This is a genomic window from Vibrio sp. SCSIO 43086 (assembly GCF_051132235.1).
In the GTDB taxonomy this organism is placed as follows: domain Bacteria; phylum Pseudomonadota; class Gammaproteobacteria; order Enterobacterales; family Vibrionaceae; genus Vibrio; species Vibrio diabolicus.
Genome location: NZ_CP072677.1, coordinates 1,324,879 through 1,440,221 on the forward strand (window position 1 = coordinate 1,324,879; position 115,343 = coordinate 1,440,221).

The following is a 115,343-nucleotide window of genomic DNA, read 5'->3' on the forward strand; positions in this document are numbered from 1 at the left end:
TTGTCACGCAGTGTTCCATTCAGTACATCAACGCGTTGACTTACCACTGTCATTGCTTCTCGCAGGTCAGACTCGCTCCAATCTTGCAGCTTTGTACCACCGATTCGAACTTCACCTTGGTTTACATCCCAGTAGCGACAAAGAAGCTGAATGAGTGTTGATTTACCTGAACCTGTTTGACCTACAATGGCTGTTTTAGTGCCCAACGGTAGTGAGAGTGACAAGTCTTTCAGCACCTTTTGCTGACCGTCAGGGTAAGTGAAGTCAATGTTGTCGAATTCAATGTCTAACGTTGTGCCTTTATGTTTCGATTGCTCAGGGAAGACAACGTCCGGTTCAGCCAAAATTACTTCATTTAAACGACGAGCAGAAGTCAACGTTTGCCCCAGGTACTGGAACGCGCCCGCAATAGGCATCAAAATTTCAAAACTTGCCATCGTTGCAAATGCAAACAACGCAATCCAAGGATCAGGAGCACGACCTCCTACGCCGTCTGCAGCAAACCAAAGCATCACAACCAGTGTAAGACCGTTCACAAGCATAAGCAGGCCTGAAGCCATGCCCGTTAAATTCGCGTTCACAAACTGATTAGACAAAAGCTGCTTTTGCTTCTCTAGAATGAGATTGCGATAACGCTCTTCTGCTCCAAAGATACTCAGTTCGCTGTAGCCTTGAAGCCAGTCCAGAGTCGCCACTCGCAATTGCGCTTTATGATGAGTGAGATTCTCGCCATTGTTTTTACCCAGTTTATAGAACAGCACCGGCCATACAAACAACATGACGGTAAGAATCGAACCAAGCAGCAGGGCGAGATGCCAGTCAAAAAATGCCAGGACAGCCGTTAAACTTAGTATCCCAAAAATACCAATCACGACAGGGCTGATAAGTCGAAGATAAACGTGATCCATCGCATCTACGTCCGCCACTAGGCGGTTGAGCAGATCAGCATCACGCATCGTAGAGACACGACCCGGAATCAGTGGTGCAAGTTTCTTAAAGAAGAAGATACGTAGATCGGTAAGCAGTTTGAACGTTGCATTGTGGCTAACGACACGTTCTCCCCATCGACCTGCGGTTCGAGCCATTGCAGCGCCGCGTACCCCGGCACCTGGTAACATGTAGTTGAAGGTCTCACGAGCTACCGTCAAGCCTGCCACCGCAGCGGCTGAAATAAACCAACCCGATAGCGTTAATAAGCCAATAGATGCAGCTAAGGTCAGAAATGCCAATAGCATACCTAGAGAAAGACCAAACCAATGTTTCTTATAGAGTTTTAGATAAGGGAGTAAATCACGCATCTAAGTTCCCCTTGTCTGTTTCACGTTGTGCGAGGTTCGCTTCCAACATGTCTTTAAATAAGCCATCTTCTGTCGACAGTGTGTCGTAATCACCACATTGAACAATCTGGCCGTCCTGCATAACAAGAATTTGCGATACGCTTTGTAAAGGTGCCAACTGGTGAGTAATTATCAAATTCGTTGTGGCATGTGCGTACTTGTTAATGCCTTCCATGACGAGTTTTTCACTACGAGCATCTAAGCTTGCGGTCGGTTCATCTAATAACCAAAAACGACCATTTTGTAGCATAGCGCGAGCCAACGCTAAACGCTGGGCTTGACCGACAGATAAACCACCAGAGCGGTCAGATATCGGGTAATCCAACCCATGCATTTCAACAAATTCAGCAGCATGAGAGTCATTCAAAACAGAATGAACGTCTGCATCTTGAATGTTGTGTTTGCCTAACGTGACGTTATCTCGAATGCTGCCATGTAATAGCATTGGGTTTTGACCAATCCAGCTTACGGCCTCTCGCCATGTGGCTAGATCCAGTTGTGACAATTCACAACCATTAATCTTCAAGCTACCTTGATAAGGCATGAAACCGAGGATGGTGTTTACCAAGCTTGTTTTACCTGCACCACTTGGTCCAACTAAAGCCGTACTTTTGTTGGCTTCAAGAGAGAAGGATAGGGGACCTGCGAGCTGCTTACCTTCCGGACTAAAAATGGTTAACTCGTCTGCTTCAATATGGATAGGGCTGTTTTTATCTAACGCTTGGGTTCCATCTTTGATTTGATCGACTTCCAAATCTAGAAACTCGACAATACTTTCTGCTGCGCCAACCGCTTGCTGTTTCGCATGGTAGAACGTGCCCAAATCACGTAATGGCTGATAAAACTCTGGCGCAAGAATCAGAATGAACAAGCCAGCAAACAGCGTAACACCTGTGCCGTAGTAGCCGAAATCGAGCTCTCCGATATAACTAAAGCCAAAGTAGACGGCGGTAATTGCGATAGAAATGGAAGTGAAAAACTCTAAAACCGCAGAAGATAGAAACGCGATTTTCAGAACGTCCATGGTACGAGTACGAAAGACTTCCGAAGCACCCTTCAGAGTTTCAGTTTCAGATTTTGTTCTATCGAATAAGCGAATGGTCGTCATTGCTTGCAAGCGGTCATAAAAGTGACCGGACAAACGCTGCATCGCTTTAAAGTTTTTGCGGTTTGCTTCTGCGGCTTTCATCCCAACCAGTGCCATGAAAATAGGCACCAGTGGTGCAGTGACTAGGAAGATTAAGCCTGCCGCCCAGTTTACTGGGAATACGGCAACCAAAATAATGAAAGGCACTAGTACCGATAATGACATCTGAGGCAAGTAGCGAGAGAAGAAATCTTGCATATCTTCTACCTGCTCTAAGATGAGCGTCGCCCAGCTGCCGGCAGGTTTGCCTTTGATGTAAGCTGGCCCAAGTTTATGAACTTTATCTAAAATGAGTTGGCGAATATAAACTCGAATTTGCTCACCGCAACGGTAACCGGCAAGCTCTCGACCCCAGGTACAAGTAGCTCGACCGATAACCGTGCCACCAAGCCCAACAAAATGCCAAATGAGGTCGGCTTTGTCTACTTGGTTAATGATTAACTGGTGCAGAATGGAGGCGAGCAGGGCTGCTTGAGCCAATAAAAACACGCTTGAAAGTACGCCTAGGCCTATCGCAATCATAAGCCAGCGCTTGGCTAACTTACTTTGTTGCTTCAGCCACTTATTCAAGCTGCTTTGCTTTTTCTTATCCATCGTGAAGGCTTAATGATAATTGTTTTAATGAGGCGGTAGTATACAAAAGAAAACCCAGCGGGAATACCGCTGGGCTTTAAGGATATGACACAAATGTGAAAAGTTATTTGTCACCAAGTGAGTCTAAGAAACGCTCAGCATCTAATGCCGCCATACAACCTGTACCTGCAGATGTGATAGCTTGACGGTAGTTATGGTCCATAACGTCGCCTGCTGCAAATACACCTTCAATGCTAGTTTGTGTCGCGTTGCCTTCTAGGCCAGACTTAACGATGATGTAGCCATCTTTCATGTCTACTTGGCCTTCAAAGATTTGTGTGTTTGGCTGGTGGCCGATCGCAATAAACGCACCCATCACTTCAAGGTCTTCAGTCGCACCTGTGTTGACGTCTTTAATACGAACGCCAGTTACGCCCATGTCGTCGCCAAGTACTTCATCGAGAGTTCGATCGGTATGAAGAACGATATTACCGCTTTCAACTTTATCCATCAGACGTTTCACAAGGATCTTCTCTGCACGGAATGAATCGCGGCGGTGGATCAGGTGAACTTCTGACGCAATGTTAGATAGGTAAAGTGCTTCCTCAACAGCAGTGTTACCACCGCCCACAACTGCAACTTTCTGATTACGGTAGAAGAAACCGTCACAGGTTGCACAAGCAGAAACGCCGCGACCTTTAAATGCTTCTTCAGACTCAAGGCCAAGGTATTTTGCTGATGCACCTGTAGAAATAATCAATGCGTCACATGTGTACTCGCCAGAATCGCCTTTTAAACGAAATGGGCGTTGTGATAGTTCTACTTCGTTGATGTGATCAAACACGATTTCAGTTTCGAAACGCTCGGCGTGCTCTTTCATGCGATCCATCAATGCAGGACCTGTCAGACCTTCAGCGTCGCCGGGCCAGTTTTCAACTTCAGTAGTGGTGGTTAGCTGACCACCTTGTTGCATTCCCGTCACAAGCACAGGGTTTAGGTTGGCACGCGCTGCGTAGACGGCAGCTGTGTATCCTGCTGGACCAGAACCAAGAATTAATAGTTTACAATGTTTTACGTCGCTCATTATGGCTCCAAAAAGGGCTGAACATTTCCCTCGATTGTATGGAAATTCTTAGTGCTTTAAAAGCATAAACAACGATTGTGATCGAATAATTGGTTATAGATTAGAACCCACTAAAGATTGATAAAGAACGTTGACTTCTAGCATAAAATTCTATTCGTAGTAGAGAAGTCTAGTTTCAAATATCGCCAAAGCGCAAAACTGAAACATGGCTCTGTATTTGTGCCTTGGATTGGTCTGTTATGTTGTTTTTGTTATTTTGTTGAAGCTATCAACGTTAAAAGCTGGCAATTGCAGAATATTTGCGTAACCTAGTGTGTAAATTAAATGTTAATTAATGTGCCTCATTAAAGGAGACAATGATGTTACATTCACGTGAGAATACTCTGCATTTAACACAGCTCAGCATGGCAGCAATTGAGCAGCTTTCCCCATCGTTTGAAGAACTGCCTCGTACCGAGCATGCAGATGGTCAGTATCGACTAAGGCGTTATTCTGTGGTTGGTTTTGATAATGGCAAAGTCATTGACTTAAACAAAAACAGCTTTGTTCAATCGTCTGATATCAACCGATTCCAAGGTGATGTTGTAAGACAATTTGAGCCGATTGAGAAGGATATTCTCACCAGTGATGGTTTCCGAGAAATGTGCGAATTGTTTGTCAATGCGAATCATCTGCCTAACGGCCAGGAAATAGAAATTCACCAAATCCGAATCACAGCGCTAGAAGAAGAAACTCAAGTGGCACCTGAAGGTGTACACCAAGACGGTTTTGATCACATTGCAATGGTTGGCGTGGGACGTCATAACATCATTGGTGGCGACATCATGCTGTACAGCAGTCATAACCAAGCCCCATTTTTCCGTAAGGTGTTAGAAACGGGTGAGGTTGCAATATTGGCAGACAGTAAACTGTGGCACAACGCGTGCCCAATCCGTTCTGTCATTGATGATGAAGCGGGTCATATGGATGTGTTTGTACTCACGGCTACGGATAAGCGCAATGAACTTCAATCTTAATCTGATCAGAGAGCAGTTTCCGGCACTCGCTCAATACCATAACGACAAACCTGTGACGTTTTTTGATGGTCCAGGCGGGTCACAGGTACCTCAATCAGTGCTAGACAGCATGGTGGGATATTTAGGTCGTTTCAACGCCAACTTAGGCGGGCATTATTTTTCTAGCCAAAAGACGGTCGACGTGATGCAAAATGCACGCGAGTCAGCGCAAGCTCTGCTAAACGCGCCGTCGTCTGGCAATATCGTCTTCGGCGCGAACATGACATCGTTAACCTTTCAGCTTAGTCGTGCGATTAGCCGAGATTGGCAAGAGGGAGATGAGGTTATTGTTTCCGCTTTGGATCACTATTCGAATGTGTCCAGCTGGCAGCAAGCAGCAGAAGATAAAGGCGTTACTGTTCATCAGGTTCGTATCAACGAAGAAGATTGTACGCTGGATATGGAGCATTTAAGCAGCCTTCTTTCTGATAAAACGCGCCTTGTCGCTGTGACTTATGCATCGAACACGACTGGTTCTATCGTGGATGTGCAGCGAGTAGTAAGCATGGCGCACAACGTCGGGGCACAAGTTTATGTGGATGCCGTCCATTATGCGCCTCATCATTTGGTTGATGTTCAAGCGCTAGGCTGTGACTTTTTAGCTTGCTCAGCTTACAAGTTTTTCGGCCCGCACGTTGGTATTGCTTACATAGCCGATCAGTGGCTGCACAGTATTCGTCCGTACAAAGTCGAGCCTGCTACCAATATTGGCCCAGGCCGATTTGAAACGGGGACGCAAAGTTTTGAAGGTCTTGCTGGTGTCGTTGCTGCGGTTGAGTATCTGGCTCAGTTTGGTGAAGCCGGTTTACCTCTTCGTCAACGATTGGAGCAAAGTTACCAATTGTATGAACAACATGAGCAACGCTTGAGTGAGCGTTTCTTACAGCGTCTGAGTGCACTAGATGGTGTCAATCTATTTGGCATTGCGAAAGAAGATAGCCAGCTCCGCACACCAACTTTTGCGCTAACATTCGACCGATATTCTCCAGAATTCATCGCGAAAACGCTGGGTGAACACAACATCTGTGTTTGGAACGGCCACTTTTATGCGCTGGGCTTAGTTCGTCAACTTGGTCTAGAAGAGTCGGGTGGTGTAGTACGAATTGGTTGCATGCATTACAACACAATAGAAGAAGTCGATATGTTGTTCGATGTACTAGAAAACATCCTTGATGCGTAACTGATCATATCTTCCTGATAGAAAAACAAAAGCTCGAGTTTGACTCGAGCTTTTTCGATTTTATTTCAACAAACCAGCTATATATGCGTATATGCGATTAGGCGCTTACTTCTACTTCATAGGAAGTGAATTTTCTTACGTTGATCACGCCAGTGTCAAAAATGAGGTATTGACCTTTGATGCCTTGCAAAGTGCCAGTAACAACCGGGTTTTTATCGAAATTATGCGAGGTGATCTTAGTTGGGTGCTGTTGCACCGGATAGCTAAGGTCGGTAATGCTTTCGCTCAATACTTCAATTGCATCTTCACCGAATTTCTGTTTTATCTCAGCAATCTTATCTTCGACCAACGGCAATAGCTCAGCAAAACGATCTTGCAGTGCCATTGGTTCACCATCGCCTTTCAACAGTGTGCGCCAATTGGTTTTATCTGCGATATGTTTCGCCAGTTCAACTTCAATTAAACCGGAGATATGGCGAGTTTTTACCTTAAAAATTGGCAAACCCTGAGTCGCACCTTGATCAATCCAACGAGTTGGGATTTGCGTATGACGAGTGATACCAACTTTTAAGCTGGATGTATTGGATAGGTAGACAAAGTGATCCACCATGCAGTTCTCTTCGCCCCATTGTGGCTCGCGACAAGTCCCTTGGTCGTAGTGACAAGTCTCTGGTTTCATGATGCACATATCGCAGCTTGCTAGCTTTTTCATACAGACAAAACAATGGCCTTGCGAATAACTCTTTTTCGTTTTCTTACCACATGAGCAACAAAAAATATTGCCCGTGTGAGTCAGTGTGAGCGTTTTACCCAGAAACGGCGATAGATCAATCTCTTCCTCACCAACAGGTAGACGGTAACTAACAGCACCGTCCAGAGATGCACGCATTTTATTTAGCGTACCAGTTGCAATTAATGACATGACATTACTCATTATTGTGTTTTTGCACAGTATATCCGAAGTGGTGATGAGATGCAGGGTTGACAGACACATTAAAGCGAAATGTATCGTTCTGAAATGTTATGCACTGGCCTTCATGGGTTAGGAAATACGGCTGTGAAATGCTTCGCAAATAACAAGTGAACCGCATTTTTGAGAGATTTAAAAACGTGATAACGGTTCAAAACACGTTACCATGTATCGAAAGTAAGAACGAAGACTAAAAGTAATTTTGTTTCTTGATAAATGACTTTGTTTGAAGTTCGAAAAATCATTGAGTACATTGTGTTGTATATAAGCTGAGCAGGTCACTCGCCCATGAAGTGGATCCATAAATTTATCTTTGCCCTCTCTATTTGCACTATTAGTTTGGTTGCGCTTTATAGTGTTCTTGGCGATACACGAAAGCTGACCATTACACCAGAACATTTCAATATCTATGCGACTAAAGACGCCAGCGAAGGTGGCTTGAGTGAGGCTGATATTATTTACGATAAGCAAAGCCTAGTTCTCAGCTGTGACTTAAAGCAAAGCTCGTATGCTTGGCCTTATTGCGGAATCTCTGTTTATACCGATTCCACAACGCCAACACAGGGGATTGACCTTTCCAATTACCATACGATTCGATTGAAAGTGAGATATGAAGAGGCGGGGGTGGGGCCCAATCCGAGCCATGATTTGCGTTTATATCTGCGCAACTATAACCCTGAGTATTCCAAACCAGACGACGAGTACACTATTAAATACAATGGCATGCAGTTTTCTCCGTCCGGTTCAAACGACATCATCGAAATTCCGATTAAAAATTTACAGGTGATGACGTGGTGGTTAGTAGACAACAACGTCGCGATTGAACATTCTGCACCTGAATTTTCAAACATCACACGTATTGATATCGCGACCGGATCTGGTGCGGCACTTGGCGAGCACAAAATTGTGATTGATAAAATTGAGTTTGAAGGCGCTTACCTTGCACAAGAAACGTTACTGTATGCGCTCTTACTCTCTTGGATGGCGCTTGGACTGGCATTTTCGCTGCACGAATTACGAAAAAATCGAGTCGCTTATGAAAAAGCGAAAAAACGTCATCGTCATTTAGAGAAGGTGAATGGTACGTTGCGAGCTCAAAACTATGAGTTTGCAGAGTTGGCGCATCGCGATGCGTTGACGGGAGCGATGAACCGTCACGCAGTGCAGCACTGGCTTGAGCAGCAATCACGGCAAGTTCGCTGGGGGCATAGTACATTCAGTATCCTCTATATGGATTTGGATAAATTTAAGAAGGTGAATGACAAATTTGGGCACCAAATGGGGGATGACATATTGCGCGAATTTGTCATGGTGGTGGCAAGTTCCATCTACCCAGATGACCGACTTGTCCGCTGGGGGGGAGAAGAGTTTGTTGTATTTTGCCCTGACACCAATATTGAGCAAGCTGTGAAGAAGGCGGAAATGATTCGCAAAAATGTGGAGAGTCATTTGTGGGTACACGGTGAATCATTAACATGCAGCATTGGCGTCGCCCAAATGCAAAATGAACGCGTCTCAGAAACCATGGCGAGAGCAGACGAAGTGCTTTACCAAGCGAAGCGCAATGGTCGCAACCGGGTCGAGGTTCATTATGGTTTGCTTGCCTGCGAAAAGAAGCAAGCCTAACGATTCGTCACTCAAAGGAATTAAAAAAGGTGGCCAACTGGCCACCAAGAGGGAAACTGCTGAACACCACTTAGGGGGAAGTTTGGGTCATCGATACGATTACCGTGAGCAGCAGTGTAGTGCTAATCGAACTTGCTGTTTTTACCAGAACAACCAAGCGAAAAGCGTTAGTGCAGCAATACAGGCAATGTTTAAGACGAAACCAATTCGCATCATTTCTTTTTGCTTGATATGACCCGTACCGAACACAATCGCGTTTGGAGGTGTTGCAACTGGTAACATAAATGCACAAGATGCAGCGACGGCAATCAATGCAGAGAGAATGACCGGAGACATGCCTAAGGCCTCTGCGATGGTTGCAAATACAGGGACCAGCAGTGCAGCACTAGCGGTGTTACTTGCAAACTCAGTCAAGAAGACAACAAAAGCAACCACAGCAAGAATCGTCAGAAGGATACCGGCTTGCTCAAGGAAGCCTGACAAGCTATGAGCCAAAAATACGCTTGTTCCGGTTGCTTTTAGAACGTTGCTCAAACAGATACCACCACCAAATAGGATTAACACACCCCAGTCGGTTGTTTTCTCAATATCTTTCCACTCTACAGCGCGAGAAGCCCCAAGCAGAAGGATCGCACCTATTGCGACAAGGGTATCGAACTTAGCGAAGCCACCTAGCATCGCGTTAATAGGCTTACTGAATATCCACAAAGTCACGGTCAGTAAGAAAATAGCCAGTGTGATCATTTTGCCGTTTGTCCACTCGACAGGCTGATGGTCAAGGTCAAACTTGTGGCTAAGGTCAGGCTTAGTCATGGTGTACAACACGAGAATAGCGATTGGCATTAGTACTAATGAGATAGGCACACCGAGCTTCATCCACTCAGTAAAACTTAGGCCAACTTCAGCTGCTGCAATGGCGTTTGGTGGGCTACCAACCAGCGTTGCAATACCACCAATCGAAGCACTGTAAGCGATGCCGAGCAGAACAAACAAAAAGGTATTGTGATTTTTCTTCGCGTCTAGCTTTGTCATCACACCCAGTACAAGGGGCAGCATCATAGCGGCAGTGGCGGTGTTTGAAATCCACATTGACAGGCCAGCACTCACACCAAATAGCATGAATACAGCGACAGACATTTTGCCTCGTGCGAGTAACAGCACTTTATCAGCAATAGCTTGGTCTAACTTCTGTTTATGCAAAGCTGCAGCAAGTGCAAAACCACCTAAGAATAGAAAGATGATGGAGTTGGAGAAGTTGTTCAGTGCGGTCTGAGTGTTAAACACGCCTAAAAATACCGCAAGTAATGGTATGAGTAGCGCGGTTATGCTGACGTGAATCGCTTCGGTTAGCCAAAGAATAGCAACAAAAACTAAGATGCTCAGGCCGGTTACTACTTGTGGCTCAAAGGGTAGGGTATTAAACAAGATAATGAACAATACGATATTCGCGTTCAAAATCATGCTGTTGCGAGTGAAGAACCAGTTCTTCAATGTCACAGCGAGTGCGGTCATGGGTAGTGCTCCTTTTGCATTGCCTTTTGTCGGTTTTTTTATGGCAAAGTAACTGACTTGTAGTTATTTATTGATTAAATGTTACTTGGAATGCAAAAAAGAGTTTTGCCTGAATCGTAGAGCAAATTAGAAAATGTGATGTTGAGAATTGGAAATGGGTAGAAAACTACCCATTTGTTTTATAGAAATGTTATTAGCCTTGTGAGCTGCGTTGTTACTCTATTCGACGGGAACTTGCAGAGGCTCATTAGAGATTTTTTCAGGCTCTTTTACTGCAACGATAGGTTCTTGAGGACCAAGAAACTTGGGCTGCGTATTAATAATGTAGAGGTCTAAAAAGGCTTTCACACGGGCGAGCAACTCTCGAATACGCATTGATGTTTTTTGTTTGTTTGTCGTAGGTCCTGCTACCGCAAGACACTGCGCATCAATGTTGTAAGCATCGGCAATAAACAGCGCTCGCTCACAATGAAAGCGCTGAGTCACAATCAGAAAGCGCTCCGAAGCAAAAATCTTTTTCGCCCTCACAATCGAATCTAGAGTACGAAAGCCAGCATAATCAAGGTGAATCACTTCCTCAGGCACGCCGGCTTTAAGTAAGTCGCGTTTCATCGTCCACGGTTCGTTGTAGGAGCGATGGGCGTTATCGCCACTCAATAAAAACTGTTTTACTTTGCCTTGGTTGTAAAGCTCAATCGCTGCATTAATGCGATGAGTGTAGTAAGTGTTGAGGATCTTACCGATGTATTTACTGGTACCGAGAACCACAGCAACCTCATGTTGAGGTATTTGTTCGTATTCAGTGAAAATGCTTTCTTTGGCTTGTAAAACCACCCACCGGTCGATGGCAATAACAGAAACAAGCAGACTAAGTACAGAGATCGACAAAATCAAAGCAAGTCGCTTCCAGGAAAATTTCAGCTTCCACTTTGATCTTATGCGAGAAAACAACAAAACGTTTTATATCCTTAACTAAAAATGTAGTTCTCATCATATCTGATAGAAACAAAAAGAGAGAAGCCCATTTATGCCAAAATCTGGTTAGGATGATAAAAAAATAAAAGCCCCTACATGGTAGGGGCTAATTATTAAACGAAATGTCTCAAGCTTAAAACGCAGTGCGTTTGTAGCGACGGTAAACTGGCTGCCAGAACGATTGTTCAATCGCCACGTTCAATGCTTCATCAGTAATTTCTAACGCCACACCTTGCTCGATTGCCTTCTTACCAACAGCAAACGCGATCTTTTTCGATACCGAGTGGATCTCTTCCAACGGTGGAAGTAGCGCACCACGACCGTTGATTGCTAGAGGAGAGCATGTTGCGAGCGCACGGCTTGATTCCATTAGCATCTCGTCGGTGACACGTTTTGCGTTTACAGCAAGTACACCAAGGCCAATGCCAGGGAAGATGTAGCTGTTGTTACATTGGGCAATAGGGTAAGTGCGACCTTCATGAACCACAGGCTCAAATGGGCTACCTGTTGCAACCAGTGCTTCACCATTTGTCCAACGAATGATGTCGTTCGGTGTTGCTTCTACGCGGCTTGTTGGGTTCGACAGTGGGAAGACAATCGGACGCTTACAGTGTTTATGCATTTCTTCGATGACTTCTTGGCTAAATAGGCCAGGAGCACCAGAAACACCAATTAGTACCGTTGGTTTGGCGTTACGCATAACGTCGAGGAGTGAGAAGCCATTTCCTTCATTTTCCCACTCTTTCGTATTGGTATGTTTCTGCACCAGGCGTTGTTGGAAATCAAGAAGGTTAGGCATGCCTTCTTGTAACAGACCCCAACGGTCAACCATGTAAACTTGAGAGCGAGCTTGCTCGTCAGAGATCCCTTCCGATACCATTTGTGCGATGATCGCTTCTGCGATACCGCAACCAGCAGAGCCAGCGCCCAAGAAGGTGATACGCTGCTTAGACAGCTGAGTGCCTGCTGCTTTACAGGCGGCAAGTAGAGAGCCAACAGTAACGGCCGCCGTGCCTTGAATATCATCATTGAAGCAGCACACGCGATCTTTGTAACGCTCAAGAAGAGGCATCGCATTTTTCTGAGCAAAGTCTTCGAACTGGATCAAGGCATCAGGCCAACGGCGCTGTACTGCTTGGATAAACTCTTCTACAAATGCATCGTATTCTGCACCCGTAATACGAGGATGACGCCAACCCATGTACATCGGATCAGCTAAGCGTTGCGGGTTATTGGTACCCACATCAAGCACGATTGGTAGCGTGTAAGCAGGGCTGATACCACCACACGCGGTGTAAAGTGACAGTTTACCGATTGGAATACCCATGCCGCCGATACCTTGGTCACCCAAGCCAAGGATACGTTCACCATCTGTCACAACAATCACTTTAACGTTGTGGTTTGCTGCATTATTCAGCAAGTCGTCAATACGGTCACGGTTCGGATATGAAATGAATAGACCACGACCACGGCGGTAAATGTTAGAGAAGTTTTCACATGCTGCGCCGACAGTTGGCGTGTAGATGATAGGCATCATCTCAGAAATGTGGTTTTGCACTAGGCGGTAATACAGTGTTTCGTTGGTGTCTTGGATATTACGTAGATAAATGTGTTTATCCATATCGCTTTCGAAACTCTTGTATTGCTGGTAGGCACGTTCCACCTGCTCTTGGATTGTTTCGGTAGACTCTGGAAGCAAGCCTTCTAAGTTGAATGAACTACGTTCTTCAGCAGAGAATGCACTGCCTTTGTTCAAAAGAGGGGTTGCTAAAAGAGCCGGACCCGCATATGGAATATATAGTGGGCGTTTATCGTTGTTCATTGGGTGCCTTATGTAGGGTTGAAGGATGCGCACTAAATTTTAACGGGTTCACCATTTAGTTGTAAACATGCGTTGATGCACATCAATGTAATGTCGCAAAAAAACTCAGATACCGCCGAAAATATCGGCAATATTGGTTGTTTAGAGATACCTAAAGCAGGATTTTTTTACTTGGGTATAATGTTCTGCATCATCAAATCAAATCCAATTTCTATGTTTCAACTACCTATCGACAGCCTGCAAGCTGAGTTTGACCAACATGTGAACCAAAACCATCTCGTGGTGGAAGCCGAAACCGGGTCAGGTAAATCTACCCGTTTGCCTATGTGGGCGGCAAAACACGGACGCGTGCTGGTTATTGAACCACGTCGAATTGCTTGTACCTCGTTGGCTGAATATCTTGCGGAGCAATCTGGTGAGCCAATAGGTCGCAAAGTCGGTTACGCGATCAAGCTTCATGCCTACTTTGATGAAAAAACCGAAGTTGTATTTGTGACTCCGGGAGTCGCACTGCGTTGGTTTGCGGAAAACAAGCTAGCAGGCTTCGATATCGTGATAGTGGACGAATTTCACGAGCGACGCTGGGATATTGATCTATTAACCGCAATTTTGAAGCAAGAAAATCAACATCGGTTGATCGTCACTTCCGCTACGCTGGAGGGTGAAAAGCTAGCGCGTTACCTGAATGCGAAGCGTCTGCAATCTGAAGGGCGTTGCTTTCCAGTCACGGTGACACATCGTTCTTTAGACAGCCGTTATTTACCGAATAAGAAGGGATGTGAACAAGAGGTTGTCAGAGCGGTAAAAGAAGCATTGGAAGATGAAGATGGCGATATTCTTGTTTTCCTGCCTGGACGCAAAGAGATCACCCAATGTGCTCAGATGTTACAAAGTTGCGGCGATGTCATGGTGGTCAAACTTCATGCCTCGGTTAGTGATGAAGAACGGCACCGCGCGTTAACTACGCAAAAACAACGAAAAGTCGTATTGGCAACCAATGTTGCGGAAACCTCCTTAACGATACCTAACATCCGAGTTGTCATTGATAGCGGCTTAGAGCGTCGAACCATTCAACGTAACGGTCGCACAGCTTTAACGCTGACCCACATTTCTAAGGCCAGCGCCGCGCAGCGAATGGGGCGGGCGGGCCGTGTTGCTGAAGGAGCTTGTATTCGTCTATATGGTGAACACGCGCCTTTAGAATTAGTGACGCCTCCAGAATTGCACAGAGAAGAGCTCGTCGAGCCCATGCTGGCAGCGGCTTGTTGTGGATATCGTCTTTCAACACTCGATTTTCTCGACTCAATTCCCCCAAAGTCGCTAGAGGCATCTCATTCGACGTTGTTATCTATGGAAGCGATTGATGAGGATGGCAATGTCACGCAGCACGGGAGAAAAGTATATCCACTACCCATTGATGCACTGTTTGCCGATCTTGTTACCAGAATTCAAGCGAAGCCAGAGAAGGAAGCAATGATTGATTTGGCTGCCGCCTTATCTGTGCCTGCGCAGCTCTATCAGCGACAAAGTGGTGAAGTTGCTGAGCTTCTATCTCAAGAGGAACCATACGGATGTGATGCCTCTTTGCTTATCCGTTTGGTTCGGGGGGAACGACTTCCGGGCATTGTCATTGATGCCAGCGCACTCGAAGAGGCACAAGGTTTAGCGAAACAAATGCGAGAAGTATTTGAATTACCGGAACTTGACGTTGCCTCTCGATATAAACGTGAAGCGCTCTTTTTCTCCATCGCCTCATTACACCCTGAGCTTGTGTTTGTCCGACGAGCTCGTCGAAGAGATGCTCTAGGAAATGGCGTAGTCGAGATGCTGGTTGGGCGTAACAGCCGCTTTCCTGATAAAGAAGAAGCGGCCATTGTGCTAGATAGCCATAGCGTGCCAGGACGAGGCGTTAAGCAAACACTAAACCTCGCATCGGTCATGATGCCTATCCCGCTGACGTTGTTACGCGAACTTGAACTAGGGGAGTGGCAACAAGGCGAGACGAATTATGAAGAGGAGACCCCAAGAGCAACGATGCATTTGGTCTACGCCGGGCGAACAATCTGTTCTGAACATCAAGCGTTACAAGGTGATGTTGCTGTTCAGTCTATTGTCGAAATGATAGAAGACGAGACACTGTTACCAGGTTTTGCTTCTCAAAGAAAACAACAAATCCAGCACTGGAAACTCTACAACGCATTGGGCCTTAATGTCGAAGGAGAAGAGGTTAACGACTTGGCCTCCTTGACATTTTCTAGCTGGTTAAAGGATCAGTTGGAAACATTAGGCGTTGAAAATGTCGATGATATGGCGTTGTTTGAACCGGAAGACTTTACATTTAACGGTGTTCCAGAATGGGAATACGACGATTTCACGGAGCAGTACCCTTTAGAACTTGCGCTGCCAGAACTCCAACTGGATGTTGAGTATTACGCGTCTCGCAAGCTGGTACAGGTCGTTTATCGAGAGGGAAACCGTAAGGGGGATCCAAAGCGTTGGGAGCTGCCACGCTGGGCTGGTTGGAAGATACAGTATAAAAAGGCCAGTCGAGTGATTGATGTGAAGTAGGTAGGCGGATGACGTTGTGACAAGAATTGATATTTTTTTGGTGAATCTATAATGATTTCATATTGATAGCGTTACTTACGTGTTGTTTTTAGTTTCTTAATTGAAATATTAATCAATTGAATGCTTATATATGGCGAAGCTGTACATCAGTTGTTACAAAACTGGTTTTAATATTTCCTTTTGCATGTAAATTAGTGCATAAAAGACGAATGTTTTATATCCCATTGCTATATCAAAACAGTTGAACGATATTTGGTATATCTCATTTTCGAGTGTCGGGGGCATAGAATGGATCAACAAGGAAAGACGTGCATTGAGTTCGACTACACTAGCTTTTTAGGGGCGACAGGTAGTAAAAAATGGACCTTTTTAGAGGCATTTGCCACCATCGCGCCTATTTTCGGTTTGATGTGGAAACAGAACATTGCGGAATTGAGCAAGCCTGAAGATCGGTTGTGGGATGCCGCATTAAAATCGATGTCTTCTCGTAAAAGTGATGAATCCAATTTGGTCCGCTTAACCCAGTTAGCTAAACATGAAGGGATCAATGAATTGCGAGTCGTTATGCCATATTCGCTCGATGTTCAGCAAATCGAGTACATAGAATCTCGCAGTCAGTTGAAGGTGGACACGTCAGAACAAGATGTCCTTAACATCAAGTTTTAGGCTGAGCATTTCCACTTCATCAATGTACCACTTAACAATAGTGCAATGAAAAGCGACCTCAAAGTAGGTCGCTTTTTTATTTTGAGGTTTTTGTCACAGGTCTTGGAAGTGTGATGAATATAGAGTATTTGCACTTAAATTAACAAAAATGTAACGTTTGGAAATGCAATTGTCATAACTAGCTTCTAACTTTGTGTTTTTAGGACAAATTACCGACTAAGTGGTTGGTACTGTAAGTTCGAATTAACGTCCCTTATTGGCACAAAAGGATGATTGAGTCACCACGTCATTTGGGCATAAAAACAAACACAATAAGAAAGGAAGTCAATATGTCTTTGTCTCGTCGAGACTTTATGAAAGCTGCCTCTTCAACGGCGATTGTTACCGGGCTGGTGGGCTGTGGTAGCGATGCTAGTGAATCTGTTGCGGTTACCTTTGAGCACGGGGTGGCGAGTGGAGATCCTACTCAAACACAAGTAATCATTTGGACTCGTGTTACGACCTCAGCAAGCTACGCAGATGTAAGCTGGCAAGTTTCATCTAACGAAAATTTTACTGATATCGTGCAAAGTGGCACTTTTGCCACAGACACGAGCCGAGATTTCACGGTAAAAGTTGATGTTCAAAACCTCAACGCAAATTCTCACTATTACTATCGATTCATGGTTGGAGATGTCACTAGCGAAGTCGGGCAAACTCAAACATTACCAGAGGGTGGTGTAGAAAAGGCATCCATGGCCGTTGTTTCTTGCGCAAACTATCCTGCTGGTTATTTCCATGTGTATCGAGAGATCTTAAATCAACATGAGCAAGAACCGTTTGATGTGGTACTTCATCTCGGTGATTACATTTATGAGTATGGGGCTGGTGGCTACGCTAGTGAAGATGCTGAGGCACTAGGGCGAGAGCCAAGCAAAGGCACTGAATGCATTACCTTAGATGATTACCGAAAACGGTATGCGCAATATCGCCAAGATGCTGATCTGCAAGCGTTACATGCGAGCCTACCAATGATTGCAGTCTGGGATGACCATGAGCTTGCAAATGATAGTTGGAAAAATGGTGCGGAAAACCATCAAGAAGAGGAAGGCAGCTTTAATGATCGTCGTGCAGCTGCGGCTGCCGCGTGGACAGAATGGTTGCCCGTTCGTGAAAACACTTTCTCAAACATGCTGATTTACCGTCAGTTTTCGTTTGGAAGTTTAGTCAATTTGATGATGCTCGACACGCGACTTGTGGGGCGTGATAAACCGTTGGATTACTTCTCGCTCAGCTCTCCAACGATGGAAGCGATTGGCGGTTTAGTTGCTCAGTCGCGCAGCGAAGACCGAGAGCTGTTAGGCGCAGACCAACTCGCTTGGCTGATGGATGCGTTCAGTACGCACGACGCAACTTGGAATGTGCTAGGGCAACAAGTGTTAATGTCTCGTATGGAGTTGCCAAGTTCGGTTATGACCGCGATGTTTCAATTGTTTACTGCCACTGAAGAACAAAAAACAGAGGCGTTATTAGCAGTAAACTCTGCGATTACGGGTTACCTCTCTGACCCAAGTTCAGATACCATTTCTCTCCCGTATAACCTAGATGCATGGGATGGTTACTACGTTGAGCGAGAGAAAGTTTATCAACTGGCCAAAGCCAACAGTGGTAAATTTGTCTGCTTGGCAGGAGATACGCACAACGCATGGGCAAGTGAGCTTAAAGACGTATCTAAGCATCCTATCGGGATAGAGTTTGCAACTAGCTCGGTGAGTTCCCCTGGGCTAGAGGCCTACCTAGCGTTAGATCCTGTTGCGATCGCTCAAATGGAATACACGTTGCCGCACTTAGTGTCAGAATTACAGTGGGCAGATATCAAGCAGCGTGGCTTTATGCGCGTTACTTTTACGCCCGACAAAGCAGAGTCGACCTGGTATTTCGTATCAACGATTAAAGACAAAACATATCAGGTGACGACCAAGTCAGCCTCCACAACTGATGGTACTACGTTAAATATCGGCTAAACTGAGCCTAATACGAAAAAAGTCCGCAGGCTATTGCGGACTTTTTATTGGAAAGCGTTTAGCTAATCTAGCGACAGTTCTAGTCAATCAATCCGTATTCTTTGCTCAGTACTTCGATGATTTCCGCTTTCGGATTCTCACTCAAATGAATCGGCTTTCCTGTAATCTTCTCGGCAATACCAATGTAGGTGCTCGAAATCGCCATCAAAGATTCGACGGGTAAAGCATTATCACGAGCGAGTGCTTCGCGCTCTGGCATACGTTCTTTGTTTAGCAAGATATCTGGGTCAGGGAAGTGGTTAAGTAGGAACTGGCGGAAACCTTCTTTTGAGTTCTCTACGATGTGACCTGCTTGGTACTCTTTAGCATCCCATATACGAGACGAATCTGGTGTACCCACTTCATCCATGTAAATCAGCTTTTCATTGCCAGCAGCATCATGAACATAACCAAATTCGAATTTGGTATCGACAAAGATTTGGTCGATTTCTTCTAACGCTTGGCTGATAACATTAAAGCCTTCTTTCAGCAGTTTTTCGTAGAGTGCGATATCGTCGGCACTTGAGAAGTTAAATGCTTCGTAGTTGTCTACGATGTTTTGACGAGTAATATTCACGTCGTCCGCTTCTGGCACACCGGGAATGCCTTTTAGAATGCCTTTTGTGGATGGGGTCATGAGCAACTCTGGCAGTGCTTTGTCTTTTTCTAACCCTTCAGGAAGTTGGATTCCACAAAACTCGCGCTCGCCATTTGCGTAAGCGCGCCACATCGAACCCGTGATGTATTTGCGGCAGATGGCTTCTATTTTTACCGGTTTGGCTTTTTGTACAATCCAAACAAAAGGGTGAGGAATGTCTAGAATATGGCTATCTGCTAAGCCATTTTCTTTGAACAGTTTGAACCAGTGATTAGAAATCGCATTAAGCGCAGCCCCTTTACCCGGGACACCATTAAGACCACCTTCAGCATGCCAAATACAATCGAATGCAGAGATTCGGTCGCTAATCACCATGATAGCCAAAGGCGCATCTGGAGCGACATCGTATCCTTTTTCTTTGATCAGTCGGGCGCTGTCTTCTTCAGTTAACCAGTAAACTGAACGAACTTTTCCGCTATGAACGGGTTTATGGGTGCGAATTGGCAGGTCGTCATTGACGGCAAGTACTTGATTAGCAAGGCTCATTGCGACATTCCTATCATCTTAATCAAACGTCAGAAAGAGAAGATATTCAGCAAAGTTTGGGCGCTGAATAAATCGAATGTGGGCATCATACCAGAACTATTTTAACTCGCCAGAGAAAAAGCAAACGTTTGCTTGTTTTCTTTAATACAAAAAATGCCCCCTTAAAAAGGAGGCGAGATGCAGGATGGATAACGTCGAACTTATTAGTGGTACTTATTAACTCTGCCTTCGACGAAAAAGACTTCACACTGATAGCGCTGCGCCATGTCGCGCAACATAGATTGATTCATAAGTGCAATTTTATTGGATGCGACAACAGCACTGGCATTACCTGATCGGATGGCTTTGATCACGATCTCGACTTCTGAAAGCTGTTGAGAAGGCTTCATTTGAATCACGTTTTTACAGCAAATATTAGAAGCAGTGAGTTGTTCAAAGTCTGGGCGAGGGCAGTCTGCTGTAAACAAAATCCATTGTTTCTGCTGCGATAAAACAGCCAGCTTAGATAGAAGCTGATCCGAAACGGCCATGGGCTGAGTTGCTTGTGCCAATACGTTGTAACGAGAGTATGTATGAGATTGACTTTGTAACTGCATCTTACTGTTCCTTTATACATGCTGTATGAGTATACAGTAGTTTGTTTTGGCGACCTGATCAACCCGTTTCTCAAAAGTTATTTGCGGTTTTTTGAGAGGGAAATAAAATGATTTCATTTTAAGTGGTTGAATTTATTTGGTTATTTTTCATTCCTGATATGTCTAACATCAATTTAAAAATGTGAGATGAGTAGAAAATTGGACGAGATACATACAGGGGTTCACTACTGTATATACAGGTGTTTTTTCACGGGCAGTGGTTTGTATACAGTAGGAGAGGGGCTGATAACCGATGCGACGTGCTATGTAGGATAGGAGGGAATACGAGATAGAGATTGGAAATAGGGCTTGGCCGATCAAAAAAGCGCCTTATAAGGCGCCTTTGAAAATCAGTTCCGTTGATTCCGTCTTGCTTAGCTCGCTCGTTGCAAGCGTTCGCGCATTTGCAATTCGCCTTGGTTAAATAGGCGCACGTCGATTTTCGCCATGTCGTAACAAGCTTTACATGAGTAATGGTGCTTGCCATCTAAATAATCGTGACGAGTTACAAGACTAGGTTTTTTACACCAATCACAGGTGCCTTCTTCAGTGAACATTGATTTTCTCCCCACCTAGATTAATTTGAGTCGTTAGGTGTTATTTTGCGCCGGGCATTATGGCATAAAAGCGAGACTTAAGTTAAATGTCTGTTAATTTGTTTGAGAGGGAGATCGATTGCGGCGCTTGATTATATGGGTCTAAAAGCATGCTAGCCAAAGTGTCTCGACCTGTTTTTACTGTTTTGTAACATTTTGTGAGACAAGCTTAAAGGCATGATTGAGTCGCTTCATTTCTTCTTCACTGCCTCTTGTGTCCGGATGATAAAGCTTTGATAGCTGTCTATAGCGTAGCTTTATTGCTTGTAAATCAGGGATGTGTTGTGGTGTGTAGCCAAACATGGCGCATGCGACGCTTAGCTTATGGTTCTCTGCCTGGGTTTTGGATTTCTTAAATTCTTTGAATACTTTCTCTAGCTGACGTTTCAGTTGCTTGTTCGTAAACTCTAGCTCTTTAACTTTTGCCGCCATTCGTTGATTTTGGCTTTCCTCTTTGGCTTCAAGCGCTTTTCTATTCTGCTTAAGTTTCTTGATTACGAGAAAACTTAAGCCGCTGATGATGAGTATCGCCGCTAGCCAAAGCAGCCATAGAAACTGCGAGTATTCTACGTTGGGTTTTGCAATTGTTGTGCTTTTCTCTTCTTGTGTTTGCTCCGCCTTTTTATCGAGCGACTTTATTTGCGAGACTTGTTTAGCTCGCAGTTGATTGAAGCGCTGCTCTAACAGTTGATTATAAGCCTGTTCTGCTGCTGGATTATGCTGAGAAGCCATTTGATACAAAGCTTCAGTCAATTGAGAAGCTGTGACCTTATCTTGATTGCGCTGAATAAAGTTAGCGAGAAGAAAGCCACGATCGGTTGGGTCATTGAGTGCGATAGAGGTTAGCCAATATAACGCTTGTGTTTCATTTCTTTCGCCATTTATCCCTTTAGCAAAGTCGTTCGCGAGCTGTTTTTGCGCAGGGAGGTAACCTTGGTTGGCGGATTGCTCTAGCCAGTAGCGCGTTTCTGGTGAGGCTTCAGCTTTGTTTGATGCCAATAATTGTTGTGCGTACTCGTATTGTTCTATGGGGTCATTTGGAGCTTGAGAGGCAAGCGAGTAACCAGAAAAGCTGAGGCTAAATAAGCAGAGTAGGGCAGACGTTTTGACAGACATTGATATGTCAGGCCTAACGATTATGGTTAGGCCTGCTCCGGTAATTTTTTATTATTACCGCTATGGTGCAACCAAATTACTTCAGTGGCAAGATCTGGATTTCAACACGACGGTTGCACGCACGACCTTCAGAAGTTTGGTTTGAGCAAATTGGGTTACGTTCGCCGTAGCCACGTGCAATTGCACGACCAGGTGCAACGTTTTGAGATACTAGGAATTGACGTACGGACTCTGCACGACGCTCAGACAACGTTTGGTTGTATGACTCACTGCCCGTGCTATCAGTGTAACCGTCGATAACAAGGCTGGTATCTGGGTATTCAACCAAGATGCGAGCAACACCGCGTAGAGTATTATGAATGCTAGCATCAAGCTGGTAAGAGCTTGATGAGAAGCCGATACCATTTTCCATACGCAGTAAAAGCTGGTTCTCACCAACGCGCTGAACTTGTACACCAGAGTTTAGTAAAGCGCGACGCAATTCTGCTTCTTGTTGGTCAAAGTAGTAACCAACGCCAGCGCCAGTCGCCCCGCCAGCTGCCGCACCAATGAGCGCATGCTGACGGCGTTCTTTAGCGTCATCGCCCGTTGCTAGACCGATTGCTGCACCAGCGATAGCACCAATAAGCGCGCCTTGCGTGGTTGAGTTAGTTTCGTATTCACCCGTTGTTGCATTTTGGCGTTGAGTGGCTTGACAGCCAGTAAGAGCTAGCACTAGAGCTAGTGCAATAGGCATCTTTTTCAAGGGAAAATCTCCGTATAAAACTGAGGCGAAACCATGCCTCATAATGGGATGCGAATTATGAATAAGTAAGCATTGATATTTGTTATGAGAAAGTAAGATTGATAAGAGTTTCTGTAAGAAAATTCTTATCGTTACTATCACAACTTCAAAAAGTAGGTCCCAATAACATTGGAATATTGGAACCTACGTCAATCAATTGCTGCTCTGGTTATTTCGATGGATTGCCCAACATTTTACGCGCTTGCTCGCCGCCAACACCACGGTTAACGGAGACTCGTCTACCTTTCTTCAAGCCCACTTCGTAGTCTTCGGTTAGGTTTTTCATCGCTTCTTTCAGTTGCTTCTTGAAGGTTTCGCGGTCAATGTTTTGGAATTCTTTATCAATATAATCATTGATTTTGTTGGCCGACTCTTCGTCTGGGGAAATGACTGGAAGTTTCTCTATCGCTCCCTCTACCCAGCCAGATACAAATGAGTTCACGCGTCGAGTCACCTCTTGAGAAGAGGTGCCCGTACCTGCGAAGCTATTTCGGAATTGTCCGGTACTTTCGTTCATCTCGCGATAAATAATATCGAAAGCAAATGCAGCAAAAATCGCGCGATCTGCTTCACCGATAAACTCGACACGTTTGAGCCCTTTGTGATTCAACAACACCGCTTCAACACCGAATTTAGTGTTAATGCCGCGAATCACTCGCAATATGGTAGAACTGATATTCGCTGGTAGTAGGTGGGAAGACTGTGTTTTCCCCATTCTGATAAACTCAATATCGTCCTTATCCAGACCATATTTGAGCATGAGGCGATGTGCCATTTTGATAGCATTGGCAGCCTCATTAACATTAGCGGAATTGCCCAGTTCTAAGCACTTGGCGATTTTTTTCAGAGCTTTTTGTTTATCCATCGACAACCAGTAACGAAAGCAGAAAATTTATGAAGTCAGACATATTACCTTTTTTGACATAAAAACGAAATACAAGGTGGGAGTGAAGGTGGTTTATGGACATAAAAAGAAGCCCCGCGGAAGGCGAGGCTAGGCGTTTTAGTTCGTCATAATCAGTATGAAGTCGTACTTGTGTCTAAGAAGCCATTCTTCATTAAGATTAGTTGGAATTACAATCCGAGCTGGTTGAGTAAATCATCGGCGTCATCGTTTGAACTCGACGATTTAGATTCTTTCTCAGCCATATTTTTACGTGTTGCTTCTAAAATATCGTCTGGATTTTCGTCTTCTGCGATTTCAAACTCTTCTAGTTGGATGAACTCAGTTTTGTCCATCGCTAACTCCAGATAGAAAATGTTGTTATTTTCGGTGGAGAACGTCACTCGGCGAGCTTGAGGGCGGTCAAGATTGGTATCCACTTGTAAGATGACTTGCTTATTCAGCGCCATCATTTTTGGCTGGTTTTGTGTGATGTTCGTTTGCAGCTCTTTACGAATTTTATTGGTGAAATCTCCAACCAGTTGGTTCATTAGCTCACCCAGAACATCTCCCACCTCGTCAGAAGTATGAGATATTGCCAGTTCTTCTTCTGGCATACCCATATTACGCATGTAGTTGGTGTAGATCTCTAATGCGGCTTTTGCCGTAAAATTAATTACGACCAGCCCGGTAAACCCGCCATCAAACAGAACAAAACAGCCAAAATCTGGCTTGAGGCTAGTCTTGTGGATTTTTTGCACCATTGCAGAGTAATTTACTTGAGAAGATGTCGCCGAGGTAAGGACGCCAGAAACAGACTGGCAAAGTTTGAGAAGGATATCTTCAGTGGTCACAATTTTATTTTTTTTCATTCTGAAAACTCATCTATAAACGCGATTCGTTCCCCAATGTAAGGCATCAAGCGTGAAAAAATAAAGCATAAGTTTAATTATTGTATCGAGATTCTGATTTGCTCGTCTTTTTAAATGTTGTAAAGTGACGAAATTCAAAGAATATTACTTCACTAACTCTTTTGTGGTGTTTTGTTTCGCTGAACGCCAACTTGTATGAGAAGTGAGCAAATAATTACATAACCCGCAGCTGATCGGATTCAGCGTCGTAGGGGCAGGAAGCAAATGTTACCAAGATTACACTCGCAAACTGATGTCGATCCTCTTGTTCTTAGTTTTCTGAAAGAGCTTGAGCACGCCGGATTCACTGGTGATATCGAAAGCCAATATTCAAGCCGACTAGCGGTTGCCACTGACAACAGTGTTTACCAGCAACTTCCTCAGTCTGTCGTCCATCCTAAAACGACAGAAGATGTTTCTCTCCTTGGGAAACTGAGCAATAAAGAAAAGTACGAACGAATTACCTTTTCACCTCGTGGTGGCGGCACAGGGACCAATGGTCAGTCGCTAACCAAAGGTATTGTGGTGGATATGTCTCGCCACATGAACAAAGTGCTTGAGATTAATGAGAAAGAAGGCTGGGTTCGTGTACAAACTGGTGTAGTGAAAGACCAGTTAAATGATGCGGTTCGCCCTTACGGTTACTTCTTCTCTCCAGACTTATCTACCAGTAACCGTGCAACGATTGGCGGAATGGTCAACACCGATGCTTCTGGTCAAGGTTCTCTGAAATACGGAAAAACATCCGATCATGTTTTGTCGCTACAAGCGGTGTTTGCTGATGGTTCAATTTTAGAGTCGGACTTGTCTCATGGTTACCCAAAAGAGGGCGAGTTTGCTGCCAAGGCGCTACGAGTAACGGAATCCGTATGTCGTGAAAAACGCCAGCAGATCGTGGATAAATTTCCTCCGCTCAACCGCTTTTTAACGGGGTACGATTTAAAAAATGCCTTGAATGAAGACGATGACCGTTTCGACATCACACGAGTGCTGTGTGGCGCGGAAGGTTCATTGGCATTTATTACCGAAGCGAAGCTAAATCTGACGCCAATTCCGAAAGCACGTACTTTGGTTAACGTTAAATACAACAGCTTTGACTCTGCGCTCCGTAATGCACCGTTGATGGTCGAAGCGAAAGCGCTATCTGTAGAAACCGTTGACTCGAAAGTGCTTAATCTCGCGAAGCAAGATATCGTCTGGCACACCGTGAGTGATTTGCTTACCGATGTTCCAAATAAAGAGATGCTTGGCATCAATATGGTGGAATATGCAGGTCAGGACGAAAAAGAAGTTGCTGCGCAGGTTGCAGCGCTGACCGCCAAGCTCGATACCATGCTGGAAACAGAAGAAGCGGGCATCATCGGTTACCAAGTCTGTAACGATGTAGCGAGTATCGGGCGTATTTACAACATGCGTAAAAAAGCGGTGGGTTTGTTAGGCGCAGCAAAAGGCCGCGCTAAACCGGTCGCATTCGCTGAAGATACCTGTGTGCCACCAGAAAACCTGGCGGACTTCATTGTAGAGTTTCGAGAACTGTTAGACAGCAAGTCTCTGAATTACGGCATGTTTGGTCACGTCGATGCCGGGGTGCTTCACGTACGTCCTGCGTTGGATTTGTGTGACCCGCACCAAGAAGCATTGATGCACGAAGTTTCTGATGAAGTGGTTAAGCTGGTGGCGAAATACGGCGGTTTGATGTGGGGTGAACACGGCAAAGGTTTCCGTTCAGAATATGGCCCTGAGTTTTTCGGTGATGAGTTGTTTACTGAGCTGAGACGTGTGAAGGCGGCATTCGATCCACACAACAAAATGAACCCGGGCAAAATCTGTACGCCGCTTGATAGTGATGCAGAGTTAGTAAAAGTTACCGATACCAAACGTGGTTACTTCGATCGTCAGATTGACGTTCAAGTACGTGACAGCTTTAAGCAAGCGATGGAGTGTAACGGTAACGGTTTGTGTTTTAACTACGATACCAGCTCGCCAATGTGTCCATCGATGAAAGTAACAGCCGATCGTCGTCATTCACCGAAAGGTCGTGCGGGTTTGGTTCGCGAGTGGTTGCGTCAGCTCACTGAACAAGGCATTGATATCCTTGACTTAGAAAAGCAAACACTAGAAAACAAAACATCAATCAAAACCATGATTGACCGCGTACGTCATTCTATCAATCGTCGTCACGAATACGATTTCTCCCACGAAGTGTATGAAGCGATGAATGGTTGTTTAGCGTGTAAAGCGTGTGCGAGCCAGTGTCCGATCAAAGTCGACGTTCCGAGCTTCCGCTCACGCTTTTTAAACATTTATCACTCTCGTTACCAACGTCCAGCAAAAGATTATCTGGTTGCGAACATAGAGACTATGCTGCCGATGATGGCGAAAGCGCCAGGTGTCGTAAACGGTGTTTTGAAGCAGTCGTGGGTCAAGAGCTTAACGGCTTCAACAGTTGGGTATGTCGATGCGCCGTTGTTATCAGTACCTACGTTGAAACAACGAGTAGAGTCGCTGACAACGCCTTATGACCTGCAAGCGCTCAGCGGTTTGTCTTCGTCTGAAAAGAGCAAGCATGTTTTAATTGTTCAAGACCCATTCACTAGCTACTACGACGCCGATGTTGTAGAAGACTTCGTTAAATTATTGAAAAAGCTGGGCATGCATCCGGTGCTTCTGCCATTTAAGCCGAACGGTAAAGCACAACACATTAAAGGCTTTCTACGTCAGTTTAAGGATACAGCAGCCGATACAGCGAAGTTTTTGGCGATGGTAGCGGATCTGGATATTCCATTAGTTGGTGTCGACCCTGCATTGGTGCTGTGTTATCGAGATGAATACGCTGAAGTACTTGGCAGTAAGCGAGGTGATTTCGATGTACTAACGGCCCACGAATGGCTTTACCCAAGACTAGAAGAGTTTGAAAGCGGAGAGCATAAGGCGCAGGAACCTTGGTATCTGTTTGCGCACTGTACTGAAAAAACCAAAATGCCGAATGCGGAAAAAGAGTGGGGCACTATTTTTGCTCACTTTGGTGCGGTTTTAAATACGGTACCGGTTGGTTGTTGTGGTATGGCGGGTACGTTTGGTCACGAGGTCGATAAGTTGTCGATGTCGAAAGACATTTACAATTTAAGCTGGAAGCCAAGCTTAGATAAGTTAGATAACGAGAGATGTTTGATTACTGGCTACTCTTGCCGCAGCCAAGTGAAACGCTTTGAAGGAACAAAGCCCAAACATCCCGTTCAGGCGCTGTTAACTTTGATATAATCACATCAAATTAAGCCCAGTTTTACTGGGCTTTTTTAGAAGTCACAAACAACAATTTCAAAGGATATGAATCTTGAGAAAACTTGAACTCAAAGTCCCACCTGTTGCGGTGTTTTTGTTGGTCATACTACTCATGTATGGACTGACAGTTCTGGTGCCGAGCCTGAATATTAGCGTGCCCTTTGTCGAGGTTGTGGTTGGCGGGTTAACTTTGCTCTCTGGTTATATGGGCATTGCTGGTGTGTATGAATTCCATAAAGTAAAAACGACGGTTAACCCTGTAAAGCCTGACACGGCCTCTTCCGTGGTGAGAACTGGTGTATTTGCTTTTTCGCGCAACCCGATGTATATGGCGCTACTGCTTCTAATCATTGCAATTGGTTTGTGGTGGCAGCATTTGAGTGTGGTGCTTTGTGGCGTCGTATTTGTCAGTTATATGAATCGATTTCAAATCAAGCCAGAGGAACGTGTTCTAGAGCGATTGTTTGGTGAAGAGTATGTGGATTATAAAAACCACGTCCGCCGCTGGATCTAAGCATTGCGTTTAGTTTTATTTGGATGAGACATAAAAAGAAAGCCCAATGATCGACGTTGGGCTTTCTTTTAGTAAACACGTTTTTTGAGCGCTTCTGATAGGGCAGTCGATTAGGCTGCCTTAACGAACTTTGCTAGGAATGCATCCTTACGTTCATTGAAACGGCGTACAAGATCGTCAACCGCTTCTTGGTCATATGGCTTCAAGCCGCTTGCAACCATGCGTTTGATGCCTTTGCCAACGACTTCACCGTCTTCTTTGAACGCAAAGTTTAAGGTGACTACCCCACGTTTGCCTTCCACGTCGAACGTTGCGCCAGTGAAATCCACTTCAGGATGCGTAAGGTCTAAGCGTGAAAATTCAACTTCCATGCTTTCATAAATAACTAATGGACGTTGGCAGTTGATCATCATTTGCTTCTCTTCCATAAGAGGAACCATGATGTGAGGGAAGTTCATGCCAGAGAATTGCACGTAATTTGTTACGACATGCTCAATAAATGCGGGATCGTGGTTAGTCTCACCTTCACGGGACATGTGTAAGTATTCTTTGCCGGCCTCGTCAACAACGGCGCTTTCTTTTTCACACTTATTTTCAATATGAAGTGCTACACCATCGTTTACCATGCCAGAGAAGTTAAAACGCATCTTTTGGCTGACGCCTTCTTTACTAAGAAGCACTGCGAAAAGTAAGTCCCCAGGGACACAAAAGCGTTTGTTGTCTTCATCGTGGATTGGGTTGTAGTCACCTGCGACACGTTTTGCAAAGTGGCTTGCTTGTTCGCGAGTGAACTGAAACTGGTGATTAGTGTTTGAAAAATAAGGTGTTAGAAACATAATTTTTACGTAGTAACCAAAACTGTATGGGATTATATGCGAATATCTGCGTAGCAATGGTCCATCCAGTGAAAACTTCACCGTATCCTAACAATAAGACACTATTTCGGCGGATAAATCGTTAAAAACGCATACTTTAGCAACGCTTTTATTTGTGAAAGCAATAAACAGCGACTTTATTACGTCGGCTATTTTTAAAAGTATAGCAATAACAATATGCAGTGTTCATAAAGATCGCTAGGAATACGTTTAATGAGGAGATAAAAAAGCTCCACGCGAAACGTGGAGCCTTCAAATTATCATCCGGTTTTTAGATTAAGTGCTGGATTACTGAACACTTGGTAACAGACTCTCTGGCATAAGCGTGTTGTGGATAGCCAGCTTAAGCAGAGTATTCGCCTGTTCAATGTCCGGCGCAAAGTAACGATCTTTATCGTAGAACGATACTTTTTCACGCAACATTTGTTTGGCAATCTCGATACGCTCAGAAGACTTGTTTGGTGCTCTAAAGTCTAGGCCTTGTGCTGCTGAGAGGTATTCGACCGCCAGAATGCCGCGAGTGTTTTCTCCCATTTCTTTCAATCTGCGAGCCGCGAAGGTTGCCATTGAAACGTGATCTTCTTGGTTTGCTGATGTTGGCAAGCTGTCTACTGACGCTGGGTGAGCGAGCGTTTTGTTTTCGCTTGCTAGCGCAGCAGAGGTGACCTGTGCAATCATGAAACCAGAGTTCACACCACCATTATCAACTAAGAACGGTGGTAGTTTTGATAATGCGCTATCGATAAGCAATGCCATACGACGTTCAGACAGGCTGCCGATCTCAGCAATCGCCAGTGCTAGGTTGTCAGCTGCCATTGCAACAGGCTCAGCGTGGAAGTTACCGCCAGAGATGATGTCGTCATCTTCAGCAAACACCAACGGGTTATCTGATACGGAGTTTGCTTCTACTTGCAATACTTCTGCAGCGTTGCGGATTTGCTGCAAACACGCCCCCATTACTTGAGGTTGACAGCGCAAAGAATACGGGTCTTGCACTTTTTCACAGTTAGTATGCGAATCACCAATGTCACTTGATGTATCCAATAGATGACGATAGGCCAGTGCAGCGTCCATTTGGCTGCGATGACCACGTACACGATGAATACGCGGATCGAATGGACGTCGGCTGCCGAGAGCGGCTTCGACAGACATTGCGCCACATACTGTAGCCGAAGCGAAAAGATCTTCCGCGATAAACAGACCTTCTAATGCGAACGCTGTTGATGCCTGGGTACCATTTAGCAGCGCTAAGCCTTCTTTCGGTGCCAGAGTTATGGGTTCTAGACCTGCGATTTTTAATGCTTCTTGCCCAGAAATGATATTACCGTTGTGACGAGCTTGTCCTTCACCTAGTAATACTGTGCTCATATGGGCCAGAGGAGCTAAGTCACCTGATGCGCCGACAGAGCCCTTTTTAGGTACGCAAGGGTAAACTTGTGCGTTAACTAGGTCGGTCAGCATATTAATGACTTTTAGGCGAATACCAGAAAAACCACGAGACAGACTATTGATTTTTAATACCATCATCAGACGAACCGTTTCATCTGACATAAACTCACCGATACCTGCCGCATGAGAAAGAACGATACTGCGTTGCAGTGTTTCTAAATCTTCTGGTGCTATTCGTGTGTTAGCCAATAGTCCAAAACCAGTGTTAATTCCGTAAACCGTTCGATCTTCCGCGATGACTCGGTCTACGACCTGTGTGCTTTCTTCAATGGCCGGAATGGCTTCAGGATCCAAAGTAAGGTTGACTGGTGAACGGCTCACTTGGCGTAGTTCGTTTAAGCTAATATGACCTGGCTTTAGCGTTAAATTTAACATCTCTTTCATCCTTACTTGAGCTTCTTCAGTTCTTCGTTGAGCATTGGCAAATCTAGCCCTTGATCTGCTGCACATTGTTTAGCAATATCGTATCCCGCATCAGCATGACGCATCACGCCTGTTGCTGGGTCGTTATGCAGCACGCGGGCAATACGTTTTGAGGCATCTTCACTGCCGTCACAGCAGATAACCATACCTGAGTGTTGCGAGAAGCCCATACCTACGCCACCACCGTGGTGCAGTGAAACCCAAGTTGCGCCGCCCGCCGTATTGAGTAGTGCGTTTAATAGTGGCCAGTCTGATACGGCGTCAGAACCGTCCATCATGCCTTCTGTTTCTCGGTTCGGGCTTGCTACGGAGCCAGAGTCTAAGTGGTCACGACCAATGACAACAGGCGCCTTAAGTTCGCCATTTTTCACCATTTCGTTGAATGCTTGACCAAGACGCTCACGATCTTTAAGACCAACCCAGCAAATACGCGCAGGTAAACCTTGGAACTGGATGCGCTCGCGAGCCATATCTAGCCAGTTATGTAAGTGCGGATTATCTGGAATTAGCTCTTTTACTTTTTGGTCGGTTTTATAGATGTCCTCAGGATCGCCAGAGAGAGCAGCCCAACGGAAAGGACCGATACCTTCGCAGAATAGAGGGCGAATGTAGGCTGGAACAAAGCCAGGGAAATCAAATGCGTTTTCTATGCCTTCTTCCAAGGCCATCTGGCGGATGTTGTTACCGTAGTCGAGTGTTGCGGCGCCGCGATTTTGTAGCTCTAACATAGCTTGAACTTGCACTGCCATGGATTTTTTGGCTGCTTTAACAACCATTGCTTCATCTTGCAAACGCATTTCTGCAGCGTGAGACATGCTCCAGCCTTGTGGTAAGTAGCCATTGAGCGGGTCGTGTGCAGATGTTTGGTCTGTTACTACATCTGGCGTGATATTACGTTCTACCAACTCAGAGAAAACGTCTGCTGCATTACCTAGTAGACCAACCGATATTGGTGTGTCCGATTCTTTGATGATAGCAAGTGCTTCATCTAAAGATGTCGCTTTCTTATCGACATAGCCTGTACGTAGGCGGTAATCGATACGCGATTCATCACACTCTACCGCAATCATGGAGAAGCCCGCCATCGTACCAGCTAGAGGCTGAGCACCACCCATACCACCAAGACCGCCAGTTAGAATCCATCGGCCTTTTGCTTCGCCGTTAAAGTGCTTTTTCGCAACAGATACGAATGTTTCGTATGTGCCTTGGACGATGCCTTGTGAGCCAATGTATATCCAGCTGCCAGCGGTCATTTGGCCGTACATCATCAAGCCTTGTTTATCGAGCTCGTTGAAGTGTTCCCAGTTTGCCCAATGAGGAACGAGGTTTGAGTTTGCGATAAGCACGCGTGGGGCGTTTTTATGGGTAGGGAAAACACCAACAGGCTTGCCTGATTGAACTAAAAGCGTTTGGTCATCTTCGAGTCTTTCAAGTACTTCAACAATCTTGTCGTAACATTCCCAGTTTCGTGCCGCACGGCCAATGCCGCCATATACAACCAGCGAATGTGGATGTTCTGCAACATCAGGATCGAGGTTGTTCATCAGCATACGAAGAGGGGCTTCGGTTAGCCAAGATTTTGCGCGCAGTTTATCTCCGTGAGGTGCACGAATCGTTCTGCTTGTATCAAGTCGTGGATCTTGTCCCTGGCGCTGTGTCATTTCAGACTCCTTTAGTTTCTCGTGATGACCAAGTACTTGCTTGGTCGTAATAATAAGTGGCATCTAGGATGCGTTATGGTTTGTGTTGCTTTTCCGCCATCGCGTTGGCGATATCCCAACACAAACGGGCAGCTAAGCGTGCAGTTTGACTATCGACGTCATAATTAGGGTTGTATTCGGCGATATCAGCCAGCATGAGCTTATTTTTGTAATGAAGAATTCGATCTAAAAATGGTGCAATTGTGTCGTAACTTACTCCTCGAGCCGCAGGGGCGCTGACCCCAGGTGCTGTTGCCGCAGGAAATACATCCAGATCAATGGTCAAATAGAGGTAATCACAGTCGTCAATAAAATGTTGAAGCTGAGTTAAGTGATAACTGTGGTTTAGGTAACAAAGCTGATTGTCTTCTACATACCAAACATTTAACGCATCTGCTTTTTCAAACAGCGCTTTAGTGTTGCTACTGCGGCTTACGCCAATGCAAGCGTAATGAAAGTCCCAATCATTGCGTTGGCAAAAATGATGAATTTGGTTGAAGGGAGTGCCAGAGCTTGGTTTGATGTCGGCGATGCTGCTCTCGAATGCGCGTAAATCGAAATGCGCATCGAAATTGATAATGCCGATTTTAGGCTTCTTCTCTGGATAGTGCGCTTTAAAATACTCCGCTAAGCCGGAAAACGAGGCCCACGCAATCTCATGCCCGCCACCTAACACGATGACAGGCGTATGAGGCAGTGCGCTTGAAATGGTTGCCGCACATAGAGATTGGCTCTCTTCCAGTAAGTCGTCTTCGCACACCACGGTGCCTAAGTCATATAGTGGGACGTCTTGGTGCCATGCTAAATTAGCGAGTGCTCGTCGGATTAAATCTGGCGCTTTTTTCGCACCAATGCGTCCTTTGTTTCTGGCTACGCCAGCGTCGGTAGCAAAACCCAGTAATGAGACGCCATGCGCAACTGCTCCTAACTCATCTGCTTTCTGGCGTTGAACCACGTGATGAATTCGCTGACCAAGCTTGCCGTCCTCGGCATCATGACGGCCTTGCCAATGAAATAGGGGAGAGTGTAGGTCGAATTGAGACATATTATTGGCCTCCGTGTGAAATGTATTCACCATTTACTATACGACCTACCAGACGTTTTGCTCCGACTTGATAGCTTAAATCTGCAGGGCTTTCGATATCCCAGATAGAGAAGTCCGCATCAAACCCTACTTTGATTTCGCCACGGGAATTTTGATAACCCAGAGCTTTGGCTGCATGTTGCGTTACACCACGCAGTGCTTCTTGCGGTGTAAGGCGAAATAGTGTGCACGCCATATTCAGCATGAGTGTGAGATCAGAAAACGGTGATGTACCTGGGTTGACGTCCGTAGCAATTGCCATCGGCACGTTATGCTCTCTCAACAACTCAATCGGTGGTAACTGAGTTTCTCTTAGAAAATAAAAAGCGCCAGGCAGTAGAGTGGCGACAGTGTTTGAGCGAGCAAGTGCTTTAACACCTTGCTCATCTAAAAACTCGATGTGATCCGCTGACAGACCGTTGTATTGCGCAGTGAGGGCTGTACCACCGAGATTCGAAAGTTGCTCTGTATGCCCTTTAACCTTTAAGCCGTGGCGTTTTGCAGCTACAAACACTTTTTCTGTTTGTTCAAGATTGAAACCAATCGATTCACAAAAAACATCGACACTCGTGGCTAATTCTTCCTTTGCGACAACAGGGATTATGTCCTGACAAATGTGCTCAATATAGTCATCTGCACGGCCTTGGAACTCAGGCGGAATGGCGTGAGCGGCAAGAAGTGTAGTGGTGATTTTAACTTTGCGCTCTTGTTCAAGCATTTTGGCTGCACGGAGCATTTTTACTTCGTCATTCAGTGTCAATCCGTAGCCTGATTTCACTTCGACAGAAGTGACACCACTTGCGAGTAGCCCGTCTAAACGTGGCAACGCTAACTCAACTAATTGCGCTTCGGTTGCTGAACGCGTCGCATGCACCGTTGAAAGTATCCCACCGCCTTGTTTGGAAATTTCTTGATATGGCACGCCGTTTAAGCGCATTTCAAATTCGTTGGCACGATTGCCCGCGTAAATAAGGTGAGTGTGGCAGTCGATCAAACCTGGCAGAACTAACTTGCCTTGAAGGTCGATACTCTGAGCGTAATGCTGGGCAGACAGCAGAGACTCGGTTTGCGGTTCGTCTTCACCAATTGCACAGGTGCTGATCGCAACGATTTTTCCAGATTGAATGCCAATACGAGCAGGAGACGTTGGCAGATAACCGCGCTCTCCCGACTGCATGGTGACCAGACGTGCGTTTTCAATCAGCAAATCCATGTTTGTGTCCCTGTGTTTATTTGTATCATTAAATGTATATACAAATAAATAGAGCAAAATAAGAACACTGACAAGATTGATGTTGCTAAAATGTGATCAAAACGTAGATCTAGAGGACCGATCTTGTCATTAAATGAGCACTTTTGAGCTCAGCTTATATTTGTTACCAGGGTGATAAAGTAGGGCGGTACTGACTAACTTATCTTGGCTCCACGTTCTGCGATTCAAGAGAAGGCAAGGCTCATTGGCTTGCATTTTTAAGTCTTGCTTAATACGGCCGTCAGGCACAATTGCCTCTACAGTATGTTCAATAGCGTTGAGTGGGCAATTATCTGACAGGTATTGATTCGGAGTGATTTGTGTGAAGTCTTGATTTAAATAACTCGGGGCATATTGGCTGTTCACCCAGCGGAGTTCTAATTGAATAGGCGTTTGGTCTTCATAGTGAATGATTTCACTGTAAAACACCGTTGTGCCAAGCATGACGCCGAGTTTTGTCGCAATGCTGTCATCTGCTTTTATGGCAACTTGTTTGAGCACTTTACTGCTATATTGTCGCCCTCGGTCACTGACTTCTTCGGCAATGTTTCGAATGTCTAACAGAGGAGATTCTGACTTTTCACCAGGATCACACACAAACGTACCTAAGCGTGGGCGACGTTGTAATCGGCCCTCATTAACTAAGTCCCGAATTGCTTTGTTCACTGTCATTCTACTGACACCAAATTGCTCGGTAAGCTCAATCTCTGTGGCGATACGATGACCGACTATCCACTCTCCAGAATCAATTTTATCGAGGATAAATTGTTTGATTTGAATGTAGAGTGGTGCAGACATAATGATTCCCTTTTATTTGACTATACAAATACTGCTTAATTTAGGTACAAATTGCAAACATTTCTCGACGAATGCACCACTTAGTGACAGAACAATCCTATTGTGGGGCTGAATGATTCTTGCTGCTGAGCATTATTTGGATTGATGATGGAATTCGAACATTTTCTTGTGGTCTATTGCTTGCAGAGTATAAAACAATTGTGTAAACAAACGATTATTAGAAGAAAAGTCGCTAAAAAGGAAAAACATGTTTAAAAAATTGAAAGCATCACTGGGGATTGGTTCTGCAAAAGTAGATACGATTTTAGACGAAATGAGCGTGTTTCAAGGAGCGACGCTGAAAGGGCATGTTCATATCAAAGGCGGAGACGTCGAACAACAAATTGATGCTATTACGATTAAATTGAACACAGAGATGAAAGTCGAAGTGGATGATAGCGTAAGTTACCAAACGTTCACTATTGATCAGCTTAAGGCGGTAGACCCCTTTGTGATTCAACCTAATGAAGAGAAGCCGGTTCCGTTTGAGCTAAAACTGCATGATGAAACGCCAATTACTGCGGTTAGCGCACTTAAGAATCAATGCCATGTTTGGGTTGAAACGACGTTAGATATTGATTTTGCGATTGACCCGCGTGACCGTGACTATATTGAAGTGAAACCACTACCAGTAGCATCTCGGGTTATTCAAGCGATCGAGCAAGCTGGTTTCACTATGGTTAAAGCCGATGTTGAAAAAGGCTTTTTGCGCGGTGGCTCGTTTGCTTCTCGCTCTGGAATTTATCAAGAGCTAGAGTTCCGAAATAACGGCTTTATCTCATCAAAAGAAATTGAGCTTTCTTTTATTCTGGAAGGGCAGGTCATGCATTGTTTGGCGGAGATTGACCGTTCGCTCGGCTTGGCTGGTGACCAATATCGCTCGTTTACGTTACCGATCAATGCAACTGATGCTCAAGTCGCTGCCGCGGTTGCACCAACGCTAAATCTATAGTTCTCATCAACTTGATGAGAATATGTACCGATATCCTATTGTGAAAGCGATATCGGTACTGTTATCCATGTTTCGTGCGTTCTCAACGGCTAAAAACTCAAGCGCGGAGTTTTCCATGAGATATCGATAGCCTAATACCAGTTCATTAGAGGCATCAGCAAACTCTGCGGGTCCTTCTGTTGAGCCTTGATACCAATGGTATTCAAACATCAGGTGGTGGTTATCTTCCAATGCATAACGGTACCCAGCTGCAACGGCAATCGTATTATGCCGATAGGGTAGATCCAGCAAGGCGCGATCATCTGAGCGAAAAGTCATGCCAACCATCGAGTAAAATGCATGGGCGTCACTCAAATAACTGTAATTTATTTGGAAGCCTTGCTCGAAATTACTGCCTTGAAAAGTCCCGTGAGCAACATCATTAAAATATAAGCTGCCACCAATAGATAGGCCGTGATGTTCATTCTGAAACACTTGATATTGCAAATAAGTAGATAAGTTGTTGGCAAGCGTTTGTCCCTCGAAGTCGTCTTCTAGCACATCATATTGCGGCATTGAAATGTGAAAACGATCTCTGTCTACTTTGTCTCGGCCATTCTGTCCGATACCGAAAAGGTTATGGAAGCTTTTCGTCAGTCCATCTAAATGGTTATCAGCGGCAAAAACCCACCGATAATTGAGTTCCCATTGCCAACTGCTATTGATTTGCCACTTGCTGCCAATTTCGATTTGGTTGTGGTAATAATCCAGTGCGTATTCATCAGTATGAGCCCAAACACTGGCCACGGTTCCTGAGCCATAGATTTCGACAAAATCAGAGGGAAGGCTATGCCCTGAGCGCAGTATATTGGTATGGCTAACCACTTGCATCGGAGATTGTGCGTAAGAACGTAGCGGCCCATATAGGTCATTTGATGCCATGGCTGGTACACAGCATATCGAAGTGCTTAGAAGCACCATAAAGCGCGATTTGAAATAGATCATGATGAACACCTACATGCAAACTACTCAATAAAACAACTATATACCTAAATTGCACTTTGAGGTGGAACTAGGTGTGCTGGGTCCTGTGTTGGTTAATATGTATTAGGAACTATTATACCAGTTGTGTATTCAAGTTCTATTGGGAGGGGATAACTCCGTTTACAAATGATGTGAGCCCTTAAGAAGAATCATCAGATTGTTGCCACGAGTTGTTGCCACGAGGGTTGAGGTTAAGTTCTTATGATAAAACAAAATCGCGCTTTGCAATCTAAATGTGAGCTAGGTACAATCCCACTTTCGATAACGGTCCGGTATTCGTGTTACCGAGAGGCCTTTATTGACTCTCAACTATTTTCAACAAATAGCTTCTAATTTGAATAACATGTGTTGCTTGGTGTGCAACACCACTGTAAAGGACATAGCATGCCTATTATTACTCTTCCTGACGGCAGTCAGCGTCAATTTGACAACCCAGTTTCTACTATGGAAGTTGCGCAATCGATCGGTCCTGGTCTTGCAAAAGCAACGATCGCTGGTCGTGTAAACGGTAACCGCGTTGATGCGTGTGACCTAATTGAAGAAGACGCAAGCCTTGAAATCATCACCGTAAAAGATGAAGTAGACGGTCTAGAAATCGTTCGTCACTCTTGTGCTCACCTTCTTGGTCACGCTCTTAAGCAGCTTTACCCACAAGCTAAAATGGCGATTGGTCCAACCATCGACAACGGCTTCTACTACGATATCGACCTAGATGAGTCTCTAACGCAAGAAGATCTTGAAAAGATTGAAAAGCGTATGAAAGAGCTAGCGAAAACCAAGTACGAAGTTGTTAAGAAAAAAGTAAGCTGGCAGGAAGCGCGTGATACGTTTGAATCACGTGGCGAACCATACAAAGTGGAAATCCTAGACGAAAACGTATCTCGTGATGATCGTCCGGGTCTTTACCACCATGAAGAATACATCGACATGTGTCGTGGTCCTCACGTTCCTAACATGAGCTTCTGTCAACACTTCACCCTATTGAATGTGGCAGGTGCTTACTGGCGTGGTAACAGCGACAATAAAATGCTTCAACGTATCTACGGTACGGCTTTCCACGATAAGAAAGCACTGAAAGCGCATCTAACTCGCCTAGAAGAAGCGGCGAAGCGTGACCACCGTAAGATTGGTAAGCAACTAGACCTATTCCACATGCAGCAAGAAGCACCGGGTATGGTGTTCTGGCATCACAATGGTTGGTCTATTTTCCGTGATCTGGAAGTATTCATCCGCGCTAAGCTAGATGAGTACGGTTACCAAGAAGTAAAAGGTCCGCTAATGATGGACCGTGTTCTTTGGGAGCGCTCAGGTCACTGGGATAAATACGCTGATGCAATGTTCACAACTTCTTCTGAGAACCGTGAATACGCAATTAAGCCAATGAACTGTCCAGGTCACGTACAGATCTTCAACCAAGGTCTAAAATCGTACCGCGACCTACCGCTACGTATGGCTGAGTTCGGCTCATGTCACCGTAACGAACCATCTGGTGCACTACACGGCATTATGCGTGTACGTGGCTTTACTCAGGATGATGCTCACATTTTCTGTACTGAGAGCCAAATCCAAGAAGAAGTAACAAACTGCATCAAGATGGTGTACGATACGTACCAAACATTTGGTTTCGATAACATCGTAGTGAAACTGTCTACTCGTCCAGAGAAACGTGTAGGTTCAGATGAAATCTGGGATCAATCTGAAGAAGCATTGAAGCAGTCTCTTGAATCGATGGATATCCCATACGAAATTCAAGAAGGTGAGGGTGCGTTCTACGGTCCTAAGATTGAATTCACACTATACGATTGTCTAGACCGCGCTTGGCAGTGTGGTACTGTCCAGCTAGACTTCAACCTACCAGGTCGCCTAGGCGCTACTTATGTAGGTGAAAATAACGAACGTCTTGTACCGGTAATGATTCACCGTGCGATTCTAGGTTCACTAGAGCGCTTCATCGGTATCCTTATCGAAGAATATGCTGGTTTCTTCCCAACTTGGTTGGCGCCAGAACAAGCAGTTCTTATGAACATTACTGATAAACAGTCAGGTTATGTTCAAGAAATAGTACAAAAACTACAAAAAAGTGGAATTAGAGCTAAAGCGGACTTGAGAAATGAGAAGATTGGCTTTAAAATCCGCGAACATACTTTGAAGCGTGTACCGTATATGCTTGTTGTTGGTGACCAAGAAATGGAAGCTGGCGAAATTGCAGTACGTACTCGTAAAGGTAAAGATCTTGGTAAATTTAAAGTGGATGATTTTATTGCATACATCCAAGACGAGATCTCTAGCCGTAAGCTCAATCTGGAGGAATAAGCTATTAAAGGCGGAAGACGTGGCCAACAGCCGGTAAAACAAAACCCGCACCGTATCAACGGTGAAATTCGTGGTATTCGTGAAGTTCGACTAACAGGCGCTGACGGTGAATCAGTTGGTGTTGTATCGATTCAAGAAGCCATTGCAGCTGCTGAAGAAGCTGGTATGGATCTCGTTGAGATCAGTCCTAACGCCGAGCCACCTGTTTGTCGTGTGATGGACTATGGTAAGTTCCTCTTCGAGAAGAGCAAAACTGCTAAAGAGCAGAAGAAGAAGCAAAAGCAGGTCCAGATCAAGGAAGTAAAATTCCGTCCTGGAACTGATATTGGAGACTATCAGGTAAAACTACGCAACCTGACGCGTTTCCTTGAAGAAGGCAACAAAGTGAAGGTAACAATTCGCTTCCGTGGCCGAGAGATGGCACACCAAGACATCGGTGTTGACGTTCTAAATCGTCTTAAGGAAGATACTGCAGAACTTGCTGTGGTTGAATCTTTCCCTAAGAAGATTGAAGGTCGCCAGATGATCATGGTGCTAGCCCCTAAAAAGAAGTAATTAACGGCTCATCAAGTAATTAAAACCTAGCCGCTTTCCTTTCGATAAAGGCATAACGGCTGGGTTTTGTTCGCCCTAATTACGTTGTTTATTAAACCTACTCAATGCGGAGTTATTCATCATGCCTAAGATGAAAACCAACAAAGGTGCTGCTAAGCGTTTTAAGAAAACTGCTGGTGGTATTAAGTACAAGCACGCTACAAAACGTCACATCCTGACTAAGCGTACTACTAAGAACAAGCGTCAACTACGTCCGAATGCAATCCTTCCAAAATGTGAAGTGGCTGCAGTAATCCGTATGTTGCCATACGCTTAATTCTTTTTAGTTATCAATCGTTTAGTTTAGGAGAAGCATAATGCCTCGCGTAAAACGTGGTGTACAAGCTCGTGCACGTCATAAGAAAGTTCTAAAACAAGCTAAAGGTTACTACGGTGCGCGTTCACGTGTTTACCGCGTAGCTTTCCAAGCAGTTACTAAAGCTGGTCAATACGCTTACCGTGACCGTCGCGCTAAGAAACGTCAATTCCGTCAACTATGGATTGCACGTATCAATGCGGCATCTCGTCAAAATGGTCTATCTTACAGCCGTTTCATCAACGGTCTTAAGAAAGCATCTATCGAGATCGACCGTAAGATCCTTGCGGACATCGCAGTATTCGACAAAGCTGCATTTGCAGTTCTAGTTGAAAAAGCGAAAGCTGCTCTTTAATTAGCAGTTTAGGATTAAGAGAAGGAGAGCATTAGCTCTCCTTTTTTATTGCTAAAATATATACCCAAATATTTTTCAGTTTTGCCATTCAGAATCTTGTCTATCAGTCTTCCCGATTTGATTAGTGATCACTGCTCTGTTGGTAATAAAATGGCTTGGGTATATATTTTACGTTTATAAGGGACTAAAAATGATCTACACAACGACAGAAAGCATTCCGGGCAAGCAGATCTCTGAAATAAGAGGGGTTGTAACTGGTAATGTTGTTCAATCAAAACACATCGGTCGTGACCTCATGGCGGGTATCAAAAGCATTGTTGGCGGTGAAATTCGCGGTTACACGGAAATGATGACCGACGCGCGTGATATAGCTATACAACGCATGGTAGCAGACGCTGAATCTAAAGGTGCCGATGCAATTGTAGGGATTCGATTTACCACAAGCTCAATCGTAGATGGTTCTTCGGAAATTTTGGCATTTGGTACTGCAGTGAAACTGGCGGACTAATATACGAGGAAAAGCGTTGCTAGGGATGGTGAATTTTTATTCATTTGTCGTTTTTTCTTTTTAGGTTAATTATTCTAGATTTTCGCAGAGCGAATAGGCTTATATTCTTAACTTTACGTTACTATTAAAATTAATCCTAATAATTTAGAGTAATTGCTTCACTTTTGTTTTGTGTATCATTTTATATTCATAATGAAATTGAATTCATATTGAATTTTCCATTTATCGTGTGAATTTTGATTTCGATATATTAATTCATGTTTTTCTTATAAAAATATGAACTTATACCTTGCCAAGCGGTTCTAAATTGTTACAAATACTATACAGCTGTAACATTGCCAAAAGGAATTGTAGATGAGAGATCTGACTCCCGAATACTTGCTAGCCGCATTACGCCAAGCGATTAAAACAAAAGGGCTAACATATCGAGAGCTATCTGAGAAAATGGGCATGCCGCTGTCCACTTTTAAGAGACACTTAACAAGCACAAATCTCGCTTTGGATAAACTGCTTGAATATTGTAGAGCTGTTGATTGCACGTTAGATGAACTACAAAAGCTTGCGAATCAATTACAAGGCGAAGACGAGGATTACTTTAGCCGTACGCAAGATGAAGTCTTTTTTCAATTTCCCCATCTTTACGATTTTTATCGTGAATTGAGAATGCTGCGAGGCAAAGATGGATATTCCATTTTAAAGAAAAAGTATGATTTGTCTGAGCAGAGCATGTCTGATTACCTAAAAGCTTTGGAGTTATTGGATCTTGTTTACGTTGATGAAGATAAAAATATAACGTTGCACGGGCCGTTATATTACAGCTATGCAGAAAACTCCAAGCTCAATGATAAATATACGGAAATCATAAAAGAACAGACAACAACCCACGATAAATGCGTTCGTGTGGCTTTGGCACGCATGAAAATTACCGAAGAGCAGCTTTTGCAATTGGAAGATCAAGTCGCAAAAACGGTTATCGATTTTCATTCCCAAAATGTTGTGGCAGAGAACTTCAACGTCTCTGATTTTACTAATATTGTTCTACTTGCAGGGCCACATCAACCAGTCACATTCTCTGATGGAATTATCGAGACAGAAGGGCGATTTATTGACGATATTCGTTATGCCATTGCATCTGCAGGTGATAAACCAAGCCTCTCGATTTAGAAATTCAGTCTTTTACTTAAAGAGAATCGCTTTCTCACCATGTTATTGAGTTTTTCAGCTCTAATATTGAAAGGAAGCAGTAAAAGAAAAGCCCAAGACAGAACACACTTTGTAAATAGAGCATCTATCAGTTGCTGTTTTGAATCCAAACTTTAAGTGTTTTGGGCTTTTTTGAATAACATCATTTCAATATCACTCGTTGTCCAATTTTTAAAGTTCTGATTTTTGGGGTTGTGTCCCCGCACTCCACTCTAGATTTTCCTTACAATCAAATCATTCTCGCTGAACCAAGCATCTTGATGTTACTTGGTTATATATAAGTAATGCTTATTTTTCGGTTAGCTATAAATTCATACTTGCAATGTTTGTTTTTTGATCTATTATGACGAAGTGTCATTTATGACGGTTCGTCAAATTTAGTGGCGTTCCTGTATTCAAGAATCGTGTTACAATTATTGGGAGTGTGTTGGTATACGGATCAAAGGATTATGTTTAACTTTCGCTGTAAAAAAGATAGCAAGCAAGACGGATGTCGTACGTCTTCAGGGCTAACTAAAAAACAACAGGCGATTGCTGATCGTGAAATAGAGCTTATTCAATTGGCTAAGTCTCTGGTTCAAGAGCAAGGCTTTGCCAACTTAACGATGGACAAGCTCACCGCGGCAAGCCCTTACTCGAAGGGAACGATCTACAATCATTTTTGCAGCAAAGAAGATGTGATTCTTGCGCTTTGTATTCACTCGCTGAGAAGCGAGGCAATATTTTTCGAACGTACCGCTAAGTTCAATGGCAATACCAGAGAAAAAATCATTGCTATGCATGTAGGTTATCGTATTTACGCTCGTATGGAGCCTGTACTATCAACCTGTGCGATTGTTGCAAAGACGCCTTGGGTCCTAGAGAAAGCTTCGCCTAAGCGTGTGAATGAATTGAACAACTTAGAAGAACAAGTAATAGATGGTGCTGATGCGTTGGTGAATAATGCGGTGGAATGTGGAGACCTTAAGTTCTCTCCCGCAATTGGTTCTGATGCCATCGTATTTGCTAACTGGTCTATTGCCTTCGGTTCAAACGCTCTAGCGCAAAATGCATCGAACAGTCGATGTATTCAGCGAATTCAAGATCCATTCTCAGTACTGCATAACGCGAATATGTTACTTGATGGTTTAGGGTGGTCACCTTTATCGACAGAGTGGGATTACCGTAAAACGTGGCGTCGAGTGGAACAGGAATTGTTCAGCGAAGAGCTTGCTTATTTAGAGTCTGTGAATCGCTAATCGTTATAGAGGCCATCTAATATTTTAGTTGGCTTTTTTATTACACCATTGTGACGAATCGTCAAAAAATTAGAAATTGGTACTCAAGTTACCGATCTCGAGAAGTATAGGAAGTTACTCAAAAACTAACTTATATAACCAAATAAATTCGATCTGATTTTTATATGTTGAAGTTATCTGGTTATCAAAGCATTCGCTGTTTTTTTTAGTTTTTAAATTTGACGAAACGTCACAAAAGGAGAGTGTGATGCCACATCACAACGTTCAACAACAAGCCCGAATGAGCTGGGTCAAGCTACCAACGAATTACAGTGTGTTGGTTGTGCTTGCTACCGTTTTATTGATTGTTATAGCAACTATTGGAGGAAAAAATCTTTACTTTAGAGGGGATTACGACATCTTTTTTGATGGAACAAATGAGCAGTTACTTGCGTTTGATGAAATTCAGACTACCTTTGCAAAATCTGACAGTCTTGCTTTGGTCATAGCGCCAAAAAGTGGCACTGTTTTTACTCCTAACACCTTATCTCTTATTCAGCAGATCACTGACGAGGCGTGGCAAGTCCCATACTCCACCCGTGTTGATTCCCTTGCCAACTACCAGCATACCGAAGCGTTTGAAGATGATCTTCTTGTCGAAGATTTACTGTATAGCGAATATGAATTGACGCCTCAGCGAATCGAGAAAGTCAAAAGTATTGCGTTGAGTGAGCCGGTTTTGAAAAGTTCACTGATTTCCGAAAAAGGGGATGTCACGGTCGTGAATATTACGGTCCAACTCCCTGAGGTCGATAAAACCGCTGAAGTACAAGAAGTGGTTGCCTACATAAACGGAATGATTGAGCGTTATCAGCAAGTGTACCCGGATACTGAGTTCCACAAAGCCGGTATTATTGCAATGAACTACGCGTTTATGACCGCAGCTCAAGATGACAGCGCGACGCTAGTGCCGACCATGCTACTAGTGATATTGGTTTTCCTGACTCTCATGTTGCGCTCATTGCTTAGCGTTATCGCGACACTCATCGTTATTATCGGCTCAGTTATGGTGACAATGGGCTTATCAGGATGGGCTGGTATGTTCTTAAGCACGGCGACAGTTAATGTGCCTACCTTGGTGATGACGCTTGCCGTCGCCGACTGTGTACACATCATAGCGACGATGCGTCAGTCAATGCAAAACGGCTTTAGTAAAGCCCATTCTATTGAACGAAGTATTGCGCTCAATTTCATGCCCATCCTGATTACCTCCATTACCACCGCGATCGGCTTTTTAATGATGAATATGTCGGATTCGCCAATCCTGAGAGATTTCGGCAACCTATCAGCCCTTGGCGTCATGATTGCTTGTTTCCTTTCCATCACATTACTTCCGGCGTTACTTCATATCCTTCCTGTTAGGGTGAAGTCAGACACTGCTGATGAAAGAAAGCACTTTATGGATCACTTAGGGGATTTCGTGGTGTCAAAGCGACATGCGTTATTGCCGTTGTCGGTGCTTGTTATTGTCGCGAGTGCGAGTTTGATTCCGATGAACAAAGTCAACGATGAATCCGTCGAATATTTTGGTCATAGCAATGAATTTCGTCGAGCGGCTGATTTTATGGAAGAGCGGATCAGTGGCATGGCGAACATCAGTATCGCGATAAAAACTAACGAATCGCAGGGTATTGCGGATCCTAATTTTCTCAATACCGTGGGTAAATTTACTGACTGGCTAAGGTTGCAGCCAGAAACGGACCATGTTGCGACCTTGAGCGATGTTTATAAGCGCCTAAACAAGAACATGCATGGAGATGATCAGACTTATTACTCGCTTCCTCAAGACAGAGAATTAGCGGCTCAATATCTGCTGCTTTATGAAATGTCACTACCGTATGGTTTAGATTTGAACAACCAAATCAATGTTGATAAGTCGTCAATCAAGATGGTTCTCACCGTGGAGAACTTGGGCAGCGTCGAGCTTGTTGATTTGGAAAATCGTATTTACCAATGGTTTAACGAAAACGCGCCTCAGTATGATGTTGTTGCTTCTAGTCCATCACTGATGTTTGCGCATATTGGCGAAACGAATATGGCTAGCATGCTGTCAACCTTGCCTATCACTCTGGTCTTAATTTCGGCATTACTGATCTTTGCCTTACGCTCGTTCAAGCTCGGTTTAATCAGCCTGGTCCCGAATATCGCCCCTGCGCTTATTGGTTTTGGTATTTGGGCGTTGGTTTCTGGTGAAATTAATTTGGGGTTGTCTGTTGTTGTGACGTTGACGCTTGGCGTTGTGGTTGATGATGCCGTTCATTTTCTCTCTAAATACCAACACGCTCGTAAAGATGGCCATAGCGCGGAACAAGCGGTTCGTTACGCTTTTCACACCGTGGGGCGCGCGCTTTGGATTACGACTGTCGTGCTTGTTGCTGGTTTCTCCGTTCTGGCGATGTCGAGCTTCCGCTTAAATGCCGATATGGGACAGTTGAGTGCCATTGTTATCTTCATTGCTCTTGTTGTGGATTTCATCTTTCTACCGACTCTACTGATGTTGTTTGACAAAGGCGTCTACGACGAGGTGGACCGCCGAAACAAGCTTAAATCAACTGACTCTCAAACCACGGCTGTTACTCAGTCATAACGAATCAAAGGATTGAACATGAATTTACTAAAAAATGCCTTAAAAGTATCTGCACTTTCTGTCTCGCTTTTTATGAGTCATGCGGTGTTAGCGGATGAAGCGAAAGGATTAGAAATTGCTCAAGAGCGCAAAGCTCGTGATGAAGGGTGGGGGGATTCTGTTGCTACTATGAAAATGATTCTGCGGAACGCACAAGGAGAAAGCAGCACACGTTTAATGCGCCTTCAATCACTCGAAGTTGAGGACGATGGTGACAAAGGACTCACAATATTTGATGAACCAAGAGATGTGAAAGGCACCGCGTTTCTCAACCACTCTCATACAGTGGGTGCCGATGACCAGTGGCTTTACCTTCCAGCATTGAAGCGTGTGAAACGTATTTCCTCGCGTAACAAATCAGGCCCTTTTATGGGTAGTGAATTTGCGTATGAGGATCTCAGTTCTTTTGAGATCGAAAAATATCGTTTCAATTACTTAAAAGATGACACCATAAATGGGCAAGATGTTTTCGTCATAGAGCAAATCCCTACAGACAAAAATTCAGGTTATACCAAGCAAACGGTGTGGTTAGATAAAGCGCATTATCGCCCACTGAAAGTTGAGTTTTACGATCGCAAAGGGTCGTTGTTAAAAACGCTTTCTTTCTCAGATTACAAGCAGTACCTCAACCAATATTGGCGAGCGCACACCATGGCGATGACAAATCATCAAACAGGAAAAAGCACTGAGCTAACAACAAGTGAAATGCGCTTTAACACTGGGCTAGAAGACAATGATTTTCATAAGAATGTGTTAAAGCGAGTGAGGTAATGGGGGAGAAATGAAGCAATCAAATGTTGGGTTGTTGCTTAGCGCAGCAACCTCTCTTTACTCGATGCCTCTTGCCGCCATTGAGCTTGCAGGACAAGTCAATATTGAGCATCGTCAGTTTTTTGATTCTGGCTCTCAGGGTCAGAGCAAAGCGCAAACGTCATTGGTTTTGCAGCCAGAATTTTACTGGGAGATGCAAAATGGTGATGCGAGCTTTACCCTCACACCTTTCTATCGTTTGGATAGTCTAGACGATGAGCGAAGTCATGGAGACATAAGAGAGGCGCTTTATCTGACTTATTGGGATGATTATGAGCTTCGAGTTGGGATTAGTAAGGTCTTTTGGGGAGTGACGGAATCCGCCCATTTGGTTGATGTAGTAAACCAGACAGACGCCATTGAAGCCGTCGATGGTGAAGATAAGCTCGGTCAGCCGATGTTGCATTTTTCCTCATTCAAAGATTGGGGCACCGTCCATGCAATGTTATTACCTTACTTTAGGGAACGAACGTTTGCGGGTACTGACGGGCGCTTGCGAACCGAACCTGTTGTCTCAGATGATGCTATCTATGAATCAAGCAGAGAAGAAAAGCAGGTGGATGTGGCTTTTCGATATTCGAAAATGCTTGGCTATTGGGACGTAGGCCTGAGCTATTTATATGGAACAAATCGGGATCCTTACTTTCGTTTTGAGTACGGGGAATTAAAGCCTTACTACGCTCTGATGAGTCATGTCGGTCTCGATGTACAAGGAATCGTTGGCGATTGGTTATGGAAACTGGAAAGTGTTTATCGAGATAGTGCTGATAATCATGTCGGTCTTGTGACGGGTTTTGAGTATACCTTCGTCGGTGCATTTGACACGGTTTGGGATGTGGGGGTTATTGGTGAGTACCTCTATGACAGTCGTGGGAATAACGCACAAACTATCGGTCAAAATGATGTGTTTGCAGGCATTCGTTGGGCGCTCAACGACGAGGACGGAACGGAATTATTGACGGGAATCACAAAGGATTTAGATAACGCCGATGTTTACAATGCCAAGTTAGAAGCCTCGAGCCGAATATCGAATAACTTTAAGTGGCAAATTGATGCTTGGTTGTTCAAAAATGAAACGCCAAACGATTTGCTCTATTTCGCCCGAGATGACGATTTTATCGAGCTATCTATTCAATACTATTTCTAAAACAAAAGGGCACAACTTAACGTCAGATTAATGAAAGATGACATTTTTGACGTTTTTGTGCTCTTTTTATTCAATAACCTCTTCTTTTCGTAATTCAATTTGGCATTGGTGCCCGGTTTGGCTACTATGTACAGCTATCAAAAAACCAATCACTCCCTTATGGACACTACCAACAGGTAGATGAGGAAACGATGCAACATCTAGAAGAGATCATTGCTAGCGCGAGCACTGCAATTGAAGCTGCCGAATCGCTAGTCGCACTTGATGAAGTGCGTGTTCAGTATCTGGGTAAAAAAGGTGAGCTAACTGCTCAACTTCAAAGCCTAGGCAAACTACCACCAGAAGAACGCCGTGAAGCTGGTCAAGAGATCAACAAAGCGAAAGGCGTCGTTCAGCAAGCTATCGCAGCTCGTAAAGACGCACTACAACGTGCAGAGCTTGAAGCGAAACTAGCAGCAGAAACAATCGACGTAACACTACCAGGTCGTCGTATTGAAAACGGTGGTTTACACCCAGTAACTCGTACTGTAGAGCGTATTGAGAAGTTCTTTGGCGAACTTGGTTTTAACACCGAAGCTGGCCCAGAGATCGAAGATGCATTCCACAACTTTGATGCGCTAAATATTGCCGCTGATCACCCAGCGCGTACTGACCACGATACTTTCTTCTTCAATCCAGATTTGATGCTTCGTACTCATACGTCAGGCGTACAGATCCGTACGATGGAAAATGGTAAACCACCATTCCGTTTCATCGCACCGGGCCGTGTATACCGTAACGACTACGACCAAACTCATACCCCAATGTTCCACCAAGTGGAAGGTATGCTGGTTGATGAGAACGTAAACTTTGCACAGTTGAAAGGTATCCTGCACGATTTCCTATGTAACTTCTTCGAAGAAGAAGTAGAAGTACGTTTCCGTCCATCTTACTTCCCATTCACTGAACCTTCAGCTGAAGTAGACGTGAAAGGCAAAAACGGTAAATGGTTAGAAGTACTAGGCTGCGGTATGGTTCACCCGAACGTACTACGTAGCGTAGGCATCGATCCTGAAAAATACTCTGGTTTCGCATTCGGTATGGGTGTTGAGCGTCTAACGATGCTTCGTTATGGCGTGAACGATCTACGTGCGTTCTTCGAAAACGATCTTCGTTTCCTAAAACAGTTCAAGTAATCCAGAGGGTTCATCAACATGAAATTCAGCGAATCATGGCTTCGTGAGTGGGTAAACCCAGCGGTTACTACTGACGAACTCACTCATCAAATTACAATGGCCGGCCTAGAGGTAGACGACGTTCTTCCTGTAGCGGGTTCTTTCACTGGCGTTAAAGTGGGTCACGTTGTTGAATGTGGTCAACACCCAGACGCAGACAAACTTCGCGTTACTAAAGTTGACGTGGGTGAAGAAGAGCTTCTAGACATCGTTTGTGGCGCACCTAACTGTCGCCAAGGTCTGAAAGTAGCGGTAGCAACAGTTGGTGCTGTTCTTCCAGGCGATTTCAAAATCAAAAAAGCGAAACTACGTGGCCAGCCATCTCACGGCATGCTTTGTTCGTTCACTGAACTAGGCATTGATGTTGAGTCAGACGGCATCATGGAACTAGCAGAAGACGCAGTAATCGGTACTGATTTCCGTGAATTCCTAGGTCTAGATGACGTAACGGTAGACGTAGATCTAACAGCAAACCGCGCTGACTGTTTCAGCATTCGTGGTCTAGCTCGTGAAGTTGGCGTACTAAACCGTGCTGACGTGACTGAGCCATCAGTAGAAGCAGTTGCCCCTTCAATCGACGATAAAGTGTCTATTGAAGTGAAAGCTGCTGCTGCGTGTCCTCGTTACCTAGGTCGTGTTGTTAAGAACGTAAACGTTCAAGCTGAAACGCCACTATGGATGCAAGAGAAACTGCGTCGTTGTGGTATTCGCTCTATCGACCCTGTTGTAGACATCACTAACTATGTTCTTCTAGAGCAAGGTCAACCAATGCACGCATTCGATCTAGCGAAGATCGAAGGTGGCATCGTAGTTCGTATGGCTGAGCAAGGTGAGAAGCTAACACTTCTTGACGGCAGCGAAGCAGAACTAAATGCAGATACATTAGTTGTAGCTGACCACAACAAAGCACTTGCAATCGCAGGTATCTTTGGTGGTGAAGAGTCTGGTGTAACAACTGAGACTAAAGACGTTCTACTAGAGTGTGCATTCTTTGCACCTGACCATATCCGCGGTCGCGCTCGTAGCTATGGTCTTCACACTGATTCTTCAATGCGTTTCGAGCGTGGTGTGGATTACGCACTACAAGTGAGCGCAATGGAGCGTGCAACTCAGCTTCTTGTTGAAATCTGTGGCGGTGAAGTAGCACCTGTTGTTGCAGTAGAGTCTGAAGCAGACCTACCTAAGCCAAACAAAGTTGCTCTACGTCGTACGAAGCTAGACAACCTACTAGGTCACCACATCGCTGATGCTGACGTAGTAGAAATCCTAGAGCGCCTAGGTTTGACTGTTGAAGCTTCAGAAGAAGGTTGGATGGCAGTAGCGCCAACATGGCGTTTCGATATCGCTATCGAACAAGACTTGATTGAAGAAGTTGGCCGTATCTACGGTTACGACAACATTCCTAACCAACACCCAGCAGCAGCACTTAAGATGCACAACCACGTTGAAGCGGATCTTCCACTGAAACGCGTTCGTGATCTTCTTGTTGACCGTGGTTACCACGAAGCAATCACATACAGCTTCGTTGAGCCTGAGCAACAAAAGCTAGTTGTACCTGGTGTTGAGCCTCTAGTGCTTCCAAACCCAATTTCTGCAGACATGTCAGCAATGCGTCTTGGTCTTATCCAAGGTCTGCTGAACACGGTTGTTCACAACCAGAAACGTCAACAGCCACGCGTTCGTCTATTCGAATACGGCCTACGTTTCATTCCATGTGAATCTGCAGAAAACGGCATGCGCCAAGAGCCTATGCTTGCAGGTGTTATTGCTGGTACTCGTGGTGAAGAGCACTGGGATATCGAAACTAACACCGTTGATTTCTTCGACCTTAAGGGCGATCTAGAAGCGATTCTAGAGCTATCTGCGAACGAAAAAGCGTACTCTTTCGCTGCACTGTCACCTGAAAGCAAAAAAGCTAACCCAGCACTTCACCCAGGTCAATCTGCGGCAATCATCGTAGATGGCAAAGAAGTGGGCGTGATCGGTACCGTTCACCCTGAGCTTGAGCGTAAGTTCGGTCTAAACGGTCGTACTATCGTATTCGAAATCGAATGGTCTGCAATCAACAGTAAAGTGATCCCAGAAGCGGTTCAGCTTTCTAAATTCCCATCAAACCGTCGTGATATCGCTGTAGTTGTGGACGAAGCGGTAGCATCTGGTGACATCGTTAATGCTTGTTTTGAGCAAGGTGGCGAGTTCCTTAAAGATGCGAAGCTGTTCGACGTTTACGTAGGTAAAGGCGTTGAAGAAGGTAAGAAGAGCCTAGCAATCGCTCTGACTCTACAGTCAGTTGAGCGTACGCTTGAAGATGCAGATATAGCTGGTGCGGTTGACGCTATCGTTGCTCACGTTTCTGAGAAGTTTGGTGCGTCTCTACGTGACTAAGCGTTAGACGAACTATCTCTCTTAAGAAACTAAAAACCCTGTCAAATCGGCAGGGTTTTTTTATGTTGAGCATTATCTTATTGTGATTCACGTACTAGGCCGTTTACGTCACCTCCCACAACCTCAAAAATCTGGACCAAACTCGAGGTAACGCTTAATCGAGACTTGGCATATATCGTTTTTCAGCCAACAGACGCTAACGCTAGCTTATTGGCGGCTAGGCGGCGAGTGAGAGGGTATAGCTAAGCAGAAGTGGGAGCGTAAGAATACTGAAAAAGTTGCCAAATAGTACCATTGACGCCACTTTCATGGGCTCTATATTCAGCCTTTCCGCAAATAGGTAATTCATGACGGCTGGTGGCAGCATTGTGAAGAGTACCATCATTTGCAATTGCATCGTTGGAAGGGGAATTAACCAATAAATAAGTGCAAATGCAACCGCCCCAGTTGCAAGCGACTGCACGGTACACAATACACCAACCTTTAAACCGTCCACTCTTAAATGACACATTTGCGCCCCCAGGGATAAAAGCATCACGGGTACTGCCGCTTGGCCAAGTAGAGCAGTCGCTTCGTATAAAGGTGCCCATACACCCACATTTGACACGTTGAGAAACAGAGCCAACGACGCAGCTAAAAAGATTGGCATCTTGACTATTTGCTTAAAAGGGTTGCCATTACTAAGTAGCATTACACCTAAACTAATGTGCAAGCATGCTGACACGACAAATAGCAGTACTGCTGAGGATAGCGCAATTTCTCCAAACGTATAGGTAAACAAAGGAATAGCAAGGTTTCCGCTATTGCGAAACATATGTGGTGGTGCCCAGGTTTTAAACGACAGTGACGTCAATCGACATACTGGGATCATGAGTAGTGCGGGAACCAAAACCGCGACAATTGCTGCAAAAAGGAGTGGTCCCTGATTCGAGTCTAACGGCATGTTAACGAGCGAAGAAAACACCAGCGCAGGTGTGAAAACCTCAATGTTAATGCGGTTGATTGGACGAAAGTCAGGCTTGATGTAACGACCTACCAAATAGCCGACGCCGACAAGAGCAAAAACAGGGAAAAGAATATTTATGATTTGATTAATCATGGTCGCCTAGATGAAGTGTAAGGAGCTAATGTGGAGATACACGAAGAACCACATTATCAACCTTTATATATTGCGTCATCGCTGAACAGTGAGAAGCGTGGGTTTAATCAAGCTTTCTAAGCACAGTTGCAAAGCCAGGTGGTCATACCATTTAGTTCAATTGTTACGTATCGAGTTACATACAAATCACTGAATTTACGACAAGTTCTATGTCAAGTGTCTGTTAAATAACCAATCTCTGATATTTTTATTAAATAGTGATTAATGTTGATATTTAAACTACTTTTAGTTTTATCAGCTGGATGTTTTTCCTATTAAAGAGAAAACAAAAACAAAAATATCAAAATGTTGGCGTTTAACAATAATTTACATAGTGCTATTCCTTTTGTTCGCCAAGAAAAAAGTTGGCGAAAATCATAAGCTTGTCATACACTTCCTGATGTAACCCCGATATGTTGTTGAATTGGTAGGGTAAAACTGCTCTGGCGCTACACTAACGTAGCATTGTTTAACATAGCTTTGAGGAAAGTTTTATGGCGCTCACAAAAGCCGAACTGGCAGAAAACCTGTTTGATAAATTAGGATTTAGTAAGCGGGACGCCAAGGAAACGGTGGAAGTGTTCTTTGAAGAGATTCGTAAGGCACTGGAAAGTGGCGAACAGGTAAAACTGTCAGGTTTTGGTAACTTTGATCTTCGTGACAAGAATGAACGACCTGGTCGTAACCCGAAAACCGGTGAAGATATTCCAATTACTGCTCGACGTGTAGTGACTTTTCGCCCGGGTCAGAAGTTAAAAGCTCGTGTAGAAAACCTGAAGAAAGTACAGTAAGCCGAATAAATGGATCACGCTAAGGCGTGGTCTTTTTTTTTGCGTAAAACTTGTGTCGCATATAAACGAAAACCACCGCAATGCGGTGGTTTTTCTGTTTTTGAGTATATCTTAATGATATGGATTACGCTGCTTCTAGGTGCGTTGTTAAGTATGGTTGCCATGCTTGTTGGTACAAGTTTTTAGACTGTGCACGCATGTTGCGAATAGAAGCGAGTTCTAGTTCGCTTAGTTCGCGTTTCTCCATCATCGCTTGGCGTTCTAGTTTCTGGATTTTTTCGTATAGGTCGTGTTCAGGACCGCTTTTCACATCTGCGATGGCTTTTAAGTGCAGTTGAACTTCGGCAACTAGATTTGTCTTTGGTAAACGAACGAGTAAGTTCAAGTCTCTATAGCCTGAAGGACCAGGTTTTTTGAAGCGATTTTTTACTTTAACAATTGTTGTTTCACGCTCTAAGGTTTCATAAATGGAGACTAAGCTTGCGACGTCTTCAGCAACAATCGTGGCACGGGCTAGGTCAGTAATGCGTTCGACTTTTCCATCTAACTCCAAAGCTATTTTTTCTTCTGCTCGTTGTTTGGACTTTACGCCTGCGAAGTATGGCTGAGCATCATTAAGAAGTGCGGTACTTTTACAGATAGTTTCAAGCTCAAATTGTGCTTGGTGAGCTTTGCTGTAAAGAATGTCGAAGTCAGTGTATGGCTGAGTTGGAGTTGCGTCGATTGACTGAATACCATATAAGCCGCTAAGGCTATGTTTAAAGAGTTTCGAACAAACTTCGTTTTGACTTGTTGAACGATTTTGATCGCCACTCGGCGCTGGGGTAATTGGAAGTGCGGCAAATGCCGGTGCACGGCTAAGTACCAAAAGCATCAATGCTGTAGTACGAAGAAATAAGCTCATTCACTCTCCTTAACTTGCTTGTACTTAGAAAATAGGGAACATAAAGGTCGCTAAGTTCGGCAAATCAGGTACTAACTTATTAATGGGGTCATTACGAAAGATTCCAAGGTTTCAGTTTTGTCTTGAAGTGGAATCGTGCGTTAGATCACCATTTCTCTTTTCTTTATTCTGTTTATCAGATAAAGGCGTGGTTCCTATAAGAACGTTTACATCCTATCACCGCTGTATTAACCAAAGATGAACGGCATAGACAAATTGAAAAAAATCGTTAGTCTTACTTCTCAAAATGAAAATCAGCCGACAAGTAGAAAGTAAAATGAGAGACCAAGAGTTTTGGCATAATAAATGGGCCAGTAATCAAATCGGATTTCACTTGGAAGATGTAAACCCGCTATTACCTGCATATTGGCAACACACAAACCCAAAGCGTGAAGACAAAGTGTTAGTGCCTTTGTGTGGAAAGTCAGAAGACTTGATTTGGTTGGCGATGAAGCATGATTCAGTTGAAGGTGTTGAGCTGAGCCATATCGCTGTTCGTGCCTTTTTTGCTGAACATTTTTATACGCCAACCGTGACGCCTGTTAATGGTATGCACGAGCTTTATCAATTTGATGAGCTCTCTATTTATACTGGGGACTTTTTCACTGCACCAGTATCTCAAGCCGATATCATTTATGATCGCGCCGCGTTGGTTGCTTTACCGAAAGATATGCGAGAGGAGTATGTAGAGCGTCTCAAGCAACTTTTGAATCCAGGCGGTCGTATTTTGCTTGTTACACTCAACTATCCTCAAGAAGAGATGGCGGGGCCTCCATTTAGCGTGCCAGTCGAAGAGATTGAGCAGTTATTTTCAGGTTACAAAGTTACCTGTTTGAACGTAGATGAAGCTGATGAAAACCATCCTAAAATTGCGAAAAAAGGCTTAAGTCGCTTCTCTGAAGAAGTGTACCTAATCGAGAGTGAATAGTTTTTTTGGTTTGTAAAACGAAATAGCGCAGCAATTTGAGCTGCGCTATTTTTGTATAAGTGGTTCGTATTTAATAAGTGATATTCACTTTTGAAGCACTTTCAACAGCGTCTTGAACGGCTTCTTCGGTGGTTTTTCGTCGCGTAAGGACAACACCTAAACGACGGCGACCATCGATTTCTGGCTTGCCGAATAGACGAACTTGCGTTTGAGGTTGATCTAAGGCTTTGGTTAGGTTGTCAAAGCGAATGTTTGTGGAAGTCCCTTGCCCAAGAATAACGGCCGACGCAGATGGACCATATTGTACGATATTATTAATCGGCATTCCGGTAAATGCACGTACGTGGAGAGCAAACTCAGACATTTCCTGCGAAATCATTGTGACCATGCCTGTATCGTGAGGGCGAGGAGAGACCTCATTGAAAATGACCTTATCGCCTTTAACAAATAACTCTACACCAAAGATGCCGTAGCCACCGAGTGCGTTGACTACTTTCTCTGCCGTGTATTCTGCTGCTTTTACTGCGTTTTCTGACATGGCTTGCGGTTGCCATGATTCGCGGTAGTCGCCATCTTCCTGACGATGGCCAATTGGAGCACAGAAGTGAACACCGTCAACGGCTCTTACGGTCAATAAAGTGATTTCGTAATCGAAGTCGATAAAACCTTCCACGATCACGCGACCTGCACCCGTACGTCCGCCTTCCTGTGCGTAATCCCATGCTTTTGCTACGTCGTCTTCGGTCTTGATGACACTTTGCCCTTTACCTGAAGAACTCATAACTGGCTTTACTACGCACGGGATGCCGACATGCTCAACCGCGGCTTTGAAGTCTTCAAAAGTATCTGCAAAACGATAAGGTGATGTTGTCAGTTCTAGTTCTTCTGCAGCCAAACGTCGGATACCTTCACGATTCATTGTTAGCTTGGTTGCCTTAGCGGTTGGAACAACATTCAGCCCTTTTTCTTCAAGCTCTACCAGTTTGTCGGTTGCGATAGCTTCGATTTCAGGTACGACGTAAGTAGGTTGTTCCTTTGTAATAACTTCTTCTAAGGCGCTTCCATCTAACATATCGATGACGTAACTACGGTGAGCAACTTGCATCGCTGGAGCATTAGCATAGCGATCACAAGCAATCACTTCTAAACCAAGTCTCTGACATTCAATTGCGACTTCTTTACCGAGTTCGCCAGAGCCTAAAAGTAATACACGGGTAGCATTTGCGCTGGTTGCAGTGCCAAACATAGTGTTCCCTTACAAAATAGAGTGGTGAGACAGAAATTGCAGGAGATCATACTGAAGTTTCATGACAAAGCAAACGTTTGCCTTTGGTTTTTAGGCAATAAAAAAGCTCTACATGCCGTAGAGCTTTTTATACTGAAATTGTCGCTTATACGTTGACAAAACTAAGTGGAATATCTGGATTTAACGCTTCTAACGTTGATTGCGTATCAGCCAAATGACTGATCTTGCCTTCTGAGTTTTCTACCAGAGCAGCGGCTTTGATATTGTCAAAGGTTTCACCCGCAAGTAGTACTTGGATCAGCGCAACTTGTAATGGCGGCAAGCTAGGGTTAAATGCTGCATTTTCCGCATAAGCACCTTGGAATACACGGCCGCTAGCCATTTCTAATGCTAAGCCACTCAGGTTGTTGGTATATGGTGAGTGGCTCATGTTCATCGCTTCAACAGCGCTTTGAATTAGAGTGTCTTCATCATCGCATGAGAACTGATGCTTTACTTCTGCCATTAAGCCGGATTCGATACCGAGATCGTTTGGTCCAAAGGCTTCAGGTAGGTATTCATGCAGCGACTTTTCTTCGCGTTCTGGGAGCTGGATTTTAAGCTCGTTTGCGGTAGATAACTCGTTCATGAACTGACGGCAGTGACCACATGGGCTGAAGTTAATGGTGATATCTTTAATACCACGTTCACCTTTCATCCAAGCGTGGCTAATTGCAGACTGCTCAGCGTGAACTGTTTGACCTAACTGAACACCAAAGAATTCCATGTTGGCACCGAAGTAAAGGCGACCTGAGAGACCACGAACGATAGCACCGACATAAAATTCAGAAAGAGGAGCATAGGAATATGCTGCGGCAAAAGGAAGTAGAGCAACACGAAGCTCTTTATCTGATAGACCGGTAGCTGAAAGCAACTGCTCAAACTGTTGAACTGAAAGCGTAGCATCAAAATCATCAGCTTGGATGATAGGAGCAAGTTGTTTGGAAAGTGCTTCTGGAGCGCCTGCTAGCGCCTGTTCAATGCGACTTTTCATGTTGAATCCTTGTTATTGCATGGACAGTTATTCTATGTGAAGGATAGAAATGTTCCGTGCGTTAGATCACGATAAATAATGCAATTGATAATTCTGTTACATAATTAGAGTGAGCTCACACATGTATTCGATTGCACTGACGTGAAGCGTTATCTCCGTCTCACAATTAACCATATAAGTATATATTCATATGACCAAGACGCTGGGATATGTTAATTACGATGCCTACATGTCCACACAACGTTATTCCTAGATATCTAAGCAACGTTGAGTCAGTAATATTGCACTGAATGTTGAAGTTATTAGAGTGTATCTCGTCAGAGTACCTTAACGATCTTACTAGAACGGGTTGTTAGATGAGGTAATACAGAATTTTGGAAGGGATAAGGAAGAAACGGGAAGGCCACGGCCGGCCGGAAGGCAGACCGAGAGCGCTTAACTATTGATATAGCCAGACAGCCAAAGCAAAAAAGCTTGGAGCCAAAATAGAAGTGATGATACCGCATAAAACCAATGCGAGTGATGAGAACGCGGCATCAATGGGCTGTTTCTCTGCACATGTCGCGGTGCCTAAGGCATGAGACACGGTACCCATTGTTAGGCCACGTGCAATCGGGTGTTTAATTCCAATTAAGTTGTAAATTGGGTATGCCAAAATCGCGCCCAATAAACCAACAATCAGAACCAAGATCGCCGCAACGGCTGCTTCACCACCGAGGTGACTCGAAATTTCCATTGCTATTGGCGTAGTGACGGATTTACCCACTAGACTTGCGATTAAACTGATATCCGCTTTGAAAGCGACTGCGATCAAGGTGGTTGTCATCATCGACATCACACTGCCTACTGTGCAAGCAAAAGTGATGATTCGCCAGTTTGCTTTAATCTGTGGTAGTTGTTCATATAACGGGTAAGCCAGAGCAACTACGGCTGGTTGAAGTAAAAAACTGATCCCTTCGTTATCCGCATAATACGTTTCAAACGGTACATTTAAGTAAGTAAGCAAAGGAATGAGCACTGCAATACTGATCAGCAAAGGATTTGCTAGAGGATTATTCAGTTTGATTGCGATTTGGCGCGCGACAAGAAAAACCGCAATGGTAACAACTAACCACATATCAGTGCTTCTCCTTTAGCAAGTAGTCCAGCAGCCAAGCGAGGCTGACTAGTACAATGAGTGAGCCTCCAACTGCGCTAGCAATGATAGGGAGGGCATTAGCGAGTAGCATATCGAAATGTTGCATTAATCCCACGCTAATAGGAACGAACAACAAAATCATGTAGCGGATAAATAGCGTGGCGCCCGGTTTGACCCAATCGACCTTTACAAGCCCAAGAGTCATGGAGAAAAACAGTACGAGCATACCGATGACACTTCCTGGGACGGAAACGCCAGTGAACTTTTGAATGGTAATTCCGATGCCAAGTGCCCCCATGATGAGGAAGATTGAAATGAGCAGTTGGATCAGTTGTAAGAATCGTTCTTTAATCATTTTGACAGTATATAAACAACAAGCACACCATAAGGTGCGCTTGTATTAGGAGGAGTTAAGAAGCTAAGCTCTCTACATAACGGTACACGGATTTTAATATCGCAATCTTCTTTTCGTCACTTTCATGTTCGTGAACTAAGTTTTCTAAATTCAGCATGTACTCTTCAATTTGGCTTTCAAACACTTCTCGACAGTGTAATGCCCAGCGTCTCTGTTCTTGCTCGTCTAATGTGCCTGGGAAGTTACGCGCACGATAGCGGAACAATAGAGGTTTAATGCGCTTGTCATCAAATTCAATGTCCAATGCGGCAAGATTGTTCGGGTCGGTTTCTCGAATGATATCCATGGCTGCGCGATCGGCCGGAGAGAAGAATCCGTCGTAAAGTTGTGTATCGACGTCATCACTTTTATCGAATTTACGCTCGACTGAAAAGAGGCTAATCAGCTTTTCTCTAATTTCAGGATGTTGGCGCAACAAAGCGAGATTAGCGAGACATTGCTGGCGATCAATGCCAATAGACTCCGCATTTTCAGCCGTTAACGTTTTTGCAGGGGCGAGAATAGGGCATTTGTTTAAATGAACTAACTTAACTGGTACTGGTAGCAAGTCACCAAGATCTTCTCGTTTAGTGTAGAGTCTTTCGTGTAGCTCTTCTGCGGATAGCTCTAGAATAGGTTGAGGGTCTTTCGCTAAATCGATAGTGATAACGGCGTTAGTATTGGTTGGATGCCAAGCAACAGGCACAATCCAGCTAGTGTACTGGCATTCGCGCCCTAGCATGCCTGAAACGTGCATCAACGGCGTCATGTTGACGATGTCGACTAATTCATTGAGCTTACGCTTTTGGCGCATAGAAAAGAAGTAGTCAAACAATTTTGGTTGCGCTGCTTTGACTTTTTTCGCCATTTCGATAGTCGCAATCACGTCTGCCATCGCATCGTGCGCGTTACTATGTTCTATGCCGTTAGCAACAGACAAGTGCTCTAATTTAAAACTAGTGAAGCCATCTTCGTTTTCTGGCCACTCTACGCCTTCTGGGCGAAGGGCGTGGCACGCGCGTAATACATCGAGTAAATCCCAACGCGAGTTACCGTTTTGCCAACTCCATGCGTATGGGTCGATAAAGTTACGATAACAAGTATAACGGGTCACTTCGTCATCAAAGCGAATGCTGTTGTAGCCTAAACTGGTTGTATTTGGTTTCGCGAGTTCAGCGTGAATCTTAGCGATAAACTCAGGCTCAGAAAGGCCTTCTTGAACCGTTTTTTGCGGAGTAATACCAGTAATAAGCGCAGCTTCAGGAGACGGAAGATAATCAGCAGGTGGCTGGCAGTACATGACTAAAGGTTCGCCGATGATATTGAAGTTTTCATCTGTGCGGACACCAGCGAACTGGCTTGGGCGATCTTTCGCGGGGTTTGTTCCCCATGTCTCATAATCAAAGAAGAAGAATGTAGGCTGTTCGGTATTATTCATGGATGTCTTTTTCTGTTCGTTATTCTTCAAAACTAGCCTTGTATATCAGTCGATTAGCAGTGTTCTATGTGCTATCTTTTCGTTAGGTTTTAATTGTTTTTACGCGTTTTACATTTGCACTTGCGTCTAAATATGTGTCCAAATTTTGTAAGTGCTGCGTCCTAATTTAAGGTAGACAACTTGAGCATTACAGACAAGCAGCTAAAAGCTATTGCAAAACTAAGCGAATATAGCGGCCCGGCAGAACTGAATGACGGCGAAGGACTAATAGCGAAGATATCACCCAAAGCAAACATCACGTTCCAATACCGTTGCAGGTTTAATGGTAAAAACAAACGCATTCGTATAGGCAAGTATCCGATAACCACCCTCAAGAATGCAAGGCAAATCCATAAAAGGATGCTTGAACTTAAAGAAGAGGGAAGAAACCCAGAGATAGCCCTTACTGGTGAGACGGATTTTGTTACCCTGAAGGACTGTCTCGACTACTGGTTTGAGCACAAAGTCTCGACTCAAAAAGAGGGGACGCAGGTACTTTACCGCTCGGTTGCGAACAACTACTTTTACAATGCCTTTCCTGATGTCGACGTAGAGAAGATCACTGCACGAGAATGGATGCGTTGGTTCGACGACATCGCCAAGAAGAATCCAAAGACGGCAAACTCTGCATTTTCTAAAATGCGCGCCTGTCTTAACTTCTGTAAATCCAAGTTCCTTATTGATGGGACGCACTTTGAAAAAATACGCCAACAAGATGTCGGTGAGTCACCAAGTGCCGGTGACCGAGTTCTATCACTTCCTGAACTTGCCAAAGTTTGGATCGCGATTGAACGCAGCAAAGCAGGAACATCGACCAAGAACCTGCACTTAATAACAATGTTATGGGGTAACCGATTGTCAGAGCTTCGCCTGGCCAAGCGCGAACACTTCGATATGGTCAACGACATTTGGACGGTACCACCAGAACTCAGCAAAATGGGTAACACCATTCGCAGACCCATCCCCAAGCACATCAAGCCGATGCTGGAAAGGTTAATGAACATCTATGATGAATACCTTTTCCCTGGCGCATCCCTCCATAAGCCCATCTGCATATCCGCAGCAAATCGCTACATAAGAAGGTTACGCGATAACCTGAACCTACCTCACTGGCGAACCCACGATTTTAGACGCAGTATTTCTACGACATGTTCAGAACTTGGCACCATGCCGCACGTAACTGAGAAAATGCTCGGGCATGAGCTGGTCGGCGTAATGGCGATCTACAACAAGCATGACTGGCTATCAGACCAAAAAGAAGCATACGAAAAGTTTGCCGAAGCATTGTTTGTTCAAGTGCAAAAAGAGCTGGAACATGAAAAAGTAGTTGTGAGCTAGTATGCTTATTGCTGCTCAATTAGTCTCATAGATCACTAACTCACTCATTGTGCTTTGAAGCAGCTAATGAAAGGCGGCATGATAATGGTAGAAACTGTTTTTATGCCGCATAACATTCGTTATGGGGCTTAATTTCAATACTAGGTTATAAATAGGTGGCTAGGTGAGATTACACGAGATAAAAATCGACAATTTTCGAAAACTCAAGGGCTGTACGATTGGGTTTAGGGACTCAACCTTTCTAATTGGTGCAAATAATGCGGGGAAATCAAGTGTTTTCTCGGCAATTCAGCTCCTACATAGCGCAAAAAACGCGCTAAGAGAAGATTATTCGAAGACATACAATGAAGAAGATGACCTTTATGACTACTCTGACGAAATAGAAATGGTTGCTGAGTATCACAATTTACCAGAAGAGGCTAAAGAGTGGGTAGGCTTTAAAGGTCGAATCATCAGGGTAGAGAGCCCTTTACCAGACGAGACAAGCAATAGCATAGTTTACAAAAAGGTTTGGTCTATAACGCAGTCAAAACCAAAAGTTTATATGCTCGAACACCCTAAAGCTCCCAAAGATCAATTTTTAGGGGCAACTCAAGTTTCAGAGTTGGTAAGTGAAACCTTCACTGAAGAGTTTCTTAAAGAGTTTTTCGGTGAGGGAAACTTTACGAAAAAACTCACTATCAAAGCAGTCAAAGAGAAACTCGAAGACTTAACCGAATATTGGGAAGTACAGGAAGATCAAGACCCACAATGGGTAGAAAATCCGGGCGGTATACCTGGTAATGTATTGTCCAAATTACCCCGAATAGTTGTTGTGCCAGCTGAATCATGTGTATCTGAATTAACCTCAAGCAGTGGTGCTCTACATTCGCTTTTAGGTGATTTATTTGAACAGGTACGTTCTAACTCGGAAAACTATGAGCAAGCTCAGCGTTTTCTAAATGAGTTAGCCTCAGAGTTAAACCCAAGTGATGTGGACACAGACTTTGGTAAGCTTATTCAAGAGCTCAACGGCATGGTTCACAACCTATTCCCAGACTCTTCAGTCCACGTTTCCGCTGCATTAGATAAACCTGAAAAAACGATTAAGCCGCAATTTTCAGTTGAGTTGGAAAGTAATGTAAAAACTGAAGTTTCATACCAAGGGCACGGTATGATTAGAGCAACAGCATTTCAATTGCTACGCTTTGTTCAGGAATTTGTAAATAAAAATGCAGATAATCCTCGAAGCACAATTTTCTGTTTTGAAGAACCTGAAATTTATTTGCACCCTTCGGCTGCAAATCAACTTAGGGATGCATTATATGAACTTGCAGGTCCAAGTTGCCAAATTGTTGCGACTACTCATTCACCATATATGGTCAACCTTGGCACAGATAAGAGCATCAGCTTAACTAAGTTTGCTCATAGGGAAGATGGGTTTACGGGTACTACATCGTTCAACCTTGAAGGTGCATTCTTAGAGCTCCAACAAAACGAAAAACAAAACCTGAAGATGCTTCTAAAGGTTGATGACTATATTTCTAGAATATTCTTTACCAACAAGTGTATTTTTGTTGAAGGGGATACAGAAGAAGTCGTAGTTAAAGAAACAATAAAGCGTTTGAGCCCTGATGACAAAGCTCGCGTAATCGGGAACTGTGAGTTTTTGAGGGCTCGTGGCAAAGCGGTTTTGATTTCGATAGCTAAATATCTAAATGCACTAGATTTGAACTATATCTTTATGCACGACCGCGATGCTGGAACTGAAAGAGCAGAGGCAATGAATGCTCCTATTCTCGCTCAAACTGGAGCTGACCGTAGGATTATGATCGAAGAGTGTATTGAAGATCTTTTAGGCTATGACGCGCCATCCAATGAAAAGCCATTTAAAGCTTATCAGCACGTTGTACTTAATTGGGGTGATGAATTTAATGACCTGCCCGAAGGTTGGAAGAGCATTTTTTTAGATCTTTGTTCACCACACTTAGATCACCTAAAACCAGCCCCATAACTAGTATTTAAGAGTGATTCCCAACACTTGGTTTCTTTAGTTCAAGGTTGGGTTTCGTGTCTACAGCGCCTTGGTTTAGGTTAGGCGGTCACGTTGTTCACACCTCCATGCGACGTTATGTGTAACTAAAGGATATACGATGAGTTTTGATTCTTGGAGAAGTTTCTTTACATTTAGTTGGGCGGTTAATCGTAAGCAGAGATATATTCTTGACGAAGAATCTCAACGTTTTCTCGATGCAATTATTGATACTTGCAAAGACAGGGAATTATCGATAGCCAAAGGCTCTACTGTATGGCGTGCTCAAAATGGGCACACATGGAGACCAATGTATCAATATGATCCAGAAACTGACGAACAAGTGCATGTTGACGATTTTCCTAGCCCTTTTCCTCATTCAAGAATGAAACCCCTAAAGGATAGCGCTTCGGAAGGACGAGCAAACTCTAAAGGTATCCCTTGCCTTTACGTGGCTACAAATAAAGAAACAGCTATGTCAGAAATAAGGCCTTGGCTCGGTGCTATAGTGTCATTAGGGGTGTTTAAAACAACAAAAGACTTAAAAATATTAGATTTTTCCGTTGAACACGGAACTAGTAATACCAATTTTCATTTTTACTTTAATGAGCCTAGCGAGGAAGAGAAAATAAAAGCAGTTTGGTCAGATATTGATAACGCATTTTCTAAACCGGTCAGAAACTCAGACTCCACATCAGATTATGCAGTAACACAAATCATATCAGAATTTGTTAAGTCTAAGGGCTATGATGGTATTGCATACAAAAGCTCATTAGCTGATGGGCATAATATCGTTCTTTTTGATCTAGATGCGGCAGAGGTTTTAGATTGTCAAATCCATGAGATCTCTAAAGTTCAGTTTGAGTTTAAAAAAATCGAAGAACACTAAGAGTATAACTTAGGTTAGAGCACTGTTACACATTCAAGGCTTACAGGGACTGCAAACGCATGGTGGTTTTAGTTCAAATTGGTTTTATGTGTTTACGGTGGTAATTTGATTTTGTGTGAGGCGTTTGTAGCCCCTTAACGCGGTTAGAAATTTAGAGGGAGTTAAGTGTTCGATTTGAATAATGTTGCTTCAGGTATTGTAGCAGGTTTGGTTACCGGTGTTTTAATTTGGTTTTTTCGCGCCATTTGGTTATCAATACTTAAGCCGAGAATAGAAGATTTGTTATATAAAGGCGTCAGGATTGATGGTTTGTGGTTTTCAGAGTTAGTTGGTGCTGAGTCTACACACAAAGAAGAAATTTTTGTTGTACAACGTGGTAACAGCATCTCTGGAACTATAAAAACAGTAGAAGGGCAGGACAAAGGCTCAAACTATAAGTTCTCTGGAAGCTTCAAAAATTTGGTTTTGACTGGTACATACGAGTCTAACTCGAAATATATGACAGATAGAGGCACTTTCATTTTAAGGCTATCTGACAATGGCGGTGTACTTAAAGGGATAACAACTTACGCTACAGGTGCAGGTAGTTCTCTTTGTACAGTTGAATATGTCTGGTTGTCACAAATCAAACCTTAACAGTGCGTTGATATGTGCTTCGGAGGGAATTAATTTCGATGTTGAAGTTTGTACTAGGGGGTCTTGCCGGCTTTACATTTACCATTTGGTACGTAGCCTTAGATCTTAATTATGATTTGGATTTATCTTTAGCGGTAAATATTGTTATTGCTAGTGCAACAGTTGTTGCTGCTGCAATCCACTTTGAATCAGTCAGAAAGCAAGAGTTAGATCGTATTTGGGAGATAAATAAAGATGCCTTATTGGAACTTTCCAGAGCCCTAAGTGAAGTAATAGAAGAGACCCAAGCTGCAATAATTTACGAAAAAACGTCGGTTATGCAGTATCTTGAGGAAGTAGTGCCTAGTTCAAACCAGCAGGTGTATTCGAGGCTTAAGGATAATTTATCTTATATGCTTAATGTGCATAAACCCTTACTACCAAAGCCACTCCTAAAAGCAGTTACTAAGCTTCAACAGCAAGATAAGTTGACTACTAAGCAGGTGAATGAAGAAGGTCTAGAACATGAAGAAGCCTATCAAATAATGCTGGAAAACTATCGAACTGTTCATTCAGAGCTTAACAAATTTATAAGTAAAGTGGCTGGAGTTGGTCGCACATAACAAAGCATTTAAGAATCCCCCTTAACGCTTGGCAATTCCGGCTCGCGTTTATGGCACAGTAGGTTAAATAATGAGTTGCTGCGCCAGTGTTCTGAAGTAGCTGTATTTAGCCTCCTAAACCCCAGACTTAAACCCACCTTCATGCTCCACCCATTCCATCACTGCTGCGCGAATCCAACGCAGCGGTGATTTGCTAATTGGCTCTGGAAAATTTCGGTTCTTGCGCCAAGCAATGATGGTGGTTCTCTTCTTATTGAAGAAATCTAACACCTCTTGATGACACATGATCTTGTTGGAAGATTCTGGGTAACGCTCTACGTCATATACAGGCTTGTCTGCTTCTTTCGCAGATTCAACTACGAAAGCAGGGGCAGAGTAGGTAAAGCTCATAGGTGATGTATTCAGGTTAGAGTAAGTCATTGCACAAAGCTCCTGTATCTTGTTAGTCGTAAACCGTGGTCAATCGGTTGTGTTGGTTTAATGCTTTAGTTCTGGCGAATGCCTAAATAGACAGTCATTTTCTTGCCGTTGATTTCAATCTCTCCAAGGTCGACTTCGTTTACCGCGTAGTCACTCAGCGCGGTTTCATCTACCATGTCGTCAAATTCTTCCTTGGCCTTAACGGCCACTTGGTCTGCTTTCATTGTCTTTCTCCGATGGTTGATAAATACGAACTCGATTAGCGGTGTGCCAGCAAGTCGCGTCACCTTTAAATAAACCGCCTTCGCTTAACTTTGCGCACCCTTCGGGCAGCTGTTCTCTGCACTTAGTGCATTTCCCCAATTGCGCTTTAATCACTGTAATTTCGTTATAAACACGATGGATAAGTGACTGAAGCGCTTCTTCCTTGGTGTACGGCTCAGCAGGGTAGGCGAAGAACTGACAGATTTTCTCTAGCTTCGCCTGTTCCTGAGGGTTCAGAGATACGCGCAAATCTTGGTTATTGTTGGCTTTGCGCTTATCTCTATACTTTTGAGCGCGCTTGGCGTTTTGTTTACGTTTGCGCTCTTCAGGTGTCATTTTATTTTGCTCTTTCTAGTGCGTTTTGGCTTCTTAGGAGAGAGCATCTGTTTAGCTCTGGCTAGGCATTCATCGAACACTTTACCTTTGGCAAATCCAGCGGTATTACGATAGTGATCGATTCCGCGCTCAACGGCTCGTTTAATGTCGAGTTCTTCATGGCCGTCTTGCTCTAACAGAGAAGTTATGTGTTTACCTATAAATGCCTCTTGGCTGTTGCGGTAAGTTAAAATACTCATTGCACATGTCCTATTGGTTGTGGGGTGAATACCCGCAATCAGCCTAAATCCTTGATATTGGTGGTCAGCCGGATATATACTGATTGCGAGGCGTAAGTCTCATTGCACAAAGAACGCCCCTGTTGGTTTGGTCACCGATAGGGGTTTTCTCTTTCTAGTGGGGTAGCGTTCTCGCTTCCACTGCGGCTTGCAGGCTAACCAGCTGGCTGAATAGCTCTTGCGCCTTTTCAAAATCTTCTTCGTTTACGTGAATCTCTAGCCCTTTAAAGTCTTCGGCTCCTTCAAAGATGGAAGTCGCAGCGATACGGAGCGGATCATCCTTACTTAGCTCAGCTGTCACTTCTTCAAACTGATGGCTGCATACATTGAGTAGTTGCAGGTTGTTCAGCAGTTGATGGGTTTGGTCTAACGTCATTGTTTTCATCATTAAGCTCTCATTGCACAAAGTTCTCGGGAAACCGATTGGTCAGGTCGGCTGGTAAACTTAAAGTACATAAATAAAGTAAATGTACTTAGAAAGTACATTTACTTTATTTGGATAAAATGTACTTGTAAAGTTATTTTTGTTTTTGAGTACAAAAAAACCGCCTGCTATGAGGCGGTTCAATTAGAATTATTTGTATGGGAAGTTCTTTAGACGACTATATGCTTGTCATAAATCCATTATTACTTGTTTGACGTATCCAACGATACGGCAGTTACCGTTGATTGGAATTGGGTCGTATTTAGGATTTAGAGGTACAAGAAATTTATTAGGTCCGTCAATTTCAAGTTTCTTTATAGTGGCTTGCGGCGCATCGTTTAAAGTTGCAACGACTATCTTGCCATTATCGGGACAATTGCAAGGCTCTACTATTACGATGGAACCATCAGGGATGCTGGGAGATCCATAAGGGTTTGTCATTGAATTTCCAGTAACCCTCATTGCGAACGCATCTGCGGACGTATTCACTGATATTGTTTGCCATTCGAACTCGGTATCCGCATCAATAATGATACGAGCCCACTCGCCAGCTTGTACTTCAGTGAGGATCGGAACTGCTTTTAACTTGCTTGTGTCAATAAACTCTGAGTTATCACCCAGTTGCTTCGCTATGTTTTCTGTCGCTTCTTTTTGAGATTGTGATTCGCTTTTCGGATTATGGTCTACGTCTAGCCAGCCCTCAGGCTTATTAAAGCACTGTTCAATGTGTCGAGCCATTCGCGGACCAATTTCAGTTGTCGCGCCTTTTCCCATAAATCGGCTAACTTGTGTCGATGAGCGATCTATCTTATCTGCAAACGCAGCGTAGCTTCCCAGTTGACTGGCAAGTTCTCGCGCATTTTCTCTTCTGATCTCTTCGGCAGTTTTCATAGCGTCACTATATTACCACAATTTCTGGACAACCTATCACATGTACGAAATAAGTACATGACCTTGAGAGTTCATAATTATTGTGTATTATGTACTCGGGAGGTACTTTTATGTACGCAAATTACTGGCGTCAACTCGACGCGAATCAACGTGAAACTCTAGCTAACCAACTAGGTACAAATGAAGACTACTTGCGTCAGGTTTTGTATGGCTACCGAAAAGCAGGAGCAAAACTAGCGAAAGAAATCCATGAACTAACGAATGGTCAGGTGAGCAAGAGCCGTTTAAGACCAGATTATTTTTAAGTTTATAGCACTTTTTACATCGCAAGATGATTTAGGAAATTCTGTACAAACAACCAGTAAGGAAAAACCATGAACAATAGTTTTAAAAGCGTTATGCGTAACGCGATAGAAAGTTGGCGCACGGAACTGAGTAAAGAGTGTATTGCTCACCGTGTCGCGAGCTTATATCACAAACTCGATCTTGAGCACGAGGTTGATGCGCAGCGTAAAGAGCTACTTAAAGTACCGGGCGCTGATGATAAGAACAATGCTCAAAACTTTTTCCGTTACGTCGAGCGCACAAGCGTAGAAGCCAAAGCCACGATGATGGATTTGTTACCTGCGGTACTTAAGGCGATGCCTGCCAAACGCGCGAGCGACATGCTTAACCAATTTCTTAACCCGCTTGGGTTCTCTGTTACTTGCATTGGTGCGAGTGATGCAAACTTAAGCCGAGATTTGCTCTTGCATAACCACAACAAAGAGACATCTGAAGCATTCCGTGCGGTGATCTCTTTAGGGGAGAACGCGAATATTGACCAGCTGCGCGATGCGTACCGAGAAGTGCAGGAGGCGAAGGCATCTCACGCGCCGCTTCTGGAATACCTTGAATCGTTGATGGCCAAGAAAGCCGCCTGATTTAAACGCGTCGTGGCTGACCACCACATAACACGCATCTAACTAGGAGAACTTTGTGCAATGAGCCTTAGCTTACAGAACTATCACGGCTGCTATATATGGGTGGCCAATAACGGTGTTTGTCGTTTCGTCGTATCACGGACTAAAGCGATGGAAATCTTTGAATCCATGAAAGCGGGGACGGCGGTGTGATTGAGTATTTGGATAGACCCATCGCTTTTCATCGATCGTTTGTGAAGATGGGTATTGGTATCACAGGCGCATTAATGCTTAGCCAGAGCATTTACTGGAGCCGAAGAACGAACGCTTCAGGGTGGTTTTACAAAACTCAGGAAGAGTGGCAAGACGAAACGGGCATGACTCGAAGAGAGCTTGATACCGCACGTAAAAAGCTGCGTCAGTTAGGTATTTTGGAAGAGAAAAAGCAAGGTGTTCCTTGCCGAGTTTTCTACCGCATTAATGAGCCAAACTTGATTGCACAAATGGAGCAAACTGGTTTGGCGGAATGCGCCAAACTAAAACTTACAAATGCGCCAAGCAGTGCTGTACCAATCAGCCAAACTAAAACAGAGACTACACAGAGATTACCAGAGACTACTACAGAAAAAGTAAACAAAAAGTCTCCCATCACGGGTAGCTTGGTTCCTGAGGAACAAATTCCAGCGATGCTCGATCACGATGCTTGGGCTGACTACCTGGCATTCCGTAAGCGAATCAAAAAGCCTTTCAAAACTGAGCGGGGCGAGCGCACCAAAATGCTCGACTTGCTCAAGCTCTCCCAGAACGTGGTGAGCATGCAGCGCCAAATCATTGAGCAATCCATCGACAACGAGTGGCAAGGGTTGTTTAGCCTTAAATCGTCCTCGCCAAACTCGAAGCTGATTCCGGTGGAGCAGTTTTCAGACCAAACCAACCCTGATGATTACGGACCACCTCAGTGGTTCAAAGACCGCCAAAACGGAGGTGACCAATGAACAGCTTTTTCCAAAAACTGCAGCAAGCGATGCCTGCGAACGTTGTGCCGTACACTCCAGAGCAGATGGCTCAACTTGCTCAGCAGGAAGTCGAGAAGCAAAGCCATGCGGTGTATCAGAACTACCAGCAGAGCAAAGTTCAGGATTTACTTGGTCGCAGTGGAGTAGGCAAGAAGCACTTGAAGTGTCGATTTGCCAATTACGTGACGGAGAACCAAGGCCAACGTCAGGCGTTTAGTGTTTCTCGCCGTTGGGTTTCTGAGTTCTTGGAAGGTGATGAGAAAAACTTTGTATTTTCTGGATCGACAGGAACGGGTAAAAACCATCTGGCTTGTGCAATGGCGAACTCGTTGATGACGCGCAATCGTACAGTGTTGGTGATTACGGTCGCTGAGTTGATGATGAAAATTCGCGATAAGTACAACCGCCAATCGAACGTTACAGAAGCTCAGTTTCTGAAGTATCTAGCTCAGGTCGATTTGTTGGTGTTGGATGAGGTTGGGGTGCAGCGAATGAATGACCACGAGGCGATCATGATTAACACCATCATCGACTCACGCTACACCAACGAAAAGCCAACCGGCATTCTGACCAATCTGAAATCTGATGATCTGACTCAGGTTCTTGGTGCTCGTGTGATGGAGCGCTTGTTAGAGAGCTGTGAGTGGGTGAGCTTTACGTGGGAGAGTTTTCGCAAGCAAGTGAGGAACAATAAGGAGGTAGCATAAATGCGACCAGAAACGTTATTGGCTAAGTTCGATTTAAAAGGCATAAATTACGAACCGCAAAAGGGCGGCAAAGGCTTATTTTCTTTGGAAGACCAACTCGGCATGGTGGGGATAACCTGGAAGGAATCTCCGGTCGGTTTTCTGGTGTTGTTTGTGGAGTTACTGGATAACGCGCAATCGAGAAGAGCACTGGAAAAGGCGGTACTCGCGGAATTGTATACGCTGACCGATGACTGGCGCGGCCAGAAAAGCGAAGCCGCATTCGCAGCCATTGTGCGCGCAGCTGTGGAAGAAGCGATCACACCGCAAGGCCGAATTTGCTCTTGCTGTGGTGGAAGCGGTAAGTACCGAGCTCCAAACCGTCACTATCGAAAATGCATGCATTGCAACGATGGCCGAGTAGCGTGGGACCTAGAAAGCCGCTTCGCCGCAATGTGTTCTGGTAGTTTTGTTTGTACCTTCTCGGTATTCAAGCGCCAATACCATCCCGTCCTCGATGGCCTAGCAGATTGGCTAGCCGCTAAGCGCAATGCTGCGATGTTGGCGCTAATGGAGAGGATAGAGAAGGAGAGGGGGGCTTAGTTGGGTAGGCCTGTCAGTGTTTGGAGCATGATGTGATGAGTGCTGGCAGGTTTTTATTAACCTATTGATTATCAGTTGAAGTGCTATCGGAAAGGTTGCAACACATTAGGAGGAAATGATTTAGCTAACTAAATAAGCTCTATGTATCTGGTGTATGCAACAAATGTGGTTTTTAGTAGAATGCAATCAAATTGGTTTTTGTAGTAGTGTGAATGCCTAGTAAAGTTGTGTCTCTCGCAGAATATCGAGAGCGATTAAAAAAAGAAGAAACTAGAGTTCCATGGGCTGACTTTCCTCCGGTTTTCATTTTTTGCCCTATTGGTTCGGCTAAGAATCATGAAAGATACGATGATGCAAAGAAAAATGGCAGCAATTACGCAGCATTGCAACTTGTGAAAGATATTGTACCTAAAGAGAAAGTTGAACAATTGCGAGCTATTGTTCAGGATAGTAAGGCTCTAATTCTTCCTGTTCATGCCATTGAAGAGTTCGGTACCAATAAAATCCCAGCAGCGTTGGCTTATTACTTGGCAGTAAATCTCGGGCTAGAGTTTTGTGATGATATAGTTCAAGCAAATAAACCACAGAGAACGGATAAAGGCGCATTCTACCGTTTGTCTCAGTATCCTTTTTTTGATGGGGATGTACAGCAAGGTCGTAACTATGTTATTTTAGATGACACTTTATCGATGGGTGGCACTTTAGCTTCACTCAGAGGTTATGTTGAGAATAAAGGTGGTCACGTTATATTGGCGGTTGCCTTGACGGGACACGATGGAGCTGCTTCACTTAATTTAAAAGAAGCAATGCTCAAAGCTATACAGAACAAGCACGGAGACGAACTTGATGAATGGTGGAAAAGCGAAGTTGGCTTTGGTGTGGACAAACTCACACAAGGTGAAGCAGGACACCTCAAGAAAGCCCCAAGCGTTGAAGAGATCCGAAATAGAATCCTTGCGGACAGACCTGAAGAGTAGTTTCGCAGATTTTGCACGACTTGATTCTGAGTTAGCAGAAGCTTAATTATAATATGATGATAACAAGTCCACGTTTTTACGTGGGCTTTTTTGTAGCATTAAGAGACATAACAAATGCCTCAAGACGGATTCGCAATGTTAGTTCAGGATTGAATTGGCGTGAGGTATTATAAAGCTGAGATTAAGAGCGGAGACTATCTAGCGTAAGTATCTGTTCGATGCCGCTTACTTGACGTAAGCTGGTAGACATGCTAAGGTAAAGGCCTTTCTTTTCTTAGGGCGAATTACCTTAGCATGTCTACCGCCCATTCGATGTTTTTTCAGTAAAAATTCTTTATTATTCAATAAGTTAAAGCTAACTTTCAAAGTGAATGACAAGCGAAAGCTGTTCGTTTTAATTTTGATGTTTTTCTTCATGTGGTTGATCTCCGACAATCTATTTTATGGATTTATTTCTACATTTATTTTACCATATTTGTATGAAAATCTCAGTAAAAACACCTAGTTAATCTCTACTCTAGATAAGCCTTCTGCTAGGAAATAGCAATCCATTAGCTGCGTCAGAAGACAACCATTCTCGAACACCAAAGTTGTCGATTTCGCTTGCGCGCATGTGCTCGGATCATTTTGTTGTACTTTCTCGGTTGTAAAACGTTAGTACCATCCCGTTCTCGAGGGTTTGACTACAAAGCGCAACACCGCGATACCTTATCTAAGGGAAGGGGGGCTTAGCTCTAATAACGGGAAGGGGGGCTTAGCTCTAATAACTCTACTCAAACTATGTACAAATATACAGTTGTGTCATAAAGTTCAAGGGTACGCACATATTAAACAAATAGAATTGCCATATGTACCATATTTGATATCTTCAACTTCGTTTGATGTTTTTAACCCAAGGATATTTATGGCAATTTTTAAGTTTTATAACATCCAGCTTTTGCCTCTGGACACGAAGTCAACTGATGAAGTCGGCCAGGATGGATACTGTAGATTGTTTAACGCTTTATCAAACCAAATTAAAAGCGTTCGAGCTGGTGAGTTCAAGCTATCATCAATAGCGGTAAGAATGCGTGGCGATATGTACTTTGCTCCATTTTCGGTTACGGAAAAAGAATACGCTAGTGACGATCCCAAAAAGCCCAATAAAATCGTTCACGGCTATTTTTTGAAGTTTGATGATATCGACACTTTGGTTGATACGAACAGTGGTGCTCTAGAGTACAAATCTAAAGGCAATACAAGTAACAAGCGATTCCAGTTGGAATTCGTGTTTGATCCTATTACTCATACATTAGCTATTCAGCATGCTCGTGGTTTACCTACTCGTACGCCGTTGATTGATGCCCTTAATGATATGTTGGGTTCTCATGCAACGCTGCTCTTTAAAGAACACAGTTTAGAGATTGAAGAACTAACTTCGGCAGATTCATTGAAGGAGTTTTTAGAACTCAAGAAAAAAGGGTATAAGAGCTATAACGGGCATATCACCTTTTCAAACTCAGGCGATTTTAGGGATCTACTAGAAGAGGATCTAAGAGAAGATGCTGAAGAAGTTGAAAAAGAACTAAAAGATAAGAATGTAGCTAAGTGGGTAACTAGCTTCCGTAGTTTTAAAGATGGCTTGATGAGTGATTTACCTCACACTGCCAAAGTACAAATGGCTCTGGCAACACAGTATGGTAATTCAGAATCCACGTATACTGATGAAGATGGTCAGCCACAAAAATACCACATGGAAGATTACCCTGTGAGGTTGCCTTTGAAAGGAAAGCCAGAAGGAGTTCTGGATCGTTCACTGGCAATTGGCGCATTAATTAAAGATGCGATTAAGAAGACGAAGCTTTCTGAATTGGCTGAACGCAGCAATAAAGCTTGTCTAAAGCCTAACGAAGCCAGCGAGTAGAGCAGAAAATAACATGGGCATATTAGAATCTAAGAAAGTATTTAGCTTTATTAACAAACTCCCTTTTGCTGGGGAGATATTTTCTATTGCTAATGCATACGCATACAGAGGTTCTTACAAGTCCCACTCAAATTTTGCGCCTCTTAGGTTGTGGTGGCGCAGAATCTTTAAGAATATTGTTTATGTTGTATTTTTTGCATGGTTTCTCGTTGTGATATCCGATAGCCCTATTAGTGAGTGGGAGTGGGAGCCTTCGGATACAATTCTAGGGTCTTTCCCTAGCATATTAGGTTTCGGGATTGGTATTTATGCATTGATGTTTATTATGCCGACAGATTTCTTACTGTTTCTGAAAAGTGCTAAAGAAAGAGGCAATAAAAATCTAGGACCGGAAATTGTACCAGTAGATATGGGATATCCTCTTATGGTTTTCATATCGGTTATGATTATCGCAGCTGTCAATAAAGTACTCCCATCAAGTGAGGCACTTAAATTTATTAGTTTGTGGGCGTTATTATACGGCCTAGCAATGTGTCTTGAGCTAATGACGTTTTTGTTTCTTTCGTCAAGAATGATTCAAAAATTAAGAACTAAGTCTGAACCTGAACCGAAGAAAGTTAGATATTTAAAAAGGAAAGTGAAAGGCACTAAATATAGTGGGTGAGTGTTGACATTCACCCCTAAATGGCGCACTCTTTCCAGCATGCAAAACCTCGCCAACTCGGCGGGGTTTTTTTATATCTCTACAAAATTAATTTGGAGCGCCTTTCGGGGCGCTTTTTTCATTTCTGAGGGTTTCAAATGGCGTTAGCACGTTTTGAAGAGTGGAAAGAGCGAATTATTACCTACGTTGGTGGTGGCAGTATCAGCCTATACAACGAGAAGGTGTTAGCAAAAGCTCAGGAGACGGCGGAAGTTGTAGCCAACTCCGGCCAGTCAGTGGAGCGTTTGATTTCTACAGCAGGTTTGGTTCTTATCGCTAGTCGCCTAGCTTTTGAAATCTTCGTGTTTTTTGATCAGCGCAAGCTGAAAAAGGAGCAACAAAAAGATGGATGCAAAGCAACTGACAGAGCTGGTCGTTAGGCCAACTTTAAAAGAACTTGGTTTATACAGTGCAGCCGCTGAGCAGCTGGTTGTCGGCACTATTTTTGTTGAGAGCCGGGCTAAATATCTTAAACAAATTGGTAATGGTCCGGCTCTGGGTATCGTGCAGATGGAACCAGCCACTCATGACGATATTTGGCAAAACTATTTGGTTTATCGCGCTGAGTTGAAAGAAAAGGTAAGTCTGCTCGTAAAAGAAGGTACAGCACAGGAGATGATTACTAACTTAGCTTATGCGGTGGCGATGTGCCGAGTGCACTACTTGCGCGTTCCTAAGTCTTTACCTAGTCCTGGTGATATTCCTGCCTTGGCACGATATTGGAAGACGTATTACAACACACATAAAGGAGCGGGGGAGGTCTCCGACTTCATCGATAAATTCCCGAAAGACATACTGAATTAAAAGCGGCCTATAACGGCCGCTTTTTTATTGGAGCTAATACTATGAAAGTTTTCTTGTTTACCTTCTTTAAAAGCTTGCTTGGCTACTGGGCTGCAAAGCTACTTAGCCCTGAATCGGTGACTGAGCTGCTTATCACTATTGCTGATGCTCATGCCAAAAACACCAAGACCGACACGGACGATCGCTTGATTGATATTGTGAAAAAGCATCTCGGTAAAGAGCAGTAACCCCATTTTCACCACCAAGAGCAAAGACGTTAACGATTTGCAATGTCGTCGAGCATTGCCAGGCTTCGGCCATTTAGTAACAGTGCTTACGGTGGTGACCCTATTCCCAATGTCTTCACGGACATGCGTTGGTGCCTCGCTGTTTCTCTGTGTTAGCGATGACCATGAAGTAACCTGACCCGTTGCTTAATCCTTAACATGAGAGCGCACGAAGAAAGTCAATAAGGCACAAGCTGAGGGGCGAAACTCCCCTTCATTACTGGAAACGTCAGCCACAGGCGAAGAAGCGGCGTGACACTGGAGAGACAGATTTAGCGGTTTAACTCTATGACTACAGTACGGTTGCGTATCTCTGATACGAAAATTAAAAGCTATTTGAAAAGTGATACTGTCACGAGGCTTAGGGATGAAAGATATGCTTTAGAGCTTCGTTTTCACAAGTCTCGCGAGAGTGCTACTTGGTGGTTGATTGATAAACGAAAGAACAACGGAAAACACGGAAAACCAAAATGGGAGCGGCTTGGACTTTGGCCTCGTCTAAGCGCTAAGGCACTGTTTGAGTTGTTACCCCAAAAGATTGCTAGGATGGCGACGGATACGGACCAAGTGGTTACAGACTGGACCTGTTTTGGTGATTGCTTGCGCTGGTATGTGCAGCATATTGAGTCGAACAAGGATATCTCTTCAGAGAGGAAAAGTGCCGTTAAGTCGGTGGTCTTTAATCACTTGTTACCAGCTCTTGGGGAGTTGCCTCTTGCTAATATTCGGAAGCACCATATCAAGGACTTATTGGTTTGGCCGCTGCGTGAGCGCTATGAACTTAGAACAGTTAAAGGCTACTTTGCCATTTTAAAAGCAGCGTTTAACCAGGCATATCGTGAAGAACACATAGCTTCCAACCCAGTGGCTGCGATGGTGTTTACGGACTTCATCAGCAAGAAAATCACGCCTAATGAGGGGAAAATTCAGTCTGACGATGTGAGCCAATTGCTTGATAGGTTAAAGACACACTCAGTGCAGAAGCAGGTGTTTGTGTTAATGCAGTTAGCGCACGGGACACGTATTCGTGAAACCCGCTTAGCTCGATGGAGCCATATCGATTGGGATGAGAATATCTGGCGAATCCCCGCCTGTAATGCCAAGAACGGTGAAGCATTGATGTTACCGATGACTTGGCAGATTAGAAACCTACTTCAACAGTATCGCCTTACCCAAAAGGAAGGACAAAAGTTTATATTTCCCAATGCGAAAGGGGATGCACCCATCTGTAAGGACACGGCCAACAGTACTTATGCGGAATGGAGTGAGGGTGAGTTTACTAGCCACCATTGTCGTAAGTTAGTTGGCACTAGGCTGACTGACTTAGGTGTCGATAAGTTTGTACGTGAACGCATTCTTAATCACAAGATGTCAGACCTAGACCAAGCTTACATACACACGACAACGGAAGCCTTGAAACTTAAGGCCTTGCAGACTTATCACAATTGGTTAGATCTGCAGGGCTTTATTTTTTTCCATGGGAAGATCGCGGGAAGATCCTAAAACATGATCATCTGGTGTGAGCTTAGAATCGATAAGGCTTCAAGCATCGCTGACCGATTTAACTCTTAAGAAAATCTGTTAATTGTGGTGATAGGTGTTCATTTGGATGTTTAGACGTCTAAATGACTAAAAAACCGAGAAAGGAGTAGAAGGGAGTTTTACTGGTTTTGACCCCAAAAACGCCTGATTTCAGCGTTTTTTGAGTGGTTGAAAATCACGGTGAAAATTAGGTTTAAAAACGCTGTTCAATTAATTTCAAGTCAAATCCCACTCACGCCTTGTCCCACAAGGGCTGCGAAAGATTGCGGGTCCTTCCCAGAGGTTCAATAACCCACGGGGCCGAGACTCGCCGATTCCGCCTCATTTTAATGTCCGGTTTTTACTCCCTTCTATCGGGTGGGTCGAGAAGGGAGTGAACCATAACGCGTAACGCTAGAAGAATGTCGCTATGGCTGAAGTAAACCGAAATGAATTTGCTCGAATTATGGGTTACTCACCGAAGTGGGTGGGCGACCTCATCAAAGAGGGCTTGCCACACCAAGGCGGTGGTGGACGAGGTAAGCCTCTAATCATTGAAACAGATAAAGCCATTCAGTGGATTATCGACCGCGAAATCAAAAAGCAAATTGGCCAGTACGAGAAAGAGCACAGTAGCCCAAAAGTTGGCACCAAAGACGGAGAAGACTTATTGCTCACTGCTGCCAAACGCCGCAAAGCTGAAATTGAAGCTCAAAAGGCCGAAGAAACAGTGATGGATTTGGGAGAGTTAGCCCAGTTCCTTTACATGGTTGGAAACTTATTTGGTAGTGAGCTGGATGGTATAGGGGCTCGAACAGCTTTAGAGGTAGCGTCAGAACATGAACCCGCCAAATGCAAAAACACAATTGACCGAGAAGCTCGACGTATACGCACTGCCACCGCTGACCACCTCAGTGCGTTCGTTGCTGAGTATCTTGCAAAACGTAGCAGAGATGATCAGAGCGAAGCCGCTGAGGAATGCTGCGCAGTGGGCAACTGAGAATAGAATTATGCCTCCGGGTTCGCCAATACCTGGTCCGTTTGATACGACTTCAACACCATACATGATTCCTGTTTGTGTCGCGTTTGCCGACCCTGCTTATTCAAAAATCACCTTTGTTATGGGAACGCAGATGGGAAAGTCGGCCACGATGCAAAACGTGATTGGATGGCGCCTTGACGACCAACCTGCACCGATCATCTATGTGGGGCCGACCGAGTCGAACATTAACAACGTCGTTGAGCCCAAAATAATGGAGATGTTCCGAGAGTGCTCAACGCTGTGGTTAAAGTACGATGATAAAAGCCCCAAACATAAAAAACGTATTGGGGGCGTGTCTTTGCGTTTTGCATGGGCTGGTTCGGCAACTGAATTGGCATCGGATTCTGCGGTTATCACGCTAGTTGATGAGTTAGACCGTCCTGATACCAATGCAACAGGTGAGGGCTCATTAGCGGAAATTGCAGAAGCGCGTGGTGATGCTTATATCGACTCAAAGCTTGGGTTAACTAGTACGCCAACGCATGGTAAGGCAAGTACCTATGAACACCCTGAAACAGGGATGACTCATTGGGCAGTTGCACCAAAAGGCAAAGTATCGAGCCCGATTTGGTTGGAGTGGGAACAAGGAACTCGACATGAATGGGCTGTCCCATGCCCTGACCCAGATTGCGGTGAGTATTTCATACCACGAAGTGATCTACTTTGGTGGCCAGGCAAAGGCACAGAGAATGAAAGCTCTCCCGCAGCTGCATCGCGTGAAGCCCGTTTAGTCTGCCCTCATTGTGGGGGACAGATTGAAGACAAACACCGCAAAGTAATGAACGCTCAAGGTATTGCTATTGCTCCTGGGCAATACGCTAAGAAGTACGACGACAGCTCTGTATTGATTACACAAGGCGGTGAATCAACCGTCGTCCCATTTCATTCCATGCTTCATCCACTGGAAGACAACAACCACTTCAGTATTTGGGTGAGTGGTCTTTGCTCGTTCTCCGGTAAAAAGAGTTATGGCTATCTAGCCAGAAAACTCCTTCAAGCGCAGAGAAGCGGTGACCCACACCAATTACTCTCTGTTTATAACACAGGGTTTGGAGAAATATTTGCTGTTGTTGGTGATGCTCCTGAGTGGGAAGAAGTCTACAAGCTACGCTCGACGTTCTCATCAGGTGAAGTTCCTGATGGGGTACACACACTAATTTGTACTGTGGATGTCCAGAAAAACCGTCTTGTTTATATCGTACGCGGTTGGGTTGATGGTATGTCCTCACGCCTGATTGAGTTTGGCGAGCTATGGGGGGATACCGATAAGCCGGAGGTATGGAGTGAACTAGATGACTTGATGGAGCACGAATGGGGGAACTTAAAAATCAAGCAGTGCGGTGTCGATGCAGGCTACAGAACTGATGAGGTTTATGCCTGGGTTCGTCGCCATAAAACTCGTGCACGAGCGTTAATGGGTTGGCAGAAGCTCCCCAAACCTTTTCGTGTCACTCGCGTTGAAGTTGATAAGCAGGGCAAGGTTAGAAAGCGTGGTGACAAGCGATGGGACTTTGATGCCAGCTTGGCGAAAGCGTGGGTACATAACCGTGTCCGTTGGAAACGCGGCACCGTTGGTGATTGGTTACTGCCTTCCGATGTCTCAGAAGATTACTGTAAGCAGATTGTTGCTGAGGAGTTTGATGATGAAAAAGGAGAGTGGAATCGAGTCAGTAAAGACAACCACTTTCTCGACTGTGAAGGTATGAACTATATGGTGGCCAGAATGCTACGACTTGACCGAAAGAAACCAAAACCGATTGATGATGAGGAAGAAACTCAACCTGAATCGGTAGCCGATGAGGCAGACGAGCAGGAAGACGAGGAAGAGCGTAAGCCTGTTAAGTTGAAAAAACGCAAGCGCCGCTTAGTACGGCGAAAAGGAAACTTTGCTAAATCATGGTAATACCGACAAAGATCACTTCAGGTCTGTCGGTCAACTTCAAACTCTCTTATCCAGATTACCCCGCTAGTTCTTGGGTAGCCACTATCTATCTACGTTCCGCATCCGGTAAGGCAGACATTGTCGGCACACCGGAGGGTGATGCGTTCCAATTCTCGATACCAGCAAGCGAGACAGCGAACTGGCCCGCAGAAGAATACAGCGTTGTGTTGCGTGTAACTGATGGCACCGATGTACATCAGCCTCTTACCAGCCGATTAACTGTACTGCCAGACTTGGCAGCATTGGATGTACATGACCCTCGCAGCGAAGCAGAGAAAGCATTGGCAGCTATTCAGGCTACGTTAACCAATCGTGCTACATCTGATCAGCTTAAGCTGTCGTTTGGTGGTCGTAGTCTGGAGAAGACCCCGTTGAGCGAACTGCTGCAGTTAGAGCAGCGATTTCTCAATAGGGTGAATCAGGAGAAGCGTAAGAAGTCTGGCCGAGGTCTTCTGACAGTACATAAAGTGAGGATGCGCTGATGTGGAATCCTTTTAATCGCAACGCTAAGCCAGAGGCCAAAAAGAAACGTCGCAAGACGCCATATGTCAAATTGAGTCCTGTTTCTCGAAGCCTATTCTCGGCAGCTGATCCAGACAGAAACAATAGTACTTGGGATTCTTCACCTGTGCCCATTGGCAAGATGATTGATCAAAAACTCGCGGTTTTAGTCGCTCGGTCACGCGAACAGATCAGTAACAATGACTATGCCCGAGGGTTTGTCCGAGAAGTTCGTAAAAATGTACTCGGACATAAAGGTATTGTTCTTCAAGTTCGGGGCAAAGAACCTGATGGTTCATTGGATACCAACGGAAATGCTGCCGTTGAGAAAGCTTTTAAAAAGTGGGGACGACGCGAAAACTGTACTGTTGATGGGCGTCTTGATTGGCGCAGAGCCAAGCGCGTTATTCTCAATACGGTAGTGGGGAGCGGTGAAGCGTTCATACGAATCGTTGAAGGCCCACATGCTGGTCCCTGGGGATTTGCTATTCAGCTCATAGACCCTCTAAGAGTACCGATTCAGGTCAACGAAAGCCGACTAGCAAACGGAAACGTAATTCGAAACGGCATCGAAATGACCCCTTATGGACGCCTGGTTGCTTACTTAGTTGAAACAAAAGCAGGTGTTTTGGCTGAAGCATTTCGCCATGGAGGTAAAGAGTTTGAACGTGTTTCCGCTGAAGACATGCTGCACGTTTATGACCAAGAGCATCCTGAGCAATTCCGTGGTATTCCATGGAATCACACATCATTAAGTCGAATGCGTAACCTTTCTGGGTTTGAAGAAGCTTCTGTTGTAAACGCCAGAGCGGGGGCTAGTAAAACACTGGTACTTCAAGCAGACGCTGATGTTTATGAACCGGATGAATCCGAAGAGTTTGAAGAGCCAGAGATTGAGTTAGAACCAAATACGGTTGTGACTTTGCCTCCAGGCTTTACTCCTGTTGATTACTCGCCGGATTTTCCTTCAACAGAGACGGCAACGTTCTCAAAGCATATGTTGCGAGGAATGGCTACAGGTCAGGGTATGGCTTACAACACGTACGCCAATGATTTGGAAGGTGTCAACCTTAGTTCAATTCGACAAGGCAAGCTTGACGAACGTGACGGTTGGAAAGAGTTACAAGAATGGTTCATAGAGTCGGTTTGCCATCGAGTTTATGAACGTTGGCTTCAGTATTCATTACTTGCTGGAAAAGTCATTAACTCCAATGGCAATCCTATCCCAGCTAGCCGCTTAGGCAAATTCCTAGATGCAGATTGGCAACCTCGCCGTTGGGAATGGATTGACCCTCTTAAAGAAGAGAAAGCCATTACCGAAGCTCAAGAAAATGGTCGTAAGTCCCCTGGTGAAGCAATACGTGAATCTGGTCGTGAGCCTGTAGATGTCTGGAAGGGATATGCAGAGGACATCAAGGCAATGAGAGCGGAAGGGATTCCAGATGAAATGATAGCCCAGATTTTGGGAATAAAAGCCACCGGGCAACCTGTAGGAGTAAATCAAAGTGAGCAAGAAGAAGACGAAACTGACGACGAGTGATCTGATTCGTCAGGTCACAGGTCAACCTGTGTATCGAAACTACACGGTTGAGTCAGTGGATGAAGAAAACCGTACGGTTGAACTGGCTTTCTCTAGCGAATATCCAGTTGAGCGTTGGTTTGGCTATGAAGTCCTCGACCATTCATCTGGTGCAGTACGCATGGCACGTTTTGATGCTGGCGCTTCTGCCTTGGTTAACCATGACTGGGACGATCTAGTTGGTGTCATTGAATCAGCTCGAATCGAAAAGAATAAGGGCCGAGCGGTTGTTCGGTTCGGTACTAGCCCAAGAGCTGAGGAAATTTGGCAGGACGTTAAAGATGGCATTCGTAAGCACGTTTCTATTGGTTACATCGTCCATGCGATGGTTCTTGAAAGTGATACGGATGATGTTCGCACCTATCGTGTGACAGATTGGGAGCCGTTCGAGCTGTCTTTTGTCACGGTTCCCGCTGACCCTTCCGTTGGTGTTGGGCGCAGCTTAGATACAACCAAATACCAAAACCACCTGCGTGATATGGGGATCATCATCCCAACTGGCGCAACAGAAAATGAACGTGAAATTGAAAACCGGAGTGAATCCAATATGAAGACTAAAACCCTGCGTGATGCCAGTGGCCGCTTAGTTCGTGCAAAAGTTGATGAGAACGATGTGATTGTTGAGATTATTGAAGTTCTTGAGGAGTCCAACACAGAACGTCAAGCTGGTATTGAAGCAGAGCAAAACCGTGTGCGTGATATTTTAGACCTGTTCGAGCAATACGAAAGTCGTGGTGTTGATCCTAACCCTTATCTTCGAGACAAAAAGAAGACAGCTGCCGATTACCAACGCGCCTTACTTGATGCTGCGTCTGAGAATGGCGGTCAACCAGCGGGAGCACGTAGCGCAACACCAACGGTTGCTGACAGCCCAGACATTGGCTTGTCTGACAATGAAATTCGTCAGTATTCATTCCTGAACGTTCTGCGTTACCTGTCTCAGCCAACGAATGAAAAGTATCGTCGAGCAGCTGCATTTGAGCTTGAAGCCTCTGAAGCCGCAGCCGATAAAATGAAGCGTGAAGCACAAGGTATTATTGTACCTAACGATGTTCTTCGTGCAGCTGCGCCAGTAAGTGCTAGTGGTTCCGGTAGCAACTTGATTGCTACTGACCATATGGCGGGTAGCTTCATTGATATGCTCTATAACAAATCAGCAGTCATGAACTACGCAACTACGCTAACAGGCCTAGTCGGTGATTTATCTATCCCGACTCAAGAGGGTGGCGCTACGGGCTATTGGCTTGGTGAAGATGTAGATGCAACCTTATCTGAAATCACCTTTGGTGAGCGTGGCCTACAAAACCGTACTTGTGCTGCGCTAGTAGAAATGACCCGTAAGATGCTGATGCAGTCTTCACCAGATGTTGAGATGTTGGCTCGTGCGGATATTGCTAAAGCTCTGGCTCTTACTATTGATAAAGCTGCCTTGTACGGCACTGGTGGTGATCAACCGCTTGGTCTTGCAAACATCACGGGTGTGAACGGTGTAGATTTCACTGCGGTTAATCCGACGTTCCAAGAAATTGTAAACATGGAAACAGAGATAACTGCTGACAATGCTGATGTTGGTTCCATGCTTTACATGATGAACGCTACTGGCCGCGGTCACTGTAAGACAACTCAAAAGTTTGCTAATACCAACGGCTCACCTATTTGGGAAGGGGGTAACACTGTAAACGGCTACGGCACGCACATTTCTAACCAGATCAACAACGGTGATTATTGGTTTGGCGTCTGGTCCGAAATGCTGATTGGTTTGTGGGGAGGCCTAGACCTGACTATTGACCCATACACTCATAGTGCGAAAGGGCGCTTGCGTGTTGTTGCATTCCAAGACGCTGATGTAACTGTTCGCCATCCTGCTTCTTTCTGCCTAGGTAAAAAACCAGCAGCCTAATCAACCAAAAACTACTAGCTAAGCCACTCAATCGAGTGGCTTTTTATTTGGAGAAACAAATGTCAGTCAAAGCAATTTTAGTTACACAACCATTTCGTTGTCGCGGTCAATTATTGAAGCCTGAAACGGCACTAGAAGTGGGGCAAGGCTGCGACATTACACCGTCTGAAGCCCGTTCTCTGGTTGGCCAAAAGAAAGCAGTCTGGATTCCAGAAGACGATCTTGAAGTCGAAGAGGACGAAGATGAGTAATTGGTCTCAATCTATGGCTGAAATGGATGCTGCTTTATTTGGTGCATTCGGAGAGTCAGCCACCATTGCGGGTCAGTCTGCAAAAGTGGTTCCAAATACATCACAAGATCAATTTGGGATGATGGCTGCCAATGTGACCCGTTTGTCTATCTCTGGTTCATCAGGTGTGAAGGTTCGCAAAGGTGACAAAGTTACCTATAAAGGCCGCAGCCATATGGTTGCTGATGTACCTGAGTATCATGATGGCTTAATTAGCTTTGATCTGAAATGAATGAACTAGACCGCCAGTTGGCAACTGCAGTAAAGAACCTCAGTGCTTTAGACGAAAAAGCGGTACCAAGTGCAGCTTCTATGGCAATAAACCGAATCGCTAAGAGAGCTATTAGCCATTCAGTAAAAGACACCTCTAAGGCGGTCAAGGTTCAGCAAAAAGTCATCAGACGTTATGCCCGAGTATCCAAAAAAGCCTCACCAAAACAGCCTGTCGCTTATGTTCGAGTAAGGCGTACCGATATTCCAGCAATTCACATAGGGGAAGCTCGTACACAAATTCGGCGTAAAAAAGGGCGTTACCAGGTGCAAAGTGCAACCCGTGCTAAAGATGGACGTTATACCAAGCGCGAAGTTTCTGGTTTTACGTCCATAAAAGTGGGTAAACATAAGTTTGACAATGCTTTTCTGCAGAAGCTGAAGAATGGTAAATGGCACATTATGCAGCGTACTAGTGATGCTCGTTACCCAATCAAGATGTGCGCTATTCCTATTTACAAAGAGATTACGTCGGCTTTTGAAACTAACTGTAGTCGTTTGATTGATAAAGATATGCCTAAAGAGTTGATGTATGCAATGGGCCAGCAGGTTCGGTTAATCGTTCGTCGGGAGGTAGGGCGTGGAAATTAACAAACAAATTCGAAAGCAGATCATTTCTGACTTGGAAAAAGCACTAATTGACAGTGAAGGGCAACCCCTTATCGCTGCTTATTTTTCTGGCCGAGGTGAACCAGTTACAGCCAGTGATGACGGTGAGACAGGATACCTCGAAGTTCCAGCCATTTCGGTCTACTTGCTTGATGGTGAATCCACTGGGCAGGATTTTGATGAAGAGGAGTGGAGCTCGGTACTTGCTGTAGAGATTATGGACTTGGCCACCAATCAACTGGATGACGACCTCGATACCTTTAGTGAGAAAGTTCTGGACGTAATTGACCGTCACTACACCGCTAATGGTTTGCTCAGTCTGTGTAATCGTTCTGGTTTTTCTTATGTACGCGAAGAAGGGGCCCCATGGGGTTCCTCGGTTTTAACATTTACTATTGAATACACCGAAGAGGTTTAATCATGTCGGACCCAACTCAAGCAATCAAAGGTGCTGGAACCTCGTTTTGGCGCAAAAAAGACGACCAAGAACTGCTTACTACTGCAGATTACCTTGATGACGCCAAATGGGAAAAATTAGGCGGCGTCAAAGAAATTCAACCAGGTGAAGTTACGGTTGAAGATGAAGAAGATAACTACCTAGACGATCCTGATGCGGACTGGGCAAAGACCACTCCGGGTCAAAAGTCAGCAGGTGATACGACCATCACGTTAGTTTGGAAACCTGGTGAACCAGGTCAACAACAACTTTCTGATGATGTAGTGAACGGTACTGTTACCGAATATCGAACCAAATACCCGAATGGCACTGTGGATGCGTATTCTGGTTACCTTAACTCATGGGGTAAAGCGGTAACGATTAAAGAGAAGATCACTCGAACACTAAAAATCAAAAACGTTGGCAAGCCAAAACTCGCGGAAATGCTATTGGCTGAACAAGCGCAGCCTGCTGAAGGGGGCGTTTAATCTATGGCTACATTCCTAAAGCAAAAGACGGTTCCTGTGGGTGACGATAAAGTCACCCTCACTCAGTTGTCTGGTTTGGATCGTTACGACTTCATGGACTTCTGCTCAGAGCAGACCTTTCCCGAGTCGGTTGAAGCGTTATCAGAAAAAGCCAGCAAGGAAGAGAAAGAAGCGCAACTGCAAAAAATGGAGAAGGTCACTCGCCAATGGAACCGTTTGAATTTCATCATGCAGGCTCGATTGGTGGCTCATGGCACGAACTTCGATATCGATGATATTGATGAGCGTCATCAGTACGTAATGACGGCCATGTCTAAAGAGCAAATCAAAGAGCTTCATGACGAAGTGGCCAAGCTTTCTGGTATGTCACTGCCTGATGAAGCCCCATCCAGTGAAGAAGATGCTGAGCCAGAAACGCCAGAAAAAGACGGTGAGCAGGAAGACGATGTGGATCCTGTCGACCCAAAAGCTTAATTCGGGCTGAAAGGCGGTTCGCCCAAGACCTTGCTCGCGAGTTTGGTCATATCTGTTGGCGAACCATGCTGGCTTCCATTAGCTGTCAAACGGTCATCGAATGGCGAGAGTATTTCTCGGAGCAGGGCTTTTCACATCACATGGATAACTGGCGCTTTGCTGTTAGTTGTGCGTCTAACTGGAATATCACGGCCATGGCTGCAGGAGTGAAGTTAGACGAGCCTGTTTCATACCGTGATTTCCTACCCGTGACCGACGAGCCCGAAGAACCCCACGAATACACTGATGAAGAGCTGATGGCATTGAGCGAATCAGCAGGAGGATTCCGTATTGAGTGCCCAGATAGCTGATTTTAATATCCGCTTCAATACTGAAACCGCCAAGTTTCAGAAGGACGTGGATTACGCCAAAAAGATGCTGCGTGGCTACACCAAAGAAGCCAAAGTTGCGAATGATGAAACAGCTAACTTTGAAAGAAAAATCAATGTAGCTGGAAGTAGTATTAGAAAAATGGGTACAGCAACCCTACAACTGACTGGAATGATAACGGCAGGCGTAGGTGCAGCAGTAGCAGCCAGTACATACATGGTTCGCCAAAGTGCGCAGCAAGCAAGGGAAATAGAGCGTCAAGCAACAGTTGCCCAAGTGTCTGTGCAACGTATCCAAGAGCTTTCTTATGCTTCAGAACAATATAGCATTGCAGGCGATAAGATGGCTGACATCCTAAAGGATGTTAACGATAAATTAGGAGACTATGCAGCGACTGGAGGCGGTGAGTTTAAAGATTTCTTTGAACAAATTGCGCCAAAAGTTGGATTAACGGTAAGTGAACTGCAAAGAATGGCTGGACCTGAGGCTTTAATTGCGATTAAAGAAGCCATGGACCAAGCCAATGTTCCTATGAAGCAGCAAATCTTTTACTTAGAGTCGATTGCTAACGATGCATCGGCACTAATGCCTTTGTTGGAAAACAAAGGCGAAAGATTGTATGAACTAACGCGTCACTACAAAGATTTGAACGTTGCAATGTCAAAATATGACATTCAGCAGTTCAAACAGATGGATCAGCAAATTTCCGACATGGAAATGCAAATGAGCAGGGCATTTGGCAACCTTTCTCGTCAAGTTACTTATAGCCTGCTTCCTGCCATGGACGATGTAAATACATTCGTTTCCAATATGACCAAGGGAGTCAGAGACTACACCAGTCAAATTGAAGCGTTTGGCATGGCCACAGCGACCCTCAATGTGTTCTCTGGAACCTCAATGCGAGAGAAGCACCGTGAAATTTTCGGTGAGATGATCGAGCTACAAGAAGAGCTTAAAGAATACGAAGGTGTAGATGTAAATAAGCTACCAAGCATTAACCCGTTTGGTCAGAGTCGGAATGAGTGGTTTAACCTTCAACGCGATTTAGGAATGAAGCGTGATGAGTTGAAAGAGTTAAACGACAAGATAGTAGAGCAACAAAAGCGTTGGTCCAGTAATTTTGATTACACACCTCCAAGCTCAAAGCCTGCAAATGACGATGTTGATGACAGTTATAACAGTGATTCAGAGTCTAAAAAGTTAGAACGCCTTCAAGTCGCTGGTGCAGCAAGGTTATCCACTTTAGATAATCAGTACGCCAGCGAACGTGAAAAACTAAAGCTTTCGCATGAGCAGCGCCTTGAAGATATTGAAAACCTCAAACTCTCAGAGCAAGAAATTGAGCAGCGTGGTTTTGAGTCACTGGCTGCAATCAAAGCGGAGTACAAAGAGCGCGAGAAAGAGTTCTACGACACCGAGCTTGAAGATTTCGAACGTAAGCAAGATGAAGCGATTCAGCGAGAAATTGACGCTTATATCGCAAAAGAAGAAGCCAAAACCAAAGCGGCAGAGCGTGCGTCCAAACGGCGAGCCGATACGGAAAAACGCATTGAGCAATCCGTCCTCTCGATGAAGTTTGGCTTAGCGTCGCAAGGCCTATCATTGATTGAACAAACTGCCAAACAAGGCTCGTTCATTCAAAAGGCGGCATTCGCTGCGCAAAAAGCCATGGCTGCTGCTCAGGTCTATATGCAAGGTGAAGTTGCCGCGACGGCTGCACTGGCTCCACCGCCTATCGGTTTGGGTCCTATTGCAGGTGTCGGTCAAGCAATGGTCATTCGTACTTTGGCTGCTGCCAGCGCAGGCTTAATCATGGGGCAAGCTGTCGCAGGCATGGCGCACAACGGCATTGAAGAAGTGCCAATGTTCGCAGGTCGCAGTGAGTCAAACTGGACGTTAAAAGCAGGTGAGCGAGTCTACACCAACGAGTCAGCGCGACGCATTGACCAAATGTACCGAGCCACCATGGCAATGTATCGTCAACCATTTGCTGCCAACGACCCGACCATGGCTTACCAAAACCGCATGGCCGCGAACGGGAACGGAGCCAGCGCCCAACCTTGGACCATCATTATTCATGAAGCCGAGCCTGGTACTCACGCTGAGATTGATGACGAGAACAAAGTCCTCAACATCATGATGAAGGATGCGCAAAGTGGTGGGAAATACTTTAGCTACATCTCTAAAACGCTTGGCGTTCAGCCAGGAGGATTCAAATAATGGCAACCGTCAAACCTGAAGTGTTGGCACAATTGAACCCGAACGTGATCCTTTACCCGTGCAAGTATTTTGGTAACGGCATATTGCCGTTGCCAAAATCCAAAGGGTATCAGTATCAACATGGCAAAACGGTCATACGCTCAAAGATGGATTTGGGCTTGGCCACCATGCGTCGTCGCTCTCGCATAGCCCCTGCTGAATTTGTCTTACCATTCCGGTTCACCGGAGAGCAAAAAGAGGTATTCGAGAGTTGGGTATTCAATGAACTGGAAGCAGGCGTGGAGTGGTTCTATTTGCCGCTTCGAACGGGCGACTACGACCTTGAAGTTCATAAGTGCCAGTTTACCGCCACACCAGGCGAGGACACCCCATTCGTTTATAAAGGTGGTCGCAAAGACTTTGGTTCCATATGGGAACTTAAAGCCAAAGTGCAAACCTTCCGCGCTTTAAAACTGGAGCGCTACACCGCTCGCGTACTTTCCCGAGATACTTTATCTGGCATCGAAAAGGCCGCGTTAGCTGCCGAAGAGGCCGTATTCAAAATGCCATAGTGAGGCAAACGTGATCATAGCAACGATTGAATATCAGCACCCCTCCTTACCAGGAGGGGTGTTGCGTTATGTGAAGGACGGAATTGACCTACATGCCGGAATTGAGTCAGGCGAGTGGGCGTGGTTCACAGCAGGCCAGTTTGCTTTTCAGTTGCCCGAAAAGGCAACCAAAGGGCAAGAAGCTCTCACCGTGGCCGCGCCCAATACCGACCTCACGCTCTCCAAGGCGATTGAAACCGCCAAGCGACACGAACCCGTGATTCCAGTGGTGAGCATTTACCGCGAATACGACACCGACGACTTGAGTAAGCCGCGCAACAAGCGAATTCGACTCACCATGTCCTCGGCCAAAATCACCGCCATGACCGTGACCCTCACGAACTCATGGAAAGATTTGACCAACCGCCGCTTCATGCGCCCGATTTACAACAACGTTACGCACCCAGGATTGATGTACATATGAGTAAACCATCCATGATTGCTTACTTTAAATCGCTGCCAGATGGTCACTTTCCGGTGGACGGCTGCGTCCTGCTGGTGCGTGAGGCATGGCAGCGTTTCTTGCACCTTGAAAATCTGCCCAAGCATATGGACCAGTTTGTCACACCAGACTACGCCCATGAGCTGATTGATGGCTATCAAGGCCAGTTAATCGAACCCATTCAAAAGCCAGAGCACCTGTGCATGGTCGCCGCCTCTGGTAAAGGCAAATGGCATTGCGGCGTATTCTCCGCCGAGCAAATGCCAGGTTATGTCATCCATACCCTTGGCTGCACCGTCAAGATTGAACCGTTAAACCAGTTCCGCCGCCGATTTGATACCGTGGAGTTTTATCGTCATGCCACACATTGTCGAGTTTCAACATCCGATACGAAAGGATAAACGCAAGGTTCACACCGTCGATGCTGGCACTCGCTTGTCGGATTGGCTAGAAAAACACTTCCCGAACCAAACCTTCAATGCCACTTTAAATTTTAACCGGCTCGATGATTTCAATGTGATCATCAGCGAACGTGATGTGGTGAGTATTCGTCCTAAAATCGGCTTTGGTGTGGATTGGCTTGTCTATGCTGCGTTGGCCCTGTCAGCGGCCTCTGCTGTCTACATGTACATGAACATGCCGGACATGAGCGGCAACCAGAACACCAAGCAGGCCAGCTCGGTGTACAACTACAACGGCCAAGGCAATAAGCCAAAACTTGGTAACCCCGTTCCAGTGCGTTATGGGCGTATGCCGCATTACCCTGACATCATTGCCCCAGATTGGTGGGAGTACGAAAACAACGAGCAGTATTACTACCAGACCTTTTCTCAGGGCATTGGCAAGTTTCTTTACCATCGCCACGTTATTGGTGAGACGGAAATCAAACCAGATAACCCCGACATTGAAATCCGAGAATATAAGCCTGGTGAAGTGGTGGATCATTTCCATCACATCGTCTGGACCTCCAAAGAGGTAGGTTCATCCGATGGTCAAGGCGGCTTAAAGCTCGATGGTGTGACCTCGGATTGGGTCGCAGAGACCAGCAGCAACGAAGCGCGTTTTCGTGGCAAGGTGGTTGAGCTGTGGTCTAACTACAGCATTCATACAGGCAATGGTGATTACACGTCGACATTGCGCCGCGATAAGTGGCCGTGGGATGCAGGCCAGCATGTGGTTATCACTTCTACTACTCAGGAAAGTCTCTACTTTGAGGGCAACATCCACTTTCATGATATGGGCGATGATGGTGACGTTATCGACCCTGAAGAGCTGCCAGACGAAATTGAAAACCCATTAGGTTGGGGAACGTTAGCGGTGAATGATCGGATGATAATCACAGGCGCAGGGATCAACTCGGGTACCTACATTGTCACCGCTTTGCTTGCAGGGAATCGCATTCGGGTTAAACCGGATGGTGGCACTGAAGTTACGCGATTCCATCCTATGACCAACGTCTATGTTCGGATTTATGAGGCGGTGGGCAATGATGGTACCTACGTGTGTAAAGACAGTAACGGCACTCTAGCCTTGGTGGACTCCATCACATTGGAAGAAGTACCTGGTTGGAATGGCTTTATTACCTCAGATACGCCTAGCGCAGAAATTTCGGTGTTAGAACGGGATCGAGAAGCTGAATGGGTCGGTGACTTTCTTTGTGTGCCTAGCAATGCGACCGCGCTTGATGTGGGACTGGATTTTATCTTCCCTCGCGGCCTTGGCACCATGAACAAGAATGGTGACATCAACGCTCGAACGTGTGAATGGCAAGTGCGTGTGCGGCCAGAGGGCACGAATCAGGCTTATCAAACCCATAAGTTAACCCTGACAAAGGGCGATAACACGCCGCAGCGCATCACCGTTTGGCTGAAAGAGGAAATGGGACTCGCACCAGGTCGTTGGGAAGTGGGCTGTCGTCGTTTGAGCACCGTAACTAAAGCAACCAAAGTGTTTGATGAAGTGCAGTGGATGGGGCTGAAGTCCGTCATTCAGAAAACCTATACGAATGAAAAAGAGTCCATCATCACGCTGAAAATCAAAGCCACCAACTCGCTCAGTCAGCAGGCCAATAGCCAATACTGGAATGATTCGACGCGCATCCTGCCTGTTCACCAAGACGACGGCAGTTATGTTGAAGAGCCAACTCGCTCCATTGCGGATGCGGTCATTGATGCTTGCCGCAATGATGTGTACGGGGCAGGGCTAGAAGACGATGCCATTGACCTAGATACCTTGCTGGCTTACCGAGATAAATGGGGATCGCGAGGCGATAAGTGTGATGGCTTATTTGACCAACCGACCACGTTTTGGGAAGCGCTACGTAGGCTACTCGAAACGGGACGCGCTTACCCTCGCATCGAGCTTGGCACGGTCAGCATGTGGCGCGATGAGCCAAGAGAAACGCTGTGCAAACCATACTCACCCGTGAACATGACCCCAGACAGCTTTTCTGTCGACATCGACATGGTGAAGGAAGATGACTACGACGGCGTCGAAGTCGAGTGGTTCAATCCTCAGTCAAGAAAATCTGAAACCCTATTGTGTACCTTACCAGGGCAGAACGGCTACAACCCGAACCCACTTAAGCTGAACTTTGTCACCAACGAAGAGCAGGCCAAAAGGGAAGGGCTATTCCATGCCGCTGTGCAAGCCTACCGCCGCACCAACATTGACTTCACCACCGACATGGATGGATGGGAGTCGAACTACGGTGATGTGATTCCGGTGGCGCACGATGCGGTGAGTTGGGGCGCGTCGGGGCAGGTGATCGAAACGCTAAACGCCGCCGATGGCAATCAATACCTGCAGCTTTCGGGACTGTTGGAATGGGAACCAGGTAAGCAGCATTATTTGCTGTTTAACCGAGGCAACAAAGGAACGCATGGCCCGTACCGAGTCGAGCCGACTGAGGCGCCAGATATTGTCATTCTGGTCGATGAGCCAACCGAAAAGATCATCGCGGTGGGTGAAAAGGGCAAAAAGCCAAGCGAATACATGTTTGGCCAAGCCGACACCATGTACAAGAAATGCATCCTGCAGCAAGTCAAACAAAAAGGGGAGTTTGAGGTCGGCTGCGCCGCTATCGAAGATGACCCTCGCGTGGATGCCTACGCATAAATTCAAGCACTCAATGCCCAGCCCTCGCGCTGGGCTTTTTTATGAGGTTTATTCATGACCCAAAATATTGAACAACGCACTTTGTCCGCGGCTAAGCTAATCGAGCAATCAGGACTGGCCTCGCATGAATATGTCACTACCGAGAGCGAACACTACACTAAACCTACGGGTGAAAAGGGATTGTCGGTAGCAGGCATTAACAACATCGCTCTGCGAACGATTAGTAGCAATCAAGCGGCTTTCGATAGCCAATCCAAACAGAATCAGACTAAGTTTGATACTCAGGATAAAACACAGAAAAATGACTTCGCGGTTCGAATGGCGGAATTCGAGTCCAAGTTTCAAACCCAGTACACCTATAAGAGAGTAGGACCGTGGGTTGCGAACCTTGACTTAACTGTTGACGATCATAAAGACGTTGCTTTTGAATACCCAACAGACTCCGGTGAGTGGTATGCCCCTAAGTTAAGCTTGTTGCCGTTTAATACGGGCAATGTCTTTACTAAAGAGCAGTATTCATTGGTCAGTGCCGCAGATCAAAACTTCACGCAAACAGTCGCCAGCAAGTCAGCTCGATTGGCTGCCTCTGAGCTCATTGCGCCATTGGGCTCTGTTGATAGTTTGAGGGCAGGAGACATCATTCCAGCCGTTGTTGGTAAAGCGGTTATCAGCGATAAACTTCACAGTGTTTACCCAATCTCACTTTCAGATAGAACCGTTTCTCACTTTGAAAATGGCCGTTTGTACTTTACTGACGGTTCAATGGCTCATACAGCTGAAATCAAAAATGAAAAGAAACTAATATTCAATAAAACTAACACGATAGAGCGTGACGTTTCTTTTACGGACTTCATCATTGAAGCGATGCTTGACCATGAAGAAGTGATCATTGATGGCGTGGAAGTATGGCTTTCAGAACGCACTGTGCCTAAAGCGGCCAATATCCGTAAGCTCACGGTAAAAAACGGTGGGTTGGTCCGCTTTGACGATTTGGAACTAACCATTGAGGCTGAGGGAAAAAGCTTTGTTGTTGACTTGAGAGATGGTGGGAATATTCACTGTGGGCTCAGAAAAGCATTAGTAGCCCGAGATCATGCTCCAGGTGAAACGGTGATTGATGTCGTCGATGCCAGTGACTTACGTGTTGGAGATAGCCTAGCAACTTCGATGATGGGGGATGATGGATACGGAAATAAATGGGCTAACGCGCTCAGAAACTCTGGCGATTCATATAACATCATCACCGATATTCAAGGGAATAAAGTCACGGTTTCTAACCCTGTTGGAATGCGTGGCCTCGTTAAGAATACTTGGATAGGAAATGCCAAGTTCGGCAAGGCAGGTTTGTATTTTAAAGGCGCAAATCGCTCAATGATGGCCACCATTCTTGGCGGGAACATGGAAGAGGCTGCAGCTGGATATTATGTTTCGATGGTTACAGAGATAGGAGAAGGCGTTGATCCAGCTTACCTCTTTGTAAAGGGGACGAAATTTAAGGGACAGTTTCTTGATGGGTTCTTGCTTCGTGGCGAAAAAGTTAACGCGTATTTTGATGAAGACTGGGATATCTATCTCAGCTACGACAACGCCAAGCAATCGTTCGTACAAGATACTGGAGGTGATATTGAATTAAGAAACGGTAAGTTGAGACGTGGTAACTATGATGTTGAATTTTACCCAACTAGCCGGATCAATAAACTTGGTAAAGTTAAAATGCATAACGTCGAGTGTGATGGGCGTTCTACGTTGCTTGTTAAGCCAGACCAAATCAACACAATTACAGGTAAACCATTAAGTGATACGTGGACAAACCTGGGTGATAGTTTGCACTTTACTCAGTGGTCCATCTCTGGAAGTGCTCTAACTGTTGACGGTTTTGAAGCCACGAAATGTAAGTTTAAGAACTATCGTCGCTCAATTATTGGGACCACTTTTGTTGGCATCGCTGAAGATCTTATTGTTACGGATGATATCAAGATGGCCGATTGCTACATGGACTGTGCTCCTCACTTTATTCGAGTGGATGGCGGTCGTGGTTTCTATATGTATGGCGATTGGCAGTACAACAATCTGACCATGAATATTAAGTATTCCGATGTGTATTACTTATTAGGGTTTGTTGGGGCAGAGATTGAAAGCGCACCGAAACCAGTATTCTCTGGCATCACAACCTTAAAGACGACGTCTGAAACGCAATATCCGAACAGCTGTCGAGTTGGGACAATGCAAACCCTGCACTGTATTGGTGATGAGTCTGGCACCTCATCAAAAGTTCGTTTGGTTGAGCCTTATGATGTCGATAAGGTAATTGCAGAAAACGTATCTGTATTCAAGTTGGCGCTAGGGCAAGATAACTACCTAACCCAAACGGTTGCAATGGGGCCTCATGGGATATTTGAAGGGCAGTCTTGGCGAAATAAAATTGATCCGGTTTGGACTGATAGCAGTGATTCCATGCTGACCGATGGTGGGTATGTTGGTACTGTCCAGAAAAAGTTCTACCGAAAGATAGATGAAATAGCAAACTGGATGAATGTTTGCAAAATAGCTTCACTGAATGCACCGATCGCTTCTTGCGAGTTGTGCATTAAGCCTGCTAAAGCATACAGTGGGTCTGGTTTTATCGATGCAAAATTCCTTCTTTCTCTGAGTCCAGACAATGCGATTGTGGATGCTGAGCTACCTCTTCAAAGTGAAGGCCTGTTTACTATTGGGAACAATGAAGTTAAAGCCGTCGCGGCGGGGTTGGTCTGTATGTCTAACACAGGTATTGCAGACATCAGTGAATTCAAGTTCAGACTTACTGATCAGAACGTTCTTCAGATTAATGTGGGAGGAACAAAAGACTTAGGGATGCTCATTACAGTTAAAGGCAACGTTGTAGATTTCAACTAACGGGTGATTTATGAGAAATAGGAGTCATCATGGCAAAACTTAAAGCCCTGTTTATGCGCATCCTGTTTGTGCTGCACTTGCTTACTGGTCAGTCTGATCTCACGATTAGCGGCTGGAGTTACATCCGCGTGCGACAAGGTAAGCGCTCGCCCATCAAGCTGATTGATTGGCTTTTCTTGAAGCTATTCAAGCAGGATGACCATTGCCGAAAGGCGTTTGAATGGGAAGTCGATCAGGCGCGAAAGTTTTACCACAACTACAGACCTTATGTTTAGGGCTGTATGCGCCGTTATGTGTCCATGGACCCAAAGCCATGGCCTAGCAATAATATGAATCAAGAAGGGCCACTGCATTGCGCGGTGGCCCTTTTTTATGTCTGTTTGTTCGGCTTTTTTGTGTCTAAGTTGTGTCTCAAAATTAGATGTGTGCAATTTATATTATTTATATTCAGTAGCTTACAAAGTGTCGCTCATAATCAAAGAAGAAAAAAGTGGGCTGATTATCTTGGTGCATTCTGCTTACCGTTTACAAAACCGATGACAGTATTAGACCATTCAACGCCTTGACTAGCAACGAAAGATGCAAGTTGAATTTTTGAAAATGAAAAAGCCGATGGCGAACCATCGGCTTGATACTTTACGTTTTATCGCTTTGGAAAGAATTTGAGTTCTATGCTCGTGTTTCTTCCAATGTTGCTTCACTTTCTGGTGACTTCAGCACTCGGCTAGCAATTGTACCCGCAGTCATTGATCCTGAAACGTTCAGTGCGGTACGTGCCATATCGATCAATGGTTCAATAGAGATAAGCAGCGCCGCGATGGTCACAGGCAAGCCCATTGCAGGAAGAACAATCAATGCTGCAAACGTTGCACCGCCGCCTACACCTGCAATACCAAATGAGCTGATGGTGATAATCGCAATCAATGACAGGATAAAGTGCAGATCCAGAGGGTTGATACCCATTGTCGGAGCTACCATCACTGCCAGCATTGCAGGATAGATACCCGCACAGCCGTTTTGGCCGATAGTGGCACCAAACGATGCTGATAGGTTTGCAATCGCTGGTGGAACGTTAAGTTTCGTGATTTGCGCTTCTACGTTTAGTGGGATCGTTGCTGCTGAGCTACGAGATGTAAACGCGAAGGTCAGTACAGGCCAGATTTTCTTAAAGTATTCCGCAGGGCTAACGCCGACAAAAGAGACTAATACGCCGTGAACAACAAACATCAGAGCGATAGCAACATAAGACGCCACAATAAAGCCCAGTAGGTTTAGGATGTCGCCTGCGCTTGATGTCGCTACCACTTTTGCCATCAGTGCTGCGATGCCGTATGGCGTTAACGCCATGATCATCTTCACTAATCGCATAACGATTGATTGAGCTGCTTCTACGAAAGTACGAATCGGTGATTCTAACTCTGCTTTTTCCATCATCACCTTACGAGCGGCGATACCGGTTAATACACCGAAGATAACGACAGCGATAATTGAGGTCGAGCGAGCACCTGTTAGATCAGCAAATGGGTTGGTTGGAATGAAGCTAACTAGCATTTGAGGAATAGTCAGGTCACTTACTGTACCAGCACGGCTTTCTAAAACGGCGATACGAGCGGTTTCACGAGCACCTTCAGTTAACCCTTCTGCTGACAGGCCAAATGTTGTTGTCACCAAGATACCGATAAGTGCAGCAATTGCAGTCGTTACTAGAAGAACAGAGATGGTCAGGCCAGAAATTTTACCTAATGATCCACCTTTCTCCAATTTAACAACTGCAGAGATCATCGATACCAATACTAGTGGCATGATGACCATTTTCAGTAGACCAACGTAGCCACTGCCTACAATGCCTACCCATTCAAGTGTTTGAGCAATTGCGCTGTTGCCTTCACCGTGAATGAGTTGCAAAGCAAGACCAAAAAGAGAACCAGTAACAAGACCGATTAAAACGAGACGAGAAAGTGTGTGTTTCTTTTGTTGTTGGTTAAAAAGAAAGAACAATATGCCAACAAAGACGGCTAGAGAGGCTATCACTGCAAAATTCATAATCTGACCTTATCAACCTGCCGAAATGGCGGTTGTTTTTTATACGGGGTTTTATACGGATTTGTTTATGGGGCGTAAGATAACGCTCGCGATATAACTTTAAAAATGACAAACGGGTATTAGCTAGATCTAAAATGAATATAAAAACGAGATCTAAGTCGCGTGAGAGTGTGAATTAGCACGTTAAATGTACAAAATGGTTATTCGTAGTGATGCAGTAAGTCACGCATTTCTTGCCTTTGTAAGTAAACCACCGAGTCTTCTTGATAACTGAAAAGTTGATAAATCATCGCTTTGGCGACATCTTCCGCTCGAATAGGTAAAAAGTTGGACAGTTTGCCAAGCATGAATGGGCGAATTACCTTAAACAGAGTTTGCACTAACTTCTCGTCCGTTCTTGGGCTTTGACGTTGACCAACAAGCGGGCCTGGGCGAACAAACACAATTTCCTCAAAGCCCATAGCTTCGATTCGTTGTTCCATTTGTCCTTTACAGGCTAGGTAATGGGATGGCGATTTACTATTTGCACCAAGGCTAGAAACAACCGCAAGGCGTTTAACTCCGATTGTTTTCATCTGTTGGGCGACTTTACACACCAGATCAACATCTACTCTACGCAGATTATCCTTACTGCCGGCTTGCTTAAGGGTCGTACCTAAACAGATAAAGCCGATGGTTGGTGTTGGTTGGTTATCATCCCATTGGTGGATAGAGAGGTCGGCATCAATGAGAGGAACAAGCTTATTGTCCGCATCTATGACGCCATCGAGTGGGCGGCGAGAAAGATAATATAAGGTACCAACACCTGATTGATTTATGAGGTTTGTAATGACTTTTGAACCGACTAAGCCAGTCGCCCCAGCGATGATGGCGCAGGTGTTGTTATCCATATCTTTTCTCCTATATGGGAATATAGCCTAAGCTATTGTAGCGGATTTCAAGGAGTTACTTATAATCGAATGCTCGAAAGGTGAGACGCTCTGCGAACTCAGTAGACTTTCCTAACAGAAATCTGATTAGCGCTGCCCCAAGCGGATGCAAGGGTATACAATAGTGGACGCTCAAAACTGGGGCTGAGCAAGATTTCTTAATCAATGGAACACCTCTCACCCAGACAACATCAAAGGAACGTAAAAATGGATGACTCTTTTGCTGCGGAGATACAAGCGCGCATAGATAACAAAACCAAACCCGTCGGTTCTTTAGGCTTATTGGAAAAGGTGGCACTACAGCTAGCTCTTATTCAAAGTCAGGATAAACCTCAGCCAGTTGATTCCATCGCTATCTGTAAACCGAGCATGCTGGTATTTGCTGGAGATCACGGCGTTGCAGAGGAGGGCGTAAGCATTGCGCCAAGCGAAGTCACTCAGCAAATGGTGGCTAACTTTCTCGCCGGCGGCGCTGCCATCAACTGTTTTTGCGACATCAATGGCATCCAACTCAAAGTAATAGATTGCGGCATGTTGGCACCTATTGATGTGCTGGTTCCAGAATTTAAGTCTCATCCCAACTTGGTTGAACAACGGTTGGGTAACGGTACGGCTAATTTTTCTAAACAATCAGCGATGTCCCCAGAACAAGTGGCGCTAGGTTTAGAGTATGGTGCGAAGATTGCTGAGCAAACCATTTTGTCTGGCTCAAATCTATTGATGTTCGGTGAGATGGGCATTGGTAACACCAGTTCGGCTTCCGCACTGTTATCGGCGCTGAGTTCATTAGATATTGACTATTGTGTTGGTGTCGGTACAGGAATCAATCAACAGCAGTTGAGCCGTAAATATAAACTAGTGGCACAGGGCGTGAACCGATGTCGAGGTCTTGATACTAAAGCGATTCTCGCACAGGTTGGAGGCTTTGAAATCGTACAAATGGTGGGCGCATTTTTAGAAGCCAAGCGGCTTAAAACCCCAGTTTTAGTGGATGGATTTATCGTATCGGTTGCTGCGTATATTGCAACGTTGCTAGACGAAGAAGCACGCGAATACATGTTGTTTGCCCACCGCTCCGAAGAAAATGGACATAAGTTTGTATTAGAGTACCTAAAAGCAGAACCTCTACTCGATCTTGGTTTACGATTAGGGGAGGGAACCGGAGCCGCTCTTGCCTTACCCTTGTTAAAAGCTGCTGCCCAGTTTTACAACAAGATGGCGAGCTTTGAGAGTGCAGGAGTTACAGTATAGTGTCAGTCCCTGATAATTCTGAGAACGTCACGCCATCATCGTTAAGATACCAGTGGGAGTTGTTTCTATTAGCTATCAGTTTTTTTAGTCGCTTACCCGTACCCCAAGCGTTGCCATACAGTGAAGAACGCATGAATCAGGCCGGACGTTATTTCGCGTTAGTTGGTCTCGTGCTTGGAGCGCTTTGTGCTCTGGTATTTTCGCTCACCTCAATTCTTTTCCCAGAATCGGTTGCCGTAGTATTAACGATGGTGTTTAGCTTATTGTTAACAGGGGCATTTCACGAAGACGGCTTGACTGATATGGCGGATGGCATTGGCGGTGGCATGACCGTAGAGCGACGCCTCTCTATTATGAAGGACAGCCGCATTGGCACTTATGGTGCAGCCACTCTCATTATGGCGTTATTGGCTAAGTATGTTTTTTGGAGTGAACTGGCTAACTTGCCGCAGTTTTGGTTGGTCATTGTCGTCGCTTATACCGCAAGCCGAGCACTAGCCGCGACGCTTATTTATGACATGCCTTATGTCAGTGACAGTGATACGTCGAAAAGTAAACCGCTGGCAAATAGCCAGTCTTCTTTAGAAGTCTCCATTTTGTTGTTTACTGGTGGCATAACATTGCTTGTGCTTGGTATCACGCAGGCGATCTTTATATCGCTTGTTCTCGTGGTATTTCGTTTGATGTTCAAACGTTGGTTAACCAAGCGAATTGGCGGCTTTACGGGGGATTGTCTTGGCGCAGCGCAGCAGCTATCGGAACTGCTTGTTTATCTCACTATGATTGGGTTTTATCACATCTCATGAAGCAATTGATACTCGGTGGCGCGCGCTCTGGGAAGTCGCATTTGGCGGAAAAAACAGCCAAGCAATTATCGACCACTTCTCAACACTCATTACATTATGTTGCAACCGCGCTGCCATTTGACCAAGAAATGCGAGAGCGAATAGCGCATCATCAAAAGCAACGAGGGGGCGAGTGGCAAGAGCATGAATGCCCCCTTCATTTATCTGAGTTACTGACAAATTTCGCTAACACCGATGTTGTACTGGTCGATTGTTTAACCTTGTGGCTCAATAATTGGATATTTGAGTTAGGTGATGAATGTTCCAATGAGAAGCTAGAAGCAGAAATTGAAAAGCTTATACAGGTGGTGCGTGGCTCAGATGCGACGTTAATATTCGTCTCTAACGAAGTTGGAATGGGTATTGTGCCTTTGGGGGTGGTTAGTCGTTACTTTGTGGATAATGCAGGACGGATGAATCAAAAACTAGCCAGTGTTTGCCATCGTGTTACCTTTGTTGCTGCTGGTTTGCCGTTGGTTCTTAAAGAGTAGGATGGAACAAAATGAAAACACTCAATATCTTTCTTGTGCGTCATGGAAAAGTAGATGCTCCACCAGGACTCCATGGCCAAACAGATGTAAAAGTTACGCCTGCTGACCAAGAAAGCATTGCTCGGGCTTGGATCGAGAGTGGACGAGGTGTGGGTGGAGTGATTTGTTCTCCTCTTTCACGTTGTCAAGAACTGGCAAATATAATTGCTGAACAGCAATTATTACCAGTAATGACGGATGAATCTTTACAAGAGATGGCATTTGGTGATTTTGATGGTATGCCTTTTGATATGCTCACTGAACAATGGAAAAAGCTAGATGCTTTTTGGCAATCGCCAGCACAACATACGTTGCCGAACGCTGAGAGCTTAAGCACATTTTCTGAGCGCATATGTCGCGTTTGGTCTCAAATCATCAACGATATCAATGACAATCTACTTATCGTCACGCATGGTGGCGTCATTCGTATGATTCTTGCTCATGTATTGGAGTTAGATTGGCGTAACCCCAAGTGGTATTCGACGTTGTCGATAGGAAACGCTTCTGTCACGCATATAACAATTACCATAGATGAGCAAATTTACGCCTCGGTGCGTTCGATTGGCGTACCTCTTTTAACTCGTTAATTTATAAATATTAAAATGCCCAAAGCGATACTGCTTATGGGCATAGTCACGGAAGATGTCAGTGGAAGCCCATCTGCTAGGTGCAGGAAGCGAAAATTGACTCAGTTACATAAAAAGGAAATATAGAAATGACAACGCCGAGTTGGGATTTGTCCATCGTTTATAACGACCTTTCTGACCCACGAATTCAAGACGATATTGCTCTTGTGGAACAATGTATTGATCTTTTGAATAAACAATCAGCAGATTGCGGCAACGTAGAGATCATGCAAAATGCGATTTTGACCAATGAAGCCGCGAGTCGTTTAGCGGGCACAGTTGCAAATTTTGCGAGTTGTTATGCTTCTGTTGATGCAACAAACGCCGAAGCGAAATCGTTACTTGGTAAAATGACCCGCATCTTTTCGGAGCTTTCTCAAGCGTTCAGTCCCTTTGATTTGGCACTAACGCATGCCGACGAAGAGTTTATCTTGCGCGTGTTAGATCATGAGAATCCTGATATCAGTGGGCAAGCATTTTCTATCTTGAACTCCAGAAAGCTGGCGGATACTCGTCTTAGTAACGCCGAAGAACAGTTACTTGCTGCGATGAGTGTGGATGGTAAATCGGCTTGGGGTAACCTATACGATAACCTGACTGGCTCATTGAAAGTGAAGCTTGAGTACGCAGATGGTAAGAGTGAAGTGCTTGGGTTTTCTCAAGCGGCAAGCATTCTTTATGGTTCTGAATTCGAGCGTCAAGAAGCCGCTTGGCGAGGCGTACAAGATGCAATGCAAACGCACCAAGAATCATTCGCTGCAATTTTGAATGCGTTAGCAGGATGGCGTTTAACTGAAAACAAAAAGCGTTCGACGAAGCGTGAAGTTCACTTCCTAGAGCCGAGTTTGCATGGTAGCCGAATCCAAGCTGAAACTTTAGATGCGATGATGACAGTAGCCAAAGACAGTCGAGCTATTGGTCAGAAAGCGGGTTTATTGATGGCGAAAGTACATGGTCTGGATGAGATGAAACCTTGGAATCATCTGGCGGCTATGCCTGCTTTGAGCGGTGAAGCGAAGGTCTACGACTTTGATGAAGCGATTGATGTTATTTGTGAAGCATTTGAAACAGTAAACCCTGAGATGTCGGAGTTTGTCCGTTTGATGGTACAAAACGGATGGATTGATGCCGCGCCAAATGCCAGCAAGCGCCTCGGCGCATACTGCACCAAACTGCCAGCAACGCGAACACCCCTTGTGTTTATGACTTGGAGTGGCAGTCGCCCAGACCTTATGACTCTTGCACATGAACTTGGCCATGCGTTTCATAACTGGGTTATTCGTGATTTGCCACTTTGCCAAACTTACTATCCAATGACGTTAGCAGAAACCGCCTCTATTTTTGCAGAAAACATCGTTCGTGATCATTTGATTTCGAAAGCGGAGAGCGTCGATGAAAAGCTAGAGATGTTGTGGGAAGAGTTGTCATCTGCGCTAGCTTTAATGATCAACATTCCGGTCCGCTATGAGTTTGAGAAATCGTTCTATGAACGCCGCCAGGATGGAGAGTTAACCGCAGATGAATTCTGTGAGTTGATGTCTGAAACTTGGAAAGAATGGTATGGCGACGTAATGAGCGAGCCGGATCCGTACTTCTGGGCAAGCAAGCTGCACTTTTCTATCGATAGTGTGAGTTTTTATAACTACCCATACCTGTTTGGTTTCTTATTCAGCAAGGGTATTTATGCACAGCGAGAAACCAAAGGCGAAGCGTTTTACACCGATTACATCAATTTGCTGCGCGATACTGGCTGCATGATGGCGGAAGATGTTGTCGAAAAGCATCTATCGATGGATTTAACTCAACCAACGTTTTGGCAGCAGAGCGTTGAGCTAGTGCGTGAAAAAGTCGATGAGTTTGAGCGTTTGCTCGCACAGCGCGGCTAAGTTTTTCGCAGTGTTGATGCATAATCTGCTTTATAGCTACAAAAATTTGATCAAATCATAATGATCTTAATCAGGGCTGTGGTAAAGTTCACAGCCCTAACACTTTGTAATTGTTCAAAAATTAAACGCCTCAATGCTTGATTTGAGTGCCTGGCGCGAAAAGGTATCGGATTTTCGAGGGAAATAGTGATTTCTACTCATAAGTGAGATCGCAGCAACAAAAATCCTTTGTACAATTTATTAACATACCCGCCGTGCTATTAAGGAGTAACGCATGACGAAGTCTCTCTTTCGCCAATCGTTTTTAACTGACACGTTAGATGTTCATATCGATGTTGCACCAGCGGAGCAGGTGCTTTCTAACGGTGTAAAACTTAAACTCTATCAGCGTGGTGTACTAGAAGTGATCCCTGAGAACTATACTCAGGATACGAAGAACGTCATCATCTCTTGTGGGGTTCACGGAGATGAAACGGCACCGATGGAGCTGGTGGATTCCATTATTCAAGACATAGAATCTGGGTTCCAGAAGGTCGATACCCGTTGTCTGTTCATTATCGCTCACCCAGAATCCACTCTGGCGCACACGCGATTCCTTGAAGAAAACCTCAACCGTCTGTTTGACGAAAAAGAACACAAACAGACAAAAGAGCTTGTCATCGCTGATACGCTAAAGCTGCTCGTTCGCGATTTCTATCAGGATACCAACCCGACAACACGCTGGCACCTTGATTTACACTGCGCGATTAGAGGTTCGAAGCACTATACGTTTGCAGTGAGTCCTAAGACTCGTCATCCTGTGCGAAGCAAGGCATTAATCGATTTCTTGGACAGTGCACACATTGAAGCTGTGCTCTTGTCAAACTCACCATCGAGTACGTTTAGCTGGTACAGTGCCGAGAACTTTGGTGCGCAAGCTCTCACAATGGAGCTTGGTCGTGTGGCTCGTATTGGTGAAAATGACCTCGATAAATTGACTGCGTTTGATTTGTCTTTACGTAATTTGATTGCGGAAACGAAGCCAGAACACCTACCAAAACCATGCATTAAATATCGAGTAAGTCGCACAATCGTTCGCTTGAACGAAGATTTTGACTTTATGTTCGACGACAATGTTGAAAACTTCACTTCATTTGTTCACGGCGAAGTGTTTGGTCATGATGGCGACAAACCATTAATGGCGAAGAATGAAAACGAAGCGATTGTCTTCCCGAACCGCCACGTCGCGATAGGTCAACGTGCAGCTCTGATGGTTTGTGAAGTGAAAACCCGTTTTGAAGAGGGTGAGTTGGTTTACGATTAATCCAACATTGCTTTGAGAAGTTAATTGCAATTTACCGAGGCTTAACTGTAAGGTTAAGCCTCGTTTGTTTTTATCGGCCGCTATGGATTTTCAACAACTTATCCTGAACAAGGAACGACGCTGGCAACGTAACCTGATGGTTATGTCGATCGTGCTCGCTGTACTCTCTGCCATCCACTTGATGGTCGGAGAAATTTTCCTTTCTCCTTTTCAATCTTTATCTGCATTTGAACATAAGCTACTGGTGGACTTGCGTTTACCGAGGTTGGTGTCTGCGGCAATTATTGGTGCTGCGTTAGCGGTATCTGGCGCGACGTTACAAGTGTTGCTTGGGAACGTGTTGGCTGAACCAGGCGTACTCGGTATATCTGGTGGTGCAAGCTTAGCAATGGTCTTAATCATGTTCGCGTCACCTGTTCTTCCTACCCCGATTGTTTTTATGTTGGCAGCGATTGCAGGCTCGATGGTGTTCACGTTTGTTTTGATAGCGATAGCAAGGGCAATGCACCTGACGACGGCTCGATTGCTTTTGGTTGGGGTCGCATTGGGTATTTTATCGAGCGCGATTGTGACGTGGGCATTTTACTTTAGTGATGATCTCAGTTTACGCCAACTGATGTATTGGTTAATGGGCAGTATTGGCGGTGCAAGTTGGTATCAACATACCGTTACCTTGGTGATGTTACCAGTGCTTACCTGGTTGTGTTGTAAAGGCAAGTCGCTTGATAAATTGATGCTGGGTGAGATTCATGCGACCCAATTGGGCGTCGATGTACATCAAATGCGTTGGAAACTGATCCTAGCCATTTCTGTTTTGGTAGGTAGTTCAGTCGCTTTGGGGGGCATCATCAGCTTTGTTGGCTTGGTGGTACCGCACTTGTTGCGTTTGGCTTTTGGTACAGAAAACCGTTATTTATTGCCACTTTCTGCAATATCTGGCGCAGCGTTACTTGTATTTGCTGATATCGGCGCAAGACTTTTATTGGACTCCGCTGAGTTACCTTTAGGTGTCATGACAACATCGATTGGCGCACCCATTTTCATCTGGATGCTGGTGAAGAGTCATGATGCACGTTAAACATATATCGGTTGGTAGTCGATTATTGCCTCTTTCTTTTGAATGCAAAGCAGGCGAAATCGTACATGTCGTTGGGCCTAATGGTTCAGGTAAGAGTACTTTATTGGCTGCGATTTCTGGTACGTTAAGCCACCGAGAGGGTATGAGTGGTGAAGTGTGCGTTGGCGACAAAAACTTGCTTACTTTACCGTTGTCAGAGCAAGCTCATGTTCGAGGTTATTTGTGTCAGCAATCACGCCCTGCATTTAATGTCGATGTGTTTCAGTATCTCGCTTTATCTCTGCCAAGTGGTGCTGAGATTGCGGATATCAAAGTGCGTGATGCCGTCAATATGGTGGTGGAGCTGGTACAGCTGCAAGATAAGCTTCATCGCAGTATTCAAACATTATCCGGCGGTGAGTGGCAACGTGTCCGATTAGCAGGTGTATGTTTGCAGGTGTGGCGTACCATTAATCCTTTTTCGCAGTTTTTAATTTTGGATGAGCCAGCAGCACCGTTAGATATTGCGCAAGAGGGTCTGCTCTATCAATTGATTAACGCTATGGCGGCGCAGGGAATTGGAGTATTGGTTGCTAATCACGATCTCAACCGCACATTAAAGCACGCAGATAAAGTATTGCTGCTTAACAACGGTGTGCTGCACTCATCAGGAAATGCCGATACTGTGCTAACGGAAGAAGCCCTCGGGGAAGTATTCAATACTCAAGTCAAAAAGGTCATCGTAGATGAGCAACCTTATTTAATCTTTGATTAGTATTTAAGAGACAATAAAACGACCTACTTGAGGTCGTTTTTTTAATCGAGATAGCCAAACTCAACGCTTACTGAGTTAGCGGTTTTAGATCTGCTGGGCGGTAGTAAACTGATTTGAGTACTTTGCCTTTACGAATGGTTTTACCTTCCGATACGAAATCTTCGGCGCATTTTGCGATGATGTATTCACCTTTCTGCACCGCCATCAACTTGATGCCTTGTTCCGCGTAGAATGCTTCTGTTTCTGAGTACTCTTGCTCGTTACGGCATACTTTGCTCATGTTGCTTGAATGTACTTCATCCCAGCAAGGAATAAATTCGATACCACGGTTTACTGCAACGTTTAATAGAAGATCAATTAAGTAGCTGATCGCTAGGTTATCTTCTACTTTGCTGTGGCCAAGATGAACAAGACGGCCCATTAATACATACACGCTGTCTACGATGGCGTCCGCTTGCTCGGTTTTACAATCTGCTTCTGCTAGCTCTGTTAGCTCTTCGATCGCCAAAGAGGTGTGTAGTGTATCTGCTTGCGCATCAAGGCTTGCAGCGTCTGCGACTGGTAAGTCGAACGTACTACGGAACTCGGTGATATCACGGTATAAGTGATCAAAAATCTCTTGGGTTAGCTTTGACAGTTGCATTCTAATTTCCATTGAATCCATTGAATCGATTGAAGCGGCAATGATACCAAACCGCACTTTGAACCCCAAGGGCATTGCATCTAACTGGTGATAAATCTGCCTTTGGGGAATGGTGGTGCTTAACGAAATAGGTAAGGGAACAGCTTTTTACGTTCTTCCTCTGAAAGGGCGGAAACACGAGCGATGTTCGTATCGGGAATGGATTCAGGATCAGGATAGTGTTTTAGTACCTTTTCCATACTCTCTTCGCGAATCAAATGGAAGATCGGGTAAGGAGAACGATTGGTCAGGTTTTCGTCGTCTTCAGGCCTTGCGCCGCCAAAACAGTAATCAGGATGGAAAGTCGCTACTTGGAAAATACCTTCCCAGTTTTGCTGCTTAATTAATCCTTCAACCCAATCTATGCAAAAGTTGTAGTCCCAGAAATCTTGTAGCATGTTGGGAACCACAACCAACGTGGTCTCAAGTTGTTCGGGTTCTGTGTTACTCAGCTCAATCAGCTGCAATAAAATATCTTCAAGAAGCGCTTCTTCTTGAGTCGCTTCACTACCAAAGATTTTGATTTGTTTATTACGTTGCGGTTTGGCAGCAAACGGACAAAGGTTGAGTCCTATTACCACATCGTTGAGCCATTGATCGACCTGTTGAGTGATCGCTTCGATATCTGTGTTTTGTGTTGAACGCGTTGACATACGACTTTCTGGTTTTTATTAAAGTAGCGCAAGCATAGCAGAGTTGGTTATCTAAGTAACCAGAGAGGTATTACGCAAATGAGCGCAACTTAGCTACTCTTTAAACTCGCTGCGTCAGGTGTTTGGTCTGTATGCTTTCTTTCGGCAATGTGTTTCAAATACGTAATCGCAGCAAACATCGCTAGGTAGACGGCGCTTCCCCCTATAAGAACACTCGACCAACCACCATGTTGCCAACAATAAAGAAGTAAGAATCCTCCCAAACTACCGCCTACGTAGTAGTGTACTAAGTAGAGCGCTGTCGCGGTGGCTTTGGCACGAGTGGCATTCTGACCGACCCAACCGTAGGCGAGGGTATGAGTAAAGAAGGCACCAAAACTTATCAGCAACAATCCAACTAGCATTGCAGTCAAGCTTTCAACCGCAGCAATCCACATCCCCGTCATGCTCACTATCGCGCCCAAGAACATACCGAGGATTGAGGAATAACGTTTACTCCAGTGGCCTGCACAACGAGAGGAGAAAGTCCCTCCCAAGTAACAAATAAAGATCAGTGAGGCCAACCCGACGGGCACATTGTGAGGTTCACTCACCAGACGGAAACCCATGACGGAGTAAAGGTTTACGAACAAAGCAAAGTTGAGTCCTCCTATCAGCATCGCGAACCACACGCGTTGGTTTTTAAAATGACCAATAAGCGCACGATTTTGATGGCGCAAACTGCTTGATGACGGGGTGAAGTTGCGCTGTGTTGGCAATAAATAGTGAACACCAATGACACCAAGAAGAGTGAACACCATCATAACTTCAATGGCGACATCAACACTGAAATTGTCCGCCAATAAGCCGCCGCTAATACGTCCTGCGATACCGCCTAATGAGTTAGCCGCAATGTACGTTCCAATTGCCATCGAGAAGGCGTGCTTGTCGAGCTCTTCTGCCATGTAAGCCACGGCGACCGCAGCAAAAGCCGCGAGCGCGACGCCGATCAGTGCTCGACATACCACCAAAAACAGGAATGAGTCACCAAACAGCATCAAAGCAGAAAGGGTAGGAATCGAAAACAGGCCGGCCATCATGACTGGCTTTCGTCCCACTGATTCTGACAACACAGCCATTGGAACGAGGCTAAAAGAGAGAGCCAGTGTTGAGGCCGCAAATAACCAGTTCACTTGCGTTTCTGAGATCGTGAAAATTTGGGCAAAAGTGGGCAGCATTGGCTGTAGTAGGTATAAATTTGAAAAAACCAAGAAGGAACCAAGCGCTAGCGAGAGCGTAATGCGTTTGTATTCCGGTGTGCCAAAATTGACCATGAATCCTGCCTAATGTGAGCAAATGGAGAGACTGTGATCAATCTATCAGTTCGTTGTAAATTAAAAAAATATATTAAAAATATGGACACCATATATTTTTGATCTAATGGAATCGAAACAACTTAAACATTTTCTGGCGGTCGCTGAACATGGAAACATTACCCATGCGGCGAAAGCCTTGCATATTGCCCAGCCCGCATTAAGCATTTCTATCAAAAAGTTTGAGCAGTCTTTGGGCGTTACCCTATTTCGCCGTGATGATAAAAAAATCAGCTTAACGAAAGAGGGCGAAACGCTACTTGTACATGCCAAGCGGGTGATTCAACAGTTGCACGACGCGCAGCTCGCGATTGATGAGTTGAAAGGTTTAGCGAAAGGCGAAGTACGACTCGGAACGCCATCAATGATGGGCAGTTATTTCTTTCCACGAATTGTGATGGCGTTTAAAAGCCAGTTCCCGGAGTTAAAATTGACCTTGGTCGAAGCTGGGACTCAATCGATTCGTCGTATGCTGCTTAATGGTCAACTCGATATCGGTGTGATCAGTTGTGATAACGTGCCTGATGACCTAGAAACTGACCATTTATTTACTAGCCAAATGGTCGCCGTTGTTTCACCTGAGCATGAGTTAGCCCAGCGAGAATCTCTTACTTTTGATGAGTTCTTTGAACACGATTTGGTTATGTTTCAGCATGGCTATTTTCACCGTGAATTTTTGGATCAGGTGAGTGAGGAGCATGGGTTTACCATGAAGTCATCATTCGAGACCAACTTACTGCCTTTGATTTTGAGTATTGTGAAACAAGAGTTTGCGATTACCGCGTTATTGGAATTGGTGACTCAACATGAGTCGGGCGTTGTTGGCCTACCGTTTGAACCACCAGTGACGCTGGATCTGGCACTTGCTTGGCGCAAGCAGGGGTACTTATCAATAGCAGATCGAACGTTTATCGAGTTTATCAAGCGCTACGTTTAAACGCAGCGCAAATTCATCGTTCGAGCGCTAGTCGCCTTTGTACATCTTCTCGAAGTTCTTTGGGTTCCAGCCAATCATTACCCGATCACCAATTTTTAAAACTGGCACTGAACGAGCACCAAGCGCATCAAGTTCTTTGCGACCACGTTGCATCTTAGCATTGCACAAACGATAGTTAATATTTTTCGAATCCAGATAACGTTGAGCATCTTTGCAGTGAGGGCATTTGTCTTTGACGTAAAGGACGACACGTTTCATTGAATTTCTCTCCATTATCATTGGGAGGCGAAGTTTAACGGCCTTTCACCATAAATGAAAGGCGAAAGCTAAGGTGAAACTGTCCTTTATCTCAGGTATATTGAGCGCCTTTATTTTGTCATAACAGACGTTAATTCTATGCATCCGTCACTTCGATACATTCAAGGCTACCCACAAAACATCGTAGAGCAGGTGAGCTCATTGATAGCGAGTGGCAAGTTTGTTCCTTGGTTCGAAAAGCGTTATCCCGATAGGCACCAAATCAAAAGCGAAAGGGCGCTCTATGAGTACGCCATGGCAATCAAAAACCGCTACATGAAGAAAGCCGCGCCAATCAGTAAAGTTGTCTACGATAAGAAAATTCACGCGGTAAACAATGCGCTTGGTTTGCACAGTGTTATCAGTAGAAACCATGGCGGTAAGCTGAAGTCGAAAAACGAGATTCGCATTGCCAATGTATTTAAGGATGCGCCCGAGCCACTATTAAGAATGCTGGTGGTACATGAGTTGGCGCATACTCGTGAGAAAAACCACGACAAGGCGTTCTATCAGCTATGTTGCTATATGGAGCCTGAGTATCACCAACTCGAATTTGATGCTCGTTTGTTTATGATTTACCTCGATTTAAAAGCGAATTTGAATGAAGAACAATAATCACAATGCGAAGCAAGCAAAGCCAAAGACTTCAAAGGCGGCTCAGAATAAAGACGCGAATAAAGCCAAGCCGAAGCGTGTTAAAGACAAAGTTGCGCGCAAACCTCCGCAGCCTGCAGGAAAGAGCGAAGTCGAGTTCATAAAAATAGCGAAGAATGGTTTGCATGAGCGTAATGTTCATCGAGGTCGTTACGATTTTAAAAAACTCGTGGAAAGTGAACCACAGTTAAAGCCATTCGTTATCAAAAATCCGAAAGGGGAAGATTCCATAAACTTCTCTGATCCTAACGCTGTCAAAATGCTCAATAAAGCATTGCTTGCTGCGTATTATGGTATCGAGTTCTGGGACATTCCCGACACCTATCTTTGCCCACCGATTCCGGGCCGAGCTGATTACATTCACCGAGTGGCAGAACTACTTGATGGTGAAGTAAAAGGTCAGTACGCGCACCAAAAAGTGAAAGCGTTGGACATTGGCGTGGGAGCAAACTGTATTTATCCGATTGTTGGTGTAACAAAATACGGTTGGCACTATACGGGCAGCGATGTCGATCCAAAATCCATCCAATCGGCTCAAACGATCGTAGAGCACAATCGTGTTTTGACGGGAAAAATTGCACTGATACAGCAACACAATGATGCCAATATTTATCGAGGTATCATTCAACCGAATGATCGTTATGATGTGACGACATGTAATCCGCCATTCCACCGTTCGGCGGAAGATGCCGCTATGGGCAGCCAGCGTAAAATCGATAACCTAAAAGCAAACCAGCGTAAGAAAGGGCTAAAACCTCAAACCGCACAAGTAAAGACAAGTAAGCCCGCGTTGAATTTTGGCGGTCAAAACGCTGAATTGTGGTGTGAAGGTGGAGAAGCGGCGTTTATCCGAAAAATGGCGAATGAAAGCCAAGCTTTTGCCGCGCAGGTCTTGTGGTTTACAACCCTTATATCCAAAAAAGACAACGTTCGTCCGATGCGCAAGCAGCTTGAAAAATTGGGTGTGAAAGCCATTCGTGTGGTTGAAATGAGTCAAGGGCAGAAAGTGAGCCGCTTTGTAGCTTGGTCATACATG

The 115,343-nt window shown here is 44.8% G+C and carries 111 protein-coding genes (2 of these 111 only partly in view); 70 read left to right on the forward strand and 41 right to left on the reverse strand.

The window, feature by feature from the left end; translation table 11 throughout:
• The 3 genes from cydC to trxB form a co-directional block, all read right to left on the reverse strand.
• Positions 1 to 1,298, reverse strand: the 5' portion of a protein-coding gene (cydC, locus tag J8Z23_RS06120; protein WP_434635223.1) for a heme ABC transporter ATP-binding protein/permease CydC. 424 nt of this gene lie to the left of the window's left edge; 1,298 of the gene's 1,722 nt are visible here — the first part of the coding sequence; the start codon lies at positions 1,296 to 1,298; the stop codon falls past the left edge of the window.
• Positions 1,291 to 3,078 (reverse strand): heme ABC transporter permease/ATP-binding protein CydD, encoded by a 1,788-nt coding sequence (gene cydD / locus J8Z23_RS06125; protein WP_434635224.1) that lies wholly within the window; start codon positions 3,076 to 3,078, stop codon positions 1,291 to 1,293. The genes cydC and cydD overlap by 8 nt, the downstream gene beginning before the upstream one ends.
• A gap of 103 nt (positions 3,079 to 3,181) precedes the next feature.
• Complete coding sequence (trxB, locus tag J8Z23_RS06130) at positions 3,182 to 4,141, reverse strand: thioredoxin-disulfide reductase (RefSeq protein WP_005393195.1); 960 nt, start codon at positions 4,139 to 4,141, stop codon at positions 3,182 to 3,184.
• Between the two features lie 359 nt (positions 4,142 to 4,500).
• On the opposite strand from trxB, the gene J8Z23_RS06135 reads away from it, so the two are divergent.
• Together J8Z23_RS06135 and J8Z23_RS06140 are read left to right on the forward strand one after the other, a co-directional pair.
• Positions 4,501 to 5,157, forward strand: coding sequence for a 2OG-Fe dioxygenase family protein (locus J8Z23_RS06135; protein WP_005393193.1), 657 nt, complete (start codon positions 4,501 to 4,503; stop codon positions 5,155 to 5,157).
• Positions 5,141 to 6,376: a cysteine desulfurase-like protein gene (locus J8Z23_RS06140; protein WP_301659898.1), complete on the forward strand. Its 1,236-nt coding sequence runs from the start codon at positions 5,141 to 5,143 to the stop codon at positions 6,374 to 6,376. Before J8Z23_RS06135 ends, J8Z23_RS06140 begins: the two co-directional genes overlap by 17 nt.
• Before the next feature lie 97 nt (positions 6,377 to 6,473).
• On the opposite strand, the gene J8Z23_RS06145 is transcribed toward J8Z23_RS06140, so the two are convergent.
• Complete coding sequence (locus J8Z23_RS06145; protein WP_145532232.1) at positions 6,474 to 7,298, reverse strand: DUF2797 domain-containing protein; 825 nt, start codon at positions 7,296 to 7,298, stop codon at positions 6,474 to 6,476.
• Positions 7,299 to 7,634: 336 nt separating this feature from the next.
• Here J8Z23_RS06145 and J8Z23_RS06150 point away from each other — a divergent pair, with 336 nt between their 5' ends.
• The gene (locus tag J8Z23_RS06150; protein WP_301659899.1) at positions 7,635 to 8,972 is read left to right on the forward strand and encodes a GGDEF domain-containing protein; all 1,338 of its coding nucleotides are present in this window, start codon (positions 7,635 to 7,637) and stop codon (positions 8,970 to 8,972) included.
• Positions 8,973 to 9,113: 141 nt separating this feature from the next.
• On the opposite strand, the gene J8Z23_RS06155 is transcribed toward J8Z23_RS06150, so the two are convergent.
• The 3 genes from J8Z23_RS06155 to J8Z23_RS06165 form a co-directional block, all read right to left on the reverse strand.
• On the reverse strand, positions 9,114 to 10,484 hold the full coding sequence (locus tag J8Z23_RS06155) for an SLC13 family permease (protein ID WP_005395853.1): 1,371 nt from the start codon (positions 10,482 to 10,484) through the stop codon (positions 9,114 to 9,116).
• A 219-nt stretch (positions 10,485 to 10,703) separates the two neighbouring features.
• A complete protein-coding gene (locus tag J8Z23_RS06160) occupies positions 10,704 to 11,438 on the reverse strand; it encodes a SanA/YdcF family protein (RefSeq protein WP_031780501.1) in 735 nt (244 codons plus the stop codon).
• 154 nt (positions 11,439 to 11,592) lie between these two features.
• Entirely contained in the window at positions 11,593 to 13,281 is a 1,689-nt protein-coding gene (locus J8Z23_RS06165; protein ID WP_005395857.1) for an NAD-dependent malic enzyme, read from the reverse strand.
• A gap of 213 nt (positions 13,282 to 13,494) precedes the next feature.
• On the opposite strand from J8Z23_RS06165, the gene J8Z23_RS06170 reads away from it, so the two are divergent.
• From J8Z23_RS06170 to J8Z23_RS06180, 3 genes are all read left to right on the forward strand, one after another.
• A complete protein-coding gene (locus tag J8Z23_RS06170; protein WP_258680844.1) occupies positions 13,495 to 15,849 on the forward strand; it encodes a helicase-related protein in 2,355 nt (784 codons plus the stop codon).
• A 288-nt stretch (positions 15,850 to 16,137) separates the two neighbouring features.
• Positions 16,138 to 16,515, forward strand: coding sequence for a hypothetical protein (locus tag J8Z23_RS06175; protein WP_005377965.1), 378 nt, complete (start codon positions 16,138 to 16,140; stop codon positions 16,513 to 16,515).
• A 329-nt stretch (positions 16,516 to 16,844) separates the two neighbouring features.
• Entirely contained in the window at positions 16,845 to 18,518 is a 1,674-nt protein-coding gene (locus tag J8Z23_RS06180) for an alkaline phosphatase D family protein (RefSeq protein WP_301570592.1), read from the forward strand.
• A 79-nt stretch (positions 18,519 to 18,597) separates the two neighbouring features.
• On the opposite strand, the gene J8Z23_RS06185 is transcribed toward J8Z23_RS06180, so the two are convergent.
• From J8Z23_RS06185 to J8Z23_RS06215, 7 genes are all read right to left on the reverse strand, one after another.
• The gene (locus tag J8Z23_RS06185; RefSeq protein ID WP_006742604.1) at positions 18,598 to 19,701 is read right to left on the reverse strand and encodes a phosphoribosylaminoimidazolesuccinocarboxamide synthase; all 1,104 of its coding nucleotides are present in this window, start codon (positions 19,699 to 19,701) and stop codon (positions 18,598 to 18,600) included.
• A gap of 203 nt (positions 19,702 to 19,904) precedes the next feature.
• Entirely contained in the window at positions 19,905 to 20,297 is a 393-nt protein-coding gene (locus J8Z23_RS06190) for a SulA-like leucine-rich domain-containing protein (protein ID WP_012841914.1), read from the reverse strand.
• 413 nt (positions 20,298 to 20,710) lie between these two features.
• On the reverse strand, positions 20,711 to 20,893 hold the full coding sequence (locus tag J8Z23_RS06195) for a hypothetical protein (RefSeq protein WP_005377960.1): 183 nt from the start codon (positions 20,891 to 20,893) through the stop codon (positions 20,711 to 20,713).
• A 177-nt stretch (positions 20,894 to 21,070) separates the two neighbouring features.
• Entirely contained in the window at positions 21,071 to 22,048 is a 978-nt protein-coding gene (locus tag J8Z23_RS06200) for a J domain-containing protein (RefSeq protein ID WP_301659900.1), read from the reverse strand.
• A gap of 76 nt (positions 22,049 to 22,124) precedes the next feature.
• Positions 22,125 to 22,784 carry an OmpA family protein gene (locus J8Z23_RS06205; RefSeq protein ID WP_005377956.1) on the reverse strand — a complete coding sequence of 220 codons (660 nt, stop codon included), beginning with the start codon at positions 22,782 to 22,784 and terminating at the stop codon, positions 22,125 to 22,127.
• Between the two features lie 217 nt (positions 22,785 to 23,001).
• Positions 23,002 to 23,697, reverse strand: a complete 696-nt coding sequence (locus tag J8Z23_RS06210; RefSeq protein ID WP_005395879.1) for a DUF2786 domain-containing protein — start codon at positions 23,695 to 23,697, stop codon at positions 23,002 to 23,004.
• A 209-nt stretch (positions 23,698 to 23,906) separates the two neighbouring features.
• Entirely contained in the window at positions 23,907 to 24,587 is a 681-nt protein-coding gene (locus J8Z23_RS06215; protein ID WP_006742601.1) for a DUF3334 family protein, read from the reverse strand.
• 264 nt (positions 24,588 to 24,851) lie between these two features.
• On the opposite strand from J8Z23_RS06215, the gene ydiJ reads away from it, so the two are divergent.
• Together ydiJ and J8Z23_RS06225 are read left to right on the forward strand one after the other, a co-directional pair.
• Positions 24,852 to 27,887: a D-2-hydroxyglutarate dehydrogenase YdiJ gene (ydiJ, locus tag J8Z23_RS06220; protein WP_301659901.1), complete on the forward strand. Its 3,036-nt coding sequence runs from the start codon at positions 24,852 to 24,854 to the stop codon at positions 27,885 to 27,887.
• A 73-nt stretch (positions 27,888 to 27,960) separates the two neighbouring features.
• Positions 27,961 to 28,422, forward strand: a complete 462-nt coding sequence (locus tag J8Z23_RS06225; protein ID WP_005395882.1) for a methyltransferase family protein — start codon at positions 27,961 to 27,963, stop codon at positions 28,420 to 28,422.
• Between the two features lie 110 nt (positions 28,423 to 28,532).
• On the opposite strand, the gene J8Z23_RS06230 is transcribed toward J8Z23_RS06225, so the two are convergent.
• The 6 genes from J8Z23_RS06230 to hutC form a co-directional block, all read right to left on the reverse strand.
• Positions 28,533 to 29,258, reverse strand: coding sequence for a DUF3581 domain-containing protein (locus J8Z23_RS06230; RefSeq protein WP_005395883.1), 726 nt, complete (start codon positions 29,256 to 29,258; stop codon positions 28,533 to 28,535).
• 327 nt (positions 29,259 to 29,585) lie between these two features.
• Positions 29,586 to 31,121, reverse strand: a complete 1,536-nt coding sequence (hutH, locus tag J8Z23_RS06235; RefSeq protein WP_012841910.1) for a histidine ammonia-lyase — start codon at positions 31,119 to 31,121, stop codon at positions 29,586 to 29,588.
• An 11-nt stretch (positions 31,122 to 31,132) separates the two neighbouring features.
• Positions 31,133 to 32,830, reverse strand: a complete 1,698-nt coding sequence (gene hutU, locus J8Z23_RS06240; protein WP_301659902.1) for a urocanate hydratase — start codon at positions 32,828 to 32,830, stop codon at positions 31,133 to 31,135.
• Between the two features lie 73 nt (positions 32,831 to 32,903).
• Entirely contained in the window at positions 32,904 to 33,914 is a 1,011-nt protein-coding gene (gene hutG / locus J8Z23_RS06245) for a formimidoylglutamase (protein ID WP_085343159.1), read from the reverse strand.
• 1 nt (position 33,915) lies between these two features.
• Positions 33,916 to 35,166 (reverse strand): imidazolonepropionase, encoded by a 1,251-nt coding sequence (gene hutI / locus J8Z23_RS06250; protein WP_114322440.1) that lies wholly within the window; start codon positions 35,164 to 35,166, stop codon positions 33,916 to 33,918.
• Between the two features lie 129 nt (positions 35,167 to 35,295).
• A complete protein-coding gene (gene hutC, locus J8Z23_RS06255; RefSeq protein WP_182036743.1) occupies positions 35,296 to 36,003 on the reverse strand; it encodes a histidine utilization repressor in 708 nt (235 codons plus the stop codon).
• Between the two features lie 247 nt (positions 36,004 to 36,250).
• Here hutC and J8Z23_RS06260 point away from each other — a divergent pair, with 247 nt between their 5' ends.
• On the forward strand, positions 36,251 to 36,994 hold the full coding sequence (locus J8Z23_RS06260; protein WP_301659903.1) for a sporulation protein: 744 nt from the start codon (positions 36,251 to 36,253) through the stop codon (positions 36,992 to 36,994).
• A 6-nt stretch (positions 36,995 to 37,000) separates the two neighbouring features.
• Here the strand turns inward: J8Z23_RS06260 and J8Z23_RS06265 are convergent, their stop codons facing one another.
• The gene (locus J8Z23_RS06265) at positions 37,001 to 37,978 is read right to left on the reverse strand and encodes a DUF3187 family protein (protein WP_301659904.1); all 978 of its coding nucleotides are present in this window, start codon (positions 37,976 to 37,978) and stop codon (positions 37,001 to 37,003) included.
• A gap of 423 nt (positions 37,979 to 38,401) precedes the next feature.
• Here J8Z23_RS06265 and thrS point away from each other — a divergent pair, with 423 nt between their 5' ends.
• The 12 genes from thrS (at position 38,402) to pheT (ending at position 52,765) form a co-directional block, all read left to right on the forward strand.
• Positions 38,402 to 40,330 carry a threonine--tRNA ligase gene (gene thrS, locus J8Z23_RS06270; protein WP_005395892.1) on the forward strand — a complete coding sequence of 643 codons (1,929 nt, stop codon included), beginning with the start codon at positions 38,402 to 38,404 and terminating at the stop codon, positions 40,328 to 40,330.
• A gap of 75 nt (positions 40,331 to 40,405) precedes the next feature.
• The gene (gene infC, locus J8Z23_RS06275) at positions 40,406 to 40,885 is read left to right on the forward strand and encodes a translation initiation factor IF-3 (protein ID WP_425275426.1); all 480 of its coding nucleotides are present in this window, start codon (positions 40,406 to 40,408) and stop codon (positions 40,883 to 40,885) included.
• A 121-nt stretch (positions 40,886 to 41,006) separates the two neighbouring features.
• Positions 41,007 to 41,201: a 50S ribosomal protein L35 gene (rpmI, locus tag J8Z23_RS06280; protein ID WP_005377932.1), complete on the forward strand. Its 195-nt coding sequence runs from the start codon at positions 41,007 to 41,009 to the stop codon at positions 41,199 to 41,201.
• Between the two features lie 40 nt (positions 41,202 to 41,241).
• Positions 41,242 to 41,595, forward strand: coding sequence for a 50S ribosomal protein L20 (gene rplT, locus J8Z23_RS06285; protein ID WP_004727974.1), 354 nt, complete (start codon positions 41,242 to 41,244; stop codon positions 41,593 to 41,595).
• Between the two features lie 190 nt (positions 41,596 to 41,785).
• Entirely contained in the window at positions 41,786 to 42,103 is a 318-nt protein-coding gene (locus J8Z23_RS06290) for a heavy metal-binding domain-containing protein (RefSeq protein ID WP_005377919.1), read from the forward strand.
• 354 nt (positions 42,104 to 42,457) lie between these two features.
• The gene (locus J8Z23_RS06295) at positions 42,458 to 43,267 is read left to right on the forward strand and encodes a helix-turn-helix domain-containing protein (RefSeq protein WP_046874836.1); all 810 of its coding nucleotides are present in this window, start codon (positions 42,458 to 42,460) and stop codon (positions 43,265 to 43,267) included.
• Positions 43,268 to 43,755: 488 nt separating this feature from the next.
• Positions 43,756 to 44,544: a TetR/AcrR family transcriptional regulator gene (locus J8Z23_RS06300; protein ID WP_005395898.1), complete on the forward strand. Its 789-nt coding sequence runs from the start codon at positions 43,756 to 43,758 to the stop codon at positions 44,542 to 44,544.
• Between the two features lie 247 nt (positions 44,545 to 44,791).
• The gene (locus tag J8Z23_RS06305; protein WP_301659905.1) at positions 44,792 to 47,170 is read left to right on the forward strand and encodes an efflux RND transporter permease subunit; all 2,379 of its coding nucleotides are present in this window, start codon (positions 44,792 to 44,794) and stop codon (positions 47,168 to 47,170) included.
• Between the two features lie 18 nt (positions 47,171 to 47,188).
• The gene (locus J8Z23_RS06310; protein ID WP_005395903.1) at positions 47,189 to 47,980 is read left to right on the forward strand and encodes an outer membrane lipoprotein-sorting protein; all 792 of its coding nucleotides are present in this window, start codon (positions 47,189 to 47,191) and stop codon (positions 47,978 to 47,980) included.
• A gap of 10 nt (positions 47,981 to 47,990) precedes the next feature.
• Positions 47,991 to 49,166 carry a hypothetical protein gene (locus tag J8Z23_RS06315; RefSeq protein ID WP_301659906.1) on the forward strand — a complete coding sequence of 392 codons (1,176 nt, stop codon included), beginning with the start codon at positions 47,991 to 47,993 and terminating at the stop codon, positions 49,164 to 49,166.
• Between the two features lie 191 nt (positions 49,167 to 49,357).
• Positions 49,358 to 50,341, forward strand: a complete 984-nt coding sequence (gene pheS, locus J8Z23_RS06320) for a phenylalanine--tRNA ligase subunit alpha (RefSeq protein ID WP_005385470.1) — start codon at positions 49,358 to 49,360, stop codon at positions 50,339 to 50,341.
• An 18-nt stretch (positions 50,342 to 50,359) separates the two neighbouring features.
• Positions 50,360 to 52,765, forward strand: coding sequence for a phenylalanine--tRNA ligase subunit beta (gene pheT / locus J8Z23_RS06325; RefSeq protein WP_301659907.1), 2,406 nt, complete (start codon positions 50,360 to 50,362; stop codon positions 52,763 to 52,765).
• Between the two features lie 217 nt (positions 52,766 to 52,982).
• Here pheT and J8Z23_RS06330 read toward each other — a convergent pair whose 3' ends face one another.
• Positions 52,983 to 53,864 (reverse strand): AEC family transporter, encoded by an 882-nt coding sequence (locus J8Z23_RS06330; protein ID WP_074191174.1) that lies wholly within the window; start codon positions 53,862 to 53,864, stop codon positions 52,983 to 52,985.
• Positions 53,865 to 54,397: 533 nt separating this feature from the next.
• On the opposite strand from J8Z23_RS06330, the gene ihfA reads away from it, so the two are divergent.
• Positions 54,398 to 54,694: an integration host factor subunit alpha gene (gene ihfA, locus J8Z23_RS06335; RefSeq protein ID WP_005377899.1), complete on the forward strand. Its 297-nt coding sequence runs from the start codon at positions 54,398 to 54,400 to the stop codon at positions 54,692 to 54,694.
• 124 nt (positions 54,695 to 54,818) lie between these two features.
• Here ihfA and J8Z23_RS06340 read toward each other — a convergent pair whose 3' ends face one another.
• Positions 54,819 to 55,598, reverse strand: a complete 780-nt coding sequence (locus J8Z23_RS06340) for a RelA/SpoT domain-containing protein (protein ID WP_006741655.1) — start codon at positions 55,596 to 55,598, stop codon at positions 54,819 to 54,821.
• Between the two features lie 316 nt (positions 55,599 to 55,914).
• On the opposite strand from J8Z23_RS06340, the gene J8Z23_RS06345 reads away from it, so the two are divergent.
• Positions 55,915 to 56,565 (forward strand): thiopurine S-methyltransferase, encoded by a 651-nt coding sequence (locus J8Z23_RS06345; RefSeq protein WP_041853041.1) that lies wholly within the window; start codon positions 55,915 to 55,917, stop codon positions 56,563 to 56,565.
• Positions 56,566 to 56,635: 70 nt separating this feature from the next.
• Here the strand turns inward: J8Z23_RS06345 and purT are convergent, their stop codons facing one another.
• From purT to sbcB, 5 genes are all read right to left on the reverse strand, one after another.
• A complete protein-coding gene (gene purT / locus J8Z23_RS06350; RefSeq protein WP_182036749.1) occupies positions 56,636 to 57,811 on the reverse strand; it encodes a formate-dependent phosphoribosylglycinamide formyltransferase in 1,176 nt (391 codons plus the stop codon).
• Positions 57,812 to 57,956: 145 nt separating this feature from the next.
• Positions 57,957 to 58,844: a cytidine deaminase gene (gene cdd, locus J8Z23_RS06355; RefSeq protein WP_005397788.1), complete on the reverse strand. Its 888-nt coding sequence runs from the start codon at positions 58,842 to 58,844 to the stop codon at positions 57,957 to 57,959.
• Between the two features lie 439 nt (positions 58,845 to 59,283).
• A complete protein-coding gene (locus J8Z23_RS06360) occupies positions 59,284 to 59,961 on the reverse strand; it encodes an LrgB family protein (RefSeq protein WP_164666165.1) in 678 nt (225 codons plus the stop codon).
• A 1-nt stretch (position 59,962) separates the two neighbouring features.
• Positions 59,963 to 60,337 (reverse strand): CidA/LrgA family protein, encoded by a 375-nt coding sequence (locus J8Z23_RS06365; RefSeq protein WP_005397786.1) that lies wholly within the window; start codon positions 60,335 to 60,337, stop codon positions 59,963 to 59,965.
• A 55-nt stretch (positions 60,338 to 60,392) separates the two neighbouring features.
• Positions 60,393 to 61,814, reverse strand: a complete 1,422-nt coding sequence (gene sbcB, locus J8Z23_RS06370) for an exodeoxyribonuclease I (protein WP_434635225.1) — start codon at positions 61,812 to 61,814, stop codon at positions 60,393 to 60,395.
• A 180-nt stretch (positions 61,815 to 61,994) separates the two neighbouring features.
• On the opposite strand from sbcB, the gene J8Z23_RS06375 reads away from it, so the two are divergent.
• From J8Z23_RS06375 to J8Z23_RS06395, 5 genes are all read left to right on the forward strand, one after another.
• Positions 61,995 to 63,191, forward strand: a complete 1,197-nt coding sequence (locus tag J8Z23_RS06375; protein ID WP_193273642.1) for a tyrosine-type recombinase/integrase — start codon at positions 61,995 to 61,997, stop codon at positions 63,189 to 63,191.
• Between the two features lie 163 nt (positions 63,192 to 63,354).
• The gene (locus J8Z23_RS06380; protein WP_193273643.1) at positions 63,355 to 65,184 is read left to right on the forward strand and encodes an ATP-dependent nuclease; all 1,830 of its coding nucleotides are present in this window, start codon (positions 63,355 to 63,357) and stop codon (positions 65,182 to 65,184) included.
• A 139-nt stretch (positions 65,185 to 65,323) separates the two neighbouring features.
• Positions 65,324 to 66,091, forward strand: a complete 768-nt coding sequence (locus J8Z23_RS06385) for an RES family NAD+ phosphorylase (protein ID WP_193273644.1) — start codon at positions 65,324 to 65,326, stop codon at positions 66,089 to 66,091.
• A 165-nt stretch (positions 66,092 to 66,256) separates the two neighbouring features.
• On the forward strand, positions 66,257 to 66,727 hold the full coding sequence (locus J8Z23_RS06390) for a hypothetical protein (protein WP_193273645.1): 471 nt from the start codon (positions 66,257 to 66,259) through the stop codon (positions 66,725 to 66,727).
• 38 nt (positions 66,728 to 66,765) lie between these two features.
• A complete protein-coding gene (locus tag J8Z23_RS06395) occupies positions 66,766 to 67,329 on the forward strand; it encodes a hypothetical protein (RefSeq protein WP_193273646.1) in 564 nt (187 codons plus the stop codon).
• A gap of 114 nt (positions 67,330 to 67,443) precedes the next feature.
• On the opposite strand, the gene J8Z23_RS06400 is transcribed toward J8Z23_RS06395, so the two are convergent.
• From J8Z23_RS06400 to J8Z23_RS06425, 6 genes are all read right to left on the reverse strand, one after another.
• Positions 67,444 to 67,749, reverse strand: coding sequence for a helix-turn-helix transcriptional regulator (locus J8Z23_RS06400; RefSeq protein ID WP_193273647.1), 306 nt, complete (start codon positions 67,747 to 67,749; stop codon positions 67,444 to 67,446).
• A 65-nt stretch (positions 67,750 to 67,814) separates the two neighbouring features.
• On the reverse strand, positions 67,815 to 67,973 hold the full coding sequence (locus tag J8Z23_RS06405; protein ID WP_020333055.1) for a hypothetical protein: 159 nt from the start codon (positions 67,971 to 67,973) through the stop codon (positions 67,815 to 67,817).
• A complete protein-coding gene (locus J8Z23_RS06410; RefSeq protein WP_193273648.1) occupies positions 67,948 to 68,349 on the reverse strand; it encodes a hypothetical protein in 402 nt (133 codons plus the stop codon). Before J8Z23_RS06410 ends, J8Z23_RS06405 begins: the two co-directional genes overlap by 26 nt.
• Positions 68,346 to 68,588, reverse strand: a complete 243-nt coding sequence (locus J8Z23_RS06415; protein WP_025632642.1) for a hypothetical protein — start codon at positions 68,586 to 68,588, stop codon at positions 68,346 to 68,348. The genes J8Z23_RS06410 and J8Z23_RS06415 overlap by 4 nt, the downstream gene beginning before the upstream one ends.
• Positions 68,589 to 68,742: 154 nt before the next feature.
• Positions 68,743 to 69,015, reverse strand: a complete 273-nt coding sequence (locus tag J8Z23_RS06420; RefSeq protein WP_025766807.1) for a hypothetical protein — start codon at positions 69,013 to 69,015, stop codon at positions 68,743 to 68,745.
• 225 nt (positions 69,016 to 69,240) lie between these two features.
• Positions 69,241 to 69,942, reverse strand: a complete 702-nt coding sequence (locus J8Z23_RS06425) for a LexA family protein (protein WP_029823468.1) — start codon at positions 69,940 to 69,942, stop codon at positions 69,241 to 69,243.
• Between the two features lie 110 nt (positions 69,943 to 70,052).
• Between J8Z23_RS06425 and J8Z23_RS06430 the strand changes: the two genes are divergently transcribed.
• From J8Z23_RS06430 to J8Z23_RS06455, 6 genes are all read left to right on the forward strand, one after another.
• Positions 70,053 to 70,247, forward strand: coding sequence for a YdaS family helix-turn-helix protein (locus tag J8Z23_RS06430; protein WP_029823469.1), 195 nt, complete (start codon positions 70,053 to 70,055; stop codon positions 70,245 to 70,247).
• Between the two features lie 69 nt (positions 70,248 to 70,316).
• Entirely contained in the window at positions 70,317 to 70,865 is a 549-nt protein-coding gene (locus tag J8Z23_RS06435) for a toxin YdaT family protein (protein ID WP_025632637.1), read from the forward strand.
• 188 nt (positions 70,866 to 71,053) lie between these two features.
• The gene (locus tag J8Z23_RS06440; RefSeq protein ID WP_257974305.1) at positions 71,054 to 71,839 is read left to right on the forward strand and encodes a hypothetical protein; all 786 of its coding nucleotides are present in this window, start codon (positions 71,054 to 71,056) and stop codon (positions 71,837 to 71,839) included.
• Positions 71,836 to 72,567 (forward strand): ATP-binding protein, encoded by a 732-nt coding sequence (locus J8Z23_RS06445; RefSeq protein ID WP_140350918.1) that lies wholly within the window; start codon positions 71,836 to 71,838, stop codon positions 72,565 to 72,567. The genes J8Z23_RS06440 and J8Z23_RS06445 overlap by 4 nt, the downstream gene beginning before the upstream one ends.
• Entirely contained in the window at positions 72,568 to 73,149 is a 582-nt protein-coding gene (locus J8Z23_RS06450; RefSeq protein ID WP_104971574.1) for a hypothetical protein, read from the forward strand.
• A gap of 212 nt (positions 73,150 to 73,361) precedes the next feature.
• Positions 73,362 to 74,126 (forward strand): phosphoribosyltransferase, encoded by a 765-nt coding sequence (locus J8Z23_RS06455; protein ID WP_140350919.1) that lies wholly within the window; start codon positions 73,362 to 73,364, stop codon positions 74,124 to 74,126.
• A 225-nt stretch (positions 74,127 to 74,351) separates the two neighbouring features.
• Here the strand turns inward: J8Z23_RS06455 and J8Z23_RS06460 are convergent, their stop codons facing one another.
• Positions 74,352 to 74,543, reverse strand: coding sequence for a hypothetical protein (locus J8Z23_RS06460; RefSeq protein ID WP_434635226.1), 192 nt, complete (start codon positions 74,541 to 74,543; stop codon positions 74,352 to 74,354).
• Between the two features lie 487 nt (positions 74,544 to 75,030).
• Here J8Z23_RS06460 and J8Z23_RS06465 point away from each other — a divergent pair, with 487 nt between their 5' ends.
• The 25 genes from J8Z23_RS06465 to J8Z23_RS06585 all read left to right on the forward strand — a co-directional run bounded on the left by J8Z23_RS06465 (position 75,031) and on the right by J8Z23_RS06585 (position 98,762).
• Entirely contained in the window at positions 75,031 to 76,029 is a 999-nt protein-coding gene (locus J8Z23_RS06465) for a DUF4747 family protein (protein WP_140367369.1), read from the forward strand.
• A gap of 13 nt (positions 76,030 to 76,042) precedes the next feature.
• Positions 76,043 to 76,693 (forward strand): hypothetical protein, encoded by a 651-nt coding sequence (locus J8Z23_RS06470; protein WP_257977034.1) that lies wholly within the window; start codon positions 76,043 to 76,045, stop codon positions 76,691 to 76,693.
• Between the two features lie 137 nt (positions 76,694 to 76,830).
• A complete protein-coding gene (locus J8Z23_RS06475) occupies positions 76,831 to 77,112 on the forward strand; it encodes a hypothetical protein (RefSeq protein ID WP_140350763.1) in 282 nt (93 codons plus the stop codon).
• A complete protein-coding gene (locus tag J8Z23_RS06480) occupies positions 77,078 to 77,536 on the forward strand; it encodes a hypothetical protein (protein ID WP_140350764.1) in 459 nt (152 codons plus the stop codon). Before J8Z23_RS06475 ends, J8Z23_RS06480 begins: the two co-directional genes overlap by 35 nt.
• Positions 77,537 to 77,577: 41 nt before the next feature.
• Entirely contained in the window at positions 77,578 to 77,763 is a 186-nt protein-coding gene (locus J8Z23_RS06485; RefSeq protein ID WP_025766795.1) for a hypothetical protein, read from the forward strand.
• 585 nt (positions 77,764 to 78,348) lie between these two features.
• Entirely contained in the window at positions 78,349 to 79,305 is a 957-nt protein-coding gene (locus J8Z23_RS06490) for a tyrosine-type recombinase/integrase (protein ID WP_372051547.1), read from the forward strand.
• Positions 79,306 to 79,753: 448 nt separating this feature from the next.
• Positions 79,754 to 80,323, forward strand: a complete 570-nt coding sequence (locus tag J8Z23_RS06495) for a terminase small subunit (RefSeq protein ID WP_025632836.1) — start codon at positions 79,754 to 79,756, stop codon at positions 80,321 to 80,323.
• Between the two features lie 10 nt (positions 80,324 to 80,333).
• Complete coding sequence (locus J8Z23_RS06500) at positions 80,334 to 82,268, forward strand: terminase gpA endonuclease subunit (protein WP_080264605.1); 1,935 nt, start codon at positions 80,334 to 80,336, stop codon at positions 82,266 to 82,268.
• Positions 82,262 to 82,789: a hypothetical protein gene (locus J8Z23_RS06505; protein WP_025632833.1), complete on the forward strand. Its 528-nt coding sequence runs from the start codon at positions 82,262 to 82,264 to the stop codon at positions 82,787 to 82,789. The genes J8Z23_RS06500 and J8Z23_RS06505 overlap by 7 nt, the downstream gene beginning before the upstream one ends.
• Complete coding sequence (locus J8Z23_RS06510) at positions 82,789 to 84,348, forward strand: phage portal protein (RefSeq protein ID WP_029822213.1); 1,560 nt, start codon at positions 82,789 to 82,791, stop codon at positions 84,346 to 84,348. The genes J8Z23_RS06505 and J8Z23_RS06510 overlap by 1 nt, the downstream gene beginning before the upstream one ends.
• Complete coding sequence (locus tag J8Z23_RS06515; protein WP_029822212.1) at positions 84,314 to 86,287, forward strand: phage major capsid protein; 1,974 nt, start codon at positions 84,314 to 84,316, stop codon at positions 86,285 to 86,287. The genes J8Z23_RS06510 and J8Z23_RS06515 overlap by 35 nt, the downstream gene beginning before the upstream one ends.
• A 59-nt stretch (positions 86,288 to 86,346) precedes the next feature.
• Entirely contained in the window at positions 86,347 to 86,538 is a 192-nt protein-coding gene (locus J8Z23_RS06520; RefSeq protein ID WP_025632827.1) for a hypothetical protein, read from the forward strand.
• Positions 86,531 to 86,809, forward strand: a complete 279-nt coding sequence (locus tag J8Z23_RS06525) for an ATP-binding sugar transporter from pro-phage family protein (RefSeq protein ID WP_029822210.1) — start codon at positions 86,531 to 86,533, stop codon at positions 86,807 to 86,809. The genes J8Z23_RS06520 and J8Z23_RS06525 overlap by 8 nt, the downstream gene beginning before the upstream one ends.
• Positions 86,806 to 87,438, forward strand: coding sequence for a phage tail protein (locus tag J8Z23_RS06530; protein ID WP_025632824.1), 633 nt, complete (start codon positions 86,806 to 86,808; stop codon positions 87,436 to 87,438). The genes J8Z23_RS06525 and J8Z23_RS06530 overlap by 4 nt, the downstream gene beginning before the upstream one ends.
• Positions 87,428 to 87,874, forward strand: coding sequence for a phage tail terminator protein (gpU, locus tag J8Z23_RS06535; RefSeq protein WP_029822209.1), 447 nt, complete (start codon positions 87,428 to 87,430; stop codon positions 87,872 to 87,874). The genes J8Z23_RS06530 and gpU overlap by 11 nt, the downstream gene beginning before the upstream one ends.
• A gap of 2 nt (positions 87,875 to 87,876) precedes the next feature.
• Positions 87,877 to 88,380: a phage tail tube protein gene (locus J8Z23_RS06540; protein WP_029822208.1), complete on the forward strand. Its 504-nt coding sequence runs from the start codon at positions 87,877 to 87,879 to the stop codon at positions 88,378 to 88,380.
• Between the two features lie 3 nt (positions 88,381 to 88,383).
• Positions 88,384 to 88,854, forward strand: a complete 471-nt coding sequence (locus J8Z23_RS06545; RefSeq protein ID WP_343349991.1) for a phage minor tail protein domain-containing protein — start codon at positions 88,384 to 88,386, stop codon at positions 88,852 to 88,854.
• 65 nt (positions 88,855 to 88,919) lie between these two features.
• Complete coding sequence (locus J8Z23_RS06550) at positions 88,920 to 89,204, forward strand: phage tail assembly protein T (protein WP_025500496.1); 285 nt, start codon at positions 88,920 to 88,922, stop codon at positions 89,202 to 89,204.
• Positions 89,185 to 91,443 carry a hypothetical protein gene (locus J8Z23_RS06555; protein WP_434635227.1) on the forward strand — a complete coding sequence of 753 codons (2,259 nt, stop codon included), beginning with the start codon at positions 89,185 to 89,187 and terminating at the stop codon, positions 91,441 to 91,443. Before J8Z23_RS06550 ends, J8Z23_RS06555 begins: the two co-directional genes overlap by 20 nt.
• Entirely contained in the window at positions 91,443 to 91,994 is a 552-nt protein-coding gene (locus tag J8Z23_RS06560) for a hypothetical protein (RefSeq protein WP_025500492.1), read from the forward strand. The genes J8Z23_RS06555 and J8Z23_RS06560 overlap by 1 nt, the downstream gene beginning before the upstream one ends.
• 10 nt (positions 91,995 to 92,004) lie before the next feature.
• Complete coding sequence (locus J8Z23_RS06565) at positions 92,005 to 92,457, forward strand: DUF1833 family protein (protein WP_434635228.1); 453 nt, start codon at positions 92,005 to 92,007, stop codon at positions 92,455 to 92,457.
• The gene (locus J8Z23_RS06570; protein ID WP_229631743.1) at positions 92,454 to 92,876 is read left to right on the forward strand and encodes a hypothetical protein; all 423 of its coding nucleotides are present in this window, start codon (positions 92,454 to 92,456) and stop codon (positions 92,874 to 92,876) included. Before J8Z23_RS06565 ends, J8Z23_RS06570 begins: the two co-directional genes overlap by 4 nt.
• Positions 92,833 to 95,592, forward strand: coding sequence for a host specificity factor TipJ family phage tail protein (locus J8Z23_RS06575; RefSeq protein WP_434635229.1), 2,760 nt, complete (start codon positions 92,833 to 92,835; stop codon positions 95,590 to 95,592). Before J8Z23_RS06570 ends, J8Z23_RS06575 begins: the two co-directional genes overlap by 44 nt.
• Before the next feature lie 54 nt (positions 95,593 to 95,646).
• Positions 95,647 to 98,487 (forward strand): hypothetical protein, encoded by a 2,841-nt coding sequence (locus J8Z23_RS06580; RefSeq protein ID WP_434635230.1) that lies wholly within the window; start codon positions 95,647 to 95,649, stop codon positions 98,485 to 98,487.
• Positions 98,488 to 98,516: 29 nt separating this feature from the next.
• Complete coding sequence (locus J8Z23_RS06585) at positions 98,517 to 98,762, forward strand: hypothetical protein (RefSeq protein ID WP_029822200.1); 246 nt, start codon at positions 98,517 to 98,519, stop codon at positions 98,760 to 98,762.
• Between the two features lie 394 nt (positions 98,763 to 99,156).
• Here J8Z23_RS06585 and J8Z23_RS06590 read toward each other — a convergent pair whose 3' ends face one another.
• Together J8Z23_RS06590 and J8Z23_RS06595 are read right to left on the reverse strand one after the other, a co-directional pair.
• Positions 99,157 to 100,530 (reverse strand): L-cystine transporter, encoded by a 1,374-nt coding sequence (locus J8Z23_RS06590; protein WP_005377885.1) that lies wholly within the window; start codon positions 100,528 to 100,530, stop codon positions 99,157 to 99,159.
• Between the two features lie 200 nt (positions 100,531 to 100,730).
• Positions 100,731 to 101,420 (reverse strand): NAD(P)H-binding protein, encoded by a 690-nt coding sequence (locus J8Z23_RS06595; protein ID WP_193447165.1) that lies wholly within the window; start codon positions 101,418 to 101,420, stop codon positions 100,731 to 100,733.
• Between the two features lie 246 nt (positions 101,421 to 101,666).
• On the opposite strand from J8Z23_RS06595, the gene cobT reads away from it, so the two are divergent.
• The 8 genes from cobT to btuD all read left to right on the forward strand — a co-directional run bounded on the left by cobT (position 101,667) and on the right by btuD (position 109,732).
• On the forward strand, positions 101,667 to 102,710 hold the full coding sequence (cobT, locus tag J8Z23_RS06600) for a nicotinate-nucleotide--dimethylbenzimidazole phosphoribosyltransferase (RefSeq protein WP_065646827.1): 1,044 nt from the start codon (positions 101,667 to 101,669) through the stop codon (positions 102,708 to 102,710).
• Positions 102,710 to 103,516 (forward strand): adenosylcobinamide-GDP ribazoletransferase, encoded by an 807-nt coding sequence (locus J8Z23_RS06605; RefSeq protein ID WP_150918548.1) that lies wholly within the window; start codon positions 102,710 to 102,712, stop codon positions 103,514 to 103,516. The genes cobT and J8Z23_RS06605 overlap by 1 nt, the downstream gene beginning before the upstream one ends.
• Positions 103,513 to 104,046, forward strand: a complete 534-nt coding sequence (cobU, locus tag J8Z23_RS06610; protein ID WP_434635231.1) for a bifunctional adenosylcobinamide kinase/adenosylcobinamide-phosphate guanylyltransferase — start codon at positions 103,513 to 103,515, stop codon at positions 104,044 to 104,046. The genes J8Z23_RS06605 and cobU overlap by 4 nt, the downstream gene beginning before the upstream one ends.
• An 11-nt stretch (positions 104,047 to 104,057) precedes the next feature.
• Positions 104,058 to 104,672: an alpha-ribazole phosphatase family protein gene (gene cobC, locus J8Z23_RS06615; RefSeq protein WP_434635232.1), complete on the forward strand. Its 615-nt coding sequence runs from the start codon at positions 104,058 to 104,060 to the stop codon at positions 104,670 to 104,672.
• A gap of 128 nt (positions 104,673 to 104,800) precedes the next feature.
• Positions 104,801 to 106,597 carry a M3 family oligoendopeptidase gene (locus J8Z23_RS06620; protein ID WP_434635233.1) on the forward strand — a complete coding sequence of 599 codons (1,797 nt, stop codon included), beginning with the start codon at positions 104,801 to 104,803 and terminating at the stop codon, positions 106,595 to 106,597.
• A gap of 274 nt (positions 106,598 to 106,871) precedes the next feature.
• Positions 106,872 to 107,900 carry a succinylglutamate desuccinylase gene (locus tag J8Z23_RS06625; protein ID WP_258680923.1) on the forward strand — a complete coding sequence of 343 codons (1,029 nt, stop codon included), beginning with the start codon at positions 106,872 to 106,874 and terminating at the stop codon, positions 107,898 to 107,900.
• Between the two features lie 82 nt (positions 107,901 to 107,982).
• Positions 107,983 to 108,978, forward strand: a complete 996-nt coding sequence (gene btuC, locus J8Z23_RS06630) for a vitamin B12 ABC transporter permease BtuC (RefSeq protein WP_434635234.1) — start codon at positions 107,983 to 107,985, stop codon at positions 108,976 to 108,978.
• Positions 108,965 to 109,732 (forward strand): vitamin B12 ABC transporter ATP-binding protein BtuD, encoded by a 768-nt coding sequence (gene btuD, locus J8Z23_RS06635; protein WP_434635235.1) that lies wholly within the window; start codon positions 108,965 to 108,967, stop codon positions 109,730 to 109,732. Before btuC ends, btuD begins: the two co-directional genes overlap by 14 nt.
• A gap of 67 nt (positions 109,733 to 109,799) precedes the next feature.
• Here btuD and J8Z23_RS06640 read toward each other — a convergent pair whose 3' ends face one another.
• From J8Z23_RS06640 to J8Z23_RS06650, 3 genes are all read right to left on the reverse strand, one after another.
• Positions 109,800 to 110,375: a nucleoside triphosphate pyrophosphohydrolase family protein gene (locus tag J8Z23_RS06640; protein ID WP_005397767.1), complete on the reverse strand. Its 576-nt coding sequence runs from the start codon at positions 110,373 to 110,375 to the stop codon at positions 109,800 to 109,802.
• A 119-nt stretch (positions 110,376 to 110,494) separates the two neighbouring features.
• A complete protein-coding gene (locus tag J8Z23_RS06645; RefSeq protein WP_434635236.1) occupies positions 110,495 to 111,067 on the reverse strand; it encodes a DUF1415 domain-containing protein in 573 nt (190 codons plus the stop codon).
• Between the two features lie 89 nt (positions 111,068 to 111,156).
• Positions 111,157 to 112,380 (reverse strand): MFS transporter, encoded by a 1,224-nt coding sequence (locus tag J8Z23_RS06650; protein ID WP_434635237.1) that lies wholly within the window; start codon positions 112,378 to 112,380, stop codon positions 111,157 to 111,159.
• A gap of 106 nt (positions 112,381 to 112,486) precedes the next feature.
• Between J8Z23_RS06650 and J8Z23_RS06655 the strand changes: the two genes are divergently transcribed.
• On the forward strand, positions 112,487 to 113,356 hold the full coding sequence (locus tag J8Z23_RS06655) for a LysR family transcriptional regulator (protein WP_434635238.1): 870 nt from the start codon (positions 112,487 to 112,489) through the stop codon (positions 113,354 to 113,356).
• A 27-nt stretch (positions 113,357 to 113,383) separates the two neighbouring features.
• Here J8Z23_RS06655 and J8Z23_RS06660 read toward each other — a convergent pair whose 3' ends face one another.
• A complete protein-coding gene (locus J8Z23_RS06660) occupies positions 113,384 to 113,614 on the reverse strand; it encodes a glutaredoxin family protein (RefSeq protein WP_005377871.1) in 231 nt (76 codons plus the stop codon).
• Positions 113,615 to 113,752: 138 nt separating this feature from the next.
• On the opposite strand from J8Z23_RS06660, the gene J8Z23_RS06665 reads away from it, so the two are divergent.
• Both J8Z23_RS06665 and rlmF read left to right on the forward strand, forming a co-directional pair.
• Positions 113,753 to 114,268 (forward strand): M48 metallopeptidase family protein, encoded by a 516-nt coding sequence (locus J8Z23_RS06665; RefSeq protein WP_005377870.1) that lies wholly within the window; start codon positions 113,753 to 113,755, stop codon positions 114,266 to 114,268.
• Positions 114,255 to 115,343: the 5' portion of a 23S rRNA (adenine(1618)-N(6))-methyltransferase RlmF gene (gene rlmF, locus J8Z23_RS06670; protein WP_434635239.1), read on the forward strand. The gene runs 39 nt beyond the window's last position; only the first 1,089 of its 1,128 coding nucleotides appear in the window; its start codon is at positions 114,255 to 114,257; its stop codon lies beyond the right edge, outside the window. The genes J8Z23_RS06665 and rlmF overlap by 14 nt, the downstream gene beginning before the upstream one ends.

Coding starts and splice junctions, on each gene's coding strand:
- J8Z23_RS06655 (WP_434635238.1), top strand. CDS start 112,487: ATGGAATCGAAACAACTTAAACATTTTCTGGCGGTCGCTGAACATGGA.
- J8Z23_RS06305 (WP_301659905.1), top strand. CDS start 44,792: ATGCCACATCACAACGTTCAACAACAAGCCCGAATGAGCTGGGTCAAG.
- J8Z23_RS06435 (WP_025632637.1), top strand. CDS start 70,317: ATGAACAATAGTTTTAAAAGCGTTATGCGTAACGCGATAGAAAGTTGG.
- J8Z23_RS06185 (WP_006742604.1), bottom strand. CDS start 19,701: ATGAGCCTTGCTAATCAAGTACTTGCCGTCAATGACGACCTGCCAATT.
- pheS (WP_005385470.1), top strand. CDS start 49,358: ATGCAACATCTAGAAGAGATCATTGCTAGCGCGAGCACTGCAATTGAA.
- J8Z23_RS06230 (WP_005395883.1), bottom strand. CDS start 29,258: ATGTTTCTAACACCTTATTTTTCAAACACTAATCACCAGTTTCAGTTC.
- hutC (WP_182036743.1), bottom strand. CDS start 36,003: ATGTCTGCACCACTCTACATTCAAATCAAACAATTTATCCTCGATAAA.
- hutG (WP_085343159.1), bottom strand. CDS start 33,914: ATGTCTCAATTCGACCTACACTCTCCCCTATTTCATTGGCAAGGCCGT.
- J8Z23_RS06430 (WP_029823469.1), top strand. CDS start 70,053: ATGTACGCAAATTACTGGCGTCAACTCGACGCGAATCAACGTGAAACT.
- J8Z23_RS06265 (WP_301659904.1), bottom strand. CDS start 37,978: ATGATCTATTTCAAATCGCGCTTTATGGTGCTTCTAAGCACTTCGATA.
- btuD (WP_434635235.1), top strand. CDS start 108,965: ATGATGCACGTTAAACATATATCGGTTGGTAGTCGATTATTGCCTCTT.
- J8Z23_RS06455 (WP_140350919.1), top strand. CDS start 73,362: ATGCCTAGTAAAGTTGTGTCTCTCGCAGAATATCGAGAGCGATTAAAA.
- cobT (WP_065646827.1), top strand. CDS start 101,667: ATGGATGACTCTTTTGCTGCGGAGATACAAGCGCGCATAGATAACAAA.
- J8Z23_RS06140 (WP_301659898.1), top strand. CDS start 5,141: ATGAACTTCAATCTTAATCTGATCAGAGAGCAGTTTCCGGCACTCGCT.
- ihfA (WP_005377899.1), top strand. CDS start 54,398: ATGGCGCTCACAAAAGCCGAACTGGCAGAAAACCTGTTTGATAAATTA.
- J8Z23_RS06460 (WP_434635226.1), bottom strand. CDS start 74,543: ATGAAGAAAAACATCAAAATTAAAACGAACAGCTTTCGCTTGTCATTC.
- J8Z23_RS06625 (WP_258680923.1), top strand. CDS start 106,872: ATGACGAAGTCTCTCTTTCGCCAATCGTTTTTAACTGACACGTTAGAT.
- cydD (WP_434635224.1), bottom strand. CDS start 3,078: ATGGATAAGAAAAAGCAAAGCAGCTTGAATAAGTGGCTGAAGCAACAA.
- rpmI (WP_005377932.1), top strand. CDS start 41,007: ATGCCTAAGATGAAAACCAACAAAGGTGCTGCTAAGCGTTTTAAGAAA.
- trxB (WP_005393195.1), bottom strand. CDS start 4,141: ATGAGCGACGTAAAACATTGTAAACTATTAATTCTTGGTTCTGGTCCA.
- J8Z23_RS06175 (WP_005377965.1), top strand. CDS start 16,138: ATGGATCAACAAGGAAAGACGTGCATTGAGTTCGACTACACTAGCTTT.
- J8Z23_RS06330 (WP_074191174.1), bottom strand. CDS start 53,864: ATGATTAATCAAATCATAAATATTCTTTTCCCTGTTTTTGCTCTTGTC.
- J8Z23_RS06530 (WP_025632824.1), top strand. CDS start 86,806: ATGAATGAACTAGACCGCCAGTTGGCAACTGCAGTAAAGAACCTCAGT.
- J8Z23_RS06200 (WP_301659900.1), bottom strand. CDS start 22,048: ATGTCTGTCAAAACGTCTGCCCTACTCTGCTTATTTAGCCTCAGCTTT.
- J8Z23_RS06420 (WP_025766807.1), bottom strand. CDS start 69,015: ATGATGAAAACAATGACGTTAGACCAAACCCATCAACTGCTGAACAAC.
- J8Z23_RS06385 (WP_193273644.1), top strand. CDS start 65,324: ATGAGTTTTGATTCTTGGAGAAGTTTCTTTACATTTAGTTGGGCGGTT.
- sbcB (WP_434635225.1), bottom strand. CDS start 61,814: ATGAATAATACCGAACAGCCTACATTCTTCTTCTTTGATTATGAGACA.
- J8Z23_RS06395 (WP_193273646.1), top strand. CDS start 66,766: ATGTTGAAGTTTGTACTAGGGGGTCTTGCCGGCTTTACATTTACCATT.
- J8Z23_RS06180 (WP_301570592.1), top strand. CDS start 16,845: ATGTCTTTGTCTCGTCGAGACTTTATGAAAGCTGCCTCTTCAACGGCG.
- J8Z23_RS06645 (WP_434635236.1), bottom strand. CDS start 111,067: ATGTCAACGCGTTCAACACAAAACACAGATATCGAAGCGATCACTCAA.
- J8Z23_RS06465 (WP_140367369.1), top strand. CDS start 75,031: ATGGCAATTTTTAAGTTTTATAACATCCAGCTTTTGCCTCTGGACACG.
- J8Z23_RS06365 (WP_005397786.1), bottom strand. CDS start 60,337: ATGATTAAAGAACGATTCTTACAACTGATCCAACTGCTCATTTCAATC.
- cobC (WP_434635232.1), top strand. CDS start 104,058: ATGAAAACACTCAATATCTTTCTTGTGCGTCATGGAAAAGTAGATGCT.
- J8Z23_RS06300 (WP_005395898.1), top strand. CDS start 43,756: ATGTTTAACTTTCGCTGTAAAAAAGATAGCAAGCAAGACGGATGTCGT.
- J8Z23_RS06505 (WP_025632833.1), top strand. CDS start 82,262: ATGGTAATACCGACAAAGATCACTTCAGGTCTGTCGGTCAACTTCAAA.
- rplT (WP_004727974.1), top strand. CDS start 41,242: ATGCCTCGCGTAAAACGTGGTGTACAAGCTCGTGCACGTCATAAGAAA.
- J8Z23_RS06480 (WP_140350764.1), top strand. CDS start 77,078: ATGGATGCAAAGCAACTGACAGAGCTGGTCGTTAGGCCAACTTTAAAA.
- J8Z23_RS06560 (WP_025500492.1), top strand. CDS start 91,443: ATGGCAACCGTCAAACCTGAAGTGTTGGCACAATTGAACCCGAACGTG.
- J8Z23_RS06150 (WP_301659899.1), top strand. CDS start 7,635: ATGAAGTGGATCCATAAATTTATCTTTGCCCTCTCTATTTGCACTATT.
- J8Z23_RS06490 (WP_372051547.1), top strand. CDS start 78,349: ATGGCGACGGATACGGACCAAGTGGTTACAGACTGGACCTGTTTTGGT.
- J8Z23_RS06485 (WP_025766795.1), top strand. CDS start 77,578: ATGAAAGTTTTCTTGTTTACCTTCTTTAAAAGCTTGCTTGGCTACTGG.
- J8Z23_RS06135 (WP_005393193.1), top strand. CDS start 4,501: ATGTTACATTCACGTGAGAATACTCTGCATTTAACACAGCTCAGCATG.
- J8Z23_RS06425 (WP_029823468.1), bottom strand. CDS start 69,942: ATGAAAACTGCCGAAGAGATCAGAAGAGAAAATGCGCGAGAACTTGCC.
- J8Z23_RS06415 (WP_025632642.1), bottom strand. CDS start 68,588: ATGAGTATTTTAACTTACCGCAACAGCCAAGAGGCATTTATAGGTAAA.
- J8Z23_RS06650 (WP_434635237.1), bottom strand. CDS start 112,380: ATGGTCAATTTTGGCACACCGGAATACAAACGCATTACGCTCTCGCTA.
- J8Z23_RS06580 (WP_434635230.1), top strand. CDS start 95,647: ATGACCCAAAATATTGAACAACGCACTTTGTCCGCGGCTAAGCTAATC.
- J8Z23_RS06545 (WP_343349991.1), top strand. CDS start 88,384: ATGGCTACATTCCTAAAGCAAAAGACGGTTCCTGTGGGTGACGATAAA.
- pheT (WP_301659907.1), top strand. CDS start 50,360: ATGAAATTCAGCGAATCATGGCTTCGTGAGTGGGTAAACCCAGCGGTT.
- J8Z23_RS06295 (WP_046874836.1), top strand. CDS start 42,458: ATGAGAGATCTGACTCCCGAATACTTGCTAGCCGCATTACGCCAAGCG.
- cdd (WP_005397788.1), bottom strand. CDS start 58,844: ATGAAAAGTCGCATTGAACAGGCGCTAGCAGGCGCTCCAGAAGCACTT.
- J8Z23_RS06210 (WP_005395879.1), bottom strand. CDS start 23,697: ATGGATAAACAAAAAGCTCTGAAAAAAATCGCCAAGTGCTTAGAACTG.
- J8Z23_RS06570 (WP_229631743.1), top strand. CDS start 92,454: ATGAGTAAACCATCCATGATTGCTTACTTTAAATCGCTGCCAGATGGT.
- J8Z23_RS06400 (WP_193273647.1), bottom strand. CDS start 67,749: ATGACTTACTCTAACCTGAATACATCACCTATGAGCTTTACCTACTCT.
- J8Z23_RS06585 (WP_029822200.1), top strand. CDS start 98,517: ATGGCAAAACTTAAAGCCCTGTTTATGCGCATCCTGTTTGTGCTGCAC.
- J8Z23_RS06340 (WP_006741655.1), bottom strand. CDS start 55,598: ATGAGCTTATTTCTTCGTACTACAGCATTGATGCTTTTGGTACTTAGC.
- J8Z23_RS06525 (WP_029822210.1), top strand. CDS start 86,531: ATGAGTAATTGGTCTCAATCTATGGCTGAAATGGATGCTGCTTTATTT.
- J8Z23_RS06260 (WP_301659903.1), top strand. CDS start 36,251: ATGTTTAAAAAATTGAAAGCATCACTGGGGATTGGTTCTGCAAAAGTA.
- J8Z23_RS06190 (WP_012841914.1), bottom strand. CDS start 20,297: ATGCAGTTACAAAGTCAATCTCATACATACTCTCGTTACAACGTATTG.
- J8Z23_RS06660 (WP_005377871.1), bottom strand. CDS start 113,614: ATGAAACGTGTCGTCCTTTACGTCAAAGACAAATGCCCTCACTGCAAA.
- J8Z23_RS06620 (WP_434635233.1), top strand. CDS start 104,801: ATGACAACGCCGAGTTGGGATTTGTCCATCGTTTATAACGACCTTTCT.
- J8Z23_RS06475 (WP_140350763.1), top strand. CDS start 76,831: ATGGCGTTAGCACGTTTTGAAGAGTGGAAAGAGCGAATTATTACCTAC.
- btuC (WP_434635234.1), top strand. CDS start 107,983: ATGGATTTTCAACAACTTATCCTGAACAAGGAACGACGCTGGCAACGT.
- J8Z23_RS06345 (WP_041853041.1), top strand. CDS start 55,915: ATGAGAGACCAAGAGTTTTGGCATAATAAATGGGCCAGTAATCAAATC.
- purT (WP_182036749.1), bottom strand. CDS start 57,811: ATGTTTGGCACTGCAACCAGCGCAAATGCTACCCGTGTATTACTTTTA.
- J8Z23_RS06665 (WP_005377870.1), top strand. CDS start 113,753: ATGCATCCGTCACTTCGATACATTCAAGGCTACCCACAAAACATCGTA.
- J8Z23_RS06590 (WP_005377885.1), bottom strand. CDS start 100,530: ATGAATTTTGCAGTGATAGCCTCTCTAGCCGTCTTTGTTGGCATATTG.
- J8Z23_RS06470 (WP_257977034.1), top strand. CDS start 76,043: ATGGGCATATTAGAATCTAAGAAAGTATTTAGCTTTATTAACAAACTC.
- J8Z23_RS06310 (WP_005395903.1), top strand. CDS start 47,189: ATGAATTTACTAAAAAATGCCTTAAAAGTATCTGCACTTTCTGTCTCG.
- J8Z23_RS06170 (WP_258680844.1), top strand. CDS start 13,495: ATGTTTCAACTACCTATCGACAGCCTGCAAGCTGAGTTTGACCAACAT.
- J8Z23_RS06410 (WP_193273648.1), bottom strand. CDS start 68,349: ATGACACCTGAAGAGCGCAAACGTAAACAAAACGCCAAGCGCGCTCAA.
- J8Z23_RS06360 (WP_164666165.1), bottom strand. CDS start 59,961: ATGTGGTTAGTTGTTACCATTGCGGTTTTTCTTGTCGCGCGCCAAATC.
- J8Z23_RS06290 (WP_005377919.1), top strand. CDS start 41,786: ATGATCTACACAACGACAGAAAGCATTCCGGGCAAGCAGATCTCTGAA.
- hutH (WP_012841910.1), bottom strand. CDS start 31,121: ATGTTAAATTTAACGCTAAAGCCAGGTCATATTAGCTTAAACGAACTA.
- J8Z23_RS06205 (WP_005377956.1), bottom strand. CDS start 22,784: ATGCCTATTGCACTAGCTCTAGTGCTAGCTCTTACTGGCTGTCAAGCC.
- J8Z23_RS06640 (WP_005397767.1), bottom strand. CDS start 110,375: ATGCAACTGTCAAAGCTAACCCAAGAGATTTTTGATCACTTATACCGT.
- J8Z23_RS06155 (WP_005395853.1), bottom strand. CDS start 10,484: ATGACCGCACTCGCTGTGACATTGAAGAACTGGTTCTTCACTCGCAAC.
- J8Z23_RS06165 (WP_005395857.1), bottom strand. CDS start 13,281: ATGAACAACGATAAACGCCCACTATATATTCCATATGCGGGTCCGGCT.
- J8Z23_RS06315 (WP_301659906.1), top strand. CDS start 47,991: ATGAAGCAATCAAATGTTGGGTTGTTGCTTAGCGCAGCAACCTCTCTT.
- J8Z23_RS06450 (WP_104971574.1), top strand. CDS start 72,568: ATGCGACCAGAAACGTTATTGGCTAAGTTCGATTTAAAAGGCATAAAT.
- J8Z23_RS06575 (WP_434635229.1), top strand. CDS start 92,833: ATGCCACACATTGTCGAGTTTCAACATCCGATACGAAAGGATAAACGC.
- J8Z23_RS06595 (WP_193447165.1), bottom strand. CDS start 101,420: ATGGATAACAACACCTGCGCCATCATCGCTGGGGCGACTGGCTTAGTC.
- J8Z23_RS06500 (WP_080264605.1), top strand. CDS start 80,334: ATGCCTCCGGGTTCGCCAATACCTGGTCCGTTTGATACGACTTCAACA.
- J8Z23_RS06495 (WP_025632836.1), top strand. CDS start 79,754: ATGGCTGAAGTAAACCGAAATGAATTTGCTCGAATTATGGGTTACTCA.
- J8Z23_RS06215 (WP_006742601.1), bottom strand. CDS start 24,587: ATGAAAAAAAATAAAATTGTGACCACTGAAGATATCCTTCTCAAACTT.
- thrS (WP_005395892.1), top strand. CDS start 38,402: ATGCCTATTATTACTCTTCCTGACGGCAGTCAGCGTCAATTTGACAAC.
- hutI (WP_114322440.1), bottom strand. CDS start 35,166: ATGGATTTGCTGATTGAAAACGCACGTCTGGTCACCATGCAGTCGGGA.
- cobU (WP_434635231.1), top strand. CDS start 103,513: ATGAAGCAATTGATACTCGGTGGCGCGCGCTCTGGGAAGTCGCATTTG.
- J8Z23_RS06195 (WP_005377960.1), bottom strand. CDS start 20,893: ATGTTCACTGAAGAAGGCACCTGTGATTGGTGTAAAAAACCTAGTCTT.
- J8Z23_RS06510 (WP_029822213.1), top strand. CDS start 82,789: ATGTGGAATCCTTTTAATCGCAACGCTAAGCCAGAGGCCAAAAAGAAA.
- hutU (WP_301659902.1), bottom strand. CDS start 32,830: ATGACACAGCGCCAGGGACAAGATCCACGACTTGATACAAGCAGAACG.
- J8Z23_RS06445 (WP_140350918.1), top strand. CDS start 71,836: ATGAACAGCTTTTTCCAAAAACTGCAGCAAGCGATGCCTGCGAACGTT.
- ydiJ (WP_301659901.1), top strand. CDS start 24,852: ATGTTACCAAGATTACACTCGCAAACTGATGTCGATCCTCTTGTTCTT.
- J8Z23_RS06540 (WP_029822208.1), top strand. CDS start 87,877: ATGTCGGACCCAACTCAAGCAATCAAAGGTGCTGGAACCTCGTTTTGG.
- J8Z23_RS06405 (WP_020333055.1), bottom strand. CDS start 67,973: ATGAAAGCAGACCAAGTGGCCGTTAAGGCCAAGGAAGAATTTGACGAC.
- J8Z23_RS06145 (WP_145532232.1), bottom strand. CDS start 7,298: ATGTCATTAATTGCAACTGGTACGCTAAATAAAATGCGTGCATCTCTG.
- J8Z23_RS06520 (WP_025632827.1), top strand. CDS start 86,347: ATGTCAGTCAAAGCAATTTTAGTTACACAACCATTTCGTTGTCGCGGT.
- J8Z23_RS06550 (WP_025500496.1), top strand. CDS start 88,920: ATGCTGGCTTCCATTAGCTGTCAAACGGTCATCGAATGGCGAGAGTAT.